Origin of the sequence: Rhodococcus sp. 15-725-2-2b (assembly GCF_002259075.1) — a bacterium.
GTDB lineage: Bacteria > Actinomycetota > Actinomycetes > Mycobacteriales > Mycobacteriaceae > Rhodococcoides.
The window spans coordinates 57,672-173,014 of record NZ_NPFL01000017.1 but is presented as its reverse complement, the minus strand read 5'-3'; the positions used below and the strand labels follow the sequence as shown (position 1 = coordinate 173,014).

The following is a 115,343-nucleotide window of genomic DNA, read 5'->3' as shown; positions in this document are numbered from 1 at the left end:
CACCAGCGACTCCTTGTCCAGGTTCGTCACCGACGCGATCATCGGCAGTCGCCCGATGAACTCGGGAATCAGACCGAACTTGATCAGATCCTCCGGCATGACCTCGGCGAAGTGATCCTGCGTGTCGATCTCGGCCTTCGAGCGAACTTCGGCTCCGAATCCGAGCCCGCGCTTGCCGACCCGATCGGAGACGATCTTCTCGAGTCCGGCGAATGCACCGGCGACGATGAAGAGCACGTTGGTGGTGTCGATCTGGATGAACTCCTGATGCGGATGCTTGCGCCCACCCTGCGGCGGCACGCTGGCCTGAGTTCCTTCCAGAATCTTGAGCAGCGCCTGCTGCACGCCTTCACCGGACACGTCACGCGTGATCGACGGGTTCTCGCTCTTGCGAGCGATCTTGTCGACCTCGTCGATGTAGATGATGCCGGTCTCGGCGCGCTTGACGTCGTAGTCCGCGGCCTGGATCAGTTTGAGCAGGATGTTCTCGACATCCTCGCCCACGTATCCGGCCTCGGTGAGCGCGGTGGCGTCGGCGATGGCGAAGGGCACGTTGAGCATCTTGGCCAGGGTCTGCGCGAGGTACGTCTTTCCACACCCCGTCGGTCCGAGCATCAGGATGTTCGACTTCGCCAGTTCGACGGATTCGCCTCGCACGTCGCGTGCCTTGTCACCGGCCTGGATGCGCTTGTAATGGTTGTAGACCGCTACGGCCAACGTGCGCTTGGCAGCGTCCTGACCGATCACGTAGTTCTCGAGAAAGTCCTTGATCTCGGAGGGCTTGGGGAGGTCGTCGAGCTTGACCTCGCTCGATTCGGCCAATTCCTCTTCGATGATCTCGTTGCAGAGGTCGATGCACTCGTCGCAGATGTACACCCCTGGTCCAGCGATGAGCTTCTTGACCTGCTTCTGGCTCTTGCCGCAGAAGGAGCACTTCAGCAGATCGCCACCGTCACCGATGCGTGCCATTCGGAGGTTCCTACTTCCTTGTCCGCGTACGACCCACGCCGACCGGGTGTGGCCGAAACCTTCGTGGGCTACTTCTCGGTCTGTCGTCATGCCGACTTCGGTCGACCGAGTTCTTGGATGCGACGGTACCCGTGTTCGCCGAACATGGGCGGGTTGTTTCCGGTGATTCGCCACCCGATTTCGTCGAATGGACCATTCGGGTCGTCGATCACGACCGCCGGGCGGAGTTTCACACTCACGCCCGGCGTCGGAATCTTCTGCCGGACCCGTCAGGTCCGACCGGTGATACTCGCTCTGCTACTTCTGGGCAGAGAGCTTGCGGTACTCGAACACGGTGTCGATGATTCCGTAGTCCTTCGCCTGTTCCGCGGTGAGGATCTTGTCGCGATCGGTGTCCTTGCGGATGACGTCGGGATCCTTGCCGGTGTGGCGGCCGAGGGTGGTCTCCATGAGTCGACGCATGCGCTCGATCTCGGCGGCCTGGATCTCCAGGTCGGACACCTGGCCCTGAATGCCACCGCTCGAGGGCTGATGAATCAGCACGCGCGCGTTGGGCAACGCCGCACGCTTACCGGGAGTGCCTGCGGCGAGCAGGACGGCCGCGGCCGACGCGGCCTGGCCGAGGCAGACGGTCGCAACATCGGCGCGGACGTACTGCATCGTGTCGTAGATCGCCATCAGCGAGGTGAACGAGCCACCGGGCGAGTTGATGTACATCGTGATGTCTCGGTCGGGGTCGAGGCCCTCGAGCACCAGCAGCTGCGCCATGACGTCGTTGGCGGACGCGTCGTCGACCTGGACGCCGAGGAAGATGATGCGCTCCTCGAACAGCTTGTTGTACGGGTTCGATTCCTTCACGCCGTAGCTGGAGTGCTCGACGAAGGACGGCAGGATGTATCGGGAGGACGGCAGCTGATTGGGGTCGAACAGGTTTGTCATCGTTTCTCCAAGATGTAAGTGATCGAGGGTCGCCGGGAGCGGCCGAGTTACTCGCCGATTCCGCCGGCCTGCCGCGCACGGCTGACGACGTGGTCCACGAACCCGTATTCCTTGGCCGCCTGCGCCGTGAACCAGCGGTCACGATCGGAGTCTTCGGTGATCTGCTCGACGGTCTGGCCGGTGTGCTGGGCGATGAGCTCAGCCATCTCACGCTTGGTGTGCGCGAACTGCTCGGCCATGATGGCGATGTCGGAGGCACTGCCGCCGATACCGGCCGAAGGCTGATGCATCATGATGCGCGCGTGGGGCAGGGCGTAGCGCTTGCCCTTGGCACCGGCAGAGAGCAGGAACTGACCCATCGAGGCAGCCAGACCCATTCCGTAGGTCGCGATGTCGCACTCGGCGAATTCCATCGTGTCGAAAATGGCCATACCCGCGGTGACCGAGCCACCGGGCGAGTTGATGTACAGCGCGATGTCGCGAGTGGGGTCCTCGGCCGAGAGCAGCAGGATCTGAGCGCACAACTTGTTGGCGATGTCGTCGTCGACCTGGGTACCGAGGAAAATGATGCGGTTTTGAAGCAGACGCTCGTACACGGAGTCGCTGAGATTCAGCCCTGCTGCAGCCGAAGTCATGACGGGACTCTGCTGGTGCGAAGCCGCCGGATTCTGAACAGTCACGGTACCTGCCTTTTCCATAACAAATCGTTGGTTCCTGACACAGACACTAACGAAAGACGGCGGCTCCGGAGTCCCGGAACCGCCGTCGTTCGCTGTGAGCGTTACTTCTCTTGTTCGCCCTCGGAAGAATCTGCTGCTTCGACCTCGTCGGGAGCATCGGCGGGGCTGCCGAACAGCTCTGCGGTGTCGACGCTCGCGCCGGTGGTGTCGGTCACGGTGACGCGCTCGACGACCGAAGCCAGCGCCTTACCGCGCTTGACATCGGCGAACACGGCACCGAGCTGGTTGGCCTGCTGCACCTGCTGAATGAACTGCTCGGGCGGCATGCCGTAGCGCTGCGCCTGGAAGATGATTCGCTCGGTGAGCTCTTCCTGCCCGACCTGGGTGTTCTCGGCCTCGGCGATCGCATCGAGAAGGAGCTGGGTGCGCACCGACTTCTCGGCACCTTCCTTGACGTCCTTGTCGAATTCCTCGCGGCTCGAACCCTGCGACTCGAGCAGCTCGGCGAGTGCTTCCTCGTTGTGGTCGAGGCCGTGGATGGCCTCGTGCACCTGGGAATCGACCTCGGCCTTGACGACGGCCTCGGGAGCCGGGATCTCGATCGTGTCGAGCAGCGTCTCGAGCACCTTGTCGCGAATCTGACCGGCCTGCTCGACCTTCGCGACTCGCTCGACGCGGGTCCTCAGATCGGCGAGCAGCTCGTCGAACGTGTCGAACTCGCTGGCCAGCTGAGCGAACTCGTCGTCGGCCTCGGGCAGCTCGCGCTCCTTGACGGACACGACCTTGACCGTGACGACGGCTTCCTTGCCTGCGTACTCACCGGCAACGAGAGTGGAGGTGAATTCCTTCGACTCGTCGGCCGACACGCCGATGATCGCGTCGTCGAGTCCCTCGATGAGCTGGCCGGAGCCGACCTCGTGGGACAGCCCACTCGCGGTTGCCTCTTCGACGTTCTCGCCGTCGACGGTGGCCGAGAGGTCGATCGAGACGAAGTCGCCCGACTGGACGGGACGATCGACACCGGTCAGGGTGCCGAAACGCTGGCGCAGCGACTGCAGCTGCTCGTCGACGGCCTCGTCCTTGATCTCGAGCGGATCGACGACGACGCTGATGGTCGAGTAGTCGGGCAGATCGATCTCGGGGCGGACGTCGACCTCGGCGGTGAACGTGAGCTCGGTACCGTCCTCGATCTTGGTGATCTCGATCTCGGGCTGGCCGATGACCTTGACCTTCTCGTTGGTCACGGCCTCGGAGTAGCGGGAGGGAAGAGCGTCGTTGACGACCTGCTCGAGAACCGCACCACGGCCGACACGAGCCTCGAGCAACTTGGCCGGAGCCTTGCCGGGACGGAAGCCGGGGAGGCGGATCTGCTGAGCCAAAGCCTTGTACGCGCGGTCGAAATCAGGCTTGAGCTCCTCGAAGGGCACCTCAACGTTGATACGGACTCGCGTCGGGCTCAGCTGCTCGACGGTGCTCTTCACGGGGCATGCTCCTTCTGGTGGTTCTTGCTTGCTGGTGGTTCCGGTGTGCTGTCTGCTCTCGCTCGCCACGAACACGGCGAGCCGTGCCTGCGGCTCTCTTTTGTCGGGGTGACAGGAATTGAACCTGCGACCCTCCGCTCCCAAAGCGGATGCGCTACCAAGCTGCGCCACACCCCGTCGTACGGACACCATTGAACAGCAACCGATAGTAGCCCCCCGTGGGCGCCCCACCGATGACGTTCGGACGAACCGCTCGCGGCGGGCCGGTTTGGAATCCGGCGTCGGCGTTGGGTACAGTCTTGAAACGCAGGCGACGGAACTGGCGATCCCACGACTGTTGTTTGCACGCCGATGTAGCTCAATGGTAGAGCCCCTGTCTTCCAAACAGGCTACGCGAGTTCGATTCTCGTCATCGGCTCCACCGAAAGGCCCCGCACTCCTGGTGCGGGGCTTTTTCGTGTCCGCGTACCCTGGACGGTGTCCGAATTGTCCGTACGAACCGGGCATGCATCGTCGGCGGAAGGTCCGCAGTGGAAATCGTCCTGATCGTCATCGTCATCGCCGCAGTGGCCCTGTTGGTGCTGCGAAGCAAGAAGAACTCGGCCGCGGCCGCCGAAACCGCGCTGGCCGACGCCAAGGCCGATGCCCGGCAGTCGATCGAGCGTCTCGGCGGCCAGGTCTACAACCTGATCGGCACCGACACCGCCTCCAAGCAGGCCCTGGCCGACGCATCCGAACGCAACATCGCCGCCGGTTCGCAGATCGACCAGGCCACTACCCCCGAACAGGCCCGACTGGCCAAGCAGACGGCGCTCGAGGGTCTCTACTACATCCGCGCCGCCCGCCTGGCGATGGGCATGGACCCGGGCCCGGAGGTCCAGGGCATCGACGGCCAGCAGCAGGCGGGTCGAGTCACCGAGGATCGCAAGGTCGACTTCGAGGGCCGTGAGATCGCGGCATCGCCGGATCCGTCCGATCGCACCCCGAACTACTACCCCGGTGGCCGAGTCGCGGGTCGTCCGGTACCCGCGGGCTGGTACTCCGAGCCGTGGTGGCGGCCGGCCTTGGTGGCAGGTGCATGGGGAATGGGTTCGATGTTCCTGTTCTCGGCGATGTTCTCCGGCATGGCCGGGGTGCCGGAGGAGACCGCGGCAGGCGAAGACATGGGGGCCGACGGTTCCGACGGGGGCAGCGGCGACGACTACTCCGGCGGCGACACCGAATACGGTGCGATGGACGACGGCGGCGGGGGCATGTTCGACGGCGGAGCCGACTTCGGCGGTGGGGGCGACTTCGGCGGGTTCTAGGTCGCCTGACAGACCGGGCACCAGAACAGGTTTCGAGCCTGCATCACCGAGTGCAGGATGTCGGCTCCGCACACCCGGCAGGGATACCCCTGCCTGCGGTAGACGTAGGACCGCGGTCGCCGTGCACCGTAAGTGTCGCCGTGATCGTCCTCGGGCCGGATGGTGATGATGCGCCCGCGTCGGACACCGATCGCCATGAGGTCGACGAGGTCGAACCAGATCGCATCCCACTCGGCTCGATCGAGGTCCTTGCCGGGCCGCATGGGGTTGATCTCGTGCCGGAACAGGATCTCGGCGCGGTAGACGTTGCCGACTCCGGCGAGCACCTTCTGATCCATCAGCAACGAGCCGATTGCCGTGCGCGACTTGGAGATTCGCGCCCACGCTGCGTCCGGATCGGCGTCCTTACGCAGCGGGTCCGGTCCCAGGCGCGCCACCAGGGCGTCGACCTGCTCCTCGGTGTAGATCTCGCAGGCGGTGGGGCCGCGCAGGTCGACACCGTACTTCTCCCCCACCATGCGCAATCGCACGGCACCGACCGGATCGTCCAGCGGCACAGCCTGTTCGGTGAACTTCCCGTACAGACCGAGATGGATGTGAACGATCAGATCGGACTCGTACCGATGCAGCAGATGCTTGCCCCAGGCCTCGGCCTTCTCGAGGACGAGGCCGTCGATCAGCGCGGCACCGGAGGCGAACCGCCCCTGTGGGCTGCTCGCCCGAACCGGTGCCCCGCCGAACCGACGTCCGTGCAACCGAGCCAGTCGGTGCAGAGTGTGACCCTCGGGCACCTATGCGGGCTTTCCCGGCACCTCGGGTGCCTCGCCACTGCGCTCGTACTCGGACAGGATGTCGATGCGACGCTGGTGGCGCTCCTCGCCCGAGAACGGGGTACCGAGGAAGGCGTCGACGATCGCGAGGGCTTCGGGCAGCGTGTGCATGCGGCCGCCGATGCCGATGAGCTGAGCGTCGTTGTGCTCGCGGGCCAACTTCGCGGTCTCGACGCTCCACGCCAACGCACAGCGAGCGCCGGGCACCTTGTTGGCGGCGATCTGCTCGCCGTTTCCGGAACCGCCGAGCACCAGGCCGCGGCTACCCGGATCGGCGACTACGCGGCGTGCTGCGTCGATGCAGAATGCCGGGTAGTCGTCGACGGGGTCGTAGTCGAAGGCACCGCAGTCGACGGGCTCGTGCCCGGTCGCCGTCAGGTGTTCGATGATCTGATTCTTGAACTCGAGGCCGGCGTGGTCGGCACCCAGGTATACGCGCATGCCTAGAGTCTGACAGGTGAACTCCGAAGCCGAGAAATTCGCCGGTGTGGACGGCGCGAAGGGCGCATGGGTGGTCGCGATCTCGGCCGGGACCACGCTGACGTGGACCGGTTGCGCGTCGGTGGCCGACGTGCTCGAGGTGACTCGGGACTGCGCACGAGTGGGAGTCGACATGCCGCTGTCGTTGCCCCGGAGCGGTTATCGCGTCAGCGAACTGGAGGCCAAGAGGTTTCTCGGAACGGCGAGGAGCTCGATCTTCCACACGCCGGTCGTCGACGTGCTCGCCGCCGAGTCGTATCCCGAAGCGTGTGCGGTGTCTCGGCAACTCACCGGCAAGGCGATCAGCAAGCAGACGTGGCACATCCTGCCGTCCGTGAAGGCCTGGCTCGATGCCGACTTCGACCGGGACCGGTACGTCGAGGTACATCCCGAATGCTCGTTCCGGGCGATGTCACCGACGACGACGTTCGCGTCGAAGAAGTCTGGCCGAGGCGCCGGGCAGCGTTTGTCCACCCTGATGCGCTGGCAAGAACACCTCGATCTCGCGGACCTGCCGCCCGGACCCGCCGTCGACGATGTTCTCGACGCGGCCGCAGCGGCGTGGTCGGCGAGGCGGTTTCACGTCGGCGAGCATCGGACGTTCGGTACCGAGGACAGCTCGGATCGGATCGTCGCCTGACGAACCCCGTGCGCGGAAACTCGTAGCAGGGTACGAATTTCCGCGCACGAGGGTCATGCGATCAGTCGAACTGTGGGTCCTCGTTGCGGGTGCGCTTGAGCTCGTAGAAGTGCGGGTACGACGCGAAGATCACCGACGCGTCCCAGAGCTTGCCTGCTTCTTCACCGCGCGGGATTCGGGAGAGCACAGGGCCGAAGAAGGCCACGCCGTTGACGTGGATGGTCGGGGTGCCGACATCGGGCCCCACCTTGTCCATGCCCGCGTGATGACTGGTCCGCAGGTCCTCGTCGTAGTCGGTGCTCTCGGCGGCCTTCGCAAGGTCACCGGGCAGATCCAGTTCCGCGAGCGACTCCGAGATCACGACGTCGAAATCCTTGTTGCCCTCGTTGTGAATTCGCGTTCCCATGGCCGCGTACAGCGGGGCGAGAACCTCGTCGCCCTTCAGTTTGGCTGCGGCGATCGCCACCCGAACCGGCCCCCAGGCCTTCTTCATCATCGCGGCGTATTCCTCGGGCAGATCGCGGCCCTCGTTGAGCACTGCCAGGCTCATGACGTGGAAGTTCACGTCGATGTCTCGCACCTGCTGCACCTCGAGAATCCACCGCGAGGTGATCCAACACCACGGGCACAGTGGGTCGAACCAAAAATCCGCAGTGTCTTTCTGTCCTGAACCGGCCACTGTCCTACTCCTTGGAAGTCGAGGTCAACGTCTCTTCATTGCGTAACAACCGCCCACCGCGCAGACATTCCGCACGGCCCGTCGGCCAGCGAGGGGCACGCGTGACGTGATGGGATGGAAGGCACTATCCATAACTACACGAAGAGGTGTCGACTGAAGTGGTTGCTCCCAACCTGACGCGTGACCAAGCCTCCGAGCGTTCGGCGATCATCGGGGAAACGAAGTACGCGATCGTTCTCGATCTCACCGACGGCGAGGGCAATCCGGGCGAGAAGACCTTCCGCTCGCTCACCACCATCACGTTCGCGGCCACCGCCGGGGCGTCGACTTTCGTGGACGTCATCGCGAGCACGATCCGCTCCGCGACGCTCAACGGCACCGATCTCGATACCGCCGACTACGACGAGTCGACCGGCCTCGCGCTCGAGAATCTGGCCGAGCACAACGAACTCGTCATCGATGCGGACTGCGTCTACTCGCACACGGGCGAGGGACTGCACCGTTTCGTCGACCCGTCGGACGGCACGGTCTACCTGTACTCGCAGTTCGAGACCGCCGATGCAAAGCGTATGTTCGCCTGCTTCGATCAACCCGATCTCAAGGCCACCTTCGATCTGAAGGTCACCGCGCCGGAGAGCTGGACGGTCATCTCCAATGCCGCGCACGCCGCCGAGCCTGCGGCGGGCGAGCACGTGTTCGACACGACACCGTTGATGAGCACCTACCTCGTCGCACTGATCGCCGGACCGTACGCGGAGTGGACCGACTCGTACACCGACGACCACGGCACCATTCCCCTCGGAATCTATTGCCGCGCTTCACTTGCCGAGCACATGGACGCAGAGCGCCTGTTCACCGAGACCAAGCAGGGCTTCGGTTTCTACCACGAGAACTTCGGCACTCCCTACGCCTTCGGCAAGTACGACCAGCTCTTCGTGCCCGAGTTCAATGCCGGTGCCATGGAGAACGCGGGTGCCGTCACGTTCCTCGAGGACTACGTCTTCCGGTCCAAGGTGACGCGGTACTCGTACGAACGGCGCGCCGAGACCGTGCTGCACGAGATGGCACACATGTGGTTCGGCGACCTGGTGACCATGACGTGGTGGGACGACCTGTGGCTCAACGAGTCGTTCGCGACGTTCGCCTCGGTGCTGTGCCAGTCCGAGGCAACCGAGTACACCAACGCGTGGACCACTTTCGCCAACGTCGAGAAGGCCTGGGCCTACCGTCAGGACCAGTTGCCGTCGACGCACCCCATCGCCGCCGACATTCCCGATCTCGCGGCCGTGGAGGTCAACTTCGACGGCATCACCTACGCCAAGGGCGCGAGTGTGCTCAAGCAACTGGTGGCGTACGTCGGCAAGGAGGACTTCCTCGCCGGATTGCGGGCGTACTTCGTCGATCATGCCTTCGCCAACGCCACGTTCTCGGATCTGCTTGCCGCTCTTGAGAAGTCGTCGGGACGCGATCTCTCCGACTGGGGTGCCCAGTGGCTGCGCACCACCGGCCTGAACACCTTGAGCCCGGATTTCGACGTCGACGCCGACGGCAAGTTCACCCGCTTCTCGGTGCTGCAGACCGGTGCTGCCCCGGGTGCGGGCGAGCATCGCGTGCACCGCATCGCGGTGGGAATCTACGACGACGTCGACGGCAAGCTGGTGCGCACCGACCGCGTCGAACTCGACCTCGACGCTGCCGAGTCGACGACCGTCGATGCGTTGGTCGGCGTCTCGCGCGGCAAGCTCGTCCTGGTCAACGACGACGACCTGACGTACTGCGCGGTGCGACTCGACCCGGATTCACTCGATGTCCTTCTCTCTCGAATCGCCGACATCGCCGAGCCACTCCCCCGCACCCTCGCGTGGTCGGCGGCCTGGGAGATGACTCGATCCGCCGAGATGAAGGCGCGAGACTTCGTGGCCCTCGTCCAGCGGGGAATCGGCGCTGAGACGGAAGTGGGTGTGGTGCAACGACTTCTGCTGCAGGCCCAGACCGCAATCTCCAGCTACGCCGACCCGGCATGGGCGGCCGAGCACGGTACCCCCGAGTTCGCCGATGCACTGCTCGACCTGGCGCGCAGCGCCGAAGCAGGCTCGGATCACCAGCTGGCATTCGTCAATGCTCTCACCGGCACCGAGCTCGGCGACCGTCACATCGACGTGCTGAGGGCACTGCTCGACGGTGATGTGGAGGGGCAGTCGCTGGACGGCCTCGGCGTGGATACCGATCTGCGCTGGCGCATCGTCACGGCGCTGGCCGGTGCCGGTGCGATCGACGCCGACGGCCTGGACTCGCCGGTGATCGACGCCGAGGCGGCCAGGGACAACACTGCCGCCGGAGCCCGGTCGGCAGCGGCTGCACGAGCCGCTCGGCCCAGCGCGGAGGTCAAGGAGCAGGCCTGGACGACAGTGGTGGACGACGATGCGGTTCCCAACATCACGGCCCGCTCGATCATCGGCGGCTTCGCCGGACCAGGTCAGGGCGAGCTGCTCGAACCGTACGTCGCCCGCTATTTCGACGCCATCGAAGGTGTCTGGGCGCGTCGTTCGAGTGAGGTCGCGCAGACCGTCGTGGTGGGCCTGTACCCGTCCTGGTCGATCTCGGAGGACTCCCTCGCTGCGGCGGACGGGTTCCTCGACGGCGACCTACCGCCCGCGCTCCGTCGCCTGGTGATCGAGGGCCGGGCCGGCATCGTTCGGGCTCTCGCTGCACGGGAGTTCGACGCGAGCTGATCTCGACGGCACCGACGACGAGGGCCGGTTGCTCCACCCGGAGGTGGAACAACCGGCCCTCGTCGTACGAGCGCGGTCGGGAGGAAGGGAGCTAGGGGCTCAGGATGGACGCGGCCATCACCCGGACGGAGGTGACCAGACCGTCGATGAGGTTTCCGTCGCGGAACGGGCCGAGGGCCGCGGTGACACCCAACTGTGCGACCCGGTCGGTCGCCCGGTTGGACACTCGCTTGCCGGTGCGGATCTCGAGTGCGTGCCGATTGGGGTCGACGGCGATCAGGACCGAACGAACGGCATCGGGAGTCCCGGGGAACACCGAATCCGCACCCGCGGCCGGATCGACGCCGAGATCACCGATGTAGACGTTGAACCGGATCTTGGTCTGCCGAATCGCTTGGGTGAGTGCGTCGTCGAGAGCAACCAGGTCCTGCGTGGCGAACGGCAGGTGCTCGGGATTGGCGGTCCCGAACTCGTGAGCCGCCGAGACGCGGCCGCTCGAGGTGAGCGCAGCCCCGAAGGGCAGGTCTTCTTCTCTGACGTCACTGCGGACGAGTTCACCACTTGCCACTTGCGGAACCTCCGATCGAGTCGGCTGTGTCGGCGTCGTGCGAACCGTGGCCTCCGAAAGGAGTCACCTCGTCCGTAGCACTCCACAGCAATGGCTCGCGCGTCCACTCGTCCGTCAGTCGGTAGGGCGGAACGTCCATACCGGGCTGCTTGTCGGTCAAGTAGGACAACGCGCCGAGGAGTCCGATCACCGCAACCGGAATCACCCCGAATATCAGCGTGGTCTCAAAAATGCTCACGGGGTGTGACGTTAGTCGACAATTGCGCGTCGGACCACGTCGGGGCCGGTGTTGTGACCGAAATGTGCAGACCCGACCGCGTCAGGCAGCACCCTCACCGAGGTACGCGAGCCACGTCGGGTCGAGCTCCTTGGTCGTCGCCAACAGTCGCCAGTGCGGACCCTTGGGCGGCACCAACTGGGCGCGCAGTGTCCAGCCGATCTCACTGAGCAATTTGTCCGCCTTGCGATGGTTGCACGAGGCGCAGCAAGCGACGCAGTTCTCCCACGAGTGGCCACCTCCGCGACTACGCGGGACCACATGGTCGACGGTTTCGGCTTTGCTTCCGCAGTACGCGCACCGGAACCGGTCGCGGTGCATCAGCGCGGCGCGGGTCATCGGCACTCGCGCTCGGTACGGAACACGGACGAACGTCCGCAATCTGATCACCGACGGCACCTGGACCGAGAAGTCCGCAGACCGAATGAACGGGCCCTCCGGATCGTCGTGCACCACGTCGGCTTTCCCACAAACGAGAAGAACCACCGCCCGGCGCATCGGAAGCGCGGTCAGTGGTTCGAATGTGGCATTGAGGAGCAGCACACGGCGCTTGACCCACGCCGGAACGGCGTCGTCGCCCGTGGCGGTGTGAGCCGTCGGCACCACACGCAGCGGAGAAGCCCCCGAGGCCGTCTCACGCTGGTCGTGCGTGGTGCGGCCCTCAGTGGGCGGGAGTTGTCGATGGCGGTGTTGCGAGTTCTTCATGCGTTGCTCCAGAGACAGTCGGCGCCCGCGCATGGCTTGCGTGGAACACGAGTGACAGTGGAACACGAATACACCGTCCACGCACAGCCTTTTTCTCGGCATTTTCTGTTGCCGAACGGTGAACATCTCGCGTCCTCGCGTTCACGATCGACGATCGGCGGCTCCATGCGCAGCGTGACTGGCGAGATCTCGACGTCTCCGTAGACTTTTCGGGTGTCCGTATCAACCTTCCTGTCCGCATCGTCCCTTCCCGACCCGTCGCTGTTGCGAGATCTCGACACCCGAGCTTTCGAGTTGACGGAGACCGGACGCGACTGGTTGGTCGATCGTCCGCTGCAGGCTCTGGGCTATCTGGTCCTCGCCATCGTGCTGCGACTGGTCCTGCACAAACTGATCGACCGATTCACCCGCAACAACGTCGGGAAGTCTCCGATGCTGTTGCGTCCGCTCCGCGACCGGTCGTCGAGCACCGTCAAGGGCGCGATTCTCAACGAGCGTCGCAAACAACGGGCCAACACGATCGGCTCGGTGCTCAAGTCGGCGGTCTCGGTCATGATTCTCACGTGGTTCGTGCTCTCGGTGCTCGATGTGGCGGGGGTCAATGTCGCTCCGTTCATCGCCTCGGCGGGCATCGTCGGTGTCGCCTTGGGCTTCGGTGCCCAGAACCTGGTTCGAGACTTTCTGTCGGGCATCTTCATGCTTCTCGAGGACCAGTACGGGGTGGGTGACGTCGTCGACCTCGGTGAAGCGACCGGCACCGTCGAGAGCGTGGGGCTACGCGTCACGACGATCAGGGATGTCAACGGCACGGTTTGGTACTGCCGCAACGGCGAGGTGTTGCGCGTGGGCAACATGAGTCAGGGTTTCGCGGTCGCCGTTCTCGATCTGCCCGTGTCCCACACGGCCAACATCGACGAGGCCCGCGCAGTCGCCGAACGCACCACGCTGAAGGTGGTGGAGTCCAAAGACTTCGCCGACGACATTCTCGAACCGCCCGAGATGCTCGGGGTCAATGCGGTCAGCGCCGACACGGTCACCATCCGCATCACGATCAAGACCCGCCCGGGCCGCCAGTGGGCCGTGCAGCGCCGACTCCACCAGGAGATACTCCAGGCATTCGACGATGCCGACATCAAGGCACCGTACGCACTGGGTCGCCCGGGTGGGGTCGTGGCCGAGCGCGGCAACTGAACAGACCATGATGGTGAGCGACGCCGACCAGGAACGAACAGAGAGAGTGTGATGACCGAACCGCAGCAGACGTTCTACGACGCGGTAGGCGGTGCCGAGACGTTCCGGTCACTCACGGCGAAATTCTACGAGGAAGTCGCCAAGGACGAGATTGTGCGCCCGTTGTACCCGGAGGAGGATCTGGCACCGGCCGAACGGCGGATGCGGATGTTCCTCGAACAGTACTGGGGCGGTCCGCGGACGTATTCCGACGAGCGCGGCCATCCTCGATTGCGGATGCGACACAACCCGTTTCGGATCGGACCGATGGAGCGAGACGCGTGGCTTCGCTGCATGCACATCGCGATCGCGTCGATCGACCCGAAGGTCATGGACTCCGCGCACCGAGCACAGCTGATCGACTACATGGAGATGGCCGCCAATTCGATGATGAACTCGGCGATCTGACGGCGGCAGCGCAGCGGGTTACAGCGATCCGACCCGCTGCGGGCTCTTGCCGCCGGCAGCGGCCCTGAGGTTGCCCATGCGGGCGCGAACGGAACCGGCCACCTTGAGTGCGAAACTCACGGGTGCCGGCAGATGCTGGCGCAGAATGGCGTGCTTGCGTACGTAGTTCTCGACGTGCCACTCCGACCAGGTGCCCGCACGGAACAGTGCAGCATCACCCGGGAGCAGGGTGCGCGGTGCGTGGTCGTCACTGGACACGGTCACCGAACCGTCCATGATGTGCACGATCTCGTCGACGGCGAAGTACCAACGGAAACGTCCCGCAGTGCAGTCCCATACGTTGGTGGTGGTAGTGCCGTCGATGCTCTTCGACCACTCGGCGAGGCGCGCCTGCGGGTTTCCTTCGAGAATCCAGGTGGGTTCGATGGGGCTGTCGTCGAGTGCGATGTCGCCGAGTCGTACGGCTTCGATGGTCGAAGTGATCATGGTTTCCGTCGCGTCCTCACCGTCGGGCGCGGCTTCCGCCGCTACTGGTTGCCAGAGCAGAAACATACAACACTTTCTCAACGAAACGGCACGAGTCGGTCATGTGAATGAGCACAAAGCTTTACTGTTCGTTGACCTGACTTCATGCCTCCCGCTGTGCCCCAACGCCCCTGAATCGTTCCGCGGCCGATCGTTTGGCACTATTGCCCCTTGTGACCGATCCGATCGAAAGCTCCGAGCTGCTGTGGTGGCAGGACGCCGTCTTCTACCAGATCTATCCCCGGTCGTTCGCGGACTCCAACGGTGACGGCATCGGTGACCTCGACGGAATTCGGGACAAGCTCGGCTACCTCGAACTGCTTGGTATCGACGCCGTCTGGATCGGCCCCATCACGCGGTCGCCCATGGCCGATCACGGGTACGACGTGTCCGATCCTCGCGACATCGACCCCTTGTTCGGCAACCTGGAGATCTTCGACGCGTTGGTCGACGAGGCTCATGCGCGCGACATCAAGGTCACGATGGATCTGGTGCCCAATCACACCAGCAGCGAGCACCCGTGGTTCAGATCGGCCCTGACAGCTGCGCGCGGTAGTGCCGAACGAGCCCGCTACATCTTTCGAGACGGACGCGGTGACGACGGTTCGCAGCCACCGAACAACTGGCCGAGCATCTTCGGTGGCCCGGCCTGGACCCGCATCACCGAGCCCGACGGGTCACCCGGCCAGTGGTACCTGCACATCTTCGCGCCCGAGCAGCCGGATCTGAACTGGGACAATCCCGAGGTGTTCGAGGACTTCGCGCGCACCCTGCGATTCTGGCTCTCCCGCGGCGTCGACGGCTTCCGACTCGACGTGGCGCACGGTATGGCCAAACCGGTGGACCTGGCCGACATGAGTCTCGAACTGAACGCGTTGATGAAGAACGACGACGACGATCCCCGATTCAACAACCCTCGCGTCCACGAGCTGCATCGACGCATCAGAGCCGTCATGGACGAATTCCCCGACGCGGTGACCGTGGGCGAGATCTGGGTGCAGGACAACGTGCGGTTCTCCGAATACATCCGGCCCGACGAGCTGCACCTGGGCTTCAACTTCCGGCTGGCCAGTGTCGATTTCGATGCGTCGACCATCCGCGACGCCATCTCCAATTCCCTCGCCGCTGTCGAACTGGTTGCCGGAACTCCCACGTGGACATTGTCGAACCACGACGTCGAGCGCGAGGTCACCCGGTACGGCGGTGGGGACCGGGGTCGGGCGCGCTCCCGCGCCATGATTCTCGTCGAATTGGCCCTTCCCGGAACAATTTTCGTGTACAACGGTGCCGAGCTCGGGTTGCCCAACGTGCAACTGCCCGACAGCGCGTTGCAGGATCCGGTGTGGGAGCGATCCGGGCATGCCGAACGTGGCCGAGACGGCTGTCGGGTGCCTATGCCCTGGGAGGGACACTCACCGCCCTTCGGATTCTCCTCCACGGATCGAACCTGGTTGCCGATGCCGCCGGAGTGGGACGGGTACACCGCCGAGGCGCAACTCGAGGACGTCGATTCGATGCTGAGCCTCTACCGGACGGCCTTCGAACTGCGGGCGCTGCGTCCGGAATTCACCGGCACCGGAATCGATTGGTACGGATCACCTCCCGGCTGCCTGGCGTTTCGCCGAAGCGGCGGCCTGATCTGTGCCCTGAACGCCTCGGAGGAGTCGATCCCGCTGCCTCCCGGCGAGTTGCTGCTGGCCAGTGCCCCGCTGGTGGACGGCAAACTTCCGGCGAACGCTGCTGCGTGGCTCGTCTAACGCTCGACGGTGAGCGACAACTGCTGCCCGGCCCGACGAGCGAAGATCGACCCGTAGCGGGCATCGAGGCGTAGCCACACCTTCGACACGCGCACCCGAACGACCTCGTCGGGTGCGATTCGATCCGGGTCGATGTCGACGGTCAACGGATCGCTGCCACTGTGCGGAACGAAACCCATTGCGGTGAGGGCGAACACCGTCCGCATGGAGATCGACACGTCGTCGGCGTCACCGGCGACGTGGAGAACTTCCTGTTCGAGCAACGAACTCGGCGGGCCGTGGCTGCTGCCGTGCTCCTTGGCCAGTGCGACGCCGCGTTGCGCGAGCCCCACGAGCACCCTGGCGGGCACATCGTCGAGATGGTCGAATCCGCCGTCCGGCGGCAGGGCACCGCGCCACGCGGAATCCATCGAGAACCCCGGGTCGATCACACCGTCGACCGCCTGCGCCGCCGCCGCAACCAACACGTCGGCACCGGCACTGGTGTCGTCGGGCACCACGGTTCCGGTGATCACCCGCGCTGCCAGCGCATCGAAACCCGTTGCTGCCCAACACGAAACACCGCCACCCGCTCGGGTCCGCATACGGATCACCGCAGCTTCGTCCAGACGCAGCGCCCTGCTGCAGAACGTCGCGAGGTTCTCCCGCTCGACCGCGTCGGGAACGGTCAGTACGCGCTCATACACGCTGCCAGCTCATCAAGAACTCGCGCTCGGTCGGGGTGAGTCGACGCAACCGCTGCGCATCGATGTCGAACGCCGCGATCTGCGTCGAGGCCACGACGGCGGCAGGGGTGTCCAGCGAGGCACCCCTGGCCCGCACCTCGTAACCGACGACGAAGTCCACCGCCCGCACCGCATCGATCCACATGAAGACATCGAGGGGACCGTCCTCGTGCCGGAGCTGGCCTCGATACTTCACGTGCAGATCCGCGATCACCGCTCCGTGACGCAGGTTCGCCGTGGGCCTCCCGTCCACCAACAGCCACGGAATGCGGGCCTCTTCGAGGAGAGTGACCATCCGGGCATGGTTGATGTGTTGGTACACATCCATGTCCGACCACCGCACGTCCACGGTGGCATGGAAGCCCACTCGCGCGGTTGCAGGTCGCTGGTCGGACAGATGGGCGTCGGGCACACTCACGTGGTCAATCCCTCTTCTCGGTCGAGTGTCGTCGTTTTCGGCAGTTGCGACGTGGTGCGGAAGGTCATGACACCGTGTCGATCACGGCACCATGTCGGTCACGGCACCATGTTGCGCACCTGTCGGGCAGCGACCGACAGGGTGGCCAGGTCGAGGGTTCCCGACTCGGCGATCTCGGTCAATGCCGCGCGAGACCTCGCGAGCCGGGACGAGTTGGTCGACTCCCATTCCGCGATCTTCTCCGCTACCGACTCCTCCGGCTCGCCGCCGGCCAGTACGGCCTGCGTGATTCCCCGGAGAGAGGAGTACAGGTCGTCGCGAAGGGCCAAGCGCGCCAACGAGTGCCAGCGATCTCCACGAGCCAGCTTGGAGACGGCAGTGAGCAACCAGTCGATACCGATGTGCGCGTCCAGGGCGAAATAGAGCTCGGCGACCTCGGCTCCGTCCCGATCCACGATGTCGGCGATGTCGATGATGTCGAGCAGGCAGTACACGTCGAGCAACCCGTAGATCCGACGAGCCAGGTCGGCCGGCGCGCCGCGTTCGATCGCCGCAGCCGATCGCGAGTCCAGGTCGCTGGCTTGATGCCCGGAGATCCACGTCGACACCGACGGTTGCAGTGCCCGCACCTGGCCGGCGTACCGGCTGATCTCGGCTCCGACGGCCAGCGGCTGGGGACGGTTGGCGAGCAGCCACCGCGAGACGCGGTCGAGCATGCGGCGCGACTCGAGCAACAGTTCGGCCGAGACCGCTGTCGGCACGTCCGCGGCCCTGATCGAGTTCCACACCTCGTCGAGTCCGAATATCTCGGTGGCGGCCGCGAACGCGCGAATGGCATCGGTGCCTGCCGCACCCGAATCCTCGGTCAATCTGTAGGGGAACGTGATGCCGCCGCAGTCGATGGCCTCGTTGGCCAGCGTCGTGGCCACCAGCTGCCGCCGGAGCGGATGTGCGGTGATCGCGTCGGCATACGGCTCGCGCAGCGGCTCGGGGAAGTACTTGGGTAGCCGCGGAGCGAAGACGTCGCTGTCGGGGAGTTCGCTGTCGAGCAACTCCGCTTCCAACGCCAACTTCACGTGAGCCATCAACGTCGCCAGTTCCGGCGAGGTCAATCCTCGGCCGTCCTGCTTGCGTCGACGCAGGTCCGCCTCGGTCGGTAGCGCCTCGAGCTCTCGGTCGAGTCCGCGGCGCACTTCCAGGTCCTCGATCACCCGACTGTGCACCGTGACCAGGCTCGGTGCGTCGAACCTCGATGTGCCGAGCAGCTCGTTCTGCATGATGTTGTCCCACAACACCAATCTGCCCACCTCGTCGGTCATGGACGCGAGCAGCTCGTCTCGATCCTCGCGCGCCAGGTTGCCGTTGGTGATGGCCGTTTCCAACAGGATCTTGATGTTGACCTCGTGATCGGAGCAGTCGACACCCGCCGAGTTGTCCACGGCGTCGGTGTTGATCTTGCCTCCGGCAGCGGCGTATTCGATGCGGCCCAGGGCGGTGGCTCCGAGGTTGCCGCCCTCCCCCACCACTGCGGCGCGGACGTCGATTCCGTCGACCCTGACCATGTCGTTGGCCTTGTCGCCGACCTCGGCATTGGTCTCGGTCGATGCCTTGATGTACGTGCCGATTCCGCCGTTCCACAGCAGATCGGCCGGAGCCCGAAGGATTGCGTTCACCAGCTCCGGCGGAGACAGCGCGTCCACGGAATCGCCCAGCCCCAAGGCGGCACGTGCAGCCGCACTGATCGGGACGGACTTGCGGGTCCGTTCCCACACTCCACCGCCCGCACTGATGAGCGAGGTGTCGTAGTCCGCCCACGACGACCGCGGCAGTGCGAACAACCGCTCCCGCTCGGCGAACGAGGACTCACGCTCGGGGTCGGGATCGAGAAAGATGTGCCGGTGATCGAACGCGGCGAGCAGGCGAATGTGCCGGCTGAGCAACATGCCGTTGCCGAACACGTCCCCGCTCATGTCGCCGACACCGACGACGGTGAAATCCTGGCTCTGCGTGTCGATTCCGAGCTCGCGGAAGTGGCGTTTGACGCTCTCCCACGCACCCTTGGCGGTGATGCCCATGGCTTTGTGGTCGTAGCCGGCCGAACCACCGGAGGCGAAGGCGTCGCCGAGCCAGAAGCCGTACTTCGCGGCCACGTCGTTGGCCATGTCGGAGAACGTCGCGGTGCCCTTGTCCGCGGCAACGACCAGGTAGGTGTCGTCTCCGTCGCGGCGTACGACGCCGGTGGGAACCGTCACCGTTCCGGTGGCACGGTCGAGATTGTCGGTGATGTCGAGCAACCCGGCGATGAACAGCCGGTAGCAGGCCTTGCCTTCCTCGGCATGGGCCTGACGATCTCGATCGGCGTCACCGGTCACGACGGGGGGCCGCTTGACGACGAATCCGCCTTTGGCTCCGACCGGCACGATGACGGCGTTCTTGACCATCTGGGCTTTGGCGAGTCCGAGGATCTCGGTCCGGAAGTCCTCACGTCGATCCGACCAGCGCAGTCCGCCGCGAGCCACGGCCCCGAACCGCAGGTGCACACCTTCGACGCGGGGTGAGTACACGAAGATCTCGAACTTCGGCTTCGGCTTGGGCAATTCGGCGATCGACTGCGGGTCGAACTTGAGCGAGAGGTACTCGCGATGTTCGCCGTCGACTCCCACCACGAAGTAGTTGGTTCGCAAGGTCGCGCGAATCAGCTCGAACATGCTGCGCAGGATTCGGTCGGCATCGAGGCTGACGACCTCGTCGATCAGTTCCCCCAGCTGGGTACCGATCGACTGCGCGTTCTCCTCCGAGCTCGCCTCGGGATCGAACTGCGCCTCGAACAACCCGACCAACAGCCGAGCGGTGCGCGGATGCGTCAGCAGCACACCTTCGATGTTGAACTGACTGTAGGGAAAACCGGCCTGGCGCAGATACTTCGCGTAGGCGCGCAACACCACGGCCTGCCGCCAGTGCAGGCCCGCGCGCATGACCAGCTCGTTGAACCGGTCTGCCTCGGCAGCGCCGCTCCACACCGCCGCGAACGCGTCGGTGAACCGGTGCTGCACTCGGCTCTCACGATCGGCGGTGCCTGCCTCGGACAATTCCGCATCGATGTCACCGTCGATTGCCGAGCGCAGCATCTCGCGCGAGGCGGAGAGCCCGAAATCGTATATCCAGCAAGACATTCCGTCCGGCCGAACCACGGGGTACGGTCGTTCGTCGTCGACCTCGACGCCGAGGCTCTGCAGAATGGGCAGCACCTGCGACAGCGAGACGCCCGCGCCGCCGATGTACAACGAGAACCGCCAACTGCCAACGGCGGACTGCTCGTTGCGGTAGAGCTGCATGTCGATCGACTCGGCACCGAGCCCTTCGAGGCGCGCGATGTCGGTGACCGCCCGAGCCGGACTGAAATCCTGCTTGTAGGCCTCGGGGAACGCCTCGGTGTACCGCTGAATCCGCAGCGGGTCGACCGTACGGTCGAGCGAGACTGCGTCGCCGAGGGAATCCTCCCAGGTTCTGGTGGTCTCGGTCAGCGCCGCCTCGATCCGGGTGATGTCCTCGGCGTCGAGCTCCGTCGACGCCGTTCCCGGTGCGCGACGGACGGTCACGTGCAACAGCGCCAGGTCCGATTCCGTCACGCGCGCTGTGTAGTCGAGAGAGGTACCGCCGAGTTCGCGGAGCAACCGATCCTGGATGGCGAGGCGCACACGGGTGGTGTAGCGATCGCGCGGCAGGTACACCAGGGCGGAGACGAAGGAGCCGCTGGCGTCGGGCCGGACGAACAGTTTGACCTTGCGCCGACGGCCAAGTGCCAGAACAGCACTCGCGGTCTCGAACAGCCAGGCCGCAGAGGTGGCGAACAGCTCCGAGCGCGGCATCGACTGCAGCACTTCGAGCATCGCCTGACCGGAGAACGACCCGAGATCGTGGCCTGCGCGGGCGATCACCGATCGAACCCGACGCTCGATCACCGGAATGTCGAGCACGTTCTCGTGCAGCGCCGTGACGGTGAAGACGCCGACGAAGCGGTGCTCGGCGGAGTTCTCGTTGTCGAGAACACTCACGAAGTAGGGGTAGACCGCGCGGTGCACCGTGGCCGGACTCGCACCCTGCGTCAGGGTCACCAGATCGCGCTGACCGAGGGGTTCCGAGCCGTCCACCTCGTGCGCCGCGTCGCGCAGGACACCGAGACTGCTCGACTCGTCGCCGGTGGCCGTCCGTGCGCCGTCGACTCCGTCGATCCGGTAGCGGCGGTAGCCGAGGAGCGTGTAATGGCCGTCGCCCAGCCAACGCAGCAACGCGGCGGCGTCGCGATGATCGACGGCGATGTCGGACTCCGGATCACCGGCCCGCTGGGCCGCTCCGTCGAGCAGATCGGCGACTTCGGCCTGCACCCGACGCATTCGATCGGTGTCGCCGACCACTTGACGCACGTCGGCCAACACCCGGCTCGCCTCCGACTCGACGCGGGCGAGCGCGTCCTCGGACGTGGCGGGATGCAGCTGAACGTGAATCCAGGATTCGCGTCGACCGTCGGCGGTCAGGCCCGTCAGCTTGCCGTCGGCGTCGCGGGCCACCGAGAGGATGGGATGAACCACGTCGGTGTACTCGATGCCGAGTCGGGAGAGCAGCGAGATGACCGATTCGACGAGGAGCGGCATGTCGTCGGTGACGATCTGCAGGTAGCTGCCCGCGGCCCGATGTGCGGCAGAACTCGACTCACTCGGTCGGTGAACCGCCACGTTCGCGGTCTCGGGACGCCGCTGCGCGGCCAACCGGACGTGCCGATGAAAGGACGTGGTGTCGGGGCTGTGCGCGGACGCTCCGACGGCCGTCGTGTCCACGTGCTCGAAGTACTCGGCACGCAGGGTCGCCAGCTCGGCCAGGAGTCGGTCGTCGAGCCCGTCGGCCCAATCGTTGTCGGGCAGGTCCAGCGAGCGTGGCATGGTGTTCGAGTACTCCCTCGTGAGGATTTTCCCGACGCCCGCCGATCGCCGGTCGTCGATGACTACTCGACCTTAGTGTCGAACACCCCGTTACCGCAGTGACCTCGCAGACCCAGCGCGTGGCGAACTGCGCGACGGCTCTATTCGACGTGCAGGTACTCGGTGAGCAGTCCCCGCTCGTGCTCGTCCAGAGGACGCGACGACGAGGTGGCGAGATCGAACGCGACCATCGTCGACTCGGCATCCGCGCACACTGTTCCGTCGCGGTCGGTCACCACGTGCCGGACGCCGTAGGAGGTGGTCCCGATACGCGTGACCCACAGCTCGATCGTCAACGGTCCGGAGTCGTCGAGAATCGGGTGCAGAAAATCGGTGACGAGCTTTCGGACCACGGCCGCACCCCGTTGCTTCGAGCCTCCCAGGACCGCGTTCAGAAACTGAACGCGGCCTTCCTGGAGGTATTCGACGAAGCGGGTGTTGTTGACGTGGCCGAGGCGATCGGAATCTCCCCACCGCACCTGAAGCGTGCAGGTGAAGGTCTTTCCCGCCACGTCAGTCCCTGGTCAGCTTCCGGTGTGTGACGCGATGCGGACGGGCCGCGTCGGGTCCGAGGCGTTCGACCTTGTTGGCCTCGTAGCCCTCGAAGTTGCCCTCGTACCAGTACCACGCGGCCTCGTTGTCGCCGAAGCCACCTTCCCACGCCAGGATGTGCGTGCAGGTGCGGTCCAGGAACCACCGGTCGTGCGAGATGACCACGGCGCAACCGGGGAATTCCTCGAGCGCGTTCTCGAGCGATCCGAGTGTTTCGACGTCGAGGTCGTTGGTCGGTTCGTCGAGCAGGATCAGGTTGCCGCCCTGCTTGAGTGTCATCGCCAGGTTCAGACGGTTGCGCTCACCACCGGACAGAACTCCTGCAGGCTTCTGCTGATCGTGACCCTTGAACCCGAACGAACTGATGTACGCGCGGGACGGGAACTCGGAGTTGCCGACGGTGATGAAGTCGAGGCCGTCGGAGACCGTCTCCCACACCGTCTTCTTCGAGTCGATGCCCGACCGGTTCTGGTCGACGTAGCTGAGTTTGACCGTCTGTCCGATCTTGACCTCACCGCCGTCCGGCTCCTCGAGCCCGACGATCGTCTTGAACAGCGTCGTCTTACCGACACCGTTGGGGCCGATGACGCCGACGATGCCGTTGCGGGGCAACGTGAACGAGAGATCCTTGATCAGTACGCGGCCGTCGAAGCCCTTGTCCAGGCTCTTGACCTCCACCACGACGTCGCCGAGGCGCGGCGGGTTGGGGATCTGGATCTCGTCGAAGTCGAGCTTCCTGGTCTTCTCGGCCTCGGCCACCATCTCGTCGTAACGAGCCAGACGAGACTTGCTCTTGGCCTGACGCGCCTTTGCACCGGAGCGAACCCAGGCGAGCTCGTCCTTGAGGCGCTTCTGCAGCTTCTGGTCCTTCTTGCCCGATACCTCGAGGCGTTCGGCCTTCTTCTCCAGGTACGTGGAGTAGTTGCCCTCGTACGGGTACAGGTGTCCGCGGTCGACCTCGGCGATCCACTGCGCCACGTGGTCGAGGAAGTACCGGTCGTGTGTGACGGCGAGAATTGCACCCGAGTACGCGGCCAGGTGCTGCTCGAGCCAGAGCACGCTCTCGGCGTCGAGGTGGTTGGTCGGCTCGTCGAGCAGCAACAGGTCCGGCTTGCTCAGCAGCAGCTTGCACAGCGCCACGCGGCGCTTCTCACCACCGGAGAGGTTGGTGACGGGCGACTCGGGCGGCGGGCAGCGCAGCGCGTCCATCGCCTGTTCGAGCTGTGAGTCGATCTCCCAGGCATCGGCGTGGTCGAGCTTTTCCTGCAGCTCGCCCATCTCTTCCATCAGCTCGTCGGAGTAGTCGGTGGCCATCAGCTCGGCGATCTCGTTGTACCGCTTGAGCTGGACCATCGTCTCGCCGAGGCCGTCCTCGACGTTCTCACGAACGGTCTTGGTGTCGTCGAGGACCGGTTCCTGCATGAGGATGCCGACCGAGGCACCGGGAGCGAGGAACGCCTCACCGTTTCCGGGCTGATCGATTCCCGCCATGATCTTGAGGATGCTGGACTTACCGGCGCCGTTGGGGCCGACGACGCCGATCTTCGCTCCCGGATAGAAGCTCATCGTCACGTCGTCGAGGATGACTTTGTCGCCGTGCGCCTTGCGCACCTTCTTCATGGTGTAAATGAATTCAGCCATGACGCCCAGCTTATCGGTGCGAGCGAGTCTCCGGCACCACCGCCCGAGGGCGCAGCCGCCGTCCACACCCGATCGTAGGTTCCGATGCAGCGCGGACGGCGGGTCCCGGGTCTGCGTCAGGCCGGAACGGACTCGCGCACGTCGTCGTCGATGCGGTCGTGATCGCGATCCTCATCCGCGTCCACGGGTTCGGTCGCTCCCGGATCGCCGTCCGTCGCAGCGTCGGATGCCACCGCTCGGGTCCGGTGGATCGAGACGTTGCAGCGCGCGAGATCCGGTCCGACGGCACTGGCCCGCATCTCGAGATCCGCGCGTTCGACTCCGTCACGATTGGTGTACTCGTTGGTGCGTAGCTGTCCGTAGGCGATGATCGGGTCGCCCTTCATCAGCGACGCCCCGACGCCGCGCACCAGGCGACGCCAGCACGTGACCGTCAGGTAGAGGGTTCCACCGTCGGTCCATTCGCCGGTGTTGCGGTCCTGCCGTCGGGCGTTGCTGGCCATCCGGAAGCTGAGGACCTCGTCGCCGGTGGGCGTGGAGCGCTTGACGGGATTGGTGATGACCGTGCCGACCACGGCGCATTGTGCTTCGTACATGCTGTCTTCCCCTCGATCGATGTCGCGTGATTGCGATCGAGTTCGAGACTGCTACGCGGAGAACGTCTGCGGTGAACGAGTCGGCGAAATGTGGACAACTGCCCGGTCTGTGGATGAACGGCCGGAATCGGGGTCCGCGCGAGCCGAGAATGTCGGGGAGGTGTGCTAGTCGGGAATTTCGGCGTACATGTGGCCGTCGAGCACGGGAACCACGCGGCCCGCAGTGAGCGAAGCAACAAGCGCCGCAGTCGAATCGGCGTCCGGCACCGCGACGGTCAGTACCGCGCACGCACCGTAGGAGGTGCCGACCACCAGGACTCCGTGCCCCCGCAGTTCCGATTCCACCCGGCCGACCTCGGCGTGATCGAGTTCGAGCGTCATGATCTCGCGTCGCTCCCGGGTCAGGAACGTCGCTCCGGACAGGGCCTCGGTCACCGCGCCGCCGTAGGCACGCGCCAGTCCGCCGGTGCCCAGCTTGGTTCCGCCGAAGTATCTGCTGACGACCGCGACGACGTTGGTCAGGTGATGGCCGCGGAGCACGTCGAGCATCGGTGTACCTGCCGTGCCACCGGGTTCACCGTCGTCGTTGGACCGCTCGACTCGTTGTGCCTCACCCGCGGTGTCGACGCGCAGGTCGGTGGACGACGCGTCCACGATGAACGCCGAACAATGATGTCCGGCAGCAGGATCGGCCTTGCGAGCTGCGGCGATCACCGCCCGCGCCTCCGCTTCGGTGCTCGCGCGATCGACGACGGCGACGAACCTGGACTTCTTGACGTCGGTCTCGCACTCGACTCGGCTCGCGATGGTGCGCAGTGGGGTCACCCGGTCACTCTCATGCAGCCACACTGTCCACGACATCGTCTGCGGCACGGACCAATTGGGCGTACATGCCGTCGTTCTCGAGCAGGGACTCGTGGGTTCCGACCTCGCGAACGACGCCGTGGTCGAGTACTGCGATGCGGTCCGCGGAGCGCACCGTGGACAGTCGATGCGCGATGAGGATGGTCGTTCGCCCCTCCATCAGGCCGTCGAGCGCGGTTTGCACTGCGCGTTCGGTGCGATTGTCCAGAGCACTGGTCGCTTCGTCGAGCACCAGGATCGGCGGGTTGCGCAGCACCGTTCTGGCGATCGCGATGCGCTGCTTCTCACCGCCCGAGAAGCGGTACCCGCGCTCGCCGACCATGGTGTCGTAGCCGTCGTCGAGGCCGTCGATGAAGTCGTGGATCTGCGCCGTGCGAGCCGCCGCGACGATCTCCTCGTCGGTGGCGTCGGGTTTGGCGAATCGCAGGTTCTCTCGAATGGTGGCGTGGAACAGGTACGTCTCCTGGGAGACGACGCCGACCAGGTCCGCGATCGTCTCCGACGCGAGCTCCCGCAGATCGATGCCGTCGATGGTCACCGTTCCGGCCGTCGGATCGTGTAGCCGCGCAACGAGATAGCCCAGGGTCGTCTTACCGGATCCGGTGGCACCGACCAGGGCGAGAGTGCTTCCGGCCGGGACCGCGAGGTCGATAACGCTCAAGGTCGGAACCGTTGCCGCGGCGTAGGTGAAGTCGACACCGCGGAAGGCGACGTCGCCGCGGACGGTCTCCCGGGGCAGTGCCACCGGGTGGGCGGGCTCGGCCACGTCGATCGGTAGATCGAGGTACTCGAACACGCGACCGAACAGGGCGAGCGAGGCCTGTACCTCGACACCGGTGTTGAGCAACTGCATGGTGGGCCGGAACAACTGGGTCTGCAGAGCGGTGAACGCGACGAGGGTGCCGATCGTCAGCGCGCTCCCCTGCCCGATGGTGATGCCGGCGAACCAGTACACCAGTGCAGGCATGACGGCGAAGCTGATCTGGATGGTGGCCATTCGCCATTTTCCGGCCATCATCGCCGCGAGTTCGACGCCCGCGACCTCGTGGGACCGGGCGGCGAACTTGTCGGTCAGAGCCTGGGCGGAACCGGTGGTCTTGCCCAGCAGAATGCCGCTGACCGACAGTGATTCCTCGATCTGCACCGACAGGTCGCCGAGCAACTTCTGTCGTTTCGTGGAGATCTTGCGCCGCTCGTCGCCGATGCGGCGGGCGACGCGGACGAAGACCGGCAGGATGATCAACGAGAACGTGGCGAGCTTCCAGTCCAGCAGGAAGAGTGCGACCACCGTCGCGGCAACGGTCGTGGCGTTCTGCGCGATGGACGTGGCGGTGTTGGTGACCACCGATTGCATGCCGCCGATGTCGTTGGCGATACGTGATTGGACCTCGCCGGTGCGGGTGCGCGCGAAGAACCCGAGGGATTGGCGTTGCAGGTGCGAGTAGACCTGGACGCGAAGATCGTGCATGAGTCGTTGACCGACGCCGTTGGACATCCAGGTCTGTACGACGCCGAGAGTGTTGGTGGCGACTGCAACTGCGATCATGCCGAGTGCGATGAAGCTGACGAGCGTGACGTCGCGGTCGGGTATCGCATGATCGAGGAGTTCGCGAAGAAGCAAGGGGGACGCGAGCGCGATGATCGCGCTGACGACGATGATCGCGCTGACGGCGGCGATCTTGCGGCGGTAGGGCGTGAACAGAGCCAGGACTCGGCGCACGGGTGCTGGATCGGACGCGAGGAGAGAACGTTCGGGTCGGCTTTCCAAGTAGACCTCCGTGGTAGCTGAAGTGCGGGGTCACCGAAGTGATATGCAGAGGCTACCTCACTATGAGGTAACCGGCAACCGTCGCTATGATCCGTTGCATGGAAACCGGACACTCGCCCAACCTGAGCGATTCGTTCATGGCCGTTGCGCGGCGCATCCGACGCAGCCACATGGCTGCGTTGGAACCGTTCGGCCTCAATCCTTCGCAGAGCCGAGCCCTGCACGTGTTGGCGCGCGAGCCCGAGTCCGTGCGACTACGCGATTTGGCCGAACACCTGCGGATCGTGGCGCGGTCGGCCACCGACATCGTCGACTCCCTCGAGGCGGCGCGTCTGGTGACGCGGCAACAGGATCCGAGCGATCGGCGAGCCGTCCTGGTCGAGCTGACCGACACCGGCCGCGCGCTGCTGGACCGGATCGACGACGCACGCCGTCAGGTGTCCTCGGACATGTTCGATGGCCTGGAGCCTGCGGAACGCGTCGAGCTGAACCGACTGTTGAGCAAGATCGCCGAGACGGACTGACCCGAAGGCCGATCAGTGCTCGCCGGTTCGATCGCGTCGAGCGAGCTCGGCGAACATCGCATTGTGCGCGGCCAGATCGGCATCGTGATCGCGCTCGGCGGCGCGGTCACCACGCCTGGCATCCCGATCGTCGCTGCGGGACCACTGGATCAGCAGCGCCAGCATGACGAGCACCAGCGGAACCTCGCCGGTGGCCCAGGCGATACCGCCGCCGAGCTTCTGATCCCCGAGCAGATCGGAGTTCCAATCCAGCCCGAGCGTCCGGTAGAACCAGGCACCCATCACGGTGTTCATACTCATCAGCGCCACGCCGAAGAAGGCATGGAACGGCAGCGAACCGAACACGACTGCGAGTTTGGTGACCGGAGCGATCTTGCGCGGGGACGGATCGACACCGATGACGGTCCAGTAGAACAGGTAGCCGCTGAGCACGAAGTGCAGGTTCATCAGCAGGTGCGCGCCGTGACTGTCCAGTACCGCTCCGAAGATGCCACCGAGGTAGAGCACGTAGAAGCCGCCGACGAAGATCAGCGAGGCGACGAGCGGATGGGTCAGGAACTGCGAGATTCGACTGTGCAGTCCGAGCAACAGCCATTCACGAATCCCGGGAACGCCGTCCTTGCCCGCCGCGGGCAGCACCCGCAGTGCCAGCGTCAACGCACCACCGAGCGCGAGCAGGACCGGTGCCAGCATCGAGAGCATCATGTGACCGGTCATGTGCACGCTGAACACGGCCGTGGAGTAGCGACCGATTCCCGAGGACGTGCTGATCAGAAGCGTCAGGCAGCCCAGGACCCAGGCCACGGTACGGCCGACGGGCCACGCGTCGCCGCGCAGCCGCAGTCGACGAACGCCGATCAGGTACACCACGGCCATGACAATGGCAGCGGTGCCGAAGATCAGATCGAAGCGCCAGTCCAGCGCCATTCGCGCGAACGTCGGCGGGCCGCTGAGGTCGTATCCGAGTGCAGCCTCGGTCGGCGTGAGATCGGGGTCGATCTCGGCGGGAGGCGGTGTGCGGCCGAGCCCGACGGCCAGTCCGATGGTCGCCGCGAGGACCAGCACCTCGGCTCCGGCGAAGCGGAGCAGCGGCCCGCGGGCCGAGGGATCGGCGACCAGGGCCGGTAGTGCGCGGCGACGCTGCATCCAGCCGAAACCGCCCAGCACGATCAGGGCCACGATCTTGCCCACGATCAGCAGGCCGTAGGTGGTGGTGAACAGGTCGGAGATCGATACGCGAACCAACGCGTTGATGACGCCACTGATGCCCATCACCACGAAACAGACTCCGGCGATCGTGGAGAACCGGCGAGCCGCGACATCGGCATGCGCACCGTGCCTGCGAACGTGTGCCAGCAGCGCGAACAGTCCGCCCGCCCACAGCGACGCGGCTCCGAGGTGCAGGATCAAGCTGTTGGTGGCGATGTCGTGCGATCCGCCCGCCGAGGAGTGGCCGCTCAGCGCGATCGGGAGCAGCGTCGCCAGGGAGAACCCGAGCAGTGCGGGAGTCCAGGCCCACCGCAACACCGTGCGCGACGCGATGGCGAGCACAACGGCCATGATGGCGGTCCAACGCCAGGCGCTGGCGATCTCCACCTGGTCGAGTGCGACCCACAGGTTCGCCGGCTTGATGGCTTCGGTGAAGGGCTGCCCCGAGGTGTCGGAGAGTGTCAGCGGCACGAGGAGCAACGCGCAGACGGCCCAGACGATCGAGGCGACCGAACCGGTCCGCACGGCGCGGTACCCGTCGACGTCGAGCACGCCGTTCTTCTGCGGCGGTACGAGGAACGCGGCCAGCAGGAACGATCCGATGGCGATGACGGCGGCGATCTCGCCTATCGCCCGTAGGGCAGGTAGACCGTAGGTCGTGGCCGGGCCCGGGTCCGGTATTCCGAGCAACACCAGGGCGTCGGACGCGGAGAGCATCACGATGAGTGCGGCAACCACACCGGCGATGACGCCCGCGGTGACGAACACCGTGTTCGTGGCCGAACGCGGATCCACATCCGCCCGGACATCGTCCGCCTGCAGTTCGGCGGTCGAGGGTTCGGTCTTCTCGAGATCCGGTGTTGCCATACCACCAGAGTAAGAGGTGATCGGCGGTAGCCGAAACGCGAGTCCTACACAGCGTCGTACTTGTCAGTGCTCACGGCCTCGGTCGCGTCGTGGTGGATGCGTCCGCGTCGGGCGCGCAGCGGTTCACCGGTACCGCCCCAACGGTGGGCGATGATCTCCGCGGCGATCGATACCGCTGTCTCCTGCGGCGTCCGCGCCCCGAGGTCGAGCCCGATCGGACTGGCCAGACGAGTGAGTTCGGTCTCTGTCAGACCCGCCGCACGCAACCGAGCCGTGCGGTCGTCGTGTGTACGGCGTGATCCCATCGCGCCGACGAACGCCAGAGAGGGGATGCGCAACGCCACTTCGAGCAGCGGCACGTCGAACTTGGGGTCGTGCGTCAACACGCAGACGACGGTGCGTTCGTCCACCTCTCCCGCCGCGAACTGCTCGGACAGATAGTCGTGCGGCCACGCGACCACGACCTGCTCGGCGGCGGGGAACCGCTGCGGAGTCGCGAAGACTGCCCGTGCGTCGCAGACGGTGACGCGGTAGCCGAGAAATACGCCCTGCTGCGCCACCGCGGCAGCGAAGTCGATGGCTCCGAACACCAGCATCCGCGGCGGCGGAGCGTGGCTCGAGACGAACACCTCCATCCCCTCCCCTCGTCGCTGACCGTCGGGTCCGTAGGTCAGAACAGCCGAACGGCCCGCGGCGAGAAGCCCTTTCGCATCGTCGGCCACGGCGGCATCGGCCCGCGCGCTGCCCAGCGAGCCACGGGTGCCCGATTCTCCGACGACGATCCTTCGGCCGAGCCGTTCCGGATCGGAGTGTGCGACGACGGTGGCCACCGCCACGGGCACGTTGCCGCGAACGTCCGCGACGAGAGCCTCGAATTCGGGAAACGTGTGCCGAGAGATCCGCTGCACGAAGACGTCGAGCGTTCCGCCGCAGGTGAGTCCGACGGCAAAAGCGTCGTCGTCGGATATCCCGTATCGCGTGAGGACGGGCGCGCCGGAATCCATCACGTCCTGTGCGAGCTCGTACACCGCACCCTCGACACAACCGCCCGAGACCGATCCGGCAACGGCACCGTCCGAACCGACGACCATCGACGCACCGACCGGACGCGGAGCCGAGTCGAAGGTGCGAACCACCGTCGCGACCGCGGCCACGTCGCCGGACTGCCAGCTGTGCAGTACGTCGTCCAAGATGTCGTGCATCGAACCTCCTTCGGCACAGGTCGGAAGGATTCCGAGAACACCGGCTCCCCTCAGGATGCCAGCTCGCCCCGTGCCTGCTTCGACGGCACGGGCGGAAAGGTACACTCGTCAACCGTGCTCGAGCGGGTCCACCCCGCACGCGCCAGCCTCCGTAGCTCAGGGGATAGAGCAAGGGCCTTCTAATCCCTTGGTCGCAGGTTCGAATCCTGCCGGGGGCACACTCTGACCAGCACGAACACGTGACGCCTCGGCCCACTGTGGTTGACTCGACGGTAACGAAGGGTCACACGTGCATCAGCTCACTCTCGGAGTCCTCTCACGTTCACGCAAGCCGAATGAGCGGCGACTGCCGATTCATCCACTTCATCTCGATCGCATCGATGCCGACATCCGAGCCCGCATGTTTCTCGAATCGGGCTACGGCGAACCGTTCGGAATCTCCGACGAACATCTGGCCACCCAGGTAGCGGGCATTCACACGCGCGACGAACTCATCGCTCGCTGCGATGTGATCCTGCTGCCGAAGCCGCAGGCCGAGGATCTCGCCGCGCTTCGCCCCGGGCAGACCCTGTGGGGTTGGCCGCACTGCGTCCAGGATCGAGCCCTCACCCAGATCGCCGTCGAACGCAAACTGACGCTGATCGCGTTCGAGGCCATGAACCACTGGACGCAGGACGGCTGGTTCAATCTCCATGTGTTCCACAAGAACAACGAATTGGCCGGCTACTGCTCGGTGCTGCACGCACTGCAGCTGATCGGTTCCACGGGCGATTACGGCCGACGGTTGCGTGCCGCGGTCATCGGTTTCGGGGCCACGGCCCGCGGTGCCGTCACCGCTCTGAACGCGCACGGCATCCACGACGTCGACGTCCTGACACAACGCGGTGTCACGGCCGTCGGGTCGCCCATTCATTCGGCCAACATCGTGAACTTCGATCTCGACGACGCCGATCCCCGACGAAGCCGAGCTCTCACGCCCGAGGGACGGGTGCCGCTGTCCCAGTTCCTCGCCGACCACGACGTGATCGTCAATTGTGTTCTGCAGGACACCAATGCACCGTTGACGTTCCTGACGAACGACGATCTGCCCACTCTCGCACCGGGAACTCTCGTGGTCGACGTCTCCTGCGACGAGGGAATGGGCTTCGAATGGGCCAGACCCACCTCGTTCACCGATCCCATGTTCACCGTCGGCGACAACGTCAAGTACTACGCCGTCGACCACAGCCCGTCCTATCTGTGGAACTCGGCCACCTGGGAGATCAGCGAATCGTTGCTGCCGTACCTGCGAACCGTCCTCGACGGTCCCTCGGCCTGGAGCCGTGACGCCACCATCGAGCGATCGATCGAGATCAGGAGCGGCGTCATCGTCAACCCCAATATCCTTGCGTTTCAACACCGCAGTGCGGAGTACCCGCACACCGCCGCATGAACGAGGACGCAGCGTCGATCATCGGCTGGACCGAGGACGGTAGCGAGCGGACGTCTCGCTGGCAGTCCGGGAACGGCGCTCCCCCACCGCGCGTGGTGCGGATCGTGAACGATTCGACCACCGCCGACGTGGCGTACAAGATGGCCACGATCGGTGAGGCGTTGTTGTGGCGCGGCGATTACAACAACGCACGACAGCTGTTGTCGGCGATGACCCGGCGGGTACCGGCAGCGAAACACCTGCCGGACGCGTCGGGTGCGGAGCGGTTTCATCTGCACCGCCAGTATCAAGCGCGACGTGCGCGAGTGCTGGGAATGCTTCTGGTGGAACTCGATTCGGATGTTCGTCTCGATCTCGGCCGGGCACCGGACGTGCGGGCGGCCGTGACGGACGCTCTCGGCTCGGACGCCGCGCCGTGCGTGCTGTCGTTGCGCGAACTGCTCGGGATGGTCGGCGCACACGAGTGGCGACGCAAGGGCGTCTTCGTTCCGGCGCTCGACGCCTCGATCCATCCGCACTACGGAGTCTTCTCCCCTGTCCGCGGCGAGTACGTTCGGCTCGTCGCCGACGCCCCGATGCCGGACACGGACCGAGCGTTCGACATCGGCACCGGCTCGGGCGTGCTGGCTGCGGTACTCGCCAGGCGCGGGGTGACCTCGGTGGTCGCGACCGACAAGGATCCGCGGTCGGTCGCGTGCGCACGAGCCAACATCGATGCTCTCGGGTACGCCGATCGAGTCGAGGTGGTGCAGGCCGACATCTTCCCGTCCGGCCGCGCGGGACTGATCGTGTGCAATCCGCCCTGGATCCCCACGAAACCGACATCGGGCATCGAACATGCGGTGTACGACCCCGGGTCTCGAATGCTCAAATCCTTCCTGAGCCGGCTCCGCGGGCACCTGACGCCCGACGGTGAAGCATGGCTCGTGGTTTCCGACCTCGCCGAACTGCTCGAATTGGTCACTCGCGCAGACCTTCTCACCGCCATCGACGCTGCGGGTCTGGCCGTCGTCGGCCGCACCGACACCACCCCGACGCACTCACGCGTCACCGACAGCTCCGATGTGCTGCACGAGGCGCGCTCGCGCGAGACCACGTCGTTGTGGCGGCTGCGCGCACGCTGAGCGTGGACACACGACAGCGCCGCCCGAGTGATGCTCGGGCGGCGCTGCGTCGATCTTGTACCGCTCTACCGTTCGCGGGTCTCGAACTCACCGTTGATCACGGTGCCAAGCGGGGCGTCACGCTCCGCCTTCTTCGCGGCCTCGCGCATCTCGATTCCGTCGGTGATCAGGTCACCGATTTCACGAGTGACGTCGCGGACGGCTCCGGCGATGATCACCACGATCCGGCCGACGTGAGTCGCGGCAGATTCGGTGAATTCCTGCACGGTGTCCTTGTTGCGCTCGAACTTGCCTACCAACAGGACCGCCCCCTTCGAAGTCGTCACGCTGCGCTGGTCTTCTTTCGCTCGACGATAACACCGGCCGGAGCCGCCGATCCCGTGAGCGAATTGGGCAGCGCGAGCTTGAAGATCTTGCCCCACACGGTGCCGATCTGGTGGAAGAAGCCGCCGGTGTTGTACGGCAGATCGTACTTCTCGCACAGGGCCTTGACCTCGGGCGCGATCTGCGGGTACCGATGCGCAGGCAGGTCGGGGAACAGATGGTGCTCGATCTGGTGCGAGAGGTTGCCCGACATGATGTGGAACAGCGGGGTGCCCTCGATGTTGGCCGAACCCAGCATCTGGCGCACGTACCACTCGCCGCGGGTCTCCTCTGCGGTCTCTTCCTGGCTGAACGTCTGGACTCCGGTCGGGAAGTGTCCACAGAAGATGATCGAGTAGGTCCACACGTTGCGGATGAGGTTCGCGGCCACGTTACCGACCACGGTCGAGACGAAGAACGGCCCGGTCAGCGCCGGGAAGATCACGTAGTCCTTGAGCGCCTGCTTGCCGGCCTTGCGCCACATGCCCTGCAGCAGCGGCTTCACGTCGTGCCACTTGCGCTTGCCCGCCACGATGTTCTCGGTTTCGAGGTCGTGCAGCATCACGCCCCACTCGAAGAACGTCATCAGCAGGAACGCGTAGACCGGGTTACCGAGGTAGTACGGGTTCCACTTCTGCTCCTGGTCCATCCGCAGCACGCCGTAGCCGATGTCGCGGTCCATGCCGACGATGTTGGTGAAGGTGTGGTGCATGTAGTTGTGCGAATGCTTCCACTGATCCGCCGGGCAGACGGTGTCCCACTCGAAGACCTCGGAGTTCAGTCCGGGCTCACGCATCCAGTCGTACTGGCCGTGCATGACGTTGTGGCCGATCTCCATGTTGTCCAGGATCTTCGCAACACCGAGGGCACCGACTCCGGCCAGCCACGCAGGCGGCAGGAAGGGCAGGTACATCAGTGCGCGTCCGGTGATCTCGAGGCCGCGCTGGGCCTTGATGATCTTGTAGATGTATTCGCGGTCCTCGTCGCCGAGCTTGGCGACGGTGCGGGCGCGCAGATCGTCGAGCTCGCGGCCGAGTTCCTGGACCTGTTCGTAGGTCAGCACGGTCGGCTCGTCCGGCAACGTCTCGTTGCGGCGGAAGGGAAGGACTGTGGTGGGCAGGATCGAGAGAATCGTTCCGAGCATCTGCTGGTCTCCAATTCGATCGGGTCGAGATGGGTCTGGACTGTCGGTGTCAGGGGTGGATCTAGATGTCGATGTCGACGTCGCCCACGGCAACGGACACGCACAGCTGGATCTTCTTGTCGGATTCGGTGTCGGTCTCACCGGTCTTGATGTTCTTGGTGCAGCCGGACTTCTTCACCGAGGTGCAGGTGAAGCAAATTCCCATCCGGCAACCGTTCGCCGGTGAGAGGCCCGCCGCCTCGGCCTGTTCGAGCAGCGTCTCGCCGTCGTTCTCCGAGGACACATCGCTGCCGGAGAACGTCGTGGTTCCGGTGACGTCGTCACTGACGGTGGCGAACGAGGGCGTGAATTCCTCGAGGTGCAGCCGCTCGCTCAATCCTGCGTCGTCGAAGAACGACGTCACGCCCTTCATGAGCCCAGGAGGTCCGCACAGGAAGGTGTCGGCCTCGGCGAACCACGGGGCCACTGCGTCGAGATGTTCCTGGCCGAAGAACCCGTACAGGTCGCCGCCCGTCTTCTGCTCGGTGTACGCGAAGACGATGTTCACGTTCTCGTGCTCTGCAGCGATCTTCTCCAGGTCCTTCTTGTACGCCACGTCGTTCTCGGTGAACGCGTAGTGCAGGAAGGTCAGGTCGCTGCTGTACCCCTCGTCCAGCAGCGACCTGAGCATCGACAGCACCGGCGTGATGCCGCTGCCACCGCTGATCAGCAACGTCTTCGCCGGGCGTGGTTCGGGAAGCTCGAACGTGCCGTCCGCCTGAGACAGGCTGACCACCAGACCGACGTGCGCGTTCTTGTGCAGGTACTGCGAGACCAGCCCCTCGGGATGCGCCTTGATCGTCAGTTCGATCCGGCCGTCCGCGCGGTACTGCGAGCAGGCAGGCGAATAGCAGCGGGTGTGACGAACACCGTCGATCACGACGCCGACCTGAACGAATTGGCCGGCCTTGAATCCCTTCCACTGACGCGTGGGGCGGATGGTGAGAGTCAACGATTCTTCGGTGGACCGGTGTATCGCAGTGACCTCACCGCGCAGGTCTCGAACGGTCGTCATGGGATCGACCAGTTCGAGGTACCGGTCGAGCGCGTGGGGTGTGGCCATGGCCTCGAACAGGGAAAGAAGCGAGAACTTGCGCAAACCCGAGGTCCGCGGCGGACGTTCTTGAAGCGTCATTCCATCCTCCCTAACCGGATCGAAACCTACGACCCATTCAGTGAACGATTGTGCACTAACATGAGTGTGGCAGAGCGACACCGGTACCTGTCAACGTTTATGTGACAGCCGTTACAGAGCGAATCGACCGTTCCGTGGGTGTCGGGGAGGAACCGGAAGGGAGATCACAGAATGCGCGCCCATAAACTGGACGTTGTGACAGAACCGGGGACCCGTGCCGAGCGCAAGGAACGCACGCGTCAGGCATTGATCGAGGGCACCCTCGACCTGCTACGCGAACGCTCTTTCGCCAGCGTCAGCCTGCGTGAGGTCGCCCGATCCGCCGGCATCGTCCCCACCGCGTTCTACCGACACTTCGCGTCCATGGAGGACCTCGGCGTCGCGCTCGTCGAGGACAGCATGCGCATGCTGCGGCAGATGCTGCGCGACGCTCGACGCAACCCGAGCGCCACGACCGCCACCGAATCCTTCGGCATCCTGGTCCGCCAGGTTCGTACCCACGAGGATCAGTTCCGATTTCTCAGTCGTGAACGGTACGGCGGCGTCACCGAGGTGCGGCGCGCCTTCGCCACCGAGCTACGCCTGTTCGTCAGCGAGCTGACCATCGACCTCTCCCGCATGCCCGGCCTCGAGCAGTGGGACGTCGCCGACCTCGAGATGACGGCCGACCTACTCGTCTCGACGATGCTCACCGCGGTGGTCGGACTGTTGGAAATCGACAGGCCGGGTAGTCAGAACGAGAAGGACCTGATTCAGCGGACCGAGAAGCAGATCCGCATGATCATGCTCGGAATGAGCCGATGGGAACCACGACGGGCTTGACCGTTCGAGAACGAGACGGCCGCGAAGGGATGTTCATGACCGAGGTACGAGTCGGCGAGTACGTGTTCGACGTTGCGATATCGGGTCCGTCGGACGGTGTTCCGGTGGTTGCACTGCACGGCTTTCCGCAGACCAACGCGTCGTGGACCGCGGTGACGCCCGGCTTGGTGGACGCAGGCTGTCGTGTGATCGCCCCGAACCAGCGGGGCTACTCCCCCGGTGCCCGCCCGATCGGTGTCGAGCACTATCGCATCGAACGTCTCACCGGCGACGTTCTCGGCCTGCTCGACGCACTCGAGGTGCCCTCGGCGCATCTGGTCGGACACGACTGGGGTGCGGTGGTCGCCTGGCACGTGGCGGCCGAGCATCCGGACCGCGTGCGCACGCTCACCACGGCGTCGGTCCCGCATTCGGCTGCATTCAACTGGGCCATCCGTCAGGATCCGGATCAGCAGGAGCGGTCGAAGTACTTCGGCCTGCTTCGGGAGCCGGAGAAGGCCGAGCGAGTTCTGGTGGAGAACGACGCGCAGCGTCTGCGCGCGATGTTCGGTGCCGAGAGCCTCGACGACGAGTACGTTCGTCATCTCACCGTCCCCGGGGCGCTGACGGCCGCATCGAGTTGGTATGCCGCGATGACCAGAGAGTTCGCGAACCTGACGCCGGTGACCGTGCCCACCACATACGTCTGGAGCAACGGCGACACCGCCATCGGTCGAGCGGGAGCGGAGCGCTGCGGCGAATTCGTCGATGCACCATACCGATTCGTCGAACTGGACGGCATCTCGCACTGGATCCCGGAGGAAGCCCCACGGGAACTCACGGCCGAGATCCTGGCCCGTATCGACTCCGTTCAGACCTGATCCGGAGCCCGCACCTTCAGCAACGCCAGCAGACCGGCAGCGAGAACGATGATCAACCCGGCGATACCCGCGCGGTCGGCGTCGAACATCCACACGAACAGGCCGAACAGAGACGGTGCGAGGAACGACGCGGCACGACCCGTCGTCGCGAACAGTCCGAAGAACTGACCTTCTCGTCCCGGCGGAGCCAACCGGGCCAGGAAGGTGCGAGCGGACGACTGCGCTGGTCCGACGAACAGGCACAGGATCAGCCCGAAGATCCAGAACATCGTCGGTCCCGAGACGAACAGCAGAACGGTTCCGGCCGCGATCATGGACGTGAGCGAGAAGACGATGACCTTCTTGGGTCCAATTCTGTCGTCGAACCGCCCGGCGACGATGGCACCGAGGCCCGCGATGACGTTGGCGGCGACGCCGAACAGCAGAACGTCACCCGCACCGATGCCGTAGACACTGACGGCGAGAACGGCCCCGAAGGTGAAGACACCTGCAAGTCCGTCTCGGAACAGTGCACTGGCGATCAGGTAGTACACGGCGCGCCGGTCTGCGCTCCACAGCTCACGGACATCGCGAAACAGAACACGGTACGAGGCCGCGAACCCGGCTTCGGCGGCCTTCGGATCGGCGACGGCTCGCGGCACTTCGGGAACGGAGAACATCACCGGGACGGCCGAGACGGCGAACCACACGGCAGCGAGCAGCGCGACGAGTCGGATGTTGAGTCCACCGTCGGTACTCAGACCCAGAACTCCGCGGGTGTCGCCGTCGCCGGCGATGAAGCCGACGTAGCACAGAAGCAGCAGTACGATTCCGCCGAAATAGCCCATGGACCAACCGAACCCGGATACCCGGCCGATGTTCTCCGGCGTGGAGACCTGCCGCAGCATCGAGTTGTAGGGGATGCTGGCCAGCTCGAACATGATGGACCCGAGACCGAGCAGCAGCAGGCCCAGCCAGAGATAGTGGTAGTCGTCTCGGACGAAGAACAGGCCTGCCATGGCGACGACCGTCAGCGTGGTCAACACTCCGAGCAGCCACTTGCGTTTGCCACGCGCGTCGAAGTATTGCCCGCAGACCGGTGCGAGGAGCGCGATCACAACGCTGGACACGGCAATCGTCCAACTGAACCAGGTGGTGGCCGAGATCGAACCGGGTAGGTCGTCGCCGACTGCATCGGTGAGATACACCGAGAACACGAACGTGAGAACAACGGCGTTGAACGCCGCCGAGCCCCAGTCCCAGAACCCCCAGGCGGTGACCTGCTTGCGCGTTGTGGCGACTCCGACGACAGCGGCCTCCGGCTGGGTTCCCATGTTTGCCAACACTAGTCCGCGTCGAACTCGCGCCCAGGTGCACCTAGTTGCATAAGCACCGCGTTGCATACATACTCTCGGGTGTGGCTTTGGAACACGCGATCCTGGTTTCCCTGACCGAGCTCAGCGGCTCGGGATACGAGCTCGCCCGTCGCTTCGACAAGTCCATCGGGTTCTTCTGGAGCGCAACGCATCAGCAGATCTATCGGACTCTGACGAGAATGGACGGGGCCGGGTGGATCACCGGCGAGGCGGTCGCGCAGGACGGCAGGCCGGACAAGAAGGTGTACTCCGTCAGCGCTGCGGGCCGGGCCGAACTCGACCGCTGGATCGCCGCGCCGACCGACCCCTCGCAATTACGCGAGGAGCTGGCCGTCAAGATCCGCGGTGCGGCCAACGGCGACATCGAGGCTCTCAAGGTCGAGGTCGCCCGCCATCGCGATGTACATGCCACCCGCCTCGACGTCTATCGACTGATCGAGAAACAGGATTTTCCGGCTCCCGCTGCCCTCACCGGCACCGCGCTGCATCAATATCTGGTGCTGCGCGGCGGAATTCGCGTCGAAGAAGGATTCACCGAGTGGTGCACCGAGGTATTGGAGAAGCTGTGACGATCGAGCAGACCGCTGGCCCGTATCCGATTCTGTTGTCGCCGTTGGATGTCGGCGCAACCACGCTGAAGAACCGCGTGATCATGGGATCGATTCACACCGGCCTCGAAGATCGCGCCCGCGACACCGGCCGATTGGCGGCCTACTTCGCCGAGCGTGCCCGCGGCGGAGTCGCACTCATCATCACCGGGGGTTATGCCCCCAATCGCACCGGCTGGCTGTTGCCGTTCGGGGCCAAGCTGACCAATCGCATCGAAGCCCGCCGACATCGACGGATCACCGCTGCCGTGCACCGCGAGGGCGGCAAGATCGCACTGCAGATCCTTCATGCCGGGCGCTATTCCTATCAGCCGCTGAGCGTCTCGGCGTCGTCGATCAAGGCCCCCATCAACCCTTTTCGGCCCAGGCGACTGACCTCGCGGGGCGTCCGCTGGCAGATCCGCAACTTCGTGCGCTGCGCTCGGCTCGCCCAGAGCGCCGGATACGACGGCGTCGAGATCATGGGCGGTGAAGGCTACTTCATCAACCAGTTCCTCTCCGAGCGCACCAACAAGCGACGAGACGAGTGGGGCGGTTCGGCGGAGAACCGCCGGCGAATGGCCGTGGAGATCGTGCGGCAGACGAGGGCAGCCGTGGGCCCGGACTTCCTCATCGTGTTCCGGCTGTCGATGGCCGATCTGGTGGAGCAGGGCCAGAGTTGGAACGACATCGTCGCACTGGCGCAGGACGTCGAAGCCGCGGGTGCGAACATCATCAACACCGACATCGGCTGGCACGAGTCGCGAGTGCCGACCATCGTCACCTCGGTACCACGGGCTGCATTCGCGGACATCACCGGCAAGCTCGAGAAGCACGTGGCCATCCCCGTCGCCGCGTCCAATCGCATCAACATGCCCGAGATCGCCGAGAACATCCTCGCCCGCGGCGACGCACAGTTGATCGCAATGGCCAGGCCGATGCTCGCAGATCCGTTCTGGGTCGAGAAGGCCGCGACCGACTCGGCGGACCGGATCAACACCTGCATTGCCTGCAATCAGGCCTGCCTCGACCACGCGTTCGTCCACAAGAAGGTCTCCTGCCTGGTCAATCCTCGTGCCGGACGTGAGATCGACCTGCAGCTGCTGCCGACGAAGAAGACCAAGAAGGTCGCGGTCGTCGGAGCCGGACCCGCAGGCCTGGCTGCCGCACTCAATCTCGCGCAACGCGGACATGCCGTCAGCTTGTTCGAGGCCAGAAGCGAGATCGGTGGACAGTTCGGTATCGCGCGGCTCATTCCCGGCAAGGAGGAATTCGCCGAGACCATCCGGTATTTCTCGAGCGCACTGCGCTCCGCCGACGTCGCAGTGCACCTCGACACCAGGGTCACCGCCGCAGAACTGATCGCGGGCGAGTTCGACGAGGTGGTACTCGCCACCGGCGTCACTCCCCGGATTCCGAACATCCCCGGCATCGAGCATCCGTCGGTGCTGTCGTACGCAGAACTGGTGCGCGACGGCAGGCCCATCGGCGATCGGGTCGCGGTCATCGGTGCCGGCGGTATCGGTATCGACATCTCCGAGTTCCTCACCACCGACGCCTCCCCCACGTTGGATCTGAAGGAATGGAAGCAGGAATGGGGCGTCACCGAGCCCGAGGCCGCGCCGGGGGCGTTGACGACTCCGGTGCCCGCACCGTCTCCGCGTGAGGTGTACCTACTGCAACGCAAGCCGGGACGCATCGGGGCCGGGCTGGCGAAGACGACCGGTTGGGTCCATCGCGCTGCGCTGAAAGCCAAAGGTGTGCATCAGCTCTCGGGCGTCAACTACGAGAAGATCGACGACGCGGGGCTGCACATCTCCTTCGGTGACAAGCACGAACGGTCGCGCGTTCTCGAGGTCGACACCATCGTGATCTGCGCGGGCCAGGAGTCGGTACGCGACCTGGTCGACGAACTGAAGGCCGCGGGGACCACCACACACGTCATCGGCGGTGCGGACGTCGCAGCGGAGCTCGACGCCAAGAGGGCCATCGAGCAAGGCACCCGGCTCGCGGCCACGATCTGATCTTTTCCGCTAGCCTGTCTCACCGTGAGCCTGCCCAAGCCCAGTCCAGATGCCCGCGCCGTCGTCACCGGAGCCTCCTCCGGAATCGGTGAAGCCCTGGCCACCGAACTCGCCGCCCGTGGACATTCCCTGATCGTGGTGGCCCGACGCGGCGAGCTGCTCGAGGCATTGGCTGCCAAGCTCACAGCCGAGCACGGCGTGACCGTCGAGGTGCGTCAGTCGGATCTGTCGAATCGTCAGCAGCGACAGGAACTGGTCACCGAGCTGGCCGAGCGCGAGATCTCGATCCTGTGCAACAACGCGGGTATCGCGACGTTCGGACCGGTGGCCGGTCTCGATCCAGCGCACGAGCGTGATCAGGTCGAGCTCAATGCCGTTGCGGTACACGACCTCACGTTGGCCGTCATGCCCGGCATGATCGGCCGCGGAGCAGGTGGAATCCTCATCACCGGTTCGGCGGCAGGCAACATGGCCATCCCCAACAATGCGACGTACGCCGCGACCAAGGCCTTCGTCAACACGTTCTCCGAATCGCTCCGCGGTGAGCTCGCGGGCACCGGCGTCAACGTCACCCTGCTGGCTCCGGGACCGGTCCGCACCGAGACACCCGATCCGGCCGAGGCCTCGATCGTGGACAAGATGGTTCCCGACTTTCTGTGGATCGACAGCGCCTACACCGCGAAGCTGTCCCTCGACGGCCTGGCGAAGAACAAGATGCGCGTCGTACCGGGCCTGCTCAGCAAGGGCATGTCGGCGGCCGGGCAGTACAGCCCGCGTAGCATCTCCGCTCCGATCATCGGCAGCTTCTACAAGAAGCTGGGCAACTGATCTCAGCGCCTGCGGCGACGTCCGGTCCCGAAGATGCTGCGCGAAATTTCCCGCCCGGCAGCCGAGGCGGCCGAGCGGAGAAAGCTCTTGACGGCAGGGTTGCCCATGATGCGCTCGGCAGCCGACGGGCCGTCCGGCTCGCTCGGCGGTAGATCCGGCAGATCGGCCGGCAGCGGCGGGATGTCGAACTTCTCGGCCGGAGCGGGCGCGTTGGCCACGCGAGCGTTCATCCGCTCGTAGGCCGACTCACGATCGACCGTTTCCCGGTACTTCGCGGACAGTGTGCTCGACGACGCGGCCGCCGCGATGGCGTCGTTGCCGATGGTGTCCATCAACGAGCGCGGCGGGCGAATCTTGGTCCAGGCCACGGGCGTCGGGGCACCTTTCTCCGAAAGCACCGTCACGATGGCCTCGCCGGTACCCAAGGACGTCAGTGCCTTCTCGAGGTCGTAGGCGTCGGTCTTGGGGTACGTGCGCACCGTCTTGTTCAACGCCTTCTGATCATCGGGTGTGAAGGCGCGCAGTGCGTGCTGAATTCGCGCTCCCAACTGGGAGAGAACGTCGTTGGGGACGTCGGTGGGTAGCTGCGTGCAGAAGAAGACGCCGACCCCCTTCGAGCGGATGAGCTTGACGGTCTGCTCCACCTGCTGCAGAAATGCTTTCGACGCGTCGGCGAACAGCAGGTGCGCCTCGTCGAAGATGAAGACCAGCTTGGGTTTGTCGACATCGCCCACCTCGGGCAGAGTCTGGAACAGGTCGGCCAGCACCCACATCAGGAAGGTGGAGAACATCACCGGCCGTGCTGCCTGCGCTCCGAGCTCGAACAGCGTGATGACGCCCCGTCCGTCCGGCCCGACTCGCAGCAGGTCCTCGGTCTCGAGCTCGGGCTCGCCGAAGAAGGTGTCGCCGCCGTCTGCTTCGAGGTTGACCAGCGCGCGCAGAATGACGCCTGCGGTTGCCGAGGAGACGCCGCCGATGCCTTTCAGGTCGGCCTTGCCCTCGTCGCTGGTCAGGTGCATGATCACCGATCGCAGGTCCTTGAGATCGAGCAGGGCGAGCCCCTGAGAATCGGCCCAGTGGAAGATCAAGCCCAGGGTGGATTCCTGAGTGGTGTTCAGCCCCAACACTTTACTGAGCAGAATCGGCCCGAAGGCGGTGATGGTGGCGCGGACCGGTACCCCGATTCCCTCGGTGCCGAGCGAGAGAAACTCCACCGGATGGCCGGTGGGAGCCCAGTCCGCAATACCGGTGTCCGCTGCTCGGCTGCGAATCTTCTCGTTGTCCGCTCCTGGCTTCGACAGGCCCGACAGGTCACCTTTGACGTCGGCCATGACCACGGGGACGCCTGCGGCGCACAGCTGTTCGGCAATACCCTGCAACGTCTTGGTCTTTCCGGTTCCGGTGGCTCCGGCCACGAGTCCGTGTCTGTTCAACGTGGCCAACGGGATTCGGATGCGGGCAGACGGATCGGTGACGCCGTCCAGCACCACGGTTCCCAATTCCAACGCGGCGCCCTCCGAGGCGTATCCGGCGGCGATCTCGGCGGCTCTGCCGGTCGATGCCTGCGGCTGCCCCTTTTCCGCAGCCAGCGCTTCGGCTTCGGCGGCGTCGGCGGCGGCCAGCGCTTCGGCTGCGACCCGTGCTGCTTCGACGGCTGCGGCTTTGGCTGCCTTCGCCTTCTCTGCCGGGCTGAGCGTAGGTTCCGGCTGCGTCGGGTCGACTGTCATGTCCGCGTCCTCCATGAACGTGTGCTGATGCTGATCTGGCTCGATCGCCACCGCAAACCCTAGTGGCATCGCAGCTCGCACTAGTGTGGTGCGAGTGCAGGACAAACTCGTGTGGATCGATTGTGAAATGACCGGCTTGGACCTGAGCAAGGACAAGCTGATCGAAATCGCGGCGCTGGTGACCGACAGTGAGCTCAACATCCTCGGGGAGGGTGTCGACATCGTCATCCACGCCGACGACGACGCGTTGGCGAACATGCCTGCCGTCGTCACCGACATGCACGCCAAGTCGGGCTTGACCGACGAGGTGCGGGCGTCGACGGTGACGCTGGAGGAAGCCGAGCAGCGCGTTCTGGCGTACATCAAGGAGCATGTCCCGGTGGCCGGGACCGTTCCACTCGCCGGAAACTCGATCGCGACCGATCGCGGGTTCATCTCCCGCGACATGACCGCGCTCGACACCTACCTCCACTACCGCATGATCGACGTGAGCTCCATCAAGGAACTCTCCCGCCGGTGGTACCCGCGGATCTACTACGGACAGCCTCCCAAGGGCCTTGCCCACCGGGCTCTGGCAGACATCAAGGAGTCGATCAAAGAGCTGCAGTACTACCGCCGCACGGCATTCGTGGCGCAGCCAGGGCCCTCTACCAGCGATATCGCCGCGGTCGTTCACGATCTCGACACGCAAGCAGGGGCGGATTAGCAACCCGGGATTCAACCCGCTAGTATTGTCGACGCTGCTGATGGAGAGCCCGAAACGGTTCTGCTGATGCGCATATGGTGGGTGTAGTTCAGCTGGTAGAGCACCAGGTTGTGATCCTGGGTGTCGCGGGTTCGAGTCCCGTCACTCACCCCATACGAACAAGGCCGGTCTCCTCGCGAGACCGGCCTTTTTCGTGCGTCCATCACCCAGCCCAGAGGGCCGCCCCGTCACCCCCACATCCACCCTGACCTCGAATTACGTTGTTGTAATTCAACTTTCAGGTTTCCTGTGGGGTTAATGTGACGTACGGTTACCAATGGCACTTTTGGGGAAGAAAAGTACCAATGTGATTCATGTGTTTTTTGCTACGTGAGTTCAGCGTGCCCCGAAGCGTCACCGAACATGTTCTTACGTCCTGCGCGCACCCATCCGACGGTGCGCGGAGGACGCAGACGAGGAGGCTTTTCGTGGGTCGCAGAATGCACAGAGTCATAGCGGGTTCGATCTTGTCGGCAGCACTGTGCATCGGCACAACCGGCGTGCTCAGCCCGGCGGTGGCCACCGCTCAACCCACGATCGAACTACCTCAGATCCCCATACCGCAGCCCGATGCGCAGCAACGGGCCGCCATTCTCGCTGCCGTTCTCGACGCCACCGGCGTGCTCATCAATCAGGTCGCAGCCATCGTTCTGGACAGCGACGTTCTCTCTGCACCCGACGTCGCCGACGCACCGTCCACGGCAGACCTGCCCGAGATCGAACTCCCGACCGCGCCCCCGACCGTGGGGCTCGGCGGGGCGGTGCTCCCCATCGACGCGGGCAAGTACCGCATCAGTTCGGGCTACGGCGGACGTAACAACCCGACCGGTAACGGAGCGCAGTACCACCAGGGCGTGGACTTCGCCGCAGACAGCGGAACGCCCATCCACGCGGTGACCGGTGGAACCGTCGTTCAAGCCGGAGACGCAGGCGACGGCTACGGCAAGCTCGTCCGAGTCAAGAGCGGCAACACCGAGACCTACTATGGCCACCAATCCAGCATCGCCGTCGCCGTCGGAGACGAAGTGGCACCGGGCGACGTACTCGGCGCAGTCGGCAGTACCGGAAATTCGACCGGACCGCATCTGCACTTCGAGGTACGCAACAACGGTTCGAGCATCGAACCGGTGGCGTACCTGAAGACCCTGGGTATCGACCCGTCGTTGTACCAGACTCGCGACCGTAGCTGATGCGGCCGGGCCGGGTCCGAGATCAGACGGTGGTGGCGTTCCCGGCTTTCCACTCGTCCCACGGGATATTCCAGTCACCGAGGCCATCGGTACCCGACAACGTTCCGCCGACGGTGTTCTTCACGACGACGATGTCGCCGCGCTTGGTGTTGTCGTAGACCCACTTCGCGTTGGTGGGACTCAGGTTCAGGCACCCGTGCGAGGCGTTGGAATAACCCTGCTGTCCCACCGACCACGGTGCGGAGTGGAAGAAGATGCCGCTGTAGGACATTCGCGTCGCCCAGTCGACCGGAGTGCGGTATCCGCTGGACGAATTCACCGGCACGCCGTAGGTCGACGAATCCATCACGAGATGCTCGAAGCGGTCGCCGATAATGTAGACCCCGTTGTCGGTGGGGGTGCTGTCCTTGCCCATCGACGTCGGCATGGTGATGACGTCCTGGCCGTTGACGTTGAACGTCACCTGCTTGGTGTTGTCGTCGGCGGTGGCGATGACGGCGTCACCGATCGTGAACGACGTCGTGGCGTTCTCCTGGCCGAAGATGTCGTCACCGAGATCGCGCCCGTACACGTTCACCGCCACGTCGACCTTGGTGCCCGGCGCCCAGTAGTTCTGCGGACGCCAGCGAACTTCTTTGTTGTTGACCCAGTAGAACGCGCCCTCGACGGCGGGCGTGGTGGTGACGGTGATCGCGTTCTGCGCAGCGATCTTGTCGGTGATCGGTTCGTCGAACTGAACCGCGACGGGCTGCCCGATACCCACGACGTCGCCGGGGTTCGGCAATACGTAGGGCTTGGTGAAGTTGCCGGGTTGGCTGGTGGTGAAGCTCGATACGGTGCTCGACGCTCCCCCGAGTCCGTATGCGTCGGCCTGAACTCGGTATTCGCGGTCGTAGCCGAGCGGTTCGGTGTTGGTCCACGACAATCCGTCGGGCGAGATCGCACCCGAGACCGGCTCGCCCTCCGGGTTGAGCATGGTCACCGAGGACAATTTGCCGTCGGCGACCGAGACGGTCACCGGGTCCGCCGGCGAGAATCCGACGGCACCGTCGAGAACGCTGGAGGTCAGCTTCGGCTTCATCAGCTCGGTCATCGGGTTGGAATCGATCGGCACCGACGGTTCGGAGATGTCCGAAGCAGAACTACATCCCGACAGGACTGCCACCGAAGCAACCACTCCCACCGCGGCGATGACGAATCCGCGATACACCCTCATGAACCACACCACTTCCCACTTCGTGCCCGACCGGGACGATTGTGCCAGCGAAGAATCGGACACTCCACTCGACAGCCCGTTCGATGAGTAACGTTCGAGTACCAATCGCAGACCGGGAAGTTCGTGTTACCTCACGTCCGCTTCCTGCGTTCCTCGGGCGCGCATCACCGCCTTCGGCGGAGCATGGTGAGGACAACGTCATATCCGGCTAACTGAGGTGTAATGACGGCGCACCCTGGGCCGGGCACTGTGGAATGCATGGTCACCACGGTGAAGACACTCTGCGCGTACTGCGGCGTGGGATGCGGCATGGTGCTCGAGGTCGGCGGCCCATCCCTGACCTCCGATACCACCACGACCAGGCCTGTCGTCACCAAATCCGTCGGCGACAAGTCTCACCCGGCCAACTTCGGCCGGCTGTGCACCAAGGGAACCACCACCGCGGACATGCTCGCCGGACCCGGACGGCTCGAGAAGGCTCGGATCCGGCACCGCCGCGGCGAGCGCCCGGAGAGCACGGACACGTCGGTGGCGATCAACGACACCGCCCGGCGGCTGCGAGCGATCATCGACGAACACGGTCCCGATGCGCTCGCGCTGTACGTCTCGGGGCAGATGTCGATCGAGGCCCAGTACCTGTCGAACAAATTGGCCAAGGGTTTCATCGGCACCAACCAGATCGAGTCCAATTCCCGACTCTGCATGGCGAGCGCGGGAACCGGATACAAACAGTCGCTCGGTGCCGACGGCCCGCCTGGATCCTACGAGGACTTCGACCACGCCGACGTCTTCTTCGTCATCGGCTCCAACATGGCCGACTGTCACCCCATTCTCTTTCTGCGGATGATGGACCGAGTCAAGGCAGGCGCGAAGCTGATCGTCGTCGACCCCCGTCGCACCGCCACCGCGGACAAGGCCCACCTGCACCTGCAACTCGAACCGGGTTCGGACCTCGCGCTGCTCAACGGTCTGCTCGCGCTCATAGTCGAGAACGGCGACATCGACCCCGAGTTCATCGCGGAGTTCACCGACGGGTGGGACGCCATGCCGGAGTTCCTCAGCGACTACACCCCGGAGAAGGTTTGCGCCGCAACCGGTCTCGCCGAGCAAGACCTGCGGGCCGCCGCCGCGATGATCGGCGGCGCAGAGAACTGGATGAGCTGCTGGACTATGGGCCTGAACCAGTCGACGCACGGAACCTGGAACACCAATGCGCTGTGCAACCTCCATCTGGCGACCGGTGCCATCTGCAGGACCGGTAGCGGCCCGTTCTCACTGACCGGTCAACCGAACGCCATGGGCGGACGGGAAATGGGATACATGGGCCCGGGGCTGCCGGGACAGCGAGCGGTGGTCAACGACGGCGACCGCGAATTCGTCGAGGATCGATGGGGCGTTCCGCGTGGAACTCTGCGCACCGATGTCGGCGGCGGAACCATCGAGATGTTCGCCAAGCTCGCTGCCGGTGAGATCAAGGCCTGCTGGATCATCTGCACCAATCCGGTTGCCTCGGTGGCCAACAGAACGACGGTGATCGACGGTCTCGAGCGCGCCGAGTTGGTCATCACTCAGGATGCCTTCGCCGATACCGAAACCAACGAGTACGCCGATGTGATGCTGCCCGCTGCGTTGTGGACGGAAGCGCACGGAGTGATGGTCAACTCCGAACGCAACCTCACGCTGTTCCAACCGGCGCTCGAGGCACCGGGCGGTGCGCTGCCGGATTGGAAGATCATCGCCGACATGGCGTGCGCGCTGGGGTACTCCGATGCCTTCACGTATGCGAGCGCCGAGGAGGTGTTCGAGGAGATCAAGCAGTTCTGGAATCCGAACACCGGCTACGACATTCGCGGAGTCACCTACGATCGCCTACGCGAAAGTCCCATCCAGTGGCCGTGTCCGCCCGACGCGTCGACCACCCGGCACCCGATCCGTTACCTCAACGACGGGGTCAGCCAACGACGACGGGTGGCCGAGGACGGTTCGATCCCCGCGTTGTCCTTCCCCACCCCGAGCGGTCGCGCTCAGTTCTTCGCCAGGCCCAGCATGATGCCTGCGGAGATGCCCGACGACGACTACCCGTTTCTGCTCAACACCGGGCGCCTGCCGCACCAATGGCACACCATGACCAAGACCGGCAAGGTCGCAAAACTGAACAAACTCGATTCCGGGCCCTTCGTCGAGGTGCACCCACACGACGCCGATCGGCTCGGTCTGATCGACGGCGACAGCGTCGAGGTCGCGTCCCGCCGAGGCCGAGCCGTCCTCCCTGCCGTCGTCACCGATCGAGTGCTCCCGGGCAGCTGCTTCGCACCCTTCCACTGGAACGACGAATTCGGTGAGTATCTCGCCATCAATGCCGTCACCAACGACGCCATCGATCCGTATTCTCAACAACCCGAGTTCAAGGCGTGCGCTGTCACGCTCACGAGAGTTGTTGCAGCCCGATCACCCTCACCCGCGGACGACGAGCATTCCCACGATCCGGTCGATGCACTCGCCACGATCGTCGGCCGCCCTGCGCGCCCTTCGGAACCCCTGACCACAATCGAGCAGCGTTACATCGCAGGACTTCTCGACGGTCTGGGCAGTGAGGCGGGCCGCAGCGCCGCCGGAACGCCCACCCTGCCGTCGCAGACTCCCCTGTCCCCCGAGACCCACGCATGGCTCGACGGCGTTCTCGCAGGACTGTTCTCGCGTAGGCCCGACACCGACGGTGCTGTCTCCGGCGTATCGGCCGATACTGCTGATCCAGGCGGTCGCCCGGTGCTGCTGCTCTGGGCCTCGCAGACCGGCACCGCCGAGGAGTACGCCCAGTCCTGCCTGGCCCACCTGCGGGGAGCCGGTCTGACGATAGCCGAACACTCGATGGATACGTTCACCGTCGATCGTGTGCCCGCCGAGGCCGATGTGCTGATCGTCAGCAGTACCACCGGTGACGGCGAAGCGCCCGACAACGGTGCGACGTTCTGGGACAGCCTCGCCGCCGAGTCCGCGGCGACGCTTCCGGGAATCCGTTATGCCGTACTCGCTTTCGGGGACTCGAGCTATGCGGACTTCTGCGGCCACGGACGCAGGATCGACGAGCGTCTCGCCGAGCTGGGTGGCCGGCGACTGCTCGAGCGCGTCGACTGCGAGCCCGACTACGAGAACGAGGCGGCGGCGTGGCTCGATGCGGTGGTCGATCTGCTTCGGCGCGATGACGACACCACCATCGAGGAAGCACGGGTGGAGTCTGCCCGCACCGTTCCGCAGACCCGCGCGGAGCCGGAGCGGTACAGCAAGAAGTCACCGCTGGTGACGACTCTCGTACGAAATCGGGTACTGACCGCACGCGGATCGGTCAAGGATGTCCGTCAGTTCGGATTCCATCTGCCCGACGGCACGCTCGAGTACGAGGTAGGCGACGCGCTCGGAGTGTGGCCGCGAAACAGCGATGCCTATGTCGACGAGTGGCTCGACGCCACCGGCCTGGACAGCGATGCAGCCGTCGACCTCGCCGGACACGGCTCGATGTCGCTGCGCACGGCGCTGAGCCGCCACCTCGAGATCGCCCGTGCAACACCGGATCTGCTGAAGTTCGTCCATCGACGGACTGCGGACGACGATCTCGAGGCGATGCTGCATCCCGACAACAAGCATGCACTGTCCGACTGGATGTGGGGTCGTCAATCGATCGACGTGCTTGCTGCACACCCGGTTCGAGCCTCGGTGGACGACTGGCTGGGAGTTCTGAAACCGTTGCAGCCACGGCTGTACTCGATCTCGTCGAGTCCGAAGGAGAACCCCAACGAGGTACAGGTGACGGTCTCGGCGGTGCGGTACAACGTGCACGGAGTTCCGCGACGTGGCGTGTGCTCGACCTACCTGGCCGACCATGCGTCGAACCACGATGTGGGAATCTTCGTGCAGAAGACCTCGCACTTCAAGCCGCCGGACGACCCCACCACCCCGATGATCATGGTGGGCCCGGGTACCGGCGTCGCCCCGTTCCGCGCCTTCCTGCACGAGCGTCGCGCACTCGGGCACACCGGCCACAACTGGCTGTTCTTCGGTGAACAGCACGCCGACACGGACTTCTACTATCGCGACGAACTGACTGCGATGCTGAGCGACGGGTCGCTGAACCGCCTGGACGTCGCCTTCTCGCGCGATCAGAAGGACAAGGTCTACGTCCAGGATCGGATGCGCGAGCACGGGGCCGAGCTGTGGAACTGGATTCACCGCGGTGCCCACTTCTACGTGTGCGGCGATGCGTCCAGAATGGCGAAAGACGTCGAAGCCGCGTTGAAGGGCGTGGTGGCACAACACGGCAAACTCGCTCCCAGCAGTGCCGAGGCCTATGTCAAAGCCCTTGCCGCAGAGAAGCGATACGTACGCGACGTCTACTGAGTCGGTGGAACCGTGCGGGTGAGGAATTCGATCTGATCAGCCACCACTCGCTCGAATGCCTCACCCAGGTAGATCTCGAAGTGACCGGCGTCGTAGGTCTTGATCTCTCCCTGCGGTGCCGTACGCGCGTAGCGCAGAGTGGCCTTCGCCGGCGCAACCGAGTCCGTTTCGCAGACGACGAACAGGATGGGGCACCGAACGTCCTTGGCCCGACGCCCGGGCCGGTGCCGCACGATATGCAGCGCAACTCTCGCTGCGACTCGATTGTGAAAGGTCTCGTCGGCGTCCGGCGCGAGTGCCAGGTAACCGTCGTAGCTGTCGGGTGAGGTCATCAGCGCGGTCGTCCCGGGTCGTCCGGCTGTGTTCACCATCAGCGGCGGTCGACCGATCACCGAACCTGCCAGGTCACCCAGTGCCCGGCCGGACAGCTTCATCGATGTCCAGGTGTTCGACGCGAGTCCCGAGGCAATTCCGTCGGTGAACGGACACTGCGAGATCACTGCCGCGACCTGCTGGTCTCGGGCGGCGGCGACGATGACGTGACCACCGCCGAACGATGAGCCCCACAACACGATTCGGGAGTTGTCCACATCTGCACGTGAGCGGGCATGAGCAATAGCCGAGGCCCAGTCCTGCAATTGCGCGTCGATGTCGAGCAGCTGTCGTGGCTCGCCGCCGCTGGCCCCGAAGTAGCGATAGTCGAATACCAGGCAGGCGTATCCCGCGGCGCGGAAGCGCTCGGCATAGGCGTCGAGCCGCATCTCCCGAGTTCCGCCGAGGCCGTGCCCCATCACGATCACCGGAGCCGGGCCGGTGTCCCTCGGAAGATAGAGCCACGCCGCGCATGCGTCACCGTGAGAATCGAACGTGACATCGATGCGATCTGGGATCGAGCCCCCCGGCTGCGAATTCATGCGCAGACAATAGCTCACCAGGTCGAAGCAATGGCCGAGAGTCGGTCGATCAGCGTCCGGAGTGCTCGGCGGCGTAGGCGTCGACGCGTCCGTAGGCGATCTTGGGCGTCCAGTCGCGCTGCACCAAGCCGAAGTTCTGCTCGGTGTCTGCTGTGTCGGTGCCGGCGTCGCGCAGGCTGTACACGTAGGCCGGTCCGAGCCAGTCGTTGCCGAGGACGGCATCGAGAACGATCCCTATGCTGTCCGCTTGCACCTGCTCGCTGACACTGTTGGGTGCGGTCCCGGTTGGCGCACCGAACTCGGTGATCCAGATCTGCTTGCCGCTGTCGCCGCCTGCGATCATGGTGTCTCGCATGGACCACATCTTCATGGCGGTGTTCCACGACGCCGTGTCCGGGTCGTTGGGTAGGTACGGCCACGTGTACGGGTGAACGTTGAAGGCGTCGAAGTACTTGTTGGATCCTTGCGCGTACATCTTCGACAGGAACGTCGTACCCGCGATGTTGCCGTCCTTGTCCTCGGAGGGTGCCATCCCGCCTGCGAGCACGGTGGAATCGGGTTGTACTTGCTTGATCGCCGTGTAGGTCGCTCGAAGCAGCGCCGAATAGGCCGCCACATCGGGAACGGGCTTGAAGAACGTCACGATGTTCGGCTCGTTCCACACTTCCCATATCTTGATTCGGCTCTGGTACCGCTGAACCACGGTCTTGGCGAACGCAGCGAAGGTCGCAGGGTTCGCAGGACGGGAGTGCGAATCGTTGACGGCACCGGCTACACGTGCCCATCGCGGTGTGTACGCGACGATGCCGTGCACGCACATCCCGTGGGCCACAACGGCATCGATCACCCGATCCGTTCGGCTCCAGTCGAACCTGCCCCGCGTCGACTCGATGGCAGACCAATCGATGTCGAGACGAACCGCGAAGGACCCCGCGTCGCGGGCGAGCGTCAGTTCTCGATCCAGATCCGTCGGAGACAGCGCACCTATCGAAGCGCCCGGTGACACTCCGATCCGAACGGCATCCGACTGCCGCGAACACGGCGGATTGTCCCCCGGTACCTGTTGCTCCCGCAGGACGGATGCGGCCGCCGGCATCGACCCGGCAGCCAGGGACAACAACACGACTACAAGCGCGGTTGCCGCTCGCCGCGGTGAACTCGGTTTCATCGGCAGATGTTAGCAACCTCGGTGAATTCGAAATCGAATACCGGCAATATTGCTTCGCAGCTGGGTTTGTCTCGGTCCTCGGCCGCAGAACCACGCCGAAAACCGAATTATGGAATGCAGTGACTCGGGCGTCGGTGAGACGTCACGGCCTGTACTACCATCTGGACAATGACAACAGGATTTCCCGGTTTCGACGACCGCCTGAACGAGTTGCTGGCCACACAAGCGGAGAAGTCGGGTCTGTCCCCCGAGGCATACATTCGACGCGCTGTGGTCGATCAGATCGTGCGAGAGCTGTCCGAGGATCCCGATTCCGAGGTCGGTGCGCTGCTTCGAGTTCTACAGGAGGGCGTGGACAACGGTGTCGACCCGATCGAGGCCACCCGAGTGTTCGGCACCCCGATCGACGACCCGGACAGGCTTGCCGCAGTGACCCGAACGGGCTTGATGGACACCGACTCCGACGCCGGGTACGACCGGGTCGTCGCCATGGTGGCCGATGCCCTCAGCGTTCCGTCGGCTGCGTTCTCGCTGCTCGACGACAAACGTCAGTACTTCAAGAGCGCTCTCGGGCTGCCTGCGGAACTCGGTGGCGCGCAGGAGGTTCCTCTCGACGGATCGATCTGCCGCTACGCGATCGACCTCGGACAACCACTCGTCGTCGAGGACGCACGGCTCAACGACATGCTCAAGGATCACCCGTCGGTGCAGGGCAACCTGCTCGTGTCCTACCTCGGAGTCCCGCTCACCGACGACGAGGGCCATTCAGTCGGAACCCTCTGTGTATGGGATCAGCAGCCCCGTCAATGGACTACCGGCCACGTACAGATACTGCAGGATTTGGCGTGGATCATTCGCGAGCGAATTTTCGAATAACCGGCGAAATACCCATCGGGTATTAGCATTTTTCGGCCCACAACCGACTTCGAGTTTTTTTGACAAGTCGACCGGGTTGCCTCTTTCGTCCCGGTATACATTAAAAGGGATATTCGGGACCACCGATCCGAACTAGCCACCGGAAGTAGATGTGCCCAAAACCCTGGATTCATTGCGCACCAGCTCTCGGGCTGCCGAGGCGGACACAGTCGTAGACTCTCGAACACTCGTGGATCGACTCCGAGTCGATCCGTGGCACTCGGCGATCACCGTGGCCGTCGACGTCCTCGCTGCTGTCGTGGCCGTGGTTGCAGCACTGCTGTGGTATTCGGGGAGTCTCACCGAGACCGGCTGGCTGCCATGGCTTTTCCTGCCGCTCCTCGTCGGCATCCTCGCCGCCAAGTCGATGTATCGCCGCGGACTCCGGCGCAACTTCCTCGACGAGATCGGGCCGGCCGAAACCGCCGTCGCATTCGCATCACTGGCGTTGATGGTCTCGATGTTCGTGGCCGACACCGACTATCGGCCGAGTGCCGTCGTACTGCGAATCTGGGTGGCGAGTGCCGCGACGATCGCCGTTGCTCGCTTGATCCGTGTCGTCGTGCAGCGGTTGATTCGAACCAGGTACGGCTCCGCCGCACCGACCATCGTGTTGGGCAACGATCCGATTGCCCACCAACTCGTTTCACGGACACGGCAATTCCCGGAGTACGGTCTGCTTCCGGTCGGTTACGTGGGCGAGGCACCGGTCGCCGACCTGTCCTCGGCGGGCGACCCGGCCGATCTGCCTCACCTCGGAGTTCCGAGCAACTTCGAGACCATCGCTCGCAGAACGGCAGCAGAAGAACTGATCGTCGCGTTCGCACCGACGGAGGATCGGGAGCTCCTCGGTGCCATAAGGACAGCGCATCGACTCGGCATGCGAGTGTGGGTGGTGCCGAGGCTGTACGACGCAGTAGGTGTCAACGCCCGCGTCGAGCACATCGGCGGTCTGCCGTTGATGGTGCTACCGCACGTGAACCCCAAGGGGTGGCAGTTCGCACTCAAGGGAGTTCTCGATCGGGTTCTGACCGCGCTCGGCCTACTGCTGCTCTCCCCCGTCTTCCTGACGCTGATGCTGCTCGTGCGCCTGAGTTCCCCTGGACCGATCTTCTTCAAGCAGGAGCGAATCGGGCGCGACGGATTGCCGTTCGATTGCCTGAAGTTCCGTTCCATGCGGCCTCCCCGTGCCTCCGACGCCGAGTTCGAGCGGAAGGCCGGTGACGCGCCCGGCGGCGTCGAAGGTGTCGATCGACGAACGCGCGTGGGAAAGATCATGCGACAGACCTCGATGGACGAACTTCCGCAGCTGCTCAACGTCCTTCGCGGCGACATGAGTTTGGTCGGTCCGCGGCCGGAGCGCCCCGAGTACGTCGACCTGTTCGAGATGCAGATCCGTCGGTACGGAGAGAGGCATCGCGTGAAGGCAGGTGTTACGGGATGGGCACAGGTGCACGGCCTTCGCGGACAGACGTCCATCGCCGACCGCGCCGAGTGGGACAACTACTACATCGAGAACTGGTCGGTGTGGCTCGATGTCAAGATCCTGTTTCTCACGGTTCTCGCCGTTCTGAAGCGCGCCGAGGACTGATCGTGGTCTACGCCGAACACGACCGCGTTCGGGGCACCGCGTGATCACGTACGTCGCGCTCGGTGTCGGCGCAGCGCTGGTGCTCGCGCTGGGCTGTGCGGTGGCCTCGGCGATCTACCGTCGGCCACAGCGCGGGGTTCTCCTGCTGGCCGGACTGGTTCCACTGCACGGACTTCTGGTTCTCGTTCCCCTCCCCGGGATCGTATCGGGCTGGAAGGAGGGTCTCGTCGTCTTCACGGTCCTGTGCGCGTGGTTGCGTCGACCACGGCACGTCCGCGGCTCGTCGCCTCGAGTGTTCGTGCCGTGGTGGCCGGCCGCTGCGGTCTTCGTCGTGTTCGGCAGCGTGTCGGCGTTCGCCACATACGGAGTCGTGGGCGTGTTCGGCATCAAAGTCACCTTCTTCTACATCCTGCTGGTGGTCGTCATGTGGCTCGCACCGTTCGACGCCACCGATCGGGACCACCTCGTCTCCGTTCTCATGGGCATGGGCGTGTTCACGTCGGCGGTCGGCATAGCGCAACTGGTGGCCGGTCCCGCCGCACTGGTGTCACTGGGGTACGAATACGGCACGCAGGTCCGAACATCGGGCGGACTGCTGCGTACGTTCAGCACGTTCAATCTGCCGTTCCCCTTCGGCCTGTACGTGATGTTGGCGTTGCTGGTCGGAGGTGCGGTAGCGCTGGCCGATCCGCGTCGGCGGCGAAACCTGTTGTTCCTCTGCGCGACTCCGATGATGGTGATCGCGATGTCCAGCTCGATCGTGCGAGGCGCGATCCTCGGACTCGCCGTCGGGGCCGTCTACTTGATCGCCGTGCGTTTCCGCTACCTCGCCGCGCCGTTCGCGCTGGCGGCAGTGGCCGTCGCCGTCACGGTCCCCTTCGTACCCAAGATCACGTCGGTCTTCTTCTCGTCGAGCAGCCTGGGTCAACGCGGCGACGGCTGGGCCAACATCATCGCCAGCATTCTGGTTCATCCAGTCGGGACGGGGCTGGGATCGAGTGGGTCTGCAGCAGACCGCATTTCCACCGCAGAGGGTCAGGCGTTCACTCGATCCGGACTGTCGACCAACTATCAACCGGACAACTACTACGTCAAGGCGCTGCTCGAACTGGGGCCGATCGGCCTCTGGGCGGTCGTGGCGCTGTTGGTGACGTCGTTGCTGTGGTGCACCCGCCTGTCCCGGGCACTACCGGGTAGCGACGGTGCGCTCGCCCTCGGAGTCGGTGCGTCGATCGTCGCCGCGATGTTCGCCAGTCTCGTCTCCACGTATTTCGAGATCTTTCCGATCGATGTCTATTTCTGGCTCTTGTTAGGAGTGGTGGGATGCGCAGCAGCGCAACACGAATCGTTTTCGGGGCGCTCGCCCTCCGACCGGGCGGAAGCGGCGTACAGACCTACATTCGCGAACTCCTGAACGAGCTCCCACATTGCCTACCGGGTACCGATCTCGCCGCGTGCGTGCAGCGCGACGCCGTCGGCGATCTGCCACCCTCGGTCGCGGCGATGGAGAGGCCGGTCACCAGCGGTGCGGCTCGCGCTGTGCTCGGTGCCCTCCCCGTCGGTCGTTGCGATGTGGTGCACGGCCTCGACGTCGACCTGCCGTTCCTCACCAAGGCCTTCACCGTTGCGACGGTGCACGACCTCTCGGTCATCGACATGCCGTCGGCTTCCAGTCGATTTCGCGCACTGGGTGAGCAGAGACTGGTACGGCGCGCACTGCGTCGCGCAGATCTGCTCATCGCGGTCTCGCAGTTCACCGCCGATCGAATCAAGGCGGTCAGCGGGCGCGACGCCACGGTGGTCGGCCTGGCACCCGCAGCGTGGGCTCGCGTCCCCAGCGAGGGCCGGGTGGACGCCGTTCGACGCAAGTACGACTTGCCGGACCGTTTCGTCATGCAGGTCGGAACGGTGGAGCCTCGCAAGAACGTTCAGCTGGTGGCGGACGCAGCGGAGAGTCTCGGACTACCGTGCCTGTTGGCCGGGGCCGGCTCCACCGGCCCCCACGCCCCCCGCAATTCACAGGGGCTCGGGTACGTGGACGTCGAGGATCTGCCCGGCCTCTACGCTGCCGCGACCATCACTGCGTACGCCTCTCGGTACGAGGGCTACGGACTCCCGCCCGTCGAGGCGATGGCCTCGGGCGGCGCGGTCGTCGCCAGTGCCGTCGGTGCCCTCCCCGATGTCGTCGGCGACGGTGCCGTTCTCGTCGAATCGGAGAACGTGGACGACTGGGTACAGGCGATGAAACCCATCGCTTTCGACGGAGATACCCGCGCAGCCCTCGTCGACGCGGCAGCCGTGGCAACCCGCGAGATCAGCTGGCGTCGAACGGCAGAGCTCACCGCCGGCGCATATCGAGCCGCAGGCGTGGTCTGATGGCCGAGGACCTCGCACTCGACGGCACCGAGCAACCTCCCGACTACCGTGCAGTGGCCGCGGATCCGAAGGCCGCTGCCAAGGCCACGATTGCCGTCCTGATCAGCCGAGTGATCATCGCAGCCCTGGGATGGGCAGGCAGCGTCGTGGTCGCGCGGTCCCTCGGACCGGACGATTGGGGTCAGTTCAGCTTCGTCTTCGCGCTGCTCGGCTTGATGTCCGTCGTCACCGATCTGGGTGTCGGACGCGTCGTGCTGGCGAAGTTGATGGACGACGATCCCGAGGAAATCGGTCGAACGGCATCGTCGTTCCTGGCTCTGCGGACCGTCCTCGGGCTGCTGGGGTACGTGCTGGCCGTCGCATACGTTCTCCTGCTGCAGTATCCGAGCGAAGTGGTTCTCGCCACGGTCGTGGGTGGACTGGTTGTCGTGTTCGCCACGCCTGGCCACGCCCTGAGCGTCCTCTTCCAGAGCCGTCATCGCCTGGTCCTGGTGGCCGTCGCCGAAAGCGCAGGCCAAGCACTCCAATTGGCCTTGACCGTCCTGGCGGCCGTGCTTGCCCCCACCCTGCTGATCTTCGTTCTCCCGGCCGTGGCCAACGAAGTGTTCAAGTTGGTGACCAAGGGCTTCGGCATCGGCAACCGTTCCATGGGTCTGCGACCGTCACGGCACATCGAAATCCGTCGCTGGGGGCCCTATCTGAAAGAGGCCGTACCACTGGCGATCGGCTTCGCTCTCACCATCGCCATGCTCAAGATCGACATGTTGATGCTGAGCCTGCTCGACACGTTCGAGGCCGTGGGACTGTACTCCATCGGCTACAAATTCTCGGACATGATCGACACCTTCGTGTTGGCCGCGGTGGCACCGATCAGCACCCTGCTCGTCGCGTCGTGGCCCCACGACACGACAGCATTTCGAGCGCGCACACGTTCGGCTGCACTGCTGTTCGCACTGTTCGGGGCGATGGCTGTCGCGGCGTTCGTACCGTCCGCCGAGCCGCTGATCGGCTTGCTGTACGGCGACCGTTTCGTCGACGGAGCTCACGCAGCCCGTCTGCTCGTGATCGGCGCTGCGCTGATGTCGTTGGTGATGCTGGGCATTTTCGTGCTCGCATCGGCCGGAATGCAGCGACACTACCCCGTGGTGGCGTTGGTCGGCCTGGCCCTGAACGTCGGGTTGAACCTCGTTCTGATCCCGCGAATGTCGTACGACGGAGCTGCAATCTCCACGGTAGCGACGATCGGAACCACGCTCGTCCTGCTGTGGGCAGTGATCGCGCGGAGTATGCCGATTTCCAAACTGTTTCCTGTGCGGTCGATTTCGGTCGTCGTCGTGATCGCGGCAGCTGCAACGGTCGGCGGCTGGTTCCTGGTGCAGTACCACCCCGGCCTGTGGCTGCTCGTCTCCTCTGCGGCGGCGCTGCTGGTCGCGATAGTGCTCTACGCGCTCGTTGCGATCGGACTCGTCGAGTCACCACTGCCGGGAGCGGCAGAGAAAGGACGGCACCGTGCGCGATCCGAGTGAGAACCACGGAAACAACGGACACATCGCCCGATTCGGGCGGCTCGGTCCGGACTCGAAGTTCGGTTTCGCGATCGCAACAAATCACCGTGCTTGTTATTCCAATGTTGTTGATGTGCAATTTCATTCACGGGCGGCACGGCTACGCGACCGACACCCGACCCCGGCTATCATCGAGCCCGTCGGCTCCACGAATCGCCGAAGCGGTACATCCGCTCGCATCAACGACGGAAGGATATGCGGTTGATGTCCGTCCACGATGCCGTACACCGAGGCGACGTACCCCCACCCATCGACCTGGCCGGCCACATGCGTGAGCTGGGCCGAGCATTTCTGCCAGCCCTCGTCATCGCGCTGCTGGTCGGTGCAGGGGTGTTCTACCTCAGGAGCGAACTCACCGACGAGCAGTACGCCGCGTCGGTCGTCACCGAGATCGAACCGGCCCAGACTCTTGTCCCCGGTGACGCGTTCATCGAGCAGATGCGCGCACCGTTCATGGAACTGGCAACCGATCGCAGTGTTCTCGACGAGGTACTCGCTCAGGTCGATTCCGGTATGGACGCAGCAGAACTCGCCTCGAGCGTGGAGCTCTCCCCCGGAACCTCGCCTGCACTGCTCATCGTGACGGTGACAACCCGATCTCCCGAACTCGCCGCGGATCTGGCCGAGGCGATGGTGTCGACCATGGCAAGCACCAGCACTGCCAATGCAATTCGCGACTCCGGCGATCGTACGAGCGATGCACAGTCCGCAGTCGACGCGCAACAGGCTCGAATCGATGCCCTGGCACCCGACGATGCGAGTCGGCCCGCGGCCGTCTCCGAGCTGGCCGATCTGCGCGCCCGACTGAGCGAGGTTCAGGCCACAGCGGGCGGAGATCGACTCGTCGTGCTGTCGAACCCCGAACAGAGCACCACTCCGGTATCGCCGAAACCGGTCTCGGAGGCGCTCGTCGCAGCGCTCGCTGCTCTCATCGTCGCGGCCGAACTGATCGTGCTGCTCCGAGGACGCCTCGGACGCAAGCCCTCTCGCTCCTGGGCCCGTCGGGTCTCGCGCAAGTACGGTGCACACTTCGACCCGAAGTCGGGCGATACGGTGCCGCCTGCCGTAGCTGCGCGGATCGCTGCGCTCGAACGCGGCGACCGGACTGCCTCGAGAGGCGCTCGACACGCTGCTCCCAAGGGCGAGAGCGTGATCGTCCTGTTGGTCGGCGAGGGTGCCGTGTCGGAGTCGGATCACGATCAGGACCGGACAACCGAACCTCGCCGAGCCACCGCAGAATTCGGCGTATCGGACCCGTGGTGGCAGCACCTCGACGTGGGTGACGTCGAGACCGTGGTGGTGCTGGTTTCGAAACGCGGACGAGACAAGAAGGCGGCAACCGCCGCACTGCGGCTGCTCGACGACTTCGACATCCCCGTACATCTGGTCCTGCAGAGCGGTAGGTCGACCCGACGGGTGGAACGGACCGCACAGACGATCGCGCCGGAAGGCCAGAGACATGCCAGCTGACAGAATCGCCGTCGTACACGAGAGATTCACCGAGATCGCCGGATCCGAGCACGTCATCGAGCAACTTGCTCTGCACTGGCCTGCGGCCGAGGTGTTCGCGCCTATCTCCCGGCCGTCCGGGGTACCGGCCGGAATCAGTCGCGAGCCGCACACGACCGGCCTCAATCGGGTGTACAACGCGTTGGGCCAACGGTCGTACGCGCCCGTTCTTCCGCTGATGCCGCTGGCCTTTCGCCGAATGCCGCTCACCGGTTTCGATGCCGTGGTCGTCAGCCACCATGCCTTCGCTACCCAGGCCGTGTTCGCCACCGACTCCCCGGTGATCGCCTATGTACACAGCCCGGCACGGTGGGCCTGGGACCCCGAGTTGCGCGCAGGCGAGGGTGGCGGTCGAGCCGGAGCGGCGATACTGACGGCATTGTCGGCCGTCGCACGTCGATGCGAGATAGCCGCCGCACCGAAACTGACCACCGTGGTGGCCAATTCGAGTGCAGTTGCGCGTCGTATCGACAACTGGTGGGGGCGCGACGACGCAGTGGTTGTCCATCCTCCCGTCGACACCGAGGGATTCACACCGGATCCGTCCGTCGAGCGAGAGAACTTCTTCCTGCTCGCGGGACGCCTTGTCCCCTACAAGCGTCCGGACATCGCGGTCCGCGCTGCCGCCGAAGCCGACGTTCCCCTCGTGGTGGCAGGAGACGGTCGCGCGATGAACGCCTGCCGAGAACTTGCCGGACCCAAAACGACCTTCTTGGGACGAGTTTCACACGAGAAGCTTCTCGAACTGCACCGCACGACGCGAGCCCTTCTGATGCCGGGCGTAGAGGACTTCGGGATCGTCCCCGTCGAGTCCATGGCAACCGGAACACCCGTCATCGCCCTGGGCGACGGCGGTGCGATGGACTCGGTGGTACCCGGGAAGACCGGGGTGCACGTATCTCCAGGCTCCGACGACGACGTGATCGCCGGATTCGCCGAGGCCATGCGCTCCTTCGACCCTGCGGACTACGACCGCGCCGCCATCCGTACGTGGGCGGAAGGCTTTTCTCGCGCCAACTTCCGCAGTCGAATGCAGGAGGTCGTCGATGCCGTCCGCTGAGCACCGCTACCGCGCGACTGCGCTGGATCGAGTGTTCGCCGACACCCGAATAATCACCGCTGTCGGTCCGGTTCGTGGTCTCGACGTCGTACGTACGAGACGAACGCTCACGGCCGCCGAACAGGCCGATGCCGAGGCACACCTCGCACTGGAACCGCGGTCGGACAATCAGCATTGGCGCTACCGCACCGACATCGCAGGTGACAACGTCACCGCGAGTAGCGGCCCCACGGACGACCTGGGTCGGATGCTCACCGAGATTCGATCCCGAGACGGCAAGTGCAGCCCGCTCGACGTGATCGTGTTCGACGACCATCTCGCCATCGACTACTCGCACGGAATCGGAGACGGCCAGCTCGGCGTGATGATGTTGGCGGCATTCTGCGACGATGCCGACGGGACACTGGTTCCCGGGCTCGCGGCAGGATTGCCCGCGAGTTCGACGTGGAAAGCATTGTGGCGTCACTATTCTCGGAACCCCAAGACCATCTTGGACTTCCGTAGGCTGCGCGGACGCCATAGACCCGAGGTCGACGACGGGTCTGCTCCCCGCCGAAGAATCGAGAACTGGGAAACCGCGAAAGTCAGCCGTGCCGGGTACATGAGCCGAGCACGGGTGGACGAACTCAAGCACTGGACGGCCGAGAACATGCCGGGTGCGACAGCCGCGTCGATCTCGATCGCGCTGTGGAGCGCGGCACTGCGCGCAGAGGGCGTCGACGTCGCCGAGCACATCATGGTCTTGTTCAACAGTCGACGCTACCTCGATCCCGCACAACAGAATTCGCACGGGAACTTCGCCGTCGGTATTCCACTTCACCTGCCGTCGGGCACGACACCCGTCGCTATCGCTACGACGATGCGTGAGGTGATCGAATCCGGTTGGCCCATAGCGGTACTGGGGATGTCGCAGCTCCGCGACATCGCAACGCGAGTTCGGTCGTCCGCTGGACCGCAGGTCGACGATTCGGTCGTCGACGTTCCTGGGACATTGAGGTTGGCCGTCAGCGACCTCGGGCGAGTGCGAGTGTTCGATCACCTCGACTGGGTCGACGACGGCAGGCCACCGCAGATGGCCGCATCACTCGAGCCGGACGGCCCGGACGGCTGCACGATGCTCATTGCCGAAATTGCCGGTGGGCGGACCTACACGGCATCGTTCTGCAGCAAGATGATCGACGTCGCGGTCGTCGATTCAGCGCTGCAGAGGATGTGCGGAGACCCCGTCGCTCTACTGCACCATGCCTGACGAGTCACGAGTTCGCTTTCGCGAACCACCCTTGCCACACAGACAGGCCAACACATGACCGACGAGTCGACCGTGCTCTTTCTGGCCCACACCGGACAGGTTTCCGGTGCGGAGAAGGTGCTGCTCAATTTGATCGACGAGGCCGAGCGCCGCGGCCACAGAACTGTGATCGCCTGCCCCGCGGGACCATTGGCGCGTCGCCTGCCGAGCGGAACCCGGCACATTCGGATCGACGAACTCGGTCTCGGGGGTGAGCACGGTGCCGCACGCGGTATCGCCGCGCTGCGCCTGCTCGGAAGGTGGATCGGTGCCGCACGCGCAGTGCGCTCCGTCGTGCGCGCGCCCGACACGACAACTGTCGTCAATTCCCTGTTCGCGCTCCCGGTCGCACGATTGTGCCGGCCGACTCGCGGTGCGTCCTGGCTCGTTCACGACACCATGAACTCTCTCAAGCAGCGCGTGGTGGTTCGATTCTCCCGCCCGGCAATTCGGGTCGCGGTGTCGGTCTCGGAAGCAACGGCCGTTCCGCTCCGCGCGGCAGGCCTTCCGGTGGTGGTGGCACACAACGGAGTGCCGTGGCCGGTGACCCGTTTCGGCGGCGAACTTCACACCCCACCGGTGGTCGGCATGTTGGCGTTGCTGACACCCTGGAAGGGGCACCGAGTTCTCCTCGATGCCGTCGCCACACTCCCCGACATCCGAGTCGAGTTGGCCGGCGGAAGCTTTCCCGGCGATCGCGACTACGTATCGGAGCTCCACGAACGTGCCGCCGAATCGGACCTCGCCGGCAGGGTGGAGTTTCTCGGGCACACCGATGCAGAGTCCGCACTCCGCAGGTGGGATGTCGTGATTTCGGCCAGTACGTCCCCGGAGGCCGGACCGTTGTCGGTACTCGAGGCAATGTCGCACGGGCTGCCGGTGATCGGAACGGATCACGGCGGTACCCACGAATTTCTCTCCGACGGCGCGGGGGTACTGGTCGAACCCGGTGACTCCGCGGCTCTGGCCGAGGCGATCTCGACCGTCATCGGTGACGCGGATCGACGGCGCCGACTCGGTGACAGCGCTCGCTACCGCGTGGCCAGTCGCCACGACATCGGCGAAACGCTTCCCGAACTGTTACACCGGCTGATCGGCTGAACGCCGCTTCGATCGCCGGACGCATCAGCTGGTGAAGTGCAGAAACATGATCCTCGTCACGCTCGCGTGTGATTGAATCCTGAAGCGGTCGACGGAAGGGGACACACGTGACACGCGCTTCGTACCGGCCGAACGAGCACTATCACTGGGGTGTCGGAGTAATGGCCTCCCTCGCGCTGACCACGGGGGTCAAACGGGTCGTCTCGGCTGCGAGTCTGGCCATGGCCGTCGTGGTGACCCTCGAGATGGCATTCGGTTACGGTGCCACCACCCCGATCCCGTCGATAGTGCAGTGGACGTGCATGATCGCCGCGTACATCATGGGCGCATTCTGGTGGTTCGGTCCATGGCCGACGCTCCGGCAGGCCTTCGCGTTCGTCGTCATCGCCGATATCGCGATTTTCGGGGCCACCATCACCGCGGACTTCGAGCCCGAGGTGACACTCGGAAAGTGCACGTTTCTCATACCCCTCGGCATGCTGGCCGGTTTCCTCTTCGACAAATGGAGGCTGGCTGCACACATAGCGCTGTGTGTGCTGGCTACCTCCATCGTCGCGGTGTACATCGTGGTGGACAGAGGTGTCGACACGTTCGTCGCCGTCGTCCTGTGGGCACCGATCGTGGTGACTCTCACCGGCTTCGTGCTCATCTTGCAGATGACGAGTCAATCCATGCGACTCGAGTTCGAGTAGTCGAGCTCTGTTCGATCAGAACGTCAGCAGGACCTTGCTCGAACGCGATGCATCCGCCGCCAGCGCGAATGCGTCGAGCGCCTCGGTGACGGGATATTCGGCCGTGACGACCGCTCCGACGTCGAGGGAACCGTCGGCCAATGCCTCGATGACGTCGTCCATCTCGTCGTTGAAACGGAAGGAACCGACGAGGTCGATCTCACGCGTGATCGCCAACGACACCGGAACCGGCTGATCACCGGCCGGGGGTAGCCCCACCATCACGACGCGTCCGCCGCGCATGGTGCCGTTGATCGCCGACGCCAGACCGCGGTGATTACCTGAGCACTCGAACGTGACGTCTGCCTCGACGGAGGCGATCGCCACGCCGTCGCGAGCATCGATCGTCCGGTGCGCACCGAGTGCACGTGCCACTTCGAGCGAGTAATCCTGCAGGTCGACCGCGACGATGTTCGCCGCACCCGCCCGCGCGGCCACCGCCACGATGAGGGCACCGATCGGACCGGTACCGACGACGAGGACAGTTGCGCCCCGAACGGTTCCGGCGCGTTCGACAGCGTGCCAGGCCACGCTCGCGGGCTCTGCCAGCGCCGCGATTCTCAGATCGAGTCCTGCCGGCAGGGCTCGGAGCATTCGCGTCGGGACGGCGACGTGTCCGATGAACAGCCCGTCGTTGTGCGGTACCTGTGCCGCGCTGCCCATGTACCGACAGCCGGGCGACAGGTTGGGGCGATCGGCCGGGTATTTCGCGCCCGTTCCGCCGGGCGTGGCCGGATGGACGGTCACCGGGGTGCCTTCGGCAGGACCGCTGCTGTCCTCGGCACGACGAACCACCGTTCCCGACGCCTCGTGGCCCAACCGCATCGGCGCTTTCAACACCGACTGACCCGCAGCACCGTGCTGCCAGTAGTGCAGATCCGATCCGCAGATCCCGCCGTAGGCGATGGCGATGATTGCCTCGTCCGGTGCCGCGGGTGTCACAGCGACGGTGTCGAGACGCAGATCGTCGGCGGCATGGGCGACCAGGGCGACGGTCTTCTCGGGAATGCGCGGTACTTCGGTCATGGTGGTACTCGTCCGTCCGTTCTCGTTCATCGGGTGACAGCCTCCTCCGAGGTGAGCAGGTCGAGCTCGTCTCGGCGCGGCATGCCCTCCCAGTCGCCGGGGACCGTGCACGCGAAGGCACCCACGGTCGTCGCCGTTCGCAGCCGCTGGTCGATCGGTGCATCGACGAGCCGTTCGGACAGATAGCCGGCCACGAAACCGTCCCCTGCGCCGACCGAGTCGACCACGTCCACCGGCACTGCAGTGCAGACGTATTCGGTGCCTCGGGCCCGTACCAGTGCACCGCGGTCGCCGAGCTTGATGACGGCCTCGTCCGTGCCGAGCTCGCACAAACGTTCCGCCAACTCGGAGGCAGTGCCGTCACCGACGGCGATGGCTGCCTCCTCGGTACCGGCGAACACGATGTCGGCCTGCTCGATGATCTGCCGATACACCGGTGCCGCTTCGGTTCTCGTCCACAGTGCCCGGCGATAGTTCAGGTCGAAAGACACCGCGATGCCGCGCTCGCGGGCTCGCTCGACGTAGAACAGCGTCGCTTTGCACGCCGTATCCGACAACGCCGGGGTGATTCCCGTGACGTGCAGCGCCCTGACTCCGTCCCAGAGTGTCTCCGGGATGTCACCGATACGGAAGCGGGAGCCTGCACTCCCCGCTCGGTAGTACCAGACCCGAGTCGAAGTGGAAGTACGGCGTTCCTTCACCATCAGGCCGGTGGGTGCATCGGGGTCTCGAACGACGTGTGCGTCGAGTCGTTCGGCGTGCAGTTCCCTGGCCACCCGGTCACCCAGGCTGTCCGAACCCACTCGGCCCACCCAGGTGACCGGAACTCCCAACCGCCGCAGTGCTATTGCGAAATTCGTCTCGGCTCCTCCGATACCCAGCCGCATCGTCGAGACGTGTGCGAGTGGACCGGGGTCCTGGGCGGTGGTCAAAGCCATGGTTTCGCCGAAGGTCAGTACCGACACTGCAGATCAAGCCTTGACGAGTACAGGATCGGTGGCGTTGGCCGGATCGGTCAGGTCTCTGTCGCGGGTTTCCGGAGCGAACGACGCGGCCACGAGTACCGAGATCGCCATGATCATCATGTACACGGCGACGGGAACCCAGGAGCCGGAGAACGCGGTGATCAGAGCCGCGCACAACAGCGGAGCGATGCCGCCGCCGAACACCGAGGCGAACTCGCGACCCAATGTCACCCCGGCGTAACGGTATCGGGCACCGAACATCTCCGGGAAGTAGCTCATCGTGACGCCGACTGCTCCCTGGCATGCCAGGATGAATCCGATGATCATCACCAGGGTGATCAACGTGTGCGAGCCGGTGTTCAGCGCCATGAAGGTCGGGACCGGCAGAACGACGAGCAGGCTGACGATGCCGATGTACACCGGCTTGCGACCCACCTTGTCCGAGAGCCATCCGAAGCCCCAGGCCGCGATACCGCCACAGATAGCTCCGATCAGCAACACCTTCGGGATGAACGTGGGGTCCACGCCGACGTCGTTCTTCATGTACGAGGCCATGAACACCTGGTACGTGTAGGACTGTGCACTGATGCCGACGGTCATGAACATAACGATGAACAGCGGCCGCTTTCCGTTGGCGAACACTTCCTTCACCGGTGCCTTCGGGCGCTCCTGGGCCGCTTTGAGCTCCTGGAAGACCGGAGACTCGTTGAGCTTGCGCCTGATGATGAACGCGGCAACGGTGACCAGAATGCTGCTGAGAAACACCATTCGCCAGCCCCAGGACATCAGTTGGTCATCGGGGAGCAACTGGGCCAGAATCCAGGCGATGGCTCCGAGCGCGGTGCCGAGTGCCGCTCCGGTCATGACGAGGGCAGCCAATCGGCCACGTTTGCCGATTTCCGCAGTCTCGGTGAGAAGCGTTGCGCCACCTGACTGTTCGGCTCCCGCTCCGAAGCCCTGAAAGAACCGACACAGTACCAGCAACACCGGGGCAAGTAGGCCTACCTGTTCGAATGTCGGCAGCAGCCCGATGGCCATCGTTGCTCCTCCCATCAGCATCAGGGTCGCCACGAGCACCCATTTGCGACCGAGGCGGTCACCGTAGCGAGAGAAGAACAGCCCGCCCAGCGGACGAGCAAGGAACCCGACGGCGTACGCGCTGAAACTGGCGATGATGCCCGCGGCCGGAGAGATGTTGGGAAAGAACAGTTTGTTGAAGATCAGCGCAGATGCCGTGCCGTAGATGACGAAATCGTACTGTTCGAGCGTGGTGCCGATGAGGCCGGCCCACGCCGCGCGTCGTACCGCGGTCGGATCATGCTTGGCCGGAGCGATTCTCGGAGAATCCGATGGTTCTGTGGTCGTGTCCATGGTTGTCCTCGGGTGAAGTTACGGCCTGAGCCGAAGGAAGGAAGGAAGAAGGAAGGAGTCAGTCGAGTGTGGTCCGGGATGCTGTGACGACAGGGCGGAGCGAAGAACTCCCCGCTTCGACGGCTGCTGCCATCGGACCATGACGGACAACAGTATTCATTAAATCCGCTGTGCGTGTGATGAATTCGGGATACTCGGCCAGTTCGACGGGGAGGATGTCGCCGCGTTCGAGAACCGATCGAACGACATCTTCACTGGACGCTGCCGAGGCGGCAAGTCCTGCCAATCGCGCACGTGCTGGGTCGGCCATTGCACGTGCGTGCGGGCCGGGATCGAAACCTTCGGGAGGGCACACGCAGCAGAGATACGCGGCCAGGGTCAACGAGAGATGTTGCGGTACAACGCCGTTGCGCAGGTGATACAGCACGGGGGTCGGGATTCTCTGCGCCAGCTTCGCCGAGCCGTCGGAACCGACCTGTGCCGTTCTGTGGCCCAGAGCGGAATTGGACCACCGTACGAACAGCTGAGCGATGTAGTCCTCGATGTCCACGTCGTCCGGAACGGGCACGGTGGGGAGGTATTCGTCGACGAGTACCGCTCGCGCCGCGGCCTCGACGAACGGCCGTCCGATCGAATCCGGGATGGTCGCGCGACCGTCCAGAGCGCCGAGATAAGCAATGAGAGAGTGCGTTCCGTTGAGCAGCCGCACCTTCATGAGCTCGTAGGGTTCGACGTGCCGAGCGAATACGGCACCGCCGGCCTCCCACCGCGGACGACCTGCGACGAAGTTGTCCTCCATCACCCACATCGTGAACGGCTCGGCCGGGACGGCGATGGTGTCCACTGCACCCAATCGGGCAGTGGACTCTGCGTCGTACGACTCGCTGCTGGACGGGACGATGCGATCGACCATGGAGTTGGGGAACGTCACCGACGTCGCCAACCAATCGATCACGTCGTCGGCACCGCAGCGGGTTAGGAACTGGCGCACGAGAGCCGCCGTGCGGTCCCCGTTACCCAGCAGGTTGTCGCAGCTGGCCACCGTGATCGGAGTTCCGTGACTTCGAGCCCGCACCGACAACGCTCGCGCGAGCTGTCCCACGGTCGTCGTCGGCGTGTCCGGCTGGGCCAGATCCTGCTGCACTGCAGTCGATTCGAGATTCAGTTCACCGGTCAGGGGCGAGAACGTGTAGCCGAGCTCGGTGACGGTGATCGTGACGATCCTGACGTCCGGGTCGGCAATGGCTCGGACGACGGCCGCGGGATCGTGCGCGGCAACCATGACTCCGGTATGCGCTCCCGGCACACTCACGCGCGAGCCGGACGGAGAGATCTCTACGACCCCGTAGAGCAGGTCCTGCGCGAGCATGGCATCCGTGATCGTCCGAGATCTGTTGGCCACACCCAGAATTCCCCAGCGTCCGCCGTCCTGCGCCAGCGCGGCCGCGGTGTACACGGCCTGGTGTGCGCGGTGGAAGTTCCCCAGGCCCAGGTGCACGATTCCGGTTCCGTCCGGCCGCGTGGGGGCGAGCCCCGAGCCGGCGAGTGCCGAACGGGACAGTCTCGCTTCACTCATCTCGTCACCAATCCGTCATGGAACCGTCGAGGCGACGCGCAACCGGTAGATACGCGGGTTCGTACGGATACCTCGCCGCCAACGATTCGTCCATGTCCACGCCGAGGCCAGGCGCATCACCCGGGGTGAGATAGCCGTCTGCGAACGACCATGCGTGTGGGAACACTTCGTCGACCAGCGGGTCGTAGCCCATGAATTCCTGAATTCCGAAGTTGGGCGTCGCCATGCCCAGGTGCACACTCGCGGCGAGGGTGATCGGCGAGACGTCGGACGGTCCATGGGGTCCGCAGCGAACCTGGTGCACCTCGGCGAGCGAGAAGATCTTGCGCACATGACTGATGCCGCCGGCGTGCGCGATGGCGACGCGAATGAAGTCGATCAGTTTCTCGGAGATCAGCTGCTGGCAGTCCCAGATCGTATTGAACACTTCACCGATGGCGAGCGGAGTCGTGGTGTGTTGGCGCACCAGCCGCAGGGCGCTCTGGTCCTCGGCGGTGGTGACGTCCTCGAGCCAGAACAGATCGACGTCCTCGAGCGACTTGCCCAGTCGCGCAGCCTGTTGCGGAGTCAATCGATGGTGCGCGTCGTGCAACAGTTTCAGTTCGGACCCGACGTGCTCGCGCACCGCTGCCAGCACACCGGGGACATGGTTGAGGTAGGCGTCGGTATCCCACACTTCCTCGACCGGAAATGCACCGCGCCCAGCAGGTTCGTATCCCTGCGCCCCTCGGTGCACGCCGTACACCGAGTCGAGCCCGGGGACTCCGGACTGAGCGCGCACGGCGCGAAAGCCCTGTGCCCGACGCCGGTCGACCGAGTCGATCAGTTCCGCGGTGTCCCATCCGGTGGCATGAGTGTACGAGAGGATGCGATCCCGGACGGCTCCACCCAGAAGTTGGAAGACCGGTTGCCCCAGCGATTTTCCCTTGATGTCCCACAGTGCGAGGTCGACTGCCCCGATCGCGGCCATCGTCACCGGTCCGCGTCGCCAGTAGACACCGCGGTAGAGGTACTGCCAGGTATCCTCGATGCGCGCCGGATCTCGGCCGATCAGCAACGGCGCGACGTGATCGCGTAGGTACGACGCCACCGCGAGTTCCCGGCCGTTCAACGTTGCGTCGCCGTAGCCCACGACGCCGTCCGCGGTGGTCACCTTGAGGGTGACGAAGTTGCGGGTGGGGCTGCAGACGATCACGTCGGCAGCGATGATCCTGTCGGTCACGAGATCACTGCCTCTGCCATGAAGTTCTTGCCGGCAACGAGATTGATCAGTGGTTCGTGCGCTGCGAGTCGACCGATGTTGGCGGTGATGTCGTCGACTCGGCCTTCGAAGGTTTCGCCGGTGATGCCGGACGAGTGGGGTGTCATCAGGATGTTCGGCAACGTGTGGAACGGATGCGGCGATGGTGCACCGACACCGTCCGCCGACGGGTAGTCGTACCAGACGTCGATGGCGGCTCCCCCGAGCGAACCGGTCGACAACGCCTCGAACAGCGCATCCTGTTGGACGAGTGGTCCGCGTCCGACGTTGATCAGGACCCCCTCGGCTCCCAGGGCCGCAAGTTCCGTGGAGCCGATCATTCCGGTGGTGCGCTCGTTCAGTGGTGCGGATACCACCACGACGTCGGCCTCGGTCATCAGGTCGGAGAGGCGGTCCGTCGAGGCAGCCCAGGTCAATCCGTTCTCAGCGGCGTCGACCGAACCGCTGCCCGTGACCGCGATACCGGTGCAGCCGAATGCGCGCAGCAGTGCCCAGGACTGCGCGCCGATGTGGCCGAAGCCCACGAATCCGACGGTCGCCGAACCCAGTGAGCTGGACTGCCGAAGCGTCCGGTCGTAGACCGGCGACGCCCATCGGTCTTCCCGCAGTTGCCGGTCCTGTTCGAGGAATCGGCGGCGTAGCACAACCGCGGTGGCGGCAACGTACTCCGCGATCGACCGCTCGTGGTGAAAGGTGTTGGCCACCAGTGTCTGCGGGCTCAGGGCATCGAAGGCCACGCCGTCGGTGCCGGCTCCGGCGACGTGCACCAACCGCAGCTTGGGCGATGCTTCGGCCAGCGCGGCCGGGAACTTTCCGCCGACGTACACGGTCGCGTCGGCGACGTCGGCGGCAATCGCATCGACGTCGAAGTTCTCGTGCCACGACAGGGCGACGTCGGAGGAAATCCGATCCTCGAATCGGGCGCGATGGGGCAGCAGGTTCGAATCTGCGATGACGACCTTCACTTCGATTCGTCCTTTCCCGGAACGAGAGTGCGTGTGTGGACGGGGCCGGACGAGGCACGGACCACGAGTTGGGTGGGGAGATGGATGGTGCGCGCGGGCGAATCGGGCTCGGCTGCGCGTTGGAAGACCAGGTCGGAGCTGACGAGACCGGCGCGACCCATCGGCACGCTGATGCTCGTCAGAGCAGGATGCGCCAGTTCGGCAAGAGGTGAGTCGTCGATGCCGACGACGCTGAGATCCTCGGGAACCGCCAGGCCCATCGACCGGACTCCGTTCATGACTCCGATGGCCATGGGATCGTTGTGGGTCATGACCGCGGTGGCCCCCGTCGCGACGACGCTGGCGGCGGCGGCGTGACCACCCGCAAGGGTTTCCTGCTGCCAGCCCAGCACGTCCAGCACGATTCCTCGTGCGGCACAGAACTGTTCGACGGCGTCGACACGTCGGGCGTTGGACCAGGATTGTGGCGATCCCTGGACGTACGCGAGGTGCGAGTGCCCCAGAGCTGCCAGGTAGTCCACGGCTTGCCGAATTCCGTCCTCCGAATCGGCGACGACACAATCACATTCGTCCGAGGACCGGTTGACGAGCACGAGCGGGGTGTCGCCTGCCAACTGAACGATGTCCTCTGCGGGCAGGCGCGGCGCACAGACGATCAATGCGTCGACTCGCCCCTGCAACTCCCCGATCACCTCACGCTCACGGTCGGCGCTTCCGTCGGTGTCGGTCAGGACGATGGTCTGCCTGCGATGCCAGCCCTGGGCCTGGGCAGACTTGACGAACCTTGCGAAGACGGTGTGGCCGATGTCGGGTACCACGACCGCGACGGTGGTCGCCGCAATGCGAGTGTCCGACGATCGACCCGAGGCGGCGACGTAGCCGATGTCGTCGGCGACCGCGATGATCCGGGCGAGTGTGTCGGCACCGATACGGTCGGGATTGCTGAACGCGCGCGATGCCGTCGACAGGGATACGCCTGCTTGCTGTGCCACCTGCGTGAGCGTTGGTGCCATGGTTCACCTCGGGGGTTCGTTGTGATGCTGAGCACAACGATTGCAGATATTGCGCAAACTTGTCAATACCTTGCACAAGCCCTTCCGTGTCGACCGCGCGGCGGACTTTGACAGACTCCATGGACCGCTTCGTCGACGAGCAGGAGATTTCACGGTGCGTACATTCCCCCTCCCCCACACCGGAACAGAAGTCTCGAGCATCGTGCTGGGGTTCATGCGCATCACCGACGTGGACGACGCCCGGATCAGGAGGTTGGTGGACACTGCCCTCGATGTGGGCGTGACGGTGTTCGATCACGCGGATATCTACGGCGGTGCCCCGCACACGTGCGAGAAGCGATTCGGCGACGCGGTGACACTGACCCCGTCGCAGCGTGAGGCCATCAGCATTCAGAGCAAGGTCGGTATCCGCGACGGCTGGTTCGACTTCTCCGAAGAACACATCGTCACCACGGTCGAGGCGTCACTCGCGGCCCTCGGTGTCGATCACCTGGACACACTTCTGCTGCACCGACCGGACGCCCTCGTCGAGCCGGAGGAGGTCGCAGCAGCGTTCGATCACCTGCACGAGTCGGGCAAGGTCCTGGGCTTCGGCGTCTCCAATCACACACCCGGCCAGATCGAGTTGCTGAAAACCGCTGTGAAACAACCGATTCTCTTCGATCAAGTACAGCTGAGCATCGTGCACTCGCCGTTGATCGCGTCGGGGCTGACCGCCAACATGGGCACCGAGGATCAGTCGATCGACCGCGACAACGGTCTGCTGGACTACGCGAGAACGCGCGGCATCACCCTGCAGGCATGGTCACCGTTCCAGAGCGGGACGTCCTCCGGTGTGTTCGTGGGTGACCGCGAGAACTACCCCGAACTCAACGTGGCGCTCGACGAGATCGCCGACGTACACGGCTCCACCCCGTCGGCAGTGGCAACGGCCTGGATCACCCGGCACCCGGCCGACATCCAGGTCGTGCTCGGCACCACGAACCCCGATCGAGTCGTCGAGGCCGCCGGAGGTTCCGATCTACGCCTGACCAGGCAGGAGTGGTACCGCCTGTTCCGGACGGCAGGCCACACACTGCCCTGAACGATGCTCAGCGCCGTCACATCTGCCGTTACCTCTTCGTTACCGACTAGCTATCGATCTGTGATGATCAGTCTTCGATTCGGTGACGTTGCGCTGTCAGGATTACTGCACGGCATGCAACGGAACCTGTAGCCCTCGGGTTCCACCCAGCGCATGTCGGTCGTTAGGCCATCCGAACTGAGAGGTTCGCACCGTGACTGTCACCGACCACTTCGATTCCCGCTTCGCAACCGCCGAGACCGCCGATGCTCGCTTCTCGATCGGTATCGAGTCCTACTCGCCTCGCCTGACGGTGGTTCGTGCCGGCGGCGAACTCGATTTGACATCGCGCTCCAGCTTGGCTGGGGAACTCGACGAGGCGCTGCGCGGCGAATCGGTTGTGCTGCTGGACTTGTCGGCGGTGTCGTTCATGTACTCGGGCGCAGCGAGCGTGATCATCGAGGCTGCCGCTCGCGCGGCAGACCGCCTCGAGATCTTCGCTCCGACGCGGCCCGCACGCATGGTCCTCGACGCGCTGGGTTTGGCGACGATCGTCGACGATCCTCGCGCAGCCTGACCTGTCGAGGTTTACCAGTTCGTCGTTTCGGTGACCCTGGGCTGACATGGACTCACAAAGGGCTGCGGCCGTGAGTCGTCTCCACTGAACCGAAGCGGCTCGTTCGACTTGCCGCGTGGAGCATTTCACGCACACCGAGGCAAGGATCGACAATGTCCGACCAGTTCAGCAAGTCCGACCCGACCACCGCATTTTCGATGCCCGACCGGGCCGAGCAAGGTCGCCTCGAGCACCCGGGACTGACCCGCGACATGGTCTCCACTCCCGATCACGGCGAGAATACCTACCGTGGATCGGATCGACTGCACGGTCGCAAGGCACTGATCACCGGCGGTGACTCGGGCATCGGCCGTGCTGTTGCACTTGCATTCGCACGCGAGGGTGCCGACGTGGTCATCGCACACCTCGAATCCGAAGGTCCGGACGCGCAGACCACTGTCGACCTCATCGAGGGAGCGGGGCGCGCCGGTAGAGCCATCGCCTGCGATCTCACCGACGAGTCCCAGTGCGTGCAGCTGGTCGACACCGCCTCCCAGGTCCTCGGCGGGCTCGACATCGTCGTCAACAACGCCGCTTTCCAAATGGCTCAGATGGGCGGCATCGCCGATATCACCACCGAGCAGTTCGATCGGGTACTCAAGACCAACCTGTACGCCTTGTTCTGGATCTCCAAACGCGCTGCCGAAATCATGGACGCAGGATCGACGATCATCAACACGACCTCGATTCAGGCATCGAATCCCTCTCCGGAACTGCTGGACTACGCGACGACCAAGGCAGGAATCGTGGCCTTCACCAAAGGCCTCGCCGGCGATCTTGCAGAGCGTGGCATCCGTGTCAATGCTGTCGCACCCGGACCGATCTGGACGCCGCTCATTCCCGCGACGATGCCGGCCGAGAAGTACGAGAAGTTCGGTGAGACCGTACCGCTCGGACGCCCGGGCCAGCCCGTGGAGTTGGCTCCGTCCTATGTGTTCCTGGCATCGAACGAGTCGAGCTACATCACCGGCGAGACCATCGCCGTCACCGGCGGAACGCCGTTCAACTGACCCCGTCGGCGTCCTTGGATTCACGCCACGCCAGAAGCACACCGCTCCCCTCGGGGCGTCGCCACGGCAGGAACAGCGCAACAGCGATCGCGCACGTCATGGCAGCCGCGACGGTGACAAACGACGCGAGCTGGAAGCCCTCCAACGAGGCCGCCTTCATCGCGTGGATCAGGTCGGCCTTCTGCGTCGCAAAGATCGGGTTCGTGGGTGCTTTCACGATCTCGATGACGCTGACGACGGTCTCGCGAGCGAACGCCTTCTGATACGGCTCCATGATCGCGTCGGGAATCGCATCGATCTTCGGACTCACCTGTGCGGTGTAGACCGATGCGAGGATCGACCCGAGCACGGCAACTCCGAGAGTTCCGCCGATCTCGCGGGTGGTGTCGTTCACCGCGGATCCTGCACCTGCCTCGTCGAGCGTCACCGAGGACATGATCGACTCGGTGGCAGGGCCCTGCACGATCGCCAAGCCGAGGCCCATCAGAACCATCGAGACGAGAACCGGCCCCAGATAGGGCGTTTCGACCTTCACCTGCCCTGCGATGAACATGCCGATGCTCATCACCACCAAACCGAAGACGATCACGGCCGTGGTTCCGATGCGTTGGGCGATGATCGTCGCCAGCGGCGCACCGATTGCGATGGATATCGCGAAGGGCAGCGAGTGGACACCGAACTGCAGTGGGGTCAACTGCATCACACCCTGGAAATACTGGGTGATCATGAACAGGAAGCCGAACATACTGAAGTACGCCACGGCAATTGCCAAGGCGGGCAGTGAGAATCGCCGGTTCCGAAACAGGTTCAGATCCAGCACCGGAGACGGTGTTCGCAGCTCCCACCAGACGAATGCGACGATGGCAGCCGATCCTGCCAGGTAGGCTCCGATGCTCGTAGCAGACAACCAACCGTTGTGTGGCGCTTCGATGATCGCCCAGACCAACACCGTGATGCCCGCCAACGACAGCGCGATGCCCAGAGGATCGTACTTACCGACGTGCTCTGCTTTCGACTCCGGCACGCAAGCCAGCGCAGCCACCAGAACGAGCAGTGCCACAGGGACATTGATCCAGAACACCGAGTGCCACGAGAAATGCTCGAGCAGGAATCCGCCCGCCGTCGGGCCGATGGCGATGGCGAACCCGGCCATGGCAGTCCAGGCCGCGATGGCCAGCGCTCGCTCCTTGGCGTCGGTGAAGATGTTGATGATCAGGGCAAGGGTCGCCGGAAACACCGCGGCCGCACACACACCCATAGCTGCTCGGGCCGCGATCACCTGTCCGAGATCGGCGGCCACGGCACCGCCCACCGACATCACCGCGATACCTGTCAGTCCGAAAATCATGACCTTCTTGCGGCCGTAGCGATCGCCGAGGTGCCCGAACGCCAACAGCAATCCAGCGAACGTCAAGGTGTAGGCGTCGACCACCCACTGCAATCCGCTCATCTCGGCACGCAGCTGCAGCCCCATCGAGGGCAGGGCGACGTTGACGACGGTGTTGTCCAGCACGACGAGCAGCTCGGCCGCGCAGATGACGATCAGCGCGAGGTATCGCCGACGAAATTGCGGCACATCCGCCAGATGACGGGAGGTGGTGGGAGACGACATCTGATTTCCTTCCACTATGACGATCGGCATAGTTATTGAAGGAAAGTTAGCTGTAACTGTCAGTTATAGCAATACCGGCCGCCCATCCTGACCGACGTCAGCGGCCGGCCGACGCCTCCAGTACCGCCTCCAGCAGGGCCGACAGCTCCCCCTCGGTCCGATCCAACGCCGCCGTGGAGCGCTGCGCCTTGGCCATGATCAGCGCACCTTCGATGGCGGCGATCGCGAATGTCGCCAACGAGTACGATCGCTCGCGAGTCAATCCGCGCTGCCACAGCGACGCCGCGATCACGTCCTCCCAGGACGAGAAGGACTCACCTGCCGCGGCCACCGCCTGCGGCGCATGCAACCCGTCGAGCGCAGCAGGCGCGACAGGACAGCCCGCCACGAAGTCCGTGGCCAGCAGTTCGCCGCGGAATCCGTCCAGAATCGCCCGCACGGTCGCAGACGGACCGGCCGAGGCCAGGCCGGCCGAGATCATGGCGCTCATCGCGGCGCCCGCAGTACGGGTCGCCTCTTCCACCAACTGAGGTTTGCCGCCCGGAAAGTGGTGATAGATCGAGCCGCGCGGTGCGCCCGCGTGATCGATGACGTCCGCCAGCGAGGTCGCCTCCACACCGCGTCGACGAAACAGGTGTGCGGCGCTACGCAACATGTCGTCCCGAGCACTGCTTCGATTCGCCATCCCAACCCCTCCCGAGGACGCCACAATGATTGACGTGACGACTCGTTACATCTACAGTCCCTCTGTAGCTATGTTGTCCATCATAGCTGGAGCCGCAGTCCAGGAACCGGAGCAACGCCATGTCCCCTGACACCGACGTGATCGACCTGAGCAGCCCGCTCACCCTCGCCTGCGGGCAGATCCTGCCGAATCGCGTGATGAAGGCAGCTCTCAGCGAAGGACTGTCCACCGCCGAGCACGGCCCGGACTCGCGCCTCGAAACGCTGTACCGCCGGTGGGGTGCCGGCGGCTACGGCCTGGTGGTGACCGGCAACGTGATGGTCGACCGGTCCCATCTCGGCGAACCGGGCAATGTCGTCATCGAAGACGACCGCGACCGCGATGCGCTGGCCCGCTGGGCGAAAGCGACGTCCGACGGCGGTGCACCCATCTGGATGCAGCTCAATCACCCCGGTCGACAGGCCAATCCGCTCGTCACCCGCACCAAGCCCGTTGCGCCATCTGCCATCGCACCCAACATTCCGGGGATTCCGGCACCTCGGGCGTTGAGCGAGAACGAGATCCACGACATCATCGGTCGATTCGCCACCGCGGCGGCTGTGGCCGAGACGGCCGGCTTCGACGGCGTCCAGATCCACGGGGCGCACGGCTACCTGGTGTCGCAGTTCCTGTCGCCACTGTCCAATCGACGCGACGACGCCTGGGGCGGCGACCTCGACGGACGGATGCGATTCGTGCTCGAAGTCGTCCGCGCAATCAGAGCGGCGGTGTCGCCGAGTTTCGCAGTGGGAATCAAGCTGAATTCGGCGGACTTCCAACGCGGCGGGTTCAGCGAGGAAGAATCACGCATCACCGTCGAGCATCTCGTTCGGGAATCCATAGATCTCATCGAAATCAGCGGTGGCAGTTACGAATCACCGGCGATGATGGGCACCGCGAGCACCCGCGATCGCGAGGCGTACTTCCTGGAGTACGCGCGGACGGTGCGAGACGCGGCCGCAAGCGTGCCACTGGCGGTCACCGGCGGCTTCCGTACCCGCTCGGTGATGAATGCGGCAGTGCAATCGGGTGAGTGCGACATGGTGGGCCTCGGCCGTCCGACCGCCCTCACCCCTGCCGTCGCGAACTCTCTGGTCGACGGCACTCTCGACCGGGTCGAATCGCCGCGCGTGGCTCTGCGCGTCCCGTCGAAATCCAGTGCGTTCAAGCAGATCAACGGCGCTCTCGATCTGCAGTGGCACACCGACCAGTTACAGCTCATCGGTGCTGGGCGGCAACCGAATTCGAGCCGTCCGGCATGGAAGACCGCGGCTACGATGATGCAGCGCAACGGCTGGGACGCGTTCCGCAATCGCCGGGGCTCCGCTCGGGTCGAGACATCTGCTGCCGCGACGAAGTTTCGCCGCGAGCGCTGGATCGGCAAGCACATCGCGAATCCGGTCGTCAACGGACTCACTTCGATCGGCGTCCGAACCTCCCTGGTCACCGATATCGAGACCGTCGGCCGCAAGTCCGGCCTGCGCAGGCAGGTACCGGTGTCGGCAGTGTTCGACGAGACCGGAGCCTGGCTGATCTCCCAGCACGGAACCCGATCCGGTTGGGGAGCCAACATCACCGACGAACCCAGAATCAGAATTCGTGTTGGCAGCCGATGGCGTACCGGCACAGCGACGTTCGTTCCCGACGACGACGTCGCGCTCCGAGCGCGATCCTTCTCGAACAATCCGGTGCTCGGACGCCTCATCGGCGCGGGCTTCCGAGCACTCCAGACCGACCCGGTGTCGGTGCGAGTCGAGTACGACGATTGACCGACTCTTCACCATCGACTTAGGTTTGGTTTACTTAAGTTGTGAAGACACTCCCCCGCTTGCACGTCGTCCTCGGCGCGGTCCTTGTTGCATCCCTGCTCTCGTCCTGCGGTGTCGACACCGAACCGACGACGTCGGACTCGGCGACCCATTCGGTCACCACGCAGTTCGGCACCGTCGAGGTACCGGATCGAATCGAATCGGTCGTCGTGATCGACGGACGACGCGACCTGGACATCGCCCTGGCGTTCGACCTACCCATCGTCGGGATGCCGGTGGAAACCGAGGCTCCACCTGAAATTCCCGGCCCGCTGACCGAGCCCACCAGGATGCTGCTCGCAGACGGAGTGCCCGAGCTGTATCCGCGAAACACCGTCGACCTCGAGGCCGTCGCACGCGTCGATCCCGACCTGATCATCGGCCGCGACGAGGTGATCGAAGAAATCTACGACCAGTTGAGTGCTATCGCGCCGGTGTTGCCGGTGGGCTCCACCGGAACCGGAGTCAGCTGGCAGCAGGACGTGGCAACGATCGGCGCGGCACTGAATCTGCAGGCCCGAGCCCGAGCAGTTGTCGACGAATACACTACTCGCGTAGACGAACTCACGACGCAGTACGCCGATGCCATCGCCGACACCACCGTCCTGCCGATCAGTACATCGGAGGAAGGTGGGATCTCGATAGGACGTGACCGGGTGACGTCGATCGCGCTCGAGGATGTGGGAGCCCGCTTCGGCTCCGCGTGGAGCGCAGCCGCTCCGGAGATCGAGTACGGACCTGAGAACGTCACCGCCGCATCCGACGCAGTGGCAATGATTGCCGCCATCACGTCCGAAGAGGACTTGCAGGCAATGAACGCCAACCCGCTCTGGACCGGATTACCGGCTGTTCGCGGCGACCGCATCGTCCGGACGGACAAGTTCACCAACGACGGGGGTCCGCTGACCGCGCTGTGGACCCTCGGCTTGGTCGAGAGGCTCTACACCCCGAGTTGATCGACGGCGGGCGTCCGACACCCGTCGGACGGCACCGCTTGCACTTCCTCCATACGACAAGTGACACAGGACACAATTGTGCCGACTATGGGTTCATGACCAATTTCCCCACTCTCGACCCCGAACTCGCCGCTGCCGTCACGATGCTTCCGAGTGTCGATTTCGGCGACCTTCCCGCAGCACGATCGACCTTCACCGCACTTGTCGACGCCATGCTCGCCGACCTGTCCATGGACGGAGTTTCCCTGCGCGAGCTCGCCGTCCCTGGACTCGACGGTGCACCGGACGTCGTCGTTCGATTCTTCACACCGGAGCACGTCGACGGACCGTTGCCCGTGCTGGTGTGGATCCACGGCGGCGGATTCGCCATCGGGACAGCCGCGTCCAGCGATCCCTACTGCGTGGACGTCGTCCGTGAACTCGGTTTCGCAGTAGCCAACGTCGAGTACCGGCTCGCCCCCGAGACGCCGTTCCCCGGGCCGCTCGACGACTGCTACGCGGCGCTGGCGTACATCCACTCTCATGCGGACGAACTGGGCGTGGACCCGGACAGAATCGCGGTGGGCGGTCAGAGCGCCGGTGGCGGCCTGGCGGCAGGAACGGTGCTGCGGGCTCGAGACGAGGGCGTGGTGCCGGTGGCGTTCCAATTGCTCGAGATTCCCGAACTCGACGACCGACTGCACACCGTGTCGATGACGGAATTCGTCGACACACCGATGTGGCACCGGCCCAACGCGATTCTGTCGTGGCAGTACTACCTGGGCGAGTCGTACAGCGGACCGGACGACCCGAACGTCTCGATCTACGCCGCTCCCGCTCGTGCCACCGATCTGGCCGGACTCCCACCGACGTACGTCTCGACCATGGAGCTCGATCCGCTTCGTGACGAGGGCATCGACTACGCGGTCCGGTTGCTGCAGGCAGGCGTGAGCGTCGAATTGCATTCGTTCCCCGGCACTTTCCACGGATCCGCGCTACTGGCGACAGCAGAGGTGAGCAAGCGCGGACATGCGGAAGCGTTGGACGCCCTGCGTAGGGGCTTGCGCCTTCGCGTACCCGCCTCGTAGCGTCGCTTCATGCAAGGACTGATGTACCGGCTCGCGGAGCTCGATGCCGACTCCGCGGGTCTGGTGCGCGTGATCGATTATTTCGACGCACTGATCAGACATGGCGCCGACACCACCGCGATGCTCCCCGCCAGCGCTGCTCTCGCCGATTGCGTGGTCGGAATCGACGTCGTCGGCACGTCCGGCGGACACCGCCAGCGTGCGCGGTGCGATCCGAAGGGCCGCTGGCTGACTCAGGCCGCGGGCGAGCGGTCGGCAGCCAAAGACGTTGTCGTCGACGACGTCGTGATGGGCTCGGTGTGGATCGAGCGCGCAGGACCCGCGCTCGCTCTCGACGACATGCTCGTCGATCGAATGGCCCTGACCGCAGCCGTCATTCTGGTACCACGGCACAGTCCGTCCGCTGCCGAACACACCCGTTCGGTGTTGTTCCCTGTGGACGACATCGCACTGCTGAGCTCGCTGACCGCCTTGCACATCGAACCGACCGACCGAGTGAGAGTGGCCATGTCAGCCGCGGACTCCCCGCCGGGACCTGCCTCGCCGACGGCCGGTCGGTCGGTACCGATCACGGTCGACGACCACGTCCTCTACCTCCTGACGAACGAACCGTCCGCACCGCCGGTCGGCTGCTCCCATCTGGGTGTCTCCCTTGCCCTGCGCGCCGACGATATCCATCGACACCTCGGGAATGCTCGATTCGCCCTGGCGCAGGCAAGTGAGTACCGACCCGTCGTGATCGCCGATCGGCTCGGTGCGCTGAACCTGCTGGACAGGGGAAGTTCGTTGACACTCAACGACGTTCCCGACCTCGTGCGCGCGAACGAACTGCGCGCCACGCCTCACGGCCGGGAGTTGCTCGGCACGCTTCGCGCGTACCTGGGATCCGGAAGCCTTCGGGCGACAGCAGACCGAACGCACCTGCACCACAGCAGCGTGGCGCACCGACTTGCGAAGGTCTCCGAAGCAGTGGGGTACCCGGTCGATTCGATCGAACACCGTGCCCGCGCGACCGCAATGATGATGGTGCTCGACGGCAGCGACACCGCAGTCGCATAATCAGTCGATGGAACCGACGCCCACGGGCACGCTGCGCAGCACCGACACCGGCTTCGCTCTCGAGCTGACCAGGACCATCGCCGCTCCGCGCGAGGACGTGTGGGCCAGCATCACCGAATCGTCGCGAACGGCAAGGTGGTTCGGGCCGTGGGAGCGCATCTCGGAGAACACCGTTCGCGTCACGATGCGGTTCGAGGAGGGCGAGCCTGCATCGGACATGGCGATCGAAGCGTGCGAGCCGCCCGGCCGGCTGGCCGTGCGAACGCTCGACGTGATGCAGTGGCCGCTCGAGGTTCGCCTCGACGACAGGGACGGCTCGACGGTCGTCGTTCTGGTGCACAGTTGCGAGAGCACGGACGGTCTGGGCGACATCGGTCCCGGCTGGGAGTACTACCTGGATATGCTCGTCGCATCCAGGGACGACGCCCCGCTGCCGAGTTTCGACGACTACTACCCGTCGCTGCAGGAGTACTACGCGTCGCTTCGCCCGCAGTGAATCAGTGACTGCGTAGCGCGTCGATGAGCTCTTCCTTGTTCAGCTTCGAGTAGCCCTCGAGACCCAATTCCTTGGCTCGGTCGGTCAATTCGTCGACCGTCCAGTCCTCGTAGGATCCGGATTCTCCGCCCTTCTTGCCGACCTGGTCTCGCCCCTTCTTCGCTGCGGCATTCGAGATGCGGGCGGCTTTCTCCTTCGAGTTTCCGTCCTCGCGCAATTTCTCGTAGAGATCCTGGTCCTTGAGCTGTGGTTGATCGTCGTTGGTCGGCATACCGGCCCTCCGTTCCGTCGATAGTGCTCGTACAGCTACCCGCTTCGCCCCCGGGCAAACACGGACGCTTCCCTCGTTGTGAGCCAGAACAACAGAAAATGGGTACGTTCGGGATATGCCATACCTGGAACGATTCGACGACGTATTCGTGCTGAACCTCGGCAGTCGAGGTGTGGACGATACCGAGAACCGCATCAGCCCGAACTGGGTTGCCGAGATCAACGCGCTTCTGGACGAAATCGAGACCGGAACGGGTCCTGCTGCGCTGGTCACGACGGCGACTGGAAAGTTCTTCTCCACGGGAGTCGATCTGTCCTGGGGTGCCGAGAACCTCGACCAGATCAACCGATTCATCGGGACGGTGCAAGAGATGTTGGTGCGCTTCCTGACATTTCCGATGCAAACCGTCGCGGCAATGCAGGGACACACCTACGGTGGTGCCGCGTTCTTCGTGATGGCGCACGACTACCGGATCATGCGATCCGATCGCGGATTTCTCTGCTTCCCCGGCGTGAACATCGGTGCGACGTACAGCCCGGGAACCGTCGATATGGTGCGTGCCAGGTTGGCTCCACATGCGTTCCACGAGGCTCTGACGACCGGCCGCCGGTACGGCGGTGGCGACGCCAAGGCGCTCGGCCTGGTCGACGCGGTCTCGACGCAGGAGCGGGTGCGCGAGGACGCCATCGCGCGCGCAGCCGAGTTGGCCGGCACCCGCGGTGACGTCCTGGGCGAGATCAAACGCACCATGTACTCGGCCGAGATCCGTTCTCTTCTGACGCCTGTCGCAGGCGTCGACGAAATGGAATGGGCCTCGAACTGACCGAGCCGCCAGCGCAGCGCTAACTACCTGCAACCAGAGGAGCGACCTCGGTGCCGAGGAGTTCGATCCCGCGCAACAGGTCACTGTGCGCCAGTCGCGGATTGGTCATCTGCAACGACAGCCGGTCCACACCTCCCAGTTGATCGCTCACTCTCAGGATCTTGTCGGCCACCGTCTTCGGATCTCCCATGAAGAACGCACCGTTGGGACCGGAGGTGGCATCGAACTGTTGCCGGCTGGGCCGAGCGAATCCACGTTCCCGAGAGATCTTGGTGAACATCTCGTTCCAGCCGGGGTAGATGGTGTCGGCTGCGGCCGTCGTGGTCTCGGCGACGAAGCCGAACACGTGCAGGCCCACCTTCAGCTGCTCCGGCGGGTGGCCCGCCTGCGCTCCGGCGCGACGGTACAGATCGACGAGCGGGGCGAACTGTCGAGGTTCTCCGCCGATGATGGCAATCATCAGAGGGAGCCCGAGAAGCCCTGCGCGAGCGAAGGATTCAGGCGTTCCACCGACGCCGACCCAGATCGGCAACGGATCCTGTAGTGGACGCGGGTAGATACCCTGGCGGGTCAGCGCCGGGCGGTGCCGACCGGACCAGGTGACCTCGACGTTGTCGCGGATCTGCAGCAGGAGGTCGAGCTTCTCAGCGAAGAGCGAGTCGTAATCGGCCAGGTCGAGGCCGAACAGCGGGAACGATTCGGTGAAGGATCCACGTCCCACGACCAGGTCGATCCGGCCCTTGGAGATCAGATCCAGGGTGGCGAACTCCTGGAACACCCGTACCGGATCGTCTGCGCTGAGCACCTTGACTGCGCTGCCGAGTCGGATGTTCTCGGTGCGCGCGGCTGCCGCGGCAAGAATGATCGACGGAGCCGAATCGTAGTACTCGCTGCGGTGATGCTCGCCGATGCCGAACGAGTAGAGCCCGACCTGATCCGCGAGGGCGATCTCTTCCAGCAGGTGACCCATTCGCTCCTCGGGAGCGATCACCCGGCCGTCGGTCGGATCGGTCACGGAAGAGACGAAGCTGTCTACGCCCAGATGCATGGTGGGACCTTTCGATTCGGGTTGGTCGACTCCATCAGCATCGGTGAAGATTCAATTATTCCGATCTGCGTCGAGCAGGCGGCTACTCACCCCATCGTTTCAGCTCGTCCGCCGCGTAGTACATCTGCTGGGAAGCGCCGAAGCGAACGAGCAACTGTTGCTTGTCCTCGTAGAACCAGACCACGGTTCCGTACATACCTGCCATGGGCCCGGTCAGCGGTGTGACTCCGTCGCCTACCTCGAATCCGTCCATCCCTGCACCGTACCGACCGAGGGTGCCGAAATCGGACACCCACCGTTCGGCTTATCGCTGTCCGCGCTTGCGTGCGCGCCGTTCCTCCAGCTTGCGCTTGCCGTAGCCCCATGTGATGCGGCCGAGACCCTCGAAGAGTCGGCTGGAGAGACTTCTGCGGTTGCTCATGGTGTGGCCTCGTTTCCAGTGATGATCATGTTCTGTCGGTTCGCTATCGGAAGCAGCAGGCTTTCCGGTACGCCCTGCACCTGGTAGCTGTCGAAAGTGAGTCGAATCGAAGGCGAGCAAGCGCACATCGGTCACGGGTGATCTACGTCACTTGCAACTGCTGCGCGTCGCATCACGCCCGCGCGACAAGTCGATCGATCCACCCGATCACCTCGGGGTAGGCAGCGACGTTCGTGGCCGTGTGGTCGAACTCCGGCACGAGCTCGGTTCCGAAATCGAACTCGCGGACGGTGATGTCCACGGCACCCGCGGCGCGCCAACGCTGCGCGAGCAGTCGGCTCTGCTCGATCTCGACGGACGCGTCGTGGACGCCGTGCACGATCATCACGGGCGCGACGGGCGCGGTGAACCCGACGGTGTTCGCCACGGTCAGTGACCCCAGCACGGGCCCGGTCATCAGTTCTCCCAGGGACGAGCCGTCAGCAGTCAGATCCTCGGATCGCAGCGGTCCGTACGCGAGCGCGTCGGTGGTACAGAAGTCCTGTGCCGCGTCGAGAGCCGCGCGTCCGCGATCGTTGAAGAGGGCGCGGATCCGGTCGGCGAGATCGGGGTGTGCGCCGATCAGACCGTCGATCGTGTACAGCATCGTCGCGGCCCATGCGGAGCCGTCCTGGCCTTCGACGCGGACCACCGGATCGGTGGGAGCGGCACCGACGAAGGCCCCGACCACGGACAACTCGGGCGCATAGGTGGATGCGAGCTCTGCGGCGGCGGCCGATGCGACGCCGCCCGCCGAGTATCCGTAGAGCACGACGGGCGCGCCGGTCTCATGTGCTGCGGCCCGTGCCGCGTCCAGCAGTGCACGGGCGCCGGCGACCCGGCCCAGGAACTCGTACTCACCCGGGGTTCCGAGCCCTTGGTAGTCCGTCGTGACCACCTGGTACCCCTGCGCCAGCAGTGGGAGCAGTGCCGGCATCGTGGTTGCCAGTCCCTGCTCGGTCGACCCCGAGCAACGATCGGCAACCCCGTAACTTCCTGGCGCATAGGCGATCACGGGCCGGGGTCCGGCACCATCCCACGCCCGAGTCGGTGTCACCAGAAGCCCCGACACCGCCACCGCACGATCGCGGGGATCGGCCGATCGATACAGAATGCGTTCGGTGCGTGCTCCCAGGAGGTCGAGCTGCGGCACTGGTTCTCGGCGCACGATGGACCCGGGTGCATACGCCTCCAGGCCGACGACGGGCGCTCCGTAGAAATCGGCAGCGACGGGAGCCGCCGAGACGGGTGCAGCCGACATGACGAGCGCCCCGGCAAGGGCGAACGAAGCGAAGGTGACCCGTGGGAGTTTCATCTCGCGAGCAAGTATGCGGCGCTGCGCACCAATCCGCATTCGCTGCTCCGCCGCAACAAGTGCGGTGGCCGCGTGCACGGATCGCCATCACGATCATGGCGCTACTTACCTACTTGATCCACGTCGGGACGAGGCTGTGCACCTGTGGTGCGCCGGCCAACAGCGGTGCCACTTCACGTTCGTACGCCCGGTAAGCGGGTTGCTGGAGAAACGTGAGCGCGTCTTCGGCGGTGCGGTAGTGCTGGAAGGCTGTGATGCCATCGGGATCGTCGACGTCGAGACCGTAGTAGTAGGCGAGATGTCCGGGGTTGTCGAGGACGGCCGGTGCCATGTGCTTTTCCCAGAGGGCTCGGACGGCGTCGCGTTGGTTCGGCAGGGTCTTGTGAGAGACGATGACGGTGACACCGGACAGGACGGCGGTTTCGGCTGCCATGGAGAGCTTCCTTTCGACTGACCATCAGTTGCGGTTCACGGCGATCATGCAGCATGGGTCGGACAATCGACGATGGTGCGGATCCGTGACGGACTGGGCACGCTACTGGCAGCCGCAGGACGAAGAAAATATTCGGTTCGCCATACCGGAAACTGTTGCCGTACTGCGCCCGAGTGCATCTGCGATGCGGGTAGCCGCAGCCGACTGCGACATGTGCAAGGTACCCGTTCGACCAGTCTCGTCAGAACTCCTCGTCTGCGTGGCAAGGACATTCGACAGCCCCACCCGGGATTGTCTTCGCCGCGCTCGACTTCACTTCATCGTGCGCAAGAGTCCACATCCCCGCTTGATCAGGACAGACGCGGAGCTCCATGTGGATTGTCTGAAAACGTCAACATGAGACCGTGTGGTATGCGATTGTTCGAGGATTACATGTTCATTCCTGCCAAGTACGAGGGCTGGATCGGAAGCGGATACGTCTCGACGATAGTGTGCGCGGCGTCGCCATCGGAAGCCATCCAGGCGCTTCAGGCCGACGACCGTGAACGTGTCACGGCATCGGGCGTCAAGGGTGTTCAATATGGTTGCCGTACTGGCGCACCCACAGAATCCCAGCGAGGGAGACCACGTGGCACTCAACAATCGCTTCGACAAGTCGTTGTGACGCACCGAGTCAGTCTGTCAGCCCAGTGGGTCCGCGCCCGACGTCGCGGGCGCACCCCCAGCCTGCCTCATTCCTCGCGAACTCGGAACAATACGACCGAACTTGATATGCAGCGTTACCTGTAAGCCCTGCATATACTGCGCCACAGCATCTTTCGCGCTGTCACCGTGCAACCAAGCTCCAGTTCATGCAGTACTCGAAAGCCATCCGAAGAACGAATTCTTCTGCCGCCGTGGCCACCCGGTAGGGAGAATCGACTGCATGCTCCCGCCTTTCTGGTGTCATCGGCGAGCGTCTCGATTCGGTTCGTCGCGGGATTGGGTTTATGGCAAAGACACGCTTGGACACCAATCCCCGTGACAGCATCGAACCGATCAGTCTTGATCGCCCATAGCAAGGAGCCCCTGATGAATTTCGCCGCCCGCCGCCTGGCTGCCGCCGCTGCCGTATCCGGCGCGACCGCCCTTGCCCTGATTGCCAACCCCGCCCTGGCTGGAGCCGTCGTTTTCGCAGGCAACGCCGAGGTGACAGCCGAAGGCAATGTCATCACCGTCCAGTTCGCCAACGTCAAGTCCGACGGAGTCCTCTTCGGCTGCGAAGTCTGGGTAACCGACGACCCCGCGACCACGGTGATCGTCGACCAGCAATTCGTGCCGGTTGTGGGCGGATCCTTTGCCCCGGCCGTGGGCGGGACGGCTACCTACACCACGACACTGCCCGACGGTGACTACCTTGTCGCCGCTCTCTGCAGAGACTCCGATACCGGTCTTACTCTGACCCCCGATATCCCGCCTATCGCTTCATTCAACCTCGGTGACGGCGTACCGGTCACCCTGGTCACGCCCCCGCCTCCCGGCGGCGGGTTCTTCGGCAGCGTGGAGATGGGGAACCTGTTCGGCAGCTCGTAGCCGCCCACACCCTCATCACCCCACCCCACCCGGAGACCGACACGGACGTGGGTGTCGGGTGGGGACGGTGGCTGATTGCCCACGACAGCGACAGCCGCGATCGTCTATTGTCTGCGCTTACGGATACGAAGGCCCCAACTCGGGTTGGAATAGTTTCTGCGCTAGGGCATTCAGACGCCGTCGCGGGCAGGTACGAAAATATCGACGCTGGCTACGCTGGGTAACGGAGAATGCGACTATCGCGTTGCGACGTAACGTCGAGAGAGGGCTACACCCGCCTGTAGTCCGGCCGCGCAGAGCGCGGTCGGCCGCGTTCGTGAGCCAATGCCAGCTTTCCCGCGGCCACGTTGCCGCCTCGGCGCGCGCATCTGCCACGGTCACCACGCCGGTGTCAGAGCGCCGAAGAATCACCGAGTCGTCGTCCCAGTCGATCGAAGCAGCGCGTGCATCGAGGGGTCCGTGGGCGGCGATGATGTCGAGGTCGGCGTCGATCGGAAATGACTCGTGCTGCACCCGTCGCTGAAACTCGTTATGCAGCATCTGGTCCTGAGTCAGCGACGCTACGAACCACGGCCTCACCGTGCCGGTTGTAGAAGCCCGGATCAGCAACGCCGTCACCGCGCCCACCGAACCCGATCCTGAGTTCGTCACCGGCGCAACCACAATCGCCACGTTGCCGTCGATCACCACCACCGGCGCTCCGCTCAGACCCACGGATCGATCGGATTCCGATGCCGTTCCGAACGTGTCGTCGTAATCACCCGAAAGCAACTGCTTCAGCAGTGGGCCCGTCGCGCAGCGCGCCACAGCCCACCGATCCCCACGCGCGATTGCCCCGACCAGGATGCTGACGTGGGCGACCATTCCCCCACGGCCCGTGGCCGCCGCGAGCCGGTTCACAGTCACAGTGCGGTCACCGATCTTCGTGTCGCGGTCGCGCCTGCTCGTCGACCACACTGCGAGCGGGGTTGTCACTGGTGGCGTGTGCCTCGCGGCCGGTGACGCCGGCGCCTTCGGGTGGGTGTGCGTACCAGCCGCTAAGACCGTCCGTAGCCATGGGCGCGCGAACCCCCGACCAGCCGATAGAGCGTGCTTCGGTGAGGATGTCGCGTTCGACACCAGCACGTTCAACCGGGAATTGGCGCCACCGAGCGAGGAGCCCCTCAACGAGTTCGAGAACGGTGACTTCGGGGCCGCTGCCCGGGTGTGCCCGCGGAGCGGCAGGAACATCGCTCCAGATGTGCGCCCCGATCACAGGATGAACGAACCCATCTGCAATACGCGCGGACATCATCCTGCTGTGCGCTCTCGCCCCGGCAGCACGTGCGCCGTCCCCACGATCACCACCGAGACGGGTGAACAATTCCTCCGCAAGTCGGTACTGGTCCTCGTTGATGCGCGACCCATCCGCAACGCGCTCATCTCCGGATTTGAACGGTGTGAAACGTGAGAGCACGTCCGCCACCACGTCGGCGGCGTCGGGAGGTATCAGTGGCGGCACCAACGTGAGGTCGCCGTGCACGGCCGACATGTAGCCCAAGCTAGCGATGGGAAATCTGCTCCAGTCGCTTTCCCCCACCGCTACGGCCGTGGCGGCAAAGACGAAGTTGTCGAACAGATCTCGGTGCACCGGCGGTAAGCGACGCATCGCGTTCGCGTCGGCCAGCGAGACACCGTCGTAGATGAATTGTTCGAGGATTCGACCCTCTACTTCTTGCAACCACATATGAAAACCCGCGAACTAGGAGGACCGTTAGACGAAGCCGACGGGCGCGGGGTCACCGAGCGCCAGTAAACACGCCCGGCCGTTCCTCCACAAGCCACGGCCTGAGGCGTCGTGGTCAGCTCGCCCTCGTCAGTTGCCGCGCTGTTGCCTTGGTGGTGGCAGGCGAATCAGAGTTCGGGCGCGGGCGGGTTCACTCTGTCGCACACAGGCGTGACGGGATCGGTGGGAGTAGTCCGAAATGGCCTGTAGGTCCACCTGGGTGAGTCGCCGCCTTGCACGGTTCACTTGCGTTCGATTGCGAGGGTTCAAAAAGATGAGTAAGTGATGACTGGAGCATCCACAGACGTCCATCAGCTACCCGGCGGTGCGAATCCGGCACACAACTCGCAGGTCAGCGGCATAGCAACCGGGACCTGACTCCCGGTATTTGCGATTGGGAGTCAAGTCTCTAAAACGTCCTCCGCCGCTTGAAAACCCGCAGGTCAGGGAGTTGCGATTTTCGCGAAGCTTGCGGTCGGCTACACATAACCAGACAACAAAAAGTGCCCCTGACCAGCAAATATGCTGTTCAGGGGCACCTGTTGTGCGCCATCAGGGATTCGAACCCCGGACCCGCTGTACAAGAGATAACAATTCAAGTGGATGCACCCGCGTCCATCATTGGCCCGCTGAGCAGGGTGTTCGGCGAATCGAATAACCACCGGCGTCCGAGTGAATCCACCCGGGTGCGTCCCAAAGTGATGAGTAAAAGATGACCAACGGCGAGCTGCTCCCGGTCCACCAGGGTCCCGCTCGGTCCGTTACCGTCTAAACGGACTGCCATGGCTACTCGACTCCACCTCATTTCAAAGTGATGAGCTCGAACCCGCTCTGAAACAGTGCCTTCGGACCTGCCATGCCAATCCGCTTGCACAAACAACGCGCACTCTGCGACGTGGCAAACTACCGAAAGAAAAGAACCCGGGTCAGCTGCATGAGCTGAAAACCGGGTTCTTCGAACTTCTTCAACCGGGTCACGTCCTACGACGTAGCACCGGCCTGTGCACAACGCTCATAGCTTCATCTGTTGGCACTGCCAATCGTGACAACACAAGCAGCCGGACCCTGGGTCGAAGAGTGGCTGAGTCCCGAACGTTTCGGAACCTATCTGCGACTCGCCGGCGGCAGCCGCAGTCGGGCGCTTGCACTGCACGAGTGGAACACCTGCGTCAACGCGGTGCTTCTCTACGACTTCGCGCACCTCGAGGTGGGCCTGCGCAACATGTACAACCGCGCACTCCTCGGCGCCCATGCCCGCGGGGACAACCACTGGACCGACACGCGATCCGCGGCTCTGCTGTTTCCAAACGCCACTCGCACCCACACAGACCTGGAAAAAGCCCGCAGGGCCGCCGGCGGCCCCAGCGCACCACCCGGAAAAGTCATGGCAGAGCTCACATTCGGATTCTGGGTACTGATGACCAGCTCACGAAATGCGCAGCTCATTTGGCACCCGCACCTACAACAGGTCTTCCCTGCCGGTTCCAACTGGCAACAGATCCACTCCGGGCTCGACGAGCTACGCAACCGCGTTGCGCACCACGAACCGGTCAATCGAAGCGAAATCAACGGTTAGCTGAGACGGATGGGGCGCTTTACCAACTACATATCGCCGGAACTGACGTCCCACCTCGCATCGACAAGCCAGGTGCAGGGTCTCCTGGCGGCACGCCCCTGACACCCGACGAATGTCATCCCAGAACGATGTACCGGCCACGCTCCCGACGCCCGAGCTCGACGATATCGATCTCACCCCGGACATACGCTTCCTGATCCGCGCGGGTGGCATCAGTACTCCGGCCACCTTCCAGCGCACTACTGGTTCGCGCGGCATCTATTGCCCGCGCACGATCACCCGCTCGTCGAAGCGCCAGCCCAACACCTCCTGAACCGGAATACGTCACAGTCACACAACACGAGCACACGCTGGCAGATTCACGGGACGTTCCTGATACCTTCGGCCGATGAATCCAGCTCCCCCGCCGGGGTGGTACCCGGACCCGACTGATCCGTCCAAGAATATCTACTGGAACGGGCAGTCGTGGTCGGGTCCGCCGGCGCCGACAGCGTCCCCGCAGACTGGAAAGGGCCGCAAGACAGCGGTCAACTTCGGGGCTTTCGTTCTCATCGCCATAGGGCTGATCATGTCGATGCAGTCAGTCAGCCTCCTTTCCGGCAGCGGACCGATCTGGACCGGAGTCGCGGTAATTGCCGGGGGTACGGCGCTGGCGTTCTTCCTCGGAGCGTCGGTCATCATCCGCGTTTTAGCTGTGCTGGCCTTGGTTCTGGGTGTTGCCAATGCTATTTCCATCGAAAATCAGATGACCAACAAACGCGACGAGTTAACCCGAATATTCGATCAATAGAAAATCGCTCCGCATGCGCGAACAATAGTCCGTTCGAATCGATTCATGTCATCCAGCGAGGCATGGTGCAAGAATGGGGTTGAAATGTCAGGGGTTGACGCCGCAGCGGGTTTCGCCTTCCAGCACGCACGTGCTGCTGTTATGGCATTGGATCTTTTACACAACGCGGACGCAGACTACCTGCGCGTCGAGGCTGCCAACGACATTGTCGATGCCGAAATGTTCTCCGCATCAGGCGTATTGCTTCGGGCGGCTCAGTTCAAGCGCCGTGACGTCAACTACACGTGGGGTGAGGCCGAGCTCGTCGCTGAGTTGGTTCGATGGTCCGCGATTGCCGGCAACCACCCAGGATCAGCGTATGAGTTCGTAACCGACGGCAGGCTCGGACCAACCGGCCGGAAAGTTCGAGAAGCACTTGATGCAGCTCGGCAAGGCGACGCCACCCTGATTACCGAGATTGCTACACGTAAGAACGCGACAATCGAACCCGGAGCGTGTGCTCGCGCGTACATCGCGGCGGACACCCCCGGATTCACGGAGTCGATCACTTACTGCCTCAAGCAAATTCAAGCACACCTGCCTAATGTGTCAGGATCAGTCGAAGCGGAAGAGCGATCAACACAAGCCGTTCTCGAGCTTCTCTTCTGGATCGTGGGCCGAAGCGGAGATCCAGACCCTTCCAAGCGAACGATTCCGAAGGCAGAGATTATTCGTCTGCTCGAATCCAATCTCGAGTACGTTCGAACACTCACGTGGAGCCAGGCGCTCAAGCACCAACTCCTCGACTCCGTCGTTCGAACGACGCCTGGAACGTTCGAACTCACTTGTCGACCGACTGCATCCGGGCCGGATTCCGATTCGGATTTCATCGAGAACGCTATCCGCAGAAATGATGTGGTTCTACTCAGCGGTCCGACGGGAACTGGCAAATCCACGGTACTGAGTCAGGCACAATCAAGAGCCGCAACCCAAGGCGAGCTGTTGATCGCCGTAAACGCCGAAGACTACGTCGAAAACCGTCTCGGCTCGCTTGTCGCCCACGGCCTCAACTCGATCGAGTTTGTAGGCGCATACTCAGCGACGGGGATCGAAGCGCTCAAAGACCCTACGGTAACGCTCGCTATCGACGGAGTCTCGGAGATTCCCAAGCAGCCACGAGATGCCCTAGGCGAAGATCTCCGCCAGTTGCTCGCAACGGACAGCCACGTGTCCGTCGCACTTGCCGGGCGCGACGCGATCGCCTTACGCGCAGTCCTGCCCCGAGGCGTCCCGGTGATACACATGCAACCGGTCCCGCTTAACAGGACGGCTCGTAAGAAAATCCTGGTCAACGGAACTTCCGGCCGGATCGATTCAAGCTTCGCTAATCAACTCGCGGCGCGAGTAGAGAGGGCTCTCCGCAGCGCGGCCGACAATCCGCAACTGTTCCTCATGGGAATTCGGATGCTCAGCCAAGGCCTGGGCGTCACCGATCCTGCGATGATGTACTCGAACCACCTGCGCGCACTCGCTGATCATAACGGTTACACAGAAATCAGCATCTACGAGGCAGGACTAGGCTTGGCCTTTGCAAACCTGGCGACGACGCACAGACGATACTGTGACTCGTTCGAGTGGAACCAGCAACTGTCCGCAGCTGCAACTAATCTAAACGACGCTGGCCATTCCATAACCACCGGCGAACTACGTGAGTTCGGGTTCGAAAGCGGCCTGATCGTGCGCTCCGGCCGGGACACCATCAGATCCCTTCACGACTCGTTCGCCGACTACCTGGCAGCCATTGCATACAAACGAAAGTTAGCCGCGTTACCACCGTCACCAAGGTCCGACGACACCGCTCGATTGAAATTTCTGGCCGAACTTACCGGCGTCGACGCATCGCTGGCCGAACTGGTTTCCGTGCACTTGCCATTCTTGTGCCCCTCGATCTCGCAGTACGAGTCCCGCGACCCGGAACCCGGGTGGCACGATGAAACCTGCCGGCACCTCTCGCATCTTCTCCCGAATCGAACGGCCCAGCCAAGAATCGCATATTGGACCGACACAACCGGCAGACTTCTGGCAACTGTTGGCGGAAACATGGATGGCTGGATTGGTCCCTCCACGATCGACGACGTAGGTGCCGACGGTCGCACCTTCCTCGCCAGCAACGGCCCCCTCACGACCGCTACGAACGTTTACAAGCTTGAGCTGAGCCGTGTACTCGATCGTGCGAAGCGTCAGAATTCTCCAGTCCCGCCGACAGACTCGGCGACTATCGAGACGCTAACGTCCTACTCTGACGACCTTCTTCAAGCCGTACCCGACATGCTTCATCGTATTGGGTCCTCCGGGACTGAAGATCTGCTGCGGGCAATCGGGCCGTACCGAATTCAGTTTCTCCTTGGCGGCGATCCGAGCTCCTCTGATCAACGTTCGCGCCCTTTACGTTATCGGTATCTCGACCACCTACCCAATGCAAGCATCGTGCTCGAGGAATCGGACGAACCTAGCGACGCGTGGTCGGGTTCTGCCAGAGTGGATTCGTTTCTCCGCCGGGACCTTAATGACTCGGCCAGGGCCATCGTGACCGAGGCAATCAACAGCCTGGCGGAGATGAAGTGGCTCTAGGTTGTCGGACCGGTTCCGTAGGGTGCAGTCAGACGACACGATGAGGGGGCGCAATGACAACTACACTAACCTGGGCCGCGACACGACAACTGGCCGAGGCTTGGTCTCGAAGCCCCATCGTCCAGGACTACACCGCGCAACTACCTGCGAACAATCCAGCAGACCGTGGAATCCCTGAGATGCTCCGGAACATCGACAGCTCAACAGGACTCGTTTCTCACGAGCCGCTGATACCGAACAAGTGGGAGCTGATGGCTCCCGAGTTGCCTTTCGTCGACCTGAACGTCCGCGGAGGCCGCCAGTTTCTTGAGGATGCGCGACCGATCGGGTTCGCTGCAGAGTGCAACACAGCCTGGATTAGATCGCGGTTACCCCGCTTCCCGCTCATCCCGACTCCTCAGCTGGGCCGTCACACACATCGCACGTCCAACGAGCTCGCCCACGGGCTGGGCTGGCGGCGCGAAGCCATGACTGGCGGGCTCCAATTACTATCGGCACCACCAGGCGTTTCGGAACTACTACGTATCGACAAACGAAGCCATGACACCGCAGTAGTCGCTCTCGCCGACGCGCTGGCTGACACACCTGAATGGACCAGATTCGCAGAGCTGTCGGCACATCTCACACCCGATGATCGACGAGCTCTATCGGAAGCTAGGAAAACCCTCGCACCGCTTCTCAGCGAAGCCGCCGTCACCGCCTTCGAGCCCGACCGAATGCTTCGGCGCGAACAATATCGTAAGGACACAGTCGCCAGCGTCATCGACCAGTTGGCGGGAACCCCGGCAGAATTCGCGTTAGCCTTCGACAAAATCGACGAGCTGATAGATCTCGTGTCGCTGTCTGTTCTGGGGCAACTCGTCGCGTACGGAGGCCCGAGGGTCATCCTGGATCCACAGAATTTGGAACGAGAAGGGATGAATCTCACGTTCTCGTCCCCCACAACACCAATCGGCCGAGCCGCCCTCCTCAAGTTCGATGACCCAATGATCGCCGATTGCGTTCTCGTTACTGGATTTTCGTTTCACTCCGATGAAACTGGAGATGTGTGCATGACAGCTACAGCGCAGTCATTCTGCCTCACAGCCGCGACTCTCTTCTCGATGAAAGCGCGGTCTAACAATGGAAGGCCCCCATACGGCACCGTCAGCAAGCTACGACGCGTGTGGTGAGGTGTTCATTCGTCCGAATGCTCGCCTACCGGTAGGTTCCCCTGGTTAGAGCTGAGAGTCAGCGTCGAAACTGGATCAACGTATTGAACGGTGTGGCGCGGCAGTCGCCGTCATCTGTACTAATGACACGTCACTAAGCCAGTGGAAAGCGTCGCCCCGATCGACTCACATGCCGTGATTGCACTCCTCGCAGCACCCTTGGGTCTACTTTCCGTCGGGACCGTGTTTGAGATTCTGGCAGCCGCAGGCCGCGGGCTCGCAGTCGGAGGTCATGCGCTCGGCGTGATCAAAGCCATTGCGGCCGTGACCAAGCGTGGCTAGAACGCGGTGGTCCGACTATTGGGCACCTGCCAGTAAGTCTGGCTCCCACATTTTGTCCGCCCGTAGGCGTAGCTCCAAGCGCGCTCCTGTGGAGCGATCGACGTCGGGCGATTATGTGTTCCTGATTCGAAAAGTGCGCATCGACGTCGCGGCCGACGATGTTCTTCACGCTGCGCCGCCGGTATCCGCAATGGGTCCGGTCAGGGACCCGCTCGCCGCCCGAGCACCAGCCGCTCAAGCCAGCGAACCCACATTCGGGGCTTTTCAAGGCGGTTCATAGCGACACCAACCAGCCACCGGACAGCGGCGATGATGCCGGCAATTGTAGCCAGGCCGAACACGGAAATCATGAAGTTCGCCACAGAGCGCACGTTATCGGTGGTGATAGTCGAAACCCAACCCGAGCGGGCAAGGGCTGCTGCGAGAAGCACACCAATGATCGTCCAAAATATGATCTTTGCTTTATTCAAATGGCGGTCGTAGGTGGCGAAAACCCGAAACGGGTTGTCCGGTGAGACCCCCGAGCTGCTTCGCCAGTAGTAGACCAGCTGAACGTTAGCAGGGTGCATATAAGCTACACGGTGGAGGTAACTACTCCAAGCACGGGTCTCCAATATCCGCATGTTGTGCGTTCCGGGGCTGGCCGTTAGCAGTTGATACTGGTCGGGCAACATCGCAAAAAAGTTCACTTTATTGATTTGCACGATCCGGCTGCGAAGTGTCACCTCGCGAGCACGGTCACGACTTTCGCGTACATCCGCGATTCTGAAGTCCAGTATGACTCCGCCGAATGGACTTCGCGGGGTGAGGAGCGGCCTATTAGCAAAAACCCGCAATCGGAACCGCACGTATACCTTTGAGCCCGGCGATACTGGAGAGCTCAGCGGCACCCGGTAGTGGGATGAGCGGTGAAGTTCGTCCGGTTCATTGATCGCAGTCACGTTCGCGGTATCGACATGGCGTAGATCAAACTCGGCACCGGACGTAAGTCTCAGTGTGTGATTCGGGCTCGTACCTGAGATGTTGACCGGTTCACCGAAGATTAGTTCCGCAGTCTCGGGGTGCAATAGAGTGTCATGCAGGTCCAGGCAACCCTGGAATTGGTCGCCCCTATAACCGTTTTCGACTTTGAACGGAAGAAGGAGTTCTACGGCATCGACCGGCTGCGAACCATCAGCCGAAATTTCAAGCCCGAGGTCGAAGTACAGGAGCCTCCGACCGGGCAGAAGAGAGCGAAGCACCCAGATGTTGATGTGACATTGAGTAATCGTGAACTTGGCATTAGGCGAATCTAGAACAGCGAAATATCCCACGGCACCTCTACCTCGAAGAAATGAACACGTAGGACTGTGGTGCGAATTTCACTCCAAACGTCTGCAATGAAACCGGTTTGTCGAGACGCCGTGGTTGAGTAACGCCGATAGCAGTCGGGCGGCGCGCATCCCGTAGATACGACTCGACAAACCTGCGCTCACCGCCGTCGTCTTCCAGCTCACATAAGTCCACACTGTCTATGTCAACTAGAGTGTCGACCAGAAAGAAACCTGTCACAGACCGAACCGGCGTCGGCTCGTAGACGTACACCTTTAGGCCGGGACTGAAACGTGGACGTCGACGCCGAAACTCAAATCGCTTCGCGCCTGCGTAAATTCGGTCCGCATGCCAAGTCCGAATCGACATCACTGCGGTCAATGCAGCTCCGTTGGCAAACACGTCATCACATACTCGCTGCGCTGTGGGCCGTACCGGTCCTGCTCATGGGCCACGGTTAGAAACCCGACCGGGCTGAAAGCTCGATTCAGCTGATCGTGATGGTGTTCAGCCACCGTTACATGGACCTGTTGGACCCGATCGTTCACCCAACGATCATGCAGGGCGCGAATGAACGTTCCGCCTAGTCCGCAATTGCGAAACTCATCAGCGATTAAGAACGTACTGAGCTTGAGCCGCGCGGACCCCTTCGGCGTTTCAATGGCTATTCCTGCCAGTACATTGTCGACCTCTACGAGGGTGCAACGGGCCCTGCCCTCCATTGCGTCGCCCAGACGACGCTCTAGCCATGCACCGCCGTCCGGGTAAAGCGTCGGCAATACCGTCAGCAACTCATGCGCACGCGTTAGATCGTCGCGCTTGAGGTCACGCGTAGCGGGTCGTGCCATTTGAGCTGGGAGGCCTTTAAACCGATGAGTACGCATCGTAACTTGTCCTTCCTCCCTCGCGCTGCAGCAACTGTGCCCACCAGAGTAGCGGTTCACTGAGACAGACTACTGGCATTGCAGTTTTGCGCAGCGTGTCGAAGCCTCGATCCACCGAATGACATGAGTAAGCACACGGTATAGCTGCGTACGAGGACTTCGTCCATCACCCGTCCCCTTGGGAGTGGGCGGTTGCCGACGAGGCAACGGAGGTCAACAACCAACGGCTGTGACACCGGAATGCACCGGCAACGCGACATGCACCAGCCTTCAAATCGCACCGTAACGCGGCGATGGAGGCCCTTGCAATTGCCTGCCGACTACGACTACCGCTGTAGCGATCCGCTTGGCGACGGCCGAGGCGTCTTTGGCTCGTTGACGTTGTGTGTGACCGGTGCCGCCCGAAGCACAGCCGACAAGTGCTTGAGCTGGAAAAGTCCACAATGGCGACCTACCGCAGGTCACCGGCCATTCACAGAACCAAAGCTGTGTCGAGCTGGCGTTTCGATGGCGATGGTGCGGAGCATGCATCTAGTGCTCAAGCTTCGCTCGCTCGGATACGCGGCTCTCGCCGTCCGCCCGTCTGCCCGTCCCACGTAGCCGGTAGCCGGTAGCATCAAGAGTCCCTGGCTTAGTAAGAACCGGGCGTTCCACACCCGCAGAATCAACGGGGAACTTCGTATCCGCATCCGACCGGGGCAAGTTACGACTGTCACCAGTCGCTGTGACCGTCCGCCGGAGTCGCAACCCATGCGTTAAGCGGACTTGCACAGTAAATCCGTCCATCGAAGCCGTTCTTCGGAACAGAAGCAGATGGCGGTCACGGCCTGAAATTTCACCGGGCAAAGTGGTGAGTAAGTGATGACCCATGGTCCGTAGCCGTATCAACGCGGTGCGTTCCATCTGGCGGCAGCACCTGAGAGCAGGTCAGGGGCCCGTGCACACGCCATACCGCGCACTCGAATCCATGCCAACGGTTTGGCGAGTCGAGTCATCGAAATGCGCGATACGCCGAACGCGACCTGGGAAACACCGCCTAATTCACTCATCACTTTACCTTCAAAGTGATGAGTAGACCTGACACCCCAAGCCAAAAAAACGACCCCCTGACCAGCATTTCTGCTGGTCAGGGGGTCTATATGTGCGCCATCAGGGATTCGAACCCCGGACCCGCTGTACGAGAGATGACAATTCACGTGGATGCACTCACGTCCACGATCGGCCCGCTGAGCTGGGTGTTCGGCGAATCGAGTGACCACCTGTGTCCGTCTGTGTTCATGCGAGTTCGACCCAAAGTGATGAGTAAAAGATGACCTTCAGCAACCCGCTCCCAGTCCATTGACGTCCCGCAAGATCTTGCACCGTCTAAACGGACCGCCGTGGACGTTCGACTCCACCATGTTTCAAAGTGATGAGTTCGGAACCTTCTGAAACTACGTACTTCGGGACTACCTGCTGAACCGCACGGACCGATAACTCGCACATTTGCGACGCGACATAGTGCCGATAGCAAAGAGACCGAGTCAGCTGCATGAGCTGCGGGCGATAGATCACCCTCTCCTGGAGGCGACACCAACTACTACACGCCCGGTAGTATGAAGGTGGCGGTAAACGTCGATGCGCGCATTCGCCGCGGGCAGGGGCCAATCGACGGGAGTAGCTGCATAACCCGACGACACTGTCGCCGTCGGCTCGAAGGGGGGATCCACCATGAAGTCCACAGCGTCAGACCCGCTCCTACTCGGACACGGGACGGTGTACAAACCGCAGCACGACTCGCACATGCTTGCCGAAGCCGTCCTTGCCCGCGGCATTCCGAACAACTCACGGGTACTGGACCTGTGTACGGGGTCTGGAATTCAAGCCCTGACGGCCGCGACGCTCGGGGCTCATCGAGTACTGGCAGTGGACATCTCACCGGCAGCCGTCGAATCGACGAGGGCTGCCGCGCGGCGACTCGGCCTCGATATCGAAGCGCGTCAGGGCGACCTCTCCGTCGCACTGACACACGGCCCCTACGACGTCGTACTGTGCAATCCCCCGTATGTACCGAGTGCGCACCTACCACCCACCGAAGGCCCCTCGGTGGCGTGGGATGCAGGGGTGGACGGGCGAGCGTTCCTGGATCCACTGTGTCGTGCGGCTCCAGACCTACTGTCCGACAACGGGTTCCTCCTACTGGTCCATTCCGAACACGCTGACGTTCCGAAGTCGCTTGCGATGATGGAGGAAAGAGGCTTGACAGCATCGATCGTGGCCAGGCAAACCATCGGATTCGGACCGGTCTTGCTAGCGCGCGCCGCGTGGCTGGAGGCCAACGGCCTCATCGTGCCAGGATGCCGGATCGAAGAGTTGGCAGTGATATTGGCCCAGAAAAACATTGGTACCTAATTCGTCCCCTCGAGCGAACATGACTCACCCTGCGACGTCCGTCGCCGCCGCTGTTCGACGGGCAACCGGCCCTGAGCACCAGAGCGAGTGGTCTCGTCACTGCAGGGCGGCGGCGAGGTCCGTCAGTGCAGCGGTCTCCGCGCCAGGGTCGGGGGTGCTCGACCGGATTGCGGTGAGCACGATGTCGATACGCGAGTCGAGTGCTGTCCACCCCGCAGCGTCGAGCGGCTGCAACGTGGGTTGATCGTCGTCCCAGGTGGTTTCGAGTTTCTTCGCAGCAGTTTTCGCCTCGTCCTGCTGACCGGACCGAACTGCCCAGGCAGTGTCGTCGACGATCGCGCGGAGCTCGGTGACCTGCTGCGGCGGGAACTTCGCGATCGCCTCCCCCGGCGCGAGATCGGTGATCGCAGCCCCCGAACCCTCCGCCTCACTTACCGGCGCTGTATGTGGCTGCGCAGACGCCCACGACAGAAGCCCCGCCGTGGCAACCGCGACTGCCGCGAAATAGACCAGCATCGTGCGCTCACGGCGCGTGTCTGTGGCGACCGGTTCGGGCTCGACACGGTGGTTTCCGATCACGTCTCGTTTCGTTCGCGTCAGGTACAGCACCGTAGCCAGGATCGCGACCAGGAACACCACACTGGTGACGAATGTGCCGAGTCCGAGGCCGTGCTCGGTGCTCGGTTGGGCGAACCAGTCTCCCAGGTTCGCACCCAGCGGACGGGTGAGGATATAGGCCAACCAGAACGCCAACACGGCGTTCGCACCGAGCCTCCAACCGGCGACGACAGCCACGATCAAGCCGGCGGGCAGAAGTACCGACGTGCCCGGGCCCCACCCGGTGATGCTCAGCGTCCAATCGCCCGCCGCGGTCCCGAGCGCGAAGGTCACCAGAATCGCCAACCAGTAGAACAGCTCTCGGGGCACGGTCACGATGCTGTGGATCGACAGGGTCCGCTCCCGCACGAACCACACCCCGAACACCACCGCCAACAACGCGGCGAACACCGACACGCTCACCGGCAACGGAACACCGCGACTGTCGGTGAGGATGTCGGTGTACAGCGTTCCCGTGACACTGAGCACCACCACCGTCAGCCAGTACACGGCCGGTACGTACTTCGACAGCAAGATCTGAACCGCAAGCACCGCAACGAGAATCGCGGTGAACAATCCCGCCGTCGCGGTCAGTCCGACACCGAGGGTCATGTTCACCCAGTCCGCGACACTCTCCCCCACCGTGGTGCAGAGAATCTTCACGACCCAGAACCAGACCGTGATTTCGGGGACCTTGCTCAGCGCCCGGTGGTGGACCGTCAGGTGCTCGGAATCGGTGAGATCGCTCATGAACCGGGACCGTACCCACGTGTTGCTGAAGGTCCGCTGAGGATCACCCACCGTGGATGCCGACCTCGCCGAACCACGCGTCTACGGCCCCCGGCGAACCGATCCCCGCGCGACCAGTTCCACGGTCAGCGCGACGGCGATGGTCTGCGCAAGCAACAACCCGGCGAGCACCAGAATCTATACAGCCCCCGCCTGCAAGGCCGAACCACTGGCCAGCAACACGCCCACGAACGCACCCGGCAACGTCACCAGCCCCACCGTCCGTGTCTGATCCAGGCCCGGCAGCAGCGCGTCGTTCGCGGTGGGCCGCACCACCTCCACGCGCGCATCACGTTCGGTCATTCCGAGGCTCAGTGCCGCCTCCACTTCTCCGTGCCTGTCGGTCAACGCGGCCAGTGCGCGGCGCGCGGACAGTGATGTTGCGGTCATCGTCCCGCCCAGGATGATTCCGCCGACCGGAACAATCGAGATGCCCTGCGCCGGAACGACACCGGTGAGCAAGCACAACGGGACCACGATCCCGACACCCACCGCCAGGGGAACCACGAGCCAGATACCGGACCTCCCCGACTCCGAACGCCGAATCGACGTGAACGCCGCAGCCCCGAACATCACCAGCAGCACCAGCAACGACGACCACAGATGCTCGAGCGCCGCAGCGAGAATCAGCGAGATCGCCGCCAATTGAACGAAGCCGCGCAGAGCAGCAGCGGGAGCGGTGATCATTCGACCGATCGACGAGACCCGATAGATGATCGCAGCGAGCGTCACCATCACGCAGCAGAGAACCACGAGCGGCAGACCAGGCTGGGCCAAGGAGGAACTCACCGGTCGAGTATGTGGCGTGGCCTGTATCGGTTTCAGACCAGGGCGGGGACAGAACCACTCTCAGCGCTTCTTCAGCGGCCGGTGGGCACCATGAAGCCATGTCCATCCAGCGGTCGACGTACGCCGAACAACACGTGGTCACGCAGGGTGTTCTCTGGACGTTCGCACCCGAGTTGCAGCGAACGAACAGCGTCGTCCCAGGAAGCTCCCACACTCTGGATCTCGAGACCCTCGACCACGCGGGCAGACCTCGGAAAGGCCTCACATGATTACACCGGAATCCGGCTTCCGCAGAGCACGTATCGCTACTGCGGCAGTGGCAGGAGTCGGGGTCGCCGTCGTGATCGGAACCTCGGCACTGGCATTCCTCGATACTCAGAACACCGATACAGCCAACGCAGCGAGCGTCTCGGAAACGACTTCGACAACGCAGTCGGACAATGGGACCACCTCGTCCCCGAACCCGTTCGGTACCTCGCCGCGCGTCTCATCGGGATCCGGAACACCACACAGCACGACCCACGGCTCATGACTGTCGTCGCCGAGAAGAACTCGATAGCCGAGTCCCGCTGGCAGATGTGGAGCACCGACGTTCATCTTGTCGTGACCGACCCGAGGTCGCTCGAGGCCGCGGAGTCGCTGGTGCGCAGCGAACTCGACGCGGTCGACCACGCATGCAGCAGGTTCCGGCCCGATTCCGAAATCATGAACCTGACGGGATCACATGTCCGACCCGCCCCCGTCAGTGCCGTACTCGCCGACCTCGTGCTCGCGTCGCTGCACGCAGCCGACATCACCGACGGTGCAGTGGACCCGACGCTCGGCTCAGCGATGATCGACCTGGGTTACGACAGGGACTTCTCACTGCTCGAACCACCCACCGGGGGTTACTCCGCAACCGTCTCCGTCGTACGCCGCGCCGACTGGACAATGGTGACCCTGCACGACGGCATGCTCACGGTTCCGGAGGGTGTTGTTCTCGATCTGGGAGCGACCGCGAAAGCGCTGGCAGCCGACCGCTGTGCCGCACTCGTCGCGTCCGAACTGGGCTGCGGAGTTCTCGTGTCTATCGGAGGTGACATCTCGACGAGCGGTCCGCCGCCGAGCACGGGATGGCAGATTCGAGTGGCCGACGGTGACAACCAACCTTCGACGAACGTCACCATCGGGTCCGGCGTCGGAGTTGCCACGTCGAGCACCCAGCGGAGGCGATGGTCGAAAGGCGGAAAGACTGCACATCACATCCTCGATCCGCAGCTCTTGGTCCCCGTCGAACCAATCTGGCGCACAGTCACTGTCGCCGCACAGAGCTGTTTTCTGGCCAACACGGCCAGTACCGCCGCCGTCGTGAAAGGTTCGGCCGCCGTGCGATGGTTGAGAGACATCGGCCTTCCCGCGCGAATGATCGATGCCGACGGTGACACGACAGTGACACCCGGATGGCTCGAGAAGAGTTCCCACAGTGGACATCCGAACACCGAGGAGGACTGATGGATCAAGCACTGTGGGCACTCGGACGGGGAACCGGCATCGCGGCGTTGTTGATACTCACCCTCTCCATGGCATCGGGAACGGTGACGCGATCGGGGCGACCGATTCTTACGTTGCCACGATTCGGCGTCGTGGAACTCCACAAGAACACATCTCTACTGGGGTCGCTGCTCATCGTGATTCATGTGGGTGCACTGCTTTTCGATCCCTACGCACAGCTGAACGTCGTCGACTCAGTGGTCCCGTTTCTCGGGCGCTACCGGCCGTTCTGGCTCGGGCTCGGCACCCTCGCCGTAGATCTGATCATCGTTGTCGTCGCCACTGCTCTGCTGAGGCACCGATTGGGGCACAGAACATTTCGGGTCGTTCACTGGTCGGCGTATGCCTTGTGGCCGATTGCCCTCGCTCACGCCCTGGGGAACGGAACGGACGTCGGACACGCATGGTTCCTTTCCATTGCTGCAGGGTGCGCGGTACTGGTGACGGCAGCGACGACGTTCCGGCTCCGCCACGATTTTCTCGAATTCCACCACTCCAGAGCAGGAGCACAGCAATGACGACCTCCAGCCTCACTCACATTTTGTCCGGTGCCGGGTTCGACCTCGACCGACATGCGCACACGTTCGGGCCGGTGCCTGCCGGCGACGATTCGGTCATCACGGCTATCTCACGTTCCGGCCTGGCCGGGCGCGGTGGCGCAGGTTTTTCTACCGGGGCGAAGATGGCCGCCATCACCGGTCGCCGACCCGTAGTGATTGCGAACGGATCCGAGGGGGAACCGATGAGCAGCAAAGACGCTGTCCTACTATCCGATTCACCACACCTCGTTCTCGACGGCCTGGCGATCGCCGCGGAAGCAGTGGGTGCGACCGACGCATTCCTTGTCGTACCGGCCCCGAATACCGACCGGTTGCGCAGCGCCATCACCGAACGGCGACACAGTGGTTGGGATCGCACCGACGTCCACGTCGTCGTGTCCGCCGGACGCTTCGTCTCCGGGGAGAAGACGGCTCTGATCGCGGCGGTCGAGGGCAAGCCACCGATTCCGCGGTCCTCACTGGCATCGTCTTCGAAATCGGGAATGAAGGGACGTCCGACTCTCGTGCACAATGTCGAAACTCTCGCGCACGTCGCCACCGTTGCGCGATTCGGCGTCGACTGGTTCCGATCGTCAGGAACTACGAGCGAACCTGGAACGATGCTCGTGACGTTGTCCGGCGCAGTGAACAACCCCGGCGTTGTCGAGGTACCGATCGGAAGCCCACTCGAGTGGGTTGTCGGCGATATCGGACGAGCGGACATGGACAACACTCGCGCCGTGCTGGTCGGCGGTTATCACGGAACCTGGATCAACCGAGCGGACCTCGCAGGGCGACGCCTCTCGAGAGAATCTCTCGCCGCGATAGGCGCTAGTCCGGGAGCGGGGGTGGTACACGCGCTGGCAGTCGACACCTGCGGTCTTCGTGCCACGGCCGACATAGTCGACTACCTTGCACGGGAAAGCGCTGGGCAATGCGGGCCCTGCCTGAACGGGCTTCCCCGGCTGGCGTCGGAATTCGCCGACCTCGCCTACCACCGTCCCGGTGAACAGACGATCCACGAGATCCGCCGCTATGCCGGACTCGTCGACGGGCGCGGTGCATGCCACCATCCCGACGGAACCGTACGGCTCGTCCTGTCGGCCTTGACCGCATTCGCCGACGACGTGCGCATGCACAGCACCGGCCGCTGCGAGGCAACAGCGCGACTGCGGAGAACCTGGTGAAACTCGACAGAACTTCAGAGTCCAGGCTTCACATCGACTGGACGCGCTGCGACGGCCGGGGCCTGTGCACCGAACTGCTCCCCGAGATCCTGTCCTGCGACGAGTGGGGATATCCGCTGTCTGCAACTCCTGATCCGACCGTCCCCTCGAGATCTCTGGGTAATGCGCTCAAGGCCGTCGACCTGTGTCCGCGGATGGCATTGGCGTTGCACTCACCGGACCGAACGAGACCGTAGAGCCATCTCGGCGATATCAGGTGAGTTCCTTCGATCCGCTGGGCTGATGCGTCGGAATTCTGATCTCGAAGCGTGCTCCTCCGAGCGGGGAACGGGAAACCGTCACCGAGCCTGTGTGGGCGGCGGCGGTGCCGGCGACGATGGCCAATCCGAGACCGGCACCGCCTTCGTCGCGTGTGCGGGATGCATCCAACCGTACGAACCGATCGAAGACTCGTTCACGCTGTTGTTCGGGGATCCCCGGGCCGTCGTCATCGATCACGATGACAGCGGACCCTCCGGACGGTGTGCAGGACAATTCGATTCGAGTGACGGCGTGCCGAACAGCATTGTCGACAACGTTGCGCACCATTCTCGCCAACGCGGGTTGATCTCCGGTTACCCGGACCGGAACGATCGACGTTCCCACAGTCAGATCCGTCATTGCGTCGATCCGTTTGCCTTCCTCGTACAGCACATCGTCGAGGTCGACGTCGACCGCGCCGAGCGGTGATTGCTTCTCGTCCGAACGAGCAAGCAGGAGAAGGTCTTCGATCAGCCGGCGCATCCGACGCGCTTCGGGCAACAACGATTCGTCGATCAGCGAGGCATCGATCAGCTCCGGCCTTGCTGCGGCGAGCTCGAGAGCGGCAGTAATGGTTGACAGCGGGCTACGAAGCTCGTGGGAGGCATCGCTGACGAATCGTTGTTGCGCGCGTTGTCCGGCCTGGAGCCGCTCGAGCATCCGATTCATCGTCACTGCGAGTCGCGCGATCTCGTCGCGGGATTGTGGCACCGGGATACGTTCTCCCAGATCTTTGTTCGAGATCGAGGCGACGCGGGTGCGTATGCGTTCGACGGGGCTCAACGCCGCACCGACGAGACGGCATGTCGCCAGCGCGACCAAAGCGACCACTACCGGACCGACGATGGCGAGCAGAATCGCGACTGTGGACACCACTTTTTCCACTGGCTCACGGTCGGCCCCGACCAGTACCGTCACCGGCCCGGCCGCCGTCTCCGCGCCGCGAGCTGTGACCCAGAAGTCACCGTCTTCGGCCTGTTCGATGCGTCCGAGATCCCTAGTGGTCGAGGGTGCGACCTCGACCGTGGACAATGGACGTCCGCCATCCGCCCGCGAGGAGGCCGTTACCGCCCCGCTCCCGTCGACGACCTGCACTATGCCGATCTGGCCGTCTGTTGCCAATGACGACTCGTCGATTTGCGCGGGACGATCGGTCTCGAGTTGCTCGCTGACCTGTACGGCCCGGGTGTCAGCGGCCGTGCGAGCGGAGGATTCGAGTGAGCTGTAGAGGATACCGATCAATGCGCCACCCGCCGCGATCAGGCACACGGCCAGGACCACGGTCGAGGCGACCGCGGATCGCACCCGCACCGTCCACGATCGTGGCCGCAAAAGGTCCACGGAGGTACCGATAGCTCTCATGGCGCTCAGTCTCCTGCCAGCCGGTATCCGACCCCGCGGATCGTCTCGATGCTCTTGCGCCCGAAGGGCTGATCGACCTTCTTCCGGAGATACCCGATGTAGACCTCGACGATGTTCTCGTCCCCGTCGTAGTTGACGTCCCACACCGACCGGACGATCTCGGACTTGGTGACCACGACGCCGCTGCGCCGCATCAGGAATTCGAGCACGCTGTACTCACGAGGGGTCAGCGCCAGTTCCGTTCCGCCCCTGGTGACACGGTGACGTGCGGGATCCAACTCGAGATCGCCGGCTGCGAGCACGGAAGGGCGTTCGGGAGCGCCCCGTCGGACCAGGGCGCGTAGGCGAGCAACCAGGACGACGAAGGAAAACGGTTTGACCAGATAGTCGTCCGCTCCGAGATCGAAGGCGTCGGCCAGATCGTATTCACCGTCCTTGGCCGAGAGCATCAGAATCGGCGTCCACACGCCCTGCGCGCGGAGATCGCGCACGATGTCGTACCCATGTCTGCCCGGCAGCATGATATCGAGAACAAGAACGTCGAACTCGCCGGTCGCGGCGCTGTGGAACCCGTTGTCACCGTCGTGCTCGACCTCGACGGTGAACCCGTCGGCTACCAAACCGCGGCGGACCATTTCCGCCAGACGCACTTCGTCCTCCACCACCAGAACCCGCATCGACAACTCCGTCCGTATATGTGACGCAAGTACAACAGACCCACTCAGGCACCGACGAGCCGCTCTCAGCGGTTCTTCAGGAGCTGCTCTACACACTGATCGGCGTGCTCCTCTCCTCATCGATGTCCGCCGTTCACGCAACAGCCGCCGAAGCGCTCACCGAAGCCGCCACCGCCGACGTCGAGATCGCCGGGTTGGTGATCGCAGTTGGCCTCCTCGCAGCCGGGATCATGCTCCGCATCCGCTCCGACCATGCCGGAGCGACGATCCTCGGCACGCTCGGCTTCGCTTTCGCAGTGGTGGTACTCGCCGTCGCAGTCCACACCAACGGATGGCTGACCAAGGCCGACGCACCTGTCGCGGCCTGGTTCGTCGATCACCGAACGCACGCGCTCGATGATCTGGCCCTCGCCGTCACCACAGCGGGTGGCCCCGCCGAGACCGCCGCGTTGGGCCTCGTGGTCGCGGTGCTTATCGTGTGGAGAACCAAACGCTACGGCCCGGCGCTGGTGATGCTGGCGACCGTCGCCTCGGCGTCGATGCTGTGCACGATCGTGAAACTGGTCGTCGGACGCGAGCGGCCGCCGCAGTCGATCCAGTTGATGCTCGAAACCGATTTCTCGTTTCCGTCGGGGCACGTCACCGGGACCGCTGCCCTGTCGCTCATGCTCGCCCTCCTCGCAGGAATACATCGATCGAGAGGCGTACGAGCGTTGCTCCTCGGGATCGCTCTGGCAGTGACCGTTGCCGTTGCGTGCACACGGATGTATCTCGGCGTCCACTGGCTCACCGACGTTCTCGCCGGCGCGCTCCTCGCAGCCTGCGCGGTCACCCTGGGCAGCTACGCACTGCATCGTCTCGACTCCGCCGGTGCCTTTGACGCGACGCCACCTCGACTGCTGATGAACAGGATCTCGCTGTGACGTCGGGATTGACCGGCGGCGTCCTCGACCCGAGCACGCTCGTCGCGACATTCGGGTTGATCGGGCTGCTCGTCGCCTTGTTCGTCGAGACAGGTCTGCTGATCGGGTTCTTTCTCCCCGGCGACTCTCTGCTCTTCACCGCCGGAGTGCTTGTGGCGCAGTCCGATCCGTTCGTTCCATTGTGGGTGATCCTGGTGTCCGCACCGATCGCCGCCGTTCTCGGCGATCAATGCGGCTACCTGATCGGCCGCGCCGCCGGCCCTGCTGTCCTCGACCGACCCGGTGCCAAACGGCTCGGCCCTGCGCAGCTTGCCCGCGCCCAGTCGTTCTTCGGCACCTACGGGGCACGCACTGTCGTACTCGCCAGATTCGTTCCCGTCATCCGGACACTCGCACCCGTCATGGCCGGCGCGTCGAGCATGAGATACCGAACCTTCCTCGTCTACAACGTCATCGGGGCCGTCGTCTGGGGTGCCGGCGTACCGATGCTCGGCTACCTACTCGGCGGAATCCCGTTCGTGCGCAACCACATCGAGATCATTCTCATCGCAGTCGTCGCACTGTCGATACTCCCGATCGCGATCAACTACCTGCGCTCCCGTTCCAGAGCACGCAGAACAACACCTCGGCACGGGCACCGCCCCGACCCCGATACCAGTTCCGCCGCCCGGCACTGAACGAAGCTGGCAGCGAACACGCTTCGAGGCGACACACGCCGAAAACTCCCCCGCGGTCGCTGGGTCGGTCCTCTCCATCCGCTGACCACACCGGCAAACCGAAGCCCGCAAGTGCGGCCCATGGCCGAGCATGGGTGGCCCAAAGTGATGAGTAAGTGATGACCTTCCCCTGTGGCCGCGCCCCGACGACGATCCGAAACCCGTAAATCAGCAAGATGCGCAGGTAGCAGGCATGGAAGCACCGCCACCGACTCATTTGACTCCATGACACACAGTCTTGCGATTCGAATCATCACGACCGCCGCGAAATCGAACGCGACCTGGGAAAACACACCATGATTCACTCATCACTTTGCCCGCAAAGTGATGAGTTGACCTGATCCGTCGAGGCAAAAAGATGACCCCTTGACCGACATTTTCGCTGGTCAAGGGGCCATTCTTGTGCGCCATCAGGGATTCGAACCCCGGACCCGCTGTACAAGAGATAACAATTCAAGTGGATACACTCGCGTCCATCGGTGGCCCGCTGAGCAGGGTGTTCGGCGAATCGAGTGACCACCTGTGTCCGTCTGCGTCCATGCGAGTTCGACCCAAAGTGATGAGTAAAAGATGACCACCGGCGACCTGCTTTCAGTCCATCGGAATCCCGCATGGTCCACCATCGTGTAAACGGACCGCCATGGCCATTCGACTCCACCACGACTGAAAGTGATGAGCTGGAAAATAAGTGCAACACCGGCCGATCACGCTGTCGACCTGGACCAGTCGGCAGCGGTCATACCGGCGGTTTGCGAACACCCAGCAACCCACTCTCAAGGCAGCCACACTTGAAGAGGGACTAACTTGCCCGCAGCTCAAGGTCAGCGCAGCACAACCAGTAGCCTCGCCTTTCACTTGATCGACGATAGCGATAGCCGGCTCGCGACAACGCTTGGGCGACGGACGCGTATTACACCACATAAATTTTGAGCTGTGTTTGAGATAGATAGTCAATCGAAAGTTAGCCGATGCCAAAACTCATTAGAGATTGACCCAAGTTGCAGCGTGCAGCGCCTCAACTGCCTAAAGTCGTCTCCTCGATCAACCTGTCATAAGTATCGACGATCGGCGACCACAGCGGGTGCACTCGGTCAGGAACCACAATATGTGCGCGCCGACGTGCCCTGGTGAGTACGACGTATAGTAGACGCGACAAAGTTGGGTACGGGTGTCCCTCGTTGCCGTGGTACTCATCGTCCTGCAAGAGCAGGATCGTTACGTCGGCCTCCCTCCCCTTGGTTTGATGCAAATTCATGACCTGCACCGGGTGCGGTCGCAATCCTCCGTTTCCCACCAGCGTGGAGTGGCGATACCGCTCCAATTCCGCTTCGACCACGCTGAATGGCCCGCCGTCGCGAAGGTGCCGTAACGCTGCCCGGGTACGACGGGCCGCTAGGGTCCATGTCTCCTGGCCGCGGCGCGTTCCTAGGCGCGAGTAAGCACCCGAGACGACGTCGGCAAGCCTGTCGACATCCAACGGGTTCGACGCTGCGAGAAGATCATTGGCCACATACGACAGGGCGCGTTCGAATACCGGGTTCGTCTTCTGCACTATGTCCTGAACCAACGGCGTGTGCGCCCGGTAATTCGCAGCGACGTAGACCGCGAAGGCCGATCGACCGGGTACGCCGTGCAAAGCGTAGCGGAGCATAGCCGCTTGCGCGTTCAACGCCTCCGCGTACGCCTCGGAAAGACCAACCTGCTCGTGCCGCACTCCGCTTTCGGTCAGAACGTCAGACAGTTCGGTTGTCGCTGCGTTGGTGTGGGTGAACACACTCACCGTGTGCTGCTCCGCGCGTTCCGCGGCGATTATCTTGATTGGGGTCTCGTACGGGGCCCTGCCCCCAATCCGCG

General features: G+C 64.0%; 101 protein-coding genes, 4 tRNA genes and 1 pseudogene (2 of these 106 cut by a window edge). 52 read left to right on the top strand and 54 right to left on the bottom strand.

What is annotated here, in order from left to right; all coding sequences use genetic code 11:
* From clpX to CH306_RS18885, 5 genes are all read right to left on the bottom strand, one after another.
* Positions 1-969, bottom strand: the 5' portion of a protein-coding gene (clpX, locus tag CH306_RS18905; protein WP_032394600.1) for an ATP-dependent Clp protease ATP-binding subunit ClpX. It extends 312 nt beyond the left edge of the window; only the first 969 of its 1,281 coding nucleotides appear in the window; its start codon is at positions 967-969; its stop codon lies beyond the left edge, outside the window.
* 297 nt (positions 970-1,266) lie between these two features.
* On the bottom strand, positions 1,267-1,908 hold the full coding sequence (locus CH306_RS18900) for an ATP-dependent Clp protease proteolytic subunit (protein ID WP_008715342.1): 642 nt from the start codon (positions 1,906-1,908) through the stop codon (positions 1,267-1,269).
* A 47-nt stretch (positions 1,909-1,955) separates the two neighbouring features.
* Complete coding sequence (locus tag CH306_RS18895) at positions 1,956-2,606, bottom strand: ATP-dependent Clp protease proteolytic subunit (protein ID WP_082073666.1); 651 nt, start codon at positions 2,604-2,606, stop codon at positions 1,956-1,958.
* A gap of 83 nt (positions 2,607-2,689) precedes the next feature.
* A complete protein-coding gene (gene tig / locus CH306_RS18890) occupies positions 2,690-4,069 on the bottom strand; it encodes a trigger factor (protein WP_032394780.1) in 1,380 nt (459 codons plus the stop codon).
* Positions 4,070-4,172: 103 nt separating this feature from the next.
* Positions 4,173-4,246: transfer RNA gene (locus tag CH306_RS18885), tRNA-Pro, on the bottom strand.
* Positions 4,247-4,416: 170 nt separating this feature from the next.
* Here CH306_RS18885 and CH306_RS18880 point away from each other — a divergent pair.
* Together CH306_RS18880 and CH306_RS18875 are read left to right on the top strand one after the other, a co-directional pair.
* Positions 4,417-4,490 (top strand) — tRNA-Gly (locus tag CH306_RS18880).
* Between the two features lie 109 nt (positions 4,491-4,599).
* Complete coding sequence (locus CH306_RS18875; RefSeq protein ID WP_032394601.1) at positions 4,600-5,376, top strand: hypothetical protein; 777 nt, start codon at positions 4,600-4,602, stop codon at positions 5,374-5,376.
* Here CH306_RS18875 and CH306_RS18870 read toward each other — a convergent pair.
* Positions 5,373-6,167 (bottom strand): Fpg/Nei family DNA glycosylase, encoded by a 795-nt coding sequence (locus tag CH306_RS18870; protein WP_094647521.1) that lies wholly within the window; start codon positions 6,165-6,167, stop codon positions 5,373-5,375. The two genes, CH306_RS18875 and CH306_RS18870, sit on opposite strands and share 4 nt — an antisense overlap.
* A complete protein-coding gene (locus tag CH306_RS18865) occupies positions 6,168-6,647 on the bottom strand; it encodes a ribose-5-phosphate isomerase (RefSeq protein ID WP_032379225.1) in 480 nt (159 codons plus the stop codon). It lies immediately after the preceding gene.
* A 16-nt stretch (positions 6,648-6,663) separates the two neighbouring features.
* Between CH306_RS18865 and CH306_RS18860 the strand changes: the two genes are divergently transcribed.
* Positions 6,664-7,326: a DUF429 domain-containing protein gene (locus tag CH306_RS18860; RefSeq protein ID WP_094647519.1), complete on the top strand. Its 663-nt coding sequence runs from the start codon at positions 6,664-6,666 to the stop codon at positions 7,324-7,326.
* 61 nt (positions 7,327-7,387) lie between these two features.
* On the opposite strand, the gene CH306_RS18855 is transcribed toward CH306_RS18860, so the two are convergent.
* Positions 7,388-8,005, bottom strand: a complete 618-nt coding sequence (locus tag CH306_RS18855; protein ID WP_045194585.1) for a mycothiol-dependent nitroreductase Rv2466c family protein — start codon at positions 8,003-8,005, stop codon at positions 7,388-7,390.
* A gap of 158 nt (positions 8,006-8,163) precedes the next feature.
* Between CH306_RS18855 and pepN the strand changes: the two genes are divergently transcribed.
* Positions 8,164-10,737 carry an aminopeptidase N gene (gene pepN, locus CH306_RS18850; RefSeq protein WP_094631069.1) on the top strand — a complete coding sequence of 858 codons (2,574 nt, stop codon included), beginning with the start codon at positions 8,164-8,166 and terminating at the stop codon, positions 10,735-10,737.
* A gap of 91 nt (positions 10,738-10,828) precedes the next feature.
* On the opposite strand, the gene CH306_RS18845 is transcribed toward pepN, so the two are convergent.
* The 3 genes from CH306_RS18845 to CH306_RS18835 all read right to left on the bottom strand — a co-directional run bounded on the left by CH306_RS18845 (position 10,829) and on the right by CH306_RS18835 (position 12,287).
* Positions 10,829-11,305: a DUF5130 family protein gene (locus CH306_RS18845; RefSeq protein WP_032394604.1), complete on the bottom strand. Its 477-nt coding sequence runs from the start codon at positions 11,303-11,305 to the stop codon at positions 10,829-10,831.
* Positions 11,292-11,543 carry an aa3-type cytochrome oxidase subunit CtaJ gene (gene ctaJ, locus CH306_RS18840; RefSeq protein WP_032394605.1) on the bottom strand — a complete coding sequence of 84 codons (252 nt, stop codon included), beginning with the start codon at positions 11,541-11,543 and terminating at the stop codon, positions 11,292-11,294. The genes CH306_RS18845 and ctaJ overlap by 14 nt, the downstream gene beginning before the upstream one ends.
* Before the next feature lie 81 nt (positions 11,544-11,624).
* A complete protein-coding gene (locus CH306_RS18835; protein ID WP_176459074.1) occupies positions 11,625-12,287 on the bottom strand; it encodes an HNH endonuclease in 663 nt (220 codons plus the stop codon).
* Between the two features lie 231 nt (positions 12,288-12,518).
* Here CH306_RS18835 and CH306_RS18830 point away from each other — a divergent pair, with 231 nt between their 5' ends.
* A complete protein-coding gene (locus tag CH306_RS18830) occupies positions 12,519-13,478 on the top strand; it encodes a mechanosensitive ion channel family protein (protein WP_045199538.1) in 960 nt (319 codons plus the stop codon).
* Positions 13,479-13,529: 51 nt separating this feature from the next.
* The gene (locus tag CH306_RS18825) at positions 13,530-13,925 is read left to right on the top strand and encodes a globin (RefSeq protein WP_032394607.1); all 396 of its coding nucleotides are present in this window, start codon (positions 13,530-13,532) and stop codon (positions 13,923-13,925) included.
* Positions 13,926-13,943: 18 nt separating this feature from the next.
* On the opposite strand, the gene CH306_RS18820 is transcribed toward CH306_RS18825, so the two are convergent.
* On the bottom strand, positions 13,944-14,411 hold the full coding sequence (locus CH306_RS18820; protein WP_032394784.1) for a cupin domain-containing protein: 468 nt from the start codon (positions 14,409-14,411) through the stop codon (positions 13,944-13,946).
* A 212-nt stretch (positions 14,412-14,623) separates the two neighbouring features.
* Between CH306_RS18820 and CH306_RS18815 the strand changes: the two genes are divergently transcribed.
* On the top strand, positions 14,624-16,207 hold the full coding sequence (locus CH306_RS18815) for a glycoside hydrolase family 13 protein (RefSeq protein ID WP_094647518.1): 1,584 nt from the start codon (positions 14,624-14,626) through the stop codon (positions 16,205-16,207).
* Here CH306_RS18815 and CH306_RS18810 read toward each other — a convergent pair.
* The 8 genes from CH306_RS18810 to CH306_RS18775 all read right to left on the bottom strand — a co-directional run bounded on the left by CH306_RS18810 (position 16,204) and on the right by CH306_RS18775 (position 27,699).
* Positions 16,204-16,893 (bottom strand): hypothetical protein, encoded by a 690-nt coding sequence (locus CH306_RS18810; RefSeq protein WP_045194580.1) that lies wholly within the window; start codon positions 16,891-16,893, stop codon positions 16,204-16,206. The genes CH306_RS18815 and CH306_RS18810 overlap by 4 nt on opposite strands.
* On the bottom strand, positions 16,886-17,350 hold the full coding sequence (locus tag CH306_RS18805) for an acyl-CoA thioesterase (protein WP_052049348.1): 465 nt from the start codon (positions 17,348-17,350) through the stop codon (positions 16,886-16,888). The genes CH306_RS18810 and CH306_RS18805 overlap by 8 nt, the downstream gene beginning before the upstream one ends.
* 98 nt (positions 17,351-17,448) lie before the next feature.
* A complete protein-coding gene (locus CH306_RS18800; protein ID WP_094647516.1) occupies positions 17,449-22,287 on the bottom strand; it encodes an NAD-glutamate dehydrogenase in 4,839 nt (1,612 codons plus the stop codon).
* 140 nt (positions 22,288-22,427) lie between these two features.
* A complete protein-coding gene (locus CH306_RS18795) occupies positions 22,428-22,838 on the bottom strand; it encodes an acyl-CoA thioesterase (RefSeq protein WP_094647514.1) in 411 nt (136 codons plus the stop codon).
* 1 nt (position 22,839) lies between these two features.
* Positions 22,840-24,519: an energy-dependent translational throttle protein EttA gene (gene ettA / locus CH306_RS18790; RefSeq protein ID WP_032394612.1), complete on the bottom strand. Its 1,680-nt coding sequence runs from the start codon at positions 24,517-24,519 to the stop codon at positions 22,840-22,842.
* A gap of 116 nt (positions 24,520-24,635) precedes the next feature.
* Positions 24,636-25,115, bottom strand: a complete 480-nt coding sequence (locus tag CH306_RS18785) for a single-stranded DNA-binding protein (RefSeq protein WP_094631065.1) — start codon at positions 25,113-25,115, stop codon at positions 24,636-24,638.
* A gap of 165 nt (positions 25,116-25,280) precedes the next feature.
* The gene (locus CH306_RS18780) at positions 25,281-25,940 is read right to left on the bottom strand and encodes an IMPACT family protein (RefSeq protein WP_256981208.1); all 660 of its coding nucleotides are present in this window, start codon (positions 25,938-25,940) and stop codon (positions 25,281-25,283) included.
* A gap of 10 nt (positions 25,941-25,950) precedes the next feature.
* Entirely contained in the window at positions 25,951-27,699 is a 1,749-nt protein-coding gene (locus CH306_RS18775) for an ABC transporter ATP-binding protein (protein ID WP_094647512.1), read from the bottom strand.
* A 146-nt stretch (positions 27,700-27,845) separates the two neighbouring features.
* Here CH306_RS18775 and CH306_RS18770 point away from each other — a divergent pair, with 146 nt between their 5' ends.
* On the top strand, positions 27,846-28,271 hold the full coding sequence (locus CH306_RS18770) for a MarR family winged helix-turn-helix transcriptional regulator (RefSeq protein WP_256981207.1): 426 nt from the start codon (positions 27,846-27,848) through the stop codon (positions 28,269-28,271).
* A 12-nt stretch (positions 28,272-28,283) separates the two neighbouring features.
* Here the strand turns inward: CH306_RS18770 and CH306_RS18765 are convergent, their stop codons facing one another.
* On the bottom strand, positions 28,284-30,347 hold the full coding sequence (locus CH306_RS18765) for a cytochrome c oxidase assembly protein (RefSeq protein WP_179272911.1): 2,064 nt from the start codon (positions 30,345-30,347) through the stop codon (positions 28,284-28,286).
* 44 nt (positions 30,348-30,391) lie between these two features.
* On the bottom strand, positions 30,392-31,549 hold the full coding sequence (locus tag CH306_RS18760; RefSeq protein WP_094647775.1) for an XdhC family protein: 1,158 nt from the start codon (positions 31,547-31,549) through the stop codon (positions 30,392-30,394).
* Between the two features lie 145 nt (positions 31,550-31,694).
* Between CH306_RS18760 and CH306_RS18755 the strand changes: the two genes are divergently transcribed.
* The 3 genes from CH306_RS18755 (at position 31,695) to CH306_RS18745 (ending at position 34,105) form a co-directional block, all read left to right on the top strand.
* Positions 31,695-31,767, top strand: a tRNA-Arg gene (locus CH306_RS18755).
* Between the two features lie 71 nt (positions 31,768-31,838).
* On the top strand, positions 31,839-32,981 hold the full coding sequence (locus tag CH306_RS18750; protein WP_094647508.1) for a N(5)-(carboxyethyl)ornithine synthase: 1,143 nt from the start codon (positions 31,839-31,841) through the stop codon (positions 32,979-32,981).
* Positions 32,978-34,105, top strand: coding sequence for a methyltransferase (locus CH306_RS18745; RefSeq protein ID WP_094647506.1), 1,128 nt, complete (start codon positions 32,978-32,980; stop codon positions 34,103-34,105). Before CH306_RS18750 ends, CH306_RS18745 begins: the two co-directional genes overlap by 4 nt.
* Positions 34,106-34,170: 65 nt before the next feature.
* Here the strand turns inward: CH306_RS18745 and CH306_RS18740 are convergent, their stop codons facing one another.
* The 3 genes from CH306_RS18740 to CH306_RS18730 all read right to left on the bottom strand — a co-directional run bounded on the left by CH306_RS18740 (position 34,171) and on the right by CH306_RS18730 (position 36,786).
* Entirely contained in the window at positions 34,171-34,404 is a 234-nt protein-coding gene (locus CH306_RS18740) for a hypothetical protein (protein ID WP_032394788.1), read from the bottom strand.
* 23 nt (positions 34,405-34,427) lie between these two features.
* Positions 34,428-35,612: a fatty acid desaturase family protein gene (locus CH306_RS18735; protein ID WP_032394619.1), complete on the bottom strand. Its 1,185-nt coding sequence runs from the start codon at positions 35,610-35,612 to the stop codon at positions 34,428-34,430.
* 61 nt (positions 35,613-35,673) lie between these two features.
* The gene (locus CH306_RS18730) at positions 35,674-36,786 is read right to left on the bottom strand and encodes a ferredoxin reductase (RefSeq protein WP_094647504.1); all 1,113 of its coding nucleotides are present in this window, start codon (positions 36,784-36,786) and stop codon (positions 35,674-35,676) included.
* 171 nt (positions 36,787-36,957) lie between these two features.
* Between CH306_RS18730 and CH306_RS18725 the strand changes: the two genes are divergently transcribed.
* Together CH306_RS18725 and CH306_RS18720 are read left to right on the top strand one after the other, a co-directional pair.
* A complete protein-coding gene (locus CH306_RS18725) occupies positions 36,958-37,608 on the top strand; it encodes a TetR family transcriptional regulator (RefSeq protein WP_254924267.1) in 651 nt (216 codons plus the stop codon).
* Positions 37,609-37,637: 29 nt separating this feature from the next.
* Complete coding sequence (locus tag CH306_RS18720) at positions 37,638-38,468, top strand: alpha/beta fold hydrolase (protein WP_094647502.1); 831 nt, start codon at positions 37,638-37,640, stop codon at positions 38,466-38,468.
* Here CH306_RS18720 and CH306_RS18715 read toward each other — a convergent pair.
* The gene (locus CH306_RS18715) at positions 38,459-39,781 is read right to left on the bottom strand and encodes an MFS transporter (protein ID WP_094631044.1); all 1,323 of its coding nucleotides are present in this window, start codon (positions 39,779-39,781) and stop codon (positions 38,459-38,461) included. The genes CH306_RS18720 and CH306_RS18715 overlap by 10 nt on opposite strands.
* An 83-nt stretch (positions 39,782-39,864) precedes the next feature.
* Between CH306_RS18715 and CH306_RS18710 the strand changes: the two genes are divergently transcribed.
* From CH306_RS18710 to cmrA, 3 genes are read left to right on the top strand one after another with little or no spacing between them, the layout of a single operon-like run.
* Positions 39,865-40,392, top strand: a complete 528-nt coding sequence (locus tag CH306_RS18710) for a PadR family transcriptional regulator (protein ID WP_027497612.1) — start codon at positions 39,865-39,867, stop codon at positions 40,390-40,392.
* The gene (locus tag CH306_RS18705) at positions 40,389-42,434 is read left to right on the top strand and encodes an NADPH-dependent 2,4-dienoyl-CoA reductase (protein ID WP_179272910.1); all 2,046 of its coding nucleotides are present in this window, start codon (positions 40,389-40,391) and stop codon (positions 42,432-42,434) included. The genes CH306_RS18710 and CH306_RS18705 overlap by 4 nt, the downstream gene beginning before the upstream one ends.
* Before the next feature lie 24 nt (positions 42,435-42,458).
* Positions 42,459-43,262: a mycolate reductase gene (cmrA, locus tag CH306_RS18700; RefSeq protein ID WP_094631042.1), complete on the top strand. Its 804-nt coding sequence runs from the start codon at positions 42,459-42,461 to the stop codon at positions 43,260-43,262.
* Positions 43,263-43,264: 2 nt separating this feature from the next.
* Here the strand turns inward: cmrA and CH306_RS18695 are convergent, their stop codons facing one another.
* Positions 43,265-44,989 carry a helicase HerA-like domain-containing protein gene (locus CH306_RS18695; protein WP_032394792.1) on the bottom strand — a complete coding sequence of 575 codons (1,725 nt, stop codon included), beginning with the start codon at positions 44,987-44,989 and terminating at the stop codon, positions 43,265-43,267.
* Positions 44,990-45,083: 94 nt separating this feature from the next.
* Here CH306_RS18695 and orn point away from each other — a divergent pair, with 94 nt between their 5' ends.
* The 3 genes from orn (at position 45,084) to CH306_RS18680 (ending at position 46,924) form a co-directional block, all read left to right on the top strand.
* Entirely contained in the window at positions 45,084-45,695 is a 612-nt protein-coding gene (gene orn / locus CH306_RS18690; RefSeq protein WP_082073953.1) for an oligoribonuclease, read from the top strand.
* Positions 45,696-45,772: 77 nt separating this feature from the next.
* Positions 45,773-45,848: transfer RNA gene (locus CH306_RS18685), tRNA-His, on the top strand.
* 314 nt (positions 45,849-46,162) lie between these two features.
* The gene (locus tag CH306_RS18680) at positions 46,163-46,924 is read left to right on the top strand and encodes a M23 family metallopeptidase (protein ID WP_032394623.1); all 762 of its coding nucleotides are present in this window, start codon (positions 46,163-46,165) and stop codon (positions 46,922-46,924) included.
* A 22-nt stretch (positions 46,925-46,946) separates the two neighbouring features.
* On the opposite strand, the gene CH306_RS18675 is transcribed toward CH306_RS18680, so the two are convergent.
* Entirely contained in the window at positions 46,947-48,140 is a 1,194-nt protein-coding gene (locus CH306_RS18675; RefSeq protein WP_094647771.1) for a L,D-transpeptidase, read from the bottom strand.
* A 258-nt stretch (positions 48,141-48,398) separates the two neighbouring features.
* Between CH306_RS18675 and CH306_RS18670 the strand changes: the two genes are divergently transcribed.
* Positions 48,399-52,532, top strand: a complete 4,134-nt coding sequence (locus CH306_RS18670) for a bifunctional nitrate reductase/sulfite reductase flavoprotein subunit alpha (RefSeq protein WP_094647500.1) — start codon at positions 48,399-48,401, stop codon at positions 52,530-52,532.
* On the opposite strand, the gene CH306_RS18665 is transcribed toward CH306_RS18670, so the two are convergent.
* Both CH306_RS18665 and CH306_RS18660 read right to left on the bottom strand, forming a co-directional pair.
* Positions 52,526-53,446 carry an alpha/beta hydrolase gene (locus CH306_RS18665; RefSeq protein ID WP_032394625.1) on the bottom strand — a complete coding sequence of 307 codons (921 nt, stop codon included), beginning with the start codon at positions 53,444-53,446 and terminating at the stop codon, positions 52,526-52,528. The two genes, CH306_RS18670 and CH306_RS18665, sit on opposite strands and share 7 nt — an antisense overlap.
* A 49-nt stretch (positions 53,447-53,495) precedes the next feature.
* Entirely contained in the window at positions 53,496-54,614 is a 1,119-nt protein-coding gene (locus CH306_RS18660; RefSeq protein WP_094631039.1) for an endo-1,4-beta-xylanase, read from the bottom strand.
* Between the two features lie 168 nt (positions 54,615-54,782).
* On the opposite strand from CH306_RS18660, the gene CH306_RS18655 reads away from it, so the two are divergent.
* The 10 genes from CH306_RS18655 to CH306_RS18610 all read left to right on the top strand — a co-directional run bounded on the left by CH306_RS18655 (position 54,783) and on the right by CH306_RS18610 (position 66,711).
* A complete protein-coding gene (locus CH306_RS18655; RefSeq protein ID WP_094631038.1) occupies positions 54,783-55,490 on the top strand; it encodes a GAF domain-containing protein in 708 nt (235 codons plus the stop codon).
* A gap of 229 nt (positions 55,491-55,719) precedes the next feature.
* Positions 55,720-57,120 carry a sugar transferase gene (locus CH306_RS18650; protein ID WP_256981206.1) on the top strand — a complete coding sequence of 467 codons (1,401 nt, stop codon included), beginning with the start codon at positions 55,720-55,722 and terminating at the stop codon, positions 57,118-57,120.
* Between the two features lie 40 nt (positions 57,121-57,160).
* Positions 57,161-58,534, top strand: a complete 1,374-nt coding sequence (locus CH306_RS18645) for an O-antigen ligase family protein (protein ID WP_032394628.1) — start codon at positions 57,161-57,163, stop codon at positions 58,532-58,534.
* The gene (locus CH306_RS18640; RefSeq protein ID WP_032394629.1) at positions 58,444-59,496 is read left to right on the top strand and encodes a glycosyltransferase family 4 protein; all 1,053 of its coding nucleotides are present in this window, start codon (positions 58,444-58,446) and stop codon (positions 59,494-59,496) included. The genes CH306_RS18645 and CH306_RS18640 overlap by 91 nt, the downstream gene beginning before the upstream one ends.
* Entirely contained in the window at positions 59,496-61,022 is a 1,527-nt protein-coding gene (locus CH306_RS18635) for a flippase (RefSeq protein ID WP_094631037.1), read from the top strand. The genes CH306_RS18640 and CH306_RS18635 overlap by 1 nt, the downstream gene beginning before the upstream one ends.
* A gap of 243 nt (positions 61,023-61,265) precedes the next feature.
* Positions 61,266-62,531 carry a hypothetical protein gene (locus tag CH306_RS18630; RefSeq protein WP_094647498.1) on the top strand — a complete coding sequence of 422 codons (1,266 nt, stop codon included), beginning with the start codon at positions 61,266-61,268 and terminating at the stop codon, positions 62,529-62,531.
* The gene (locus CH306_RS18625) at positions 62,521-63,630 is read left to right on the top strand and encodes a glycosyltransferase (RefSeq protein ID WP_032394631.1); all 1,110 of its coding nucleotides are present in this window, start codon (positions 62,521-62,523) and stop codon (positions 63,628-63,630) included. Before CH306_RS18630 ends, CH306_RS18625 begins: the two co-directional genes overlap by 11 nt.
* Positions 63,617-64,879, top strand: a complete 1,263-nt coding sequence (locus CH306_RS18620) for a hypothetical protein (protein WP_256981205.1) — start codon at positions 63,617-63,619, stop codon at positions 64,877-64,879. The genes CH306_RS18625 and CH306_RS18620 overlap by 14 nt, the downstream gene beginning before the upstream one ends.
* 54 nt (positions 64,880-64,933) lie before the next feature.
* Positions 64,934-66,019, top strand: coding sequence for a glycosyltransferase family 4 protein (locus CH306_RS18615; protein ID WP_094647496.1), 1,086 nt, complete (start codon positions 64,934-64,936; stop codon positions 66,017-66,019).
* Between the two features lie 107 nt (positions 66,020-66,126).
* A complete protein-coding gene (locus tag CH306_RS18610) occupies positions 66,127-66,711 on the top strand; it encodes a hypothetical protein (RefSeq protein ID WP_032394633.1) in 585 nt (194 codons plus the stop codon).
* Positions 66,712-66,726: 15 nt separating this feature from the next.
* Here CH306_RS18610 and CH306_RS18605 read toward each other — a convergent pair whose 3' ends face one another.
* The 7 genes from CH306_RS18605 to CH306_RS18575 are packed head-to-tail and all read right to left on the bottom strand — an operon-like array spanning position 66,727 to position 74,927.
* Positions 66,727-67,776 carry an L-idonate 5-dehydrogenase gene (locus CH306_RS18605; protein ID WP_256981204.1) on the bottom strand — a complete coding sequence of 350 codons (1,050 nt, stop codon included), beginning with the start codon at positions 67,774-67,776 and terminating at the stop codon, positions 66,727-66,729.
* Positions 67,777-67,802: 26 nt separating this feature from the next.
* Complete coding sequence (locus CH306_RS18600) at positions 67,803-68,741, bottom strand: sugar kinase (protein ID WP_094647493.1); 939 nt, start codon at positions 68,739-68,741, stop codon at positions 67,803-67,805.
* A 6-nt stretch (positions 68,742-68,747) separates the two neighbouring features.
* Positions 68,748-70,112, bottom strand: a complete 1,365-nt coding sequence (locus tag CH306_RS18595; RefSeq protein WP_032394635.1) for an MFS transporter — start codon at positions 70,110-70,112, stop codon at positions 68,748-68,750.
* Between the two features lie 58 nt (positions 70,113-70,170).
* Entirely contained in the window at positions 70,171-71,688 is a 1,518-nt protein-coding gene (locus tag CH306_RS18590) for a mannitol dehydrogenase family protein (protein ID WP_094647491.1), read from the bottom strand.
* A gap of 4 nt (positions 71,689-71,692) precedes the next feature.
* Positions 71,693-72,910, bottom strand: coding sequence for a D-mannonate dehydratase ManD (manD, locus tag CH306_RS18585; protein ID WP_032394637.1), 1,218 nt, complete (start codon positions 72,908-72,910; stop codon positions 71,693-71,695).
* Positions 72,907-73,914, bottom strand: coding sequence for a 2-hydroxyacid dehydrogenase (locus CH306_RS18580; protein ID WP_094647489.1), 1,008 nt, complete (start codon positions 73,912-73,914; stop codon positions 72,907-72,909). Before CH306_RS18580 ends, manD begins: the two co-directional genes overlap by 4 nt.
* Entirely contained in the window at positions 73,911-74,927 is a 1,017-nt protein-coding gene (locus CH306_RS18575; protein ID WP_094647487.1) for a LacI family DNA-binding transcriptional regulator, read from the bottom strand. The genes CH306_RS18580 and CH306_RS18575 overlap by 4 nt, the downstream gene beginning before the upstream one ends.
* A 154-nt stretch (positions 74,928-75,081) precedes the next feature.
* On the opposite strand from CH306_RS18575, the gene CH306_RS18570 reads away from it, so the two are divergent.
* From CH306_RS18570 to CH306_RS18560, 3 genes are all read left to right on the top strand, one after another.
* The gene (locus tag CH306_RS18570; RefSeq protein ID WP_094647485.1) at positions 75,082-76,011 is read left to right on the top strand and encodes an aldo/keto reductase; all 930 of its coding nucleotides are present in this window, start codon (positions 75,082-75,084) and stop codon (positions 76,009-76,011) included.
* A 193-nt stretch (positions 76,012-76,204) separates the two neighbouring features.
* The gene (locus CH306_RS18565; protein WP_094647483.1) at positions 76,205-76,567 is read left to right on the top strand and encodes an STAS domain-containing protein; all 363 of its coding nucleotides are present in this window, start codon (positions 76,205-76,207) and stop codon (positions 76,565-76,567) included.
* A 152-nt stretch (positions 76,568-76,719) separates the two neighbouring features.
* Positions 76,720-77,616 (top strand): SDR family oxidoreductase, encoded by an 897-nt coding sequence (locus CH306_RS18560; protein ID WP_094647481.1) that lies wholly within the window; start codon positions 76,720-76,722, stop codon positions 77,614-77,616.
* Here CH306_RS18560 and CH306_RS18555 read toward each other — a convergent pair.
* Both CH306_RS18555 and CH306_RS18550 read right to left on the bottom strand, forming a co-directional pair.
* Positions 77,609-79,228: an MFS transporter gene (locus CH306_RS18555; protein WP_094647479.1), complete on the bottom strand. Its 1,620-nt coding sequence runs from the start codon at positions 79,226-79,228 to the stop codon at positions 77,609-77,611. The genes CH306_RS18560 and CH306_RS18555 overlap by 8 nt on opposite strands.
* A 97-nt stretch (positions 79,229-79,325) precedes the next feature.
* Positions 79,326-79,913, bottom strand: a complete 588-nt coding sequence (locus CH306_RS18550; RefSeq protein WP_256981203.1) for a TetR/AcrR family transcriptional regulator — start codon at positions 79,911-79,913, stop codon at positions 79,326-79,328.
* A 119-nt stretch (positions 79,914-80,032) separates the two neighbouring features.
* Between CH306_RS18550 and CH306_RS18545 the strand changes: the two genes are divergently transcribed.
* The 5 genes from CH306_RS18545 to CH306_RS18525 all read left to right on the top strand — a co-directional run bounded on the left by CH306_RS18545 (position 80,033) and on the right by CH306_RS18525 (position 85,338).
* Positions 80,033-81,721, top strand: a complete 1,689-nt coding sequence (locus CH306_RS18545; protein ID WP_094647476.1) for a nitroreductase family deazaflavin-dependent oxidoreductase — start codon at positions 80,033-80,035, stop codon at positions 81,719-81,721.
* Positions 81,722-81,762: 41 nt separating this feature from the next.
* Positions 81,763-82,716 (top strand): ABC transporter substrate-binding protein, encoded by a 954-nt coding sequence (locus CH306_RS18540; RefSeq protein ID WP_256981202.1) that lies wholly within the window; start codon positions 81,763-81,765, stop codon positions 82,714-82,716.
* Between the two features lie 95 nt (positions 82,717-82,811).
* Positions 82,812-83,783 (top strand): alpha/beta hydrolase, encoded by a 972-nt coding sequence (locus tag CH306_RS18535; RefSeq protein WP_094647474.1) that lies wholly within the window; start codon positions 82,812-82,814, stop codon positions 83,781-83,783.
* A 9-nt stretch (positions 83,784-83,792) separates the two neighbouring features.
* Positions 83,793-84,842, top strand: coding sequence for a helix-turn-helix domain-containing protein (locus tag CH306_RS18530; protein ID WP_256981201.1), 1,050 nt, complete (start codon positions 83,793-83,795; stop codon positions 84,840-84,842).
* Positions 84,843-84,849: 7 nt separating this feature from the next.
* The gene (locus CH306_RS18525) at positions 84,850-85,338 is read left to right on the top strand and encodes an SRPBCC domain-containing protein (RefSeq protein WP_094647472.1); all 489 of its coding nucleotides are present in this window, start codon (positions 84,850-84,852) and stop codon (positions 85,336-85,338) included.
* A gap of 1 nt (position 85,339) precedes the next feature.
* Here CH306_RS18525 and CH306_RS18520 read toward each other — a convergent pair whose 3' ends face one another.
* Entirely contained in the window at positions 85,340-85,609 is a 270-nt protein-coding gene (locus tag CH306_RS18520; protein WP_045194529.1) for a DUF7218 family protein, read from the bottom strand.
* Positions 85,610-85,724: 115 nt separating this feature from the next.
* Here CH306_RS18520 and CH306_RS18515 point away from each other — a divergent pair, with 115 nt between their 5' ends.
* Positions 85,725-86,432, top strand: a complete 708-nt coding sequence (locus CH306_RS18515) for an enoyl-CoA hydratase-related protein (protein WP_179272909.1) — start codon at positions 85,725-85,727, stop codon at positions 86,430-86,432.
* Positions 86,433-86,451: 19 nt separating this feature from the next.
* Here the strand turns inward: CH306_RS18515 and CH306_RS18510 are convergent, their stop codons facing one another.
* The 4 genes from CH306_RS18510 to CH306_RS18495 form a co-directional block, all read right to left on the bottom strand.
* Positions 86,452-87,480, bottom strand: coding sequence for an LLM class flavin-dependent oxidoreductase (locus CH306_RS18510; protein WP_032394649.1), 1,029 nt, complete (start codon positions 87,478-87,480; stop codon positions 86,452-86,454).
* Between the two features lie 82 nt (positions 87,481-87,562).
* Positions 87,563-87,733 carry a hypothetical protein gene (locus tag CH306_RS29150; protein ID WP_155290791.1) on the bottom strand — a complete coding sequence of 57 codons (171 nt, stop codon included), beginning with the start codon at positions 87,731-87,733 and terminating at the stop codon, positions 87,563-87,565.
* A 340-nt stretch (positions 87,734-88,073) separates the two neighbouring features.
* Entirely contained in the window at positions 88,074-89,294 is a 1,221-nt protein-coding gene (locus CH306_RS18500; protein ID WP_143545403.1) for a lipase family protein, read from the bottom strand.
* A gap of 70 nt (positions 89,295-89,364) precedes the next feature.
* Entirely contained in the window at positions 89,365-89,688 is a 324-nt protein-coding gene (locus tag CH306_RS18495; protein ID WP_218829683.1) for a putative quinol monooxygenase, read from the bottom strand.
* Between the two features lie 1,071 nt (positions 89,689-90,759).
* Between CH306_RS18495 and CH306_RS18485 the strand changes: the two genes are divergently transcribed.
* Complete coding sequence (locus CH306_RS18485; RefSeq protein WP_094631400.1) at positions 90,760-91,260, top strand: hypothetical protein; 501 nt, start codon at positions 90,760-90,762, stop codon at positions 91,258-91,260.
* A gap of 117 nt (positions 91,261-91,377) precedes the next feature.
* Here the strand turns inward: CH306_RS18485 and CH306_RS18480 are convergent, their stop codons facing one another.
* Together CH306_RS18480 and CH306_RS18475 are read right to left on the bottom strand one after the other, a co-directional pair.
* Positions 91,378-92,160: a hypothetical protein gene (locus CH306_RS18480; RefSeq protein WP_143546498.1), complete on the bottom strand. Its 783-nt coding sequence runs from the start codon at positions 92,158-92,160 to the stop codon at positions 91,378-91,380.
* A gap of 13 nt (positions 92,161-92,173) precedes the next feature.
* A complete protein-coding gene (locus CH306_RS18475) occupies positions 92,174-92,980 on the bottom strand; it encodes a hypothetical protein (RefSeq protein WP_143545400.1) in 807 nt (268 codons plus the stop codon).
* Positions 92,981-94,067: 1,087 nt separating this feature from the next.
* Between CH306_RS18475 and CH306_RS18470 the strand changes: the two genes are divergently transcribed.
* Positions 94,068-94,601, top strand: coding sequence for a CAAX protease (locus tag CH306_RS18470; RefSeq protein WP_256981200.1), 534 nt, complete (start codon positions 94,068-94,070; stop codon positions 94,599-94,601).
* Positions 94,602-94,716: 115 nt separating this feature from the next.
* Here CH306_RS18470 and CH306_RS18465 read toward each other — a convergent pair whose 3' ends face one another.
* A complete protein-coding gene (locus CH306_RS18465; protein WP_306436753.1) occupies positions 94,717-94,929 on the bottom strand; it encodes a hypothetical protein in 213 nt (70 codons plus the stop codon).
* Positions 94,930-94,989: 60 nt separating this feature from the next.
* Between CH306_RS18465 and CH306_RS18460 the strand changes: the two genes are divergently transcribed.
* The 3 genes from CH306_RS18460 to CH306_RS18450 are packed head-to-tail and all read left to right on the top strand — an operon-like array spanning position 94,990 to position 99,173.
* Positions 94,990-95,391: a DUF2510 domain-containing protein gene (locus CH306_RS18460; protein WP_094647462.1), complete on the top strand. Its 402-nt coding sequence runs from the start codon at positions 94,990-94,992 to the stop codon at positions 95,389-95,391.
* A gap of 45 nt (positions 95,392-95,436) precedes the next feature.
* The gene (locus tag CH306_RS18455; RefSeq protein WP_094647460.1) at positions 95,437-98,001 is read left to right on the top strand and encodes an ATP-binding protein; all 2,565 of its coding nucleotides are present in this window, start codon (positions 95,437-95,439) and stop codon (positions 97,999-98,001) included.
* Between the two features lie 53 nt (positions 98,002-98,054).
* Positions 98,055-99,173, top strand: coding sequence for a hypothetical protein (locus CH306_RS18450; protein WP_143545399.1), 1,119 nt, complete (start codon positions 98,055-98,057; stop codon positions 99,171-99,173).
* Between the two features lie 521 nt (positions 99,174-99,694).
* Here CH306_RS18450 and CH306_RS18445 read toward each other — a convergent pair.
* Complete coding sequence (locus CH306_RS18445; RefSeq protein WP_094647456.1) at positions 99,695-100,807, bottom strand: hypothetical protein; 1,113 nt, start codon at positions 100,805-100,807, stop codon at positions 99,695-99,697.
* A gap of 375 nt (positions 100,808-101,182) precedes the next feature.
* Complete coding sequence (locus CH306_RS18440; RefSeq protein ID WP_094647454.1) at positions 101,183-101,653, bottom strand: GNAT family N-acetyltransferase; 471 nt, start codon at positions 101,651-101,653, stop codon at positions 101,183-101,185.
* A 1,746-nt stretch (positions 101,654-103,399) separates the two neighbouring features.
* On the opposite strand from CH306_RS18440, the gene CH306_RS18435 reads away from it, so the two are divergent.
* Entirely contained in the window at positions 103,400-104,080 is a 681-nt protein-coding gene (locus CH306_RS18435; RefSeq protein WP_032368252.1) for a HemK2/MTQ2 family protein methyltransferase, read from the top strand.
* Positions 104,081-104,176: 96 nt separating this feature from the next.
* Here CH306_RS18435 and CH306_RS18430 read toward each other — a convergent pair whose 3' ends face one another.
* Together CH306_RS18430 and CH306_RS18425 are read right to left on the bottom strand one after the other, a co-directional pair.
* The gene (locus CH306_RS18430) at positions 104,177-105,427 is read right to left on the bottom strand and encodes a COG4705 family protein (RefSeq protein WP_094631431.1); all 1,251 of its coding nucleotides are present in this window, start codon (positions 105,425-105,427) and stop codon (positions 104,177-104,179) included.
* 81 nt (positions 105,428-105,508) lie between these two features.
* Positions 105,509-106,255: pseudogene (locus tag CH306_RS18425) on the bottom strand (ABC transporter permease).
* Positions 106,256-106,353: 98 nt separating this feature from the next.
* On the opposite strand from CH306_RS18425, the gene CH306_RS29145 reads away from it, so the two are divergent.
* The 5 genes from CH306_RS29145 to CH306_RS29540 all read left to right on the top strand — a co-directional run bounded on the left by CH306_RS29145 (position 106,354) and on the right by CH306_RS29540 (position 109,747).
* Complete coding sequence (locus tag CH306_RS29145) at positions 106,354-106,524, top strand: hypothetical protein (protein ID WP_176459256.1); 171 nt, start codon at positions 106,354-106,356, stop codon at positions 106,522-106,524.
* Positions 106,525-106,783: 259 nt separating this feature from the next.
* Positions 106,784-107,746 (top strand): FAD:protein FMN transferase, encoded by a 963-nt coding sequence (locus CH306_RS18415; RefSeq protein ID WP_094631403.1) that lies wholly within the window; start codon positions 106,784-106,786, stop codon positions 107,744-107,746.
* Positions 107,746-108,303: a ferric reductase-like transmembrane domain-containing protein gene (locus CH306_RS18410; protein WP_032368256.1), complete on the top strand. Its 558-nt coding sequence runs from the start codon at positions 107,746-107,748 to the stop codon at positions 108,301-108,303. The genes CH306_RS18415 and CH306_RS18410 overlap by 1 nt, the downstream gene beginning before the upstream one ends.
* The gene (locus CH306_RS18405; RefSeq protein ID WP_094631404.1) at positions 108,300-109,511 is read left to right on the top strand and encodes an NADH-ubiquinone oxidoreductase-F iron-sulfur binding region domain-containing protein; all 1,212 of its coding nucleotides are present in this window, start codon (positions 108,300-108,302) and stop codon (positions 109,509-109,511) included. Before CH306_RS18410 ends, CH306_RS18405 begins: the two co-directional genes overlap by 4 nt.
* The gene (locus CH306_RS29540) at positions 109,508-109,747 is read left to right on the top strand and encodes a ferredoxin (RefSeq protein WP_094631405.1); all 240 of its coding nucleotides are present in this window, start codon (positions 109,508-109,510) and stop codon (positions 109,745-109,747) included. Before CH306_RS18405 ends, CH306_RS29540 begins: the two co-directional genes overlap by 4 nt.
* Before the next feature lie 16 nt (positions 109,748-109,763).
* Here the strand turns inward: CH306_RS29540 and CH306_RS18395 are convergent, their stop codons facing one another.
* Both CH306_RS18395 and CH306_RS18390 read right to left on the bottom strand, forming a co-directional pair.
* Complete coding sequence (locus CH306_RS18395) at positions 109,764-111,173, bottom strand: sensor histidine kinase (protein ID WP_094631406.1); 1,410 nt, start codon at positions 111,171-111,173, stop codon at positions 109,764-109,766.
* A gap of 5 nt (positions 111,174-111,178) precedes the next feature.
* A complete protein-coding gene (locus tag CH306_RS18390; protein ID WP_032368258.1) occupies positions 111,179-111,850 on the bottom strand; it encodes a response regulator transcription factor in 672 nt (223 codons plus the stop codon).
* Positions 111,851-111,972: 122 nt separating this feature from the next.
* Between CH306_RS18390 and CH306_RS18385 the strand changes: the two genes are divergently transcribed.
* Positions 111,973-112,773, top strand: a complete 801-nt coding sequence (locus tag CH306_RS18385; RefSeq protein WP_141214725.1) for a phosphatase PAP2 family protein — start codon at positions 111,973-111,975, stop codon at positions 112,771-112,773.
* Positions 112,770-113,450: a DedA family protein gene (locus CH306_RS18380; protein WP_094631408.1), complete on the top strand. Its 681-nt coding sequence runs from the start codon at positions 112,770-112,772 to the stop codon at positions 113,448-113,450. Before CH306_RS18385 ends, CH306_RS18380 begins: the two co-directional genes overlap by 4 nt.
* Before the next feature lie 1,054 nt (positions 113,451-114,504).
* Here the strand turns inward: CH306_RS18380 and CH306_RS18375 are convergent.
* Positions 114,505-115,343, bottom strand: the 3' portion of a protein-coding gene (locus CH306_RS18375; protein WP_217901415.1) for a UvrD-helicase domain-containing protein. 835 nt of this gene lie beyond the right edge of the window; 839 of the gene's 1,674 nt are visible here — the last part of the coding sequence; its start codon lies off the right edge, out of view; it ends in the stop codon at positions 114,505-114,507.

What these genes read in the sequence shown, in the direction of transcription:
- CH306_RS18605 (WP_256981204.1), bottom strand. Translation starts at nt 67,776, where the DNA reads ATGACCGAAGTACCGCGCATTCCCGAGAAGACCGTCGCCCTGGTCGCC.
- CH306_RS18670 (WP_094647500.1), top strand. Translation starts at nt 48,399, where the DNA reads ATGGTCACCACGGTGAAGACACTCTGCGCGTACTGCGGCGTGGGATGC.
- CH306_RS18630 (WP_094647498.1), top strand. Translation starts at nt 61,266, where the DNA reads ATGTCCGTCCACGATGCCGTACACCGAGGCGACGTACCCCCACCCATC.
- CH306_RS18415 (WP_094631403.1), top strand. Translation starts at nt 106,784, where the DNA reads ATGACTGTCGTCGCCGAGAAGAACTCGATAGCCGAGTCCCGCTGGCAG.
- CH306_RS18770 (WP_256981207.1), top strand. Translation starts at nt 27,846, where the DNA reads ATGGAAACCGGACACTCGCCCAACCTGAGCGATTCGTTCATGGCCGTT.
- CH306_RS18385 (WP_141214725.1), top strand. Translation starts at nt 111,973, where the DNA reads ATGTCCGCCGTTCACGCAACAGCCGCCGAAGCGCTCACCGAAGCCGCC.
- CH306_RS18720 (WP_094647502.1), top strand. Translation starts at nt 37,638, where the DNA reads ATGTTCATGACCGAGGTACGAGTCGGCGAGTACGTGTTCGACGTTGCG.
- CH306_RS18495 (WP_218829683.1), bottom strand. Translation starts at nt 89,688, where the DNA reads ATGGCAGCCGAAACCGCCGTCCTGTCCGGTGTCACCGTCATCGTCTCT.
- CH306_RS18550 (WP_256981203.1), bottom strand. Translation starts at nt 79,913, where the DNA reads ATGGCGAATCGAAGCAGTGCTCGGGACGACATGTTGCGTAGCGCCGCA.
- CH306_RS18785 (WP_094631065.1), bottom strand. Translation starts at nt 25,115, where the DNA reads ATGTACGAAGCACAATGCGCCGTGGTCGGCACGGTCATCACCAATCCC.
- CH306_RS18590 (WP_094647491.1), bottom strand. Translation starts at nt 71,688, where the DNA reads ATGAGTGAAGCGAGACTGTCCCGTTCGGCACTCGCCGGCTCGGGGCTC.
- CH306_RS18510 (WP_032394649.1), bottom strand. Translation starts at nt 87,480, where the DNA reads ATGCATCTGGGCGTAGACAGCTTCGTCTCTTCCGTGACCGATCCGACC.
- CH306_RS18545 (WP_094647476.1), top strand. Translation starts at nt 80,033, where the DNA reads ATGTCCCCTGACACCGACGTGATCGACCTGAGCAGCCCGCTCACCCTC.
- CH306_RS18555 (WP_094647479.1), bottom strand. Translation starts at nt 79,228, where the DNA reads ATGTCGTCTCCCACCACCTCCCGTCATCTGGCGGATGTGCCGCAATTT.
- CH306_RS18655 (WP_094631038.1), top strand. Translation starts at nt 54,783, where the DNA reads ATGACAACAGGATTTCCCGGTTTCGACGACCGCCTGAACGAGTTGCTG.
- CH306_RS18410 (WP_032368256.1), top strand. Translation starts at nt 107,746, where the DNA reads ATGGATCAAGCACTGTGGGCACTCGGACGGGGAACCGGCATCGCGGCG.
- CH306_RS18695 (WP_032394792.1), bottom strand. Translation starts at nt 44,989, where the DNA reads ATGACAGTCGACCCGACGCAGCCGGAACCTACGCTCAGCCCGGCAGAG.
- CH306_RS18640 (WP_032394629.1), top strand. Translation starts at nt 58,444, where the DNA reads ATGCGCAGCAGCGCAACACGAATCGTTTTCGGGGCGCTCGCCCTCCGA.
- CH306_RS29150 (WP_155290791.1), bottom strand. Translation starts at nt 87,733, where the DNA reads ATGGACGGATTCGAGGTAGGCGACGGAGTCACACCGCTGACCGGGCCC.
- CH306_RS18665 (WP_032394625.1), bottom strand. Translation starts at nt 53,446, where the DNA reads ATGAATTCGCAGCCGGGGGGCTCGATCCCAGATCGCATCGATGTCACG.
- CH306_RS18595 (WP_032394635.1), bottom strand. Translation starts at nt 70,112, where the DNA reads ATGGACACGACCACAGAACCATCGGATTCTCCGAGAATCGCTCCGGCC.
- CH306_RS18625 (WP_032394631.1), top strand. Translation starts at nt 62,521, where the DNA reads ATGCCAGCTGACAGAATCGCCGTCGTACACGAGAGATTCACCGAGATC.
- CH306_RS18820 (WP_032394784.1), bottom strand. Translation starts at nt 14,411, where the DNA reads ATGATCACTTCGACCATCGAAGCCGTACGACTCGGCGACATCGCACTC.
- CH306_RS18390 (WP_032368258.1), bottom strand. Translation starts at nt 111,850, where the DNA reads ATGCGGGTTCTGGTGGTGGAGGACGAAGTGCGTCTGGCGGAAATGGTC.
- CH306_RS18620 (WP_256981205.1), top strand. Translation starts at nt 63,617, where the DNA reads ATGCCGTCCGCTGAGCACCGCTACCGCGCGACTGCGCTGGATCGAGTG.
- CH306_RS18515 (WP_179272909.1), top strand. Translation starts at nt 85,725, where the DNA reads ATGCCATACCTGGAACGATTCGACGACGTATTCGTGCTGAACCTCGGC.
- CH306_RS18485 (WP_094631400.1), top strand. Translation starts at nt 90,760, where the DNA reads ATGAATTTCGCCGCCCGCCGCCTGGCTGCCGCCGCTGCCGTATCCGGC.
- CH306_RS18900 (WP_008715342.1), bottom strand. Translation starts at nt 1,908, where the DNA reads ATGACAAACCTGTTCGACCCCAATCAGCTGCCGTCCTCCCGATACATC.
- CH306_RS18760 (WP_094647775.1), bottom strand. Translation starts at nt 31,549, where the DNA reads ATGCACGACATCTTGGACGACGTACTGCACAGCTGGCAGTCCGGCGAC.
- CH306_RS29145 (WP_176459256.1), top strand. Translation starts at nt 106,354, where the DNA reads ATGTCCATCCAGCGGTCGACGTACGCCGAACAACACGTGGTCACGCAG.
- CH306_RS18535 (WP_094647474.1), top strand. Translation starts at nt 82,812, where the DNA reads ATGACCAATTTCCCCACTCTCGACCCCGAACTCGCCGCTGCCGTCACG.
- CH306_RS18450 (WP_143545399.1), top strand. Translation starts at nt 98,055, where the DNA reads ATGACAACTACACTAACCTGGGCCGCGACACGACAACTGGCCGAGGCT.
- CH306_RS18725 (WP_254924267.1), top strand. Translation starts at nt 36,958, where the DNA reads ATGCGCGCCCATAAACTGGACGTTGTGACAGAACCGGGGACCCGTGCC.
- CH306_RS18715 (WP_094631044.1), bottom strand. Translation starts at nt 39,781, where the DNA reads ATGGGAACCCAGCCGGAGGCCGCTGTCGTCGGAGTCGCCACAACGCGC.
- CH306_RS18735 (WP_032394619.1), bottom strand. Translation starts at nt 35,612, where the DNA reads ATGCTCGGAACGATTCTCTCGATCCTGCCCACCACAGTCCTTCCCTTC.
- CH306_RS18560 (WP_094647481.1), top strand. Translation starts at nt 76,720, where the DNA reads ATGTCCGACCAGTTCAGCAAGTCCGACCCGACCACCGCATTTTCGATG.
- CH306_RS18865 (WP_032379225.1), bottom strand. Translation starts at nt 6,647, where the DNA reads ATGCGCGTATACCTGGGTGCCGACCACGCCGGCCTCGAGTTCAAGAAT.
- CH306_RS18835 (WP_176459074.1), bottom strand. Translation starts at nt 12,287, where the DNA reads ATGAAGAACTCGCAACACCGCCATCGACAACTCCCGCCCACTGAGGGC.
- CH306_RS18730 (WP_094647504.1), bottom strand. Translation starts at nt 36,786, where the DNA reads ATGACGCTTCAAGAACGTCCGCCGCGGACCTCGGGTTTGCGCAAGTTC.
- CH306_RS18455 (WP_094647460.1), top strand. Translation starts at nt 95,437, where the DNA reads ATGTCATCCAGCGAGGCATGGTGCAAGAATGGGGTTGAAATGTCAGGG.
- CH306_RS18675 (WP_094647771.1), bottom strand. Translation starts at nt 48,140, where the DNA reads ATGAGGGTGTATCGCGGATTCGTCATCGCCGCGGTGGGAGTGGTTGCT.
- CH306_RS18405 (WP_094631404.1), top strand. Translation starts at nt 108,300, where the DNA reads ATGACGACCTCCAGCCTCACTCACATTTTGTCCGGTGCCGGGTTCGAC.
- CH306_RS18460 (WP_094647462.1), top strand. Translation starts at nt 94,990, where the DNA reads ATGAATCCAGCTCCCCCGCCGGGGTGGTACCCGGACCCGACTGATCCG.
- CH306_RS18430 (WP_094631431.1), bottom strand. Translation starts at nt 105,427, where the DNA reads ATGAGCGATCTCACCGATTCCGAGCACCTGACGGTCCACCACCGGGCG.
- CH306_RS18395 (WP_094631406.1), bottom strand. Translation starts at nt 111,173, where the DNA reads ATGAGAGCTATCGGTACCTCCGTGGACCTTTTGCGGCCACGATCGTGG.
- CH306_RS18615 (WP_094647496.1), top strand. Translation starts at nt 64,934, where the DNA reads ATGACCGACGAGTCGACCGTGCTCTTTCTGGCCCACACCGGACAGGTT.
- CH306_RS18635 (WP_094631037.1), top strand. Translation starts at nt 59,496, where the DNA reads ATGGCCGAGGACCTCGCACTCGACGGCACCGAGCAACCTCCCGACTAC.
- CH306_RS18525 (WP_094647472.1), top strand. Translation starts at nt 84,850, where the DNA reads ATGGAACCGACGCCCACGGGCACGCTGCGCAGCACCGACACCGGCTTC.
- CH306_RS18765 (WP_179272911.1), bottom strand. Translation starts at nt 30,347, where the DNA reads ATGGCAACACCGGATCTCGAGAAGACCGAACCCTCGACCGCCGAACTG.
- CH306_RS18745 (WP_094647506.1), top strand. Translation starts at nt 32,978, where the DNA reads ATGAACGAGGACGCAGCGTCGATCATCGGCTGGACCGAGGACGGTAGC.
- CH306_RS18575 (WP_094647487.1), bottom strand. Translation starts at nt 74,927, where the DNA reads ATGGCACCAACGCTCACGCAGGTGGCACAGCAAGCAGGCGTATCCCTG.
- CH306_RS18435 (WP_032368252.1), top strand. Translation starts at nt 103,400, where the DNA reads ATGAAGTCCACAGCGTCAGACCCGCTCCTACTCGGACACGGGACGGTG.
- CH306_RS18520 (WP_045194529.1), bottom strand. Translation starts at nt 85,609, where the DNA reads ATGCCGACCAACGACGATCAACCACAGCTCAAGGACCAGGATCTCTAC.
- ettA (WP_032394612.1), bottom strand. Translation starts at nt 24,519, where the DNA reads ATGGCTGAATTCATTTACACCATGAAGAAGGTGCGCAAGGCGCACGGC.
- CH306_RS18660 (WP_094631039.1), bottom strand. Translation starts at nt 54,614, where the DNA reads ATGAAACCGAGTTCACCGCGGCGAGCGGCAACCGCGCTTGTAGTCGTG.
- CH306_RS18440 (WP_094647454.1), bottom strand. Translation starts at nt 101,653, where the DNA reads ATGGCACGACCCGCTACGCGTGACCTCAAGCGCGACGATCTAACGCGT.
- CH306_RS18800 (WP_094647516.1), bottom strand. Translation starts at nt 22,287, where the DNA reads ATGCCACGCTCGCTGGACCTGCCCGACAACGATTGGGCCGACGGGCTC.
- CH306_RS18500 (WP_143545403.1), bottom strand. Translation starts at nt 89,294, where the DNA reads ATGCGGATTGGTGCGCAGCGCCGCATACTTGCTCGCGAGATGAAACTC.
- CH306_RS18530 (WP_256981201.1), top strand. Translation starts at nt 83,793, where the DNA reads ATGCAAGGACTGATGTACCGGCTCGCGGAGCTCGATGCCGACTCCGCG.
- CH306_RS18895 (WP_082073666.1), bottom strand. Translation starts at nt 2,606, where the DNA reads ATGGAAAAGGCAGGTACCGTGACTGTTCAGAATCCGGCGGCTTCGCAC.
- CH306_RS18825 (WP_032394607.1), top strand. Translation starts at nt 13,530, where the DNA reads ATGACCGAACCGCAGCAGACGTTCTACGACGCGGTAGGCGGTGCCGAG.